At 43.8% G+C, this 115,343-nt stretch carries 106 protein-coding genes (2 of these 106 cut by a window edge); 55 read left to right on the plus strand and 51 right to left on the minus strand.

Annotated features, from left to right (window positions below; genetic code table 11):
- Positions 1–270: the 5' portion of a hypothetical protein gene (locus D2U88_RS10210; RefSeq protein WP_147378576.1), read on the minus strand. 30 nt of this gene lie to the left of the window's left edge; the window shows 270 of its 300 coding nt (coding positions 1–270); its start codon is at positions 268–270; its stop codon lies off the left edge, out of view.
- 244 nt (positions 271–514) lie between these two features.
- On the opposite strand from D2U88_RS10210, the gene D2U88_RS10215 reads away from it, so the two are divergent.
- Entirely contained in the window at positions 515–949 is a 435-nt protein-coding gene (locus D2U88_RS10215; RefSeq protein WP_119640474.1) for a hypothetical protein, read from the plus strand.
- On the opposite strand, the gene gldD is transcribed toward D2U88_RS10215, so the two are convergent.
- Genes gldD through mutY form a run of 4 tightly spaced genes read right to left on the minus strand, consistent with a single transcriptional unit; the run spans position 950 to position 4,349 of the window.
- Positions 950–1,504: a gliding motility lipoprotein GldD gene (gene gldD, locus D2U88_RS10220; RefSeq protein ID WP_119640475.1), complete on the minus strand. Its 555-nt coding sequence runs from the start codon at positions 1,502–1,504 to the stop codon at positions 950–952.
- Positions 1,494–2,804: a gliding motility-associated protein GldE gene (locus D2U88_RS10225; RefSeq protein WP_119640476.1), complete on the minus strand. Its 1,311-nt coding sequence runs from the start codon at positions 2,802–2,804 to the stop codon at positions 1,494–1,496. Before D2U88_RS10225 ends, gldD begins: the two co-directional genes overlap by 11 nt.
- A 25-nt stretch (positions 2,805–2,829) precedes the next feature.
- Positions 2,830–3,288 carry a single-stranded DNA-binding protein gene (locus tag D2U88_RS10230; RefSeq protein WP_119640477.1) on the minus strand — a complete coding sequence of 153 codons (459 nt, stop codon included), beginning with the start codon at positions 3,286–3,288 and terminating at the stop codon, positions 2,830–2,832.
- A 23-nt stretch (positions 3,289–3,311) separates the two neighbouring features.
- Entirely contained in the window at positions 3,312–4,349 is a 1,038-nt protein-coding gene (gene mutY, locus D2U88_RS10235) for an A/G-specific adenine glycosylase (RefSeq protein WP_119640478.1), read from the minus strand.
- Positions 4,350–4,475: 126 nt separating this feature from the next.
- Between mutY and D2U88_RS10240 the strand changes: the two genes are divergently transcribed.
- The 4 genes from D2U88_RS10240 (at position 4,476) to D2U88_RS10255 (ending at position 9,545) form a co-directional block, all read left to right on the plus strand.
- Positions 4,476–4,766: an HU family DNA-binding protein gene (locus D2U88_RS10240; RefSeq protein WP_119640479.1), complete on the plus strand. Its 291-nt coding sequence runs from the start codon at positions 4,476–4,478 to the stop codon at positions 4,764–4,766.
- Between the two features lie 273 nt (positions 4,767–5,039).
- The gene (locus tag D2U88_RS10245; RefSeq protein WP_119640480.1) at positions 5,040–6,593 is read left to right on the plus strand and encodes an Rne/Rng family ribonuclease; all 1,554 of its coding nucleotides are present in this window, start codon (positions 5,040–5,042) and stop codon (positions 6,591–6,593) included.
- 67 nt (positions 6,594–6,660) lie between these two features.
- Positions 6,661–9,060: an alpha-L-rhamnosidase-related protein gene (locus D2U88_RS10250; protein ID WP_235855770.1), complete on the plus strand. Its 2,400-nt coding sequence runs from the start codon at positions 6,661–6,663 to the stop codon at positions 9,058–9,060.
- Between the two features lie 2 nt (positions 9,061–9,062).
- The gene (locus D2U88_RS10255) at positions 9,063–9,545 is read left to right on the plus strand and encodes a regulatory protein RecX (RefSeq protein WP_119640481.1); all 483 of its coding nucleotides are present in this window, start codon (positions 9,063–9,065) and stop codon (positions 9,543–9,545) included.
- Between the two features lie 2 nt (positions 9,546–9,547).
- On the opposite strand, the gene D2U88_RS10260 is transcribed toward D2U88_RS10255, so the two are convergent.
- The 6 genes from D2U88_RS10260 to bioA all read right to left on the minus strand — a co-directional run bounded on the left by D2U88_RS10260 (position 9,548) and on the right by bioA (position 16,204).
- Positions 9,548–10,423 carry a cupin-like domain-containing protein gene (locus D2U88_RS10260; protein ID WP_119640482.1) on the minus strand — a complete coding sequence of 292 codons (876 nt, stop codon included), beginning with the start codon at positions 10,421–10,423 and terminating at the stop codon, positions 9,548–9,550.
- A 59-nt stretch (positions 10,424–10,482) separates the two neighbouring features.
- Entirely contained in the window at positions 10,483–11,580 is a 1,098-nt protein-coding gene (gene bioB / locus D2U88_RS10265; RefSeq protein ID WP_119640483.1) for a biotin synthase BioB, read from the minus strand.
- A 78-nt stretch (positions 11,581–11,658) separates the two neighbouring features.
- Entirely contained in the window at positions 11,659–13,098 is a 1,440-nt protein-coding gene (locus tag D2U88_RS10270) for a flotillin family protein (RefSeq protein WP_119640484.1), read from the minus strand.
- A gap of 5 nt (positions 13,099–13,103) precedes the next feature.
- Positions 13,104–13,679: a hypothetical protein gene (locus D2U88_RS10275; RefSeq protein ID WP_119640485.1), complete on the minus strand. Its 576-nt coding sequence runs from the start codon at positions 13,677–13,679 to the stop codon at positions 13,104–13,106.
- Between the two features lie 68 nt (positions 13,680–13,747).
- Positions 13,748–14,908, minus strand: coding sequence for a beta-ketoacyl synthase N-terminal-like domain-containing protein (locus D2U88_RS10280; protein WP_119640486.1), 1,161 nt, complete (start codon positions 14,906–14,908; stop codon positions 13,748–13,750).
- A gap of 9 nt (positions 14,909–14,917) precedes the next feature.
- On the minus strand, positions 14,918–16,204 hold the full coding sequence (bioA, locus tag D2U88_RS10285) for an adenosylmethionine--8-amino-7-oxononanoate transaminase (RefSeq protein WP_235855771.1): 1,287 nt from the start codon (positions 16,202–16,204) through the stop codon (positions 14,918–14,920).
- Positions 16,205–16,266: 62 nt separating this feature from the next.
- Here bioA and D2U88_RS10290 point away from each other — a divergent pair, with 62 nt between their 5' ends.
- Positions 16,267–17,742, plus strand: a complete 1,476-nt coding sequence (locus tag D2U88_RS10290) for an ArnT family glycosyltransferase (protein ID WP_119640488.1) — start codon at positions 16,267–16,269, stop codon at positions 17,740–17,742.
- Here the strand turns inward: D2U88_RS10290 and bioD are convergent.
- From bioD to D2U88_RS10305, 3 genes are read right to left on the minus strand one after another with little or no spacing between them, the layout of a single operon-like run.
- Positions 17,734–18,348 carry a dethiobiotin synthase gene (bioD, locus tag D2U88_RS10295; protein ID WP_119640489.1) on the minus strand — a complete coding sequence of 205 codons (615 nt, stop codon included), beginning with the start codon at positions 18,346–18,348 and terminating at the stop codon, positions 17,734–17,736. The two genes, D2U88_RS10290 and bioD, sit on opposite strands and share 9 nt — an antisense overlap.
- Positions 18,345–18,731 (minus strand): putative signal transducing protein, encoded by a 387-nt coding sequence (locus D2U88_RS10300; RefSeq protein ID WP_119640490.1) that lies wholly within the window; start codon positions 18,729–18,731, stop codon positions 18,345–18,347. The genes bioD and D2U88_RS10300 overlap by 4 nt, the downstream gene beginning before the upstream one ends.
- A complete protein-coding gene (locus tag D2U88_RS10305) occupies positions 18,728–19,882 on the minus strand; it encodes an aminotransferase class I/II-fold pyridoxal phosphate-dependent enzyme (RefSeq protein ID WP_119640491.1) in 1,155 nt (384 codons plus the stop codon). Before D2U88_RS10305 ends, D2U88_RS10300 begins: the two co-directional genes overlap by 4 nt.
- Positions 19,883–19,945: 63 nt before the next feature.
- Between D2U88_RS10305 and D2U88_RS10310 the strand changes: the two genes are divergently transcribed.
- Both D2U88_RS10310 and D2U88_RS10315 read left to right on the plus strand, forming a co-directional pair.
- Positions 19,946–21,742 carry a M61 family metallopeptidase gene (locus tag D2U88_RS10310; RefSeq protein ID WP_119640492.1) on the plus strand — a complete coding sequence of 599 codons (1,797 nt, stop codon included), beginning with the start codon at positions 19,946–19,948 and terminating at the stop codon, positions 21,740–21,742.
- The gene (locus tag D2U88_RS10315; RefSeq protein ID WP_119640493.1) at positions 21,743–22,273 is read left to right on the plus strand and encodes a GNAT family N-acetyltransferase; all 531 of its coding nucleotides are present in this window, start codon (positions 21,743–21,745) and stop codon (positions 22,271–22,273) included.
- A gap of 50 nt (positions 22,274–22,323) precedes the next feature.
- On the opposite strand, the gene D2U88_RS10320 is transcribed toward D2U88_RS10315, so the two are convergent.
- From D2U88_RS10320 to D2U88_RS10345, 6 genes are all read right to left on the minus strand, one after another.
- A complete protein-coding gene (locus D2U88_RS10320; protein ID WP_119640494.1) occupies positions 22,324–22,602 on the minus strand; it encodes a F0F1 ATP synthase subunit delta/epsilon in 279 nt (92 codons plus the stop codon).
- A gap of 83 nt (positions 22,603–22,685) precedes the next feature.
- Entirely contained in the window at positions 22,686–24,194 is a 1,509-nt protein-coding gene (atpD, locus tag D2U88_RS10325) for a F0F1 ATP synthase subunit beta (RefSeq protein WP_119640495.1), read from the minus strand.
- 162 nt (positions 24,195–24,356) lie between these two features.
- Positions 24,357–27,185 carry a TonB-dependent receptor gene (locus D2U88_RS10330; protein WP_119640496.1) on the minus strand — a complete coding sequence of 943 codons (2,829 nt, stop codon included), beginning with the start codon at positions 27,183–27,185 and terminating at the stop codon, positions 24,357–24,359.
- 208 nt (positions 27,186–27,393) lie between these two features.
- The gene (gene glmS, locus D2U88_RS10335) at positions 27,394–29,241 is read right to left on the minus strand and encodes a glutamine--fructose-6-phosphate transaminase (isomerizing) (protein ID WP_119640497.1); all 1,848 of its coding nucleotides are present in this window, start codon (positions 29,239–29,241) and stop codon (positions 27,394–27,396) included.
- Between the two features lie 130 nt (positions 29,242–29,371).
- Positions 29,372–31,195: a DUF4270 domain-containing protein gene (locus D2U88_RS10340; RefSeq protein ID WP_119640498.1), complete on the minus strand. Its 1,824-nt coding sequence runs from the start codon at positions 31,193–31,195 to the stop codon at positions 29,372–29,374.
- Between the two features lie 5 nt (positions 31,196–31,200).
- Positions 31,201–32,010, minus strand: a complete 810-nt coding sequence (locus D2U88_RS10345; protein WP_119640656.1) for a glycogen/starch synthase — start codon at positions 32,008–32,010, stop codon at positions 31,201–31,203.
- A gap of 102 nt (positions 32,011–32,112) precedes the next feature.
- Between D2U88_RS10345 and panC the strand changes: the two genes are divergently transcribed.
- From panC to D2U88_RS10375, 6 genes are all read left to right on the plus strand, one after another.
- On the plus strand, positions 32,113–32,961 hold the full coding sequence (gene panC, locus D2U88_RS10350; protein ID WP_119640499.1) for a pantoate--beta-alanine ligase: 849 nt from the start codon (positions 32,113–32,115) through the stop codon (positions 32,959–32,961).
- Between the two features lie 12 nt (positions 32,962–32,973).
- Positions 32,974–33,324, plus strand: coding sequence for an aspartate 1-decarboxylase (gene panD / locus D2U88_RS10355; protein ID WP_119640500.1), 351 nt, complete (start codon positions 32,974–32,976; stop codon positions 33,322–33,324).
- A 2-nt stretch (positions 33,325–33,326) separates the two neighbouring features.
- The gene (locus tag D2U88_RS10360; protein WP_119640501.1) at positions 33,327–34,292 is read left to right on the plus strand and encodes a lysylphosphatidylglycerol synthase transmembrane domain-containing protein; all 966 of its coding nucleotides are present in this window, start codon (positions 33,327–33,329) and stop codon (positions 34,290–34,292) included.
- A 25-nt stretch (positions 34,293–34,317) separates the two neighbouring features.
- Positions 34,318–35,463 (plus strand): alpha/beta hydrolase, encoded by a 1,146-nt coding sequence (locus D2U88_RS10365; RefSeq protein WP_119640502.1) that lies wholly within the window; start codon positions 34,318–34,320, stop codon positions 35,461–35,463.
- Positions 35,464–35,587: 124 nt separating this feature from the next.
- On the plus strand, positions 35,588–36,946 hold the full coding sequence (gene radA / locus D2U88_RS10370; protein ID WP_119640503.1) for a DNA repair protein RadA: 1,359 nt from the start codon (positions 35,588–35,590) through the stop codon (positions 36,944–36,946).
- Positions 36,947–37,004: 58 nt separating this feature from the next.
- Complete coding sequence (locus D2U88_RS10375) at positions 37,005–39,158, plus strand: outer membrane protein assembly factor BamB family protein (RefSeq protein ID WP_119640504.1); 2,154 nt, start codon at positions 37,005–37,007, stop codon at positions 39,156–39,158.
- A 15-nt stretch (positions 39,159–39,173) separates the two neighbouring features.
- On the opposite strand, the gene D2U88_RS10380 is transcribed toward D2U88_RS10375, so the two are convergent.
- Entirely contained in the window at positions 39,174–40,214 is a 1,041-nt protein-coding gene (locus D2U88_RS10380) for an NADP(H)-dependent aldo-keto reductase (RefSeq protein WP_119640505.1), read from the minus strand.
- Between the two features lie 60 nt (positions 40,215–40,274).
- Positions 40,275–41,039: an exodeoxyribonuclease III gene (locus D2U88_RS10385; RefSeq protein WP_119640506.1), complete on the minus strand. Its 765-nt coding sequence runs from the start codon at positions 41,037–41,039 to the stop codon at positions 40,275–40,277.
- A 132-nt stretch (positions 41,040–41,171) separates the two neighbouring features.
- Between D2U88_RS10385 and D2U88_RS10390 the strand changes: the two genes are divergently transcribed.
- From D2U88_RS10390 to D2U88_RS10425, 8 genes are all read left to right on the plus strand, one after another.
- On the plus strand, positions 41,172–41,726 hold the full coding sequence (locus D2U88_RS10390; RefSeq protein WP_119640657.1) for a cysteine hydrolase family protein: 555 nt from the start codon (positions 41,172–41,174) through the stop codon (positions 41,724–41,726).
- A 36-nt stretch (positions 41,727–41,762) separates the two neighbouring features.
- Entirely contained in the window at positions 41,763–42,869 is a 1,107-nt protein-coding gene (locus tag D2U88_RS10395) for a Gfo/Idh/MocA family protein (protein ID WP_119640507.1), read from the plus strand.
- A 75-nt stretch (positions 42,870–42,944) separates the two neighbouring features.
- Complete coding sequence (locus D2U88_RS10400; protein ID WP_235855772.1) at positions 42,945–44,960, plus strand: TonB-dependent receptor family protein; 2,016 nt, start codon at positions 42,945–42,947, stop codon at positions 44,958–44,960.
- A 47-nt stretch (positions 44,961–45,007) separates the two neighbouring features.
- Positions 45,008–45,358 (plus strand): iron chaperone, encoded by a 351-nt coding sequence (locus D2U88_RS10405; protein ID WP_119640508.1) that lies wholly within the window; start codon positions 45,008–45,010, stop codon positions 45,356–45,358.
- Positions 45,359–45,478: 120 nt separating this feature from the next.
- Positions 45,479–46,261, plus strand: coding sequence for a class I SAM-dependent methyltransferase (locus D2U88_RS10410; RefSeq protein WP_119640509.1), 783 nt, complete (start codon positions 45,479–45,481; stop codon positions 46,259–46,261).
- A 144-nt stretch (positions 46,262–46,405) separates the two neighbouring features.
- Entirely contained in the window at positions 46,406–47,833 is a 1,428-nt protein-coding gene (locus D2U88_RS10415; RefSeq protein WP_119640510.1) for an amidohydrolase, read from the plus strand.
- A gap of 5 nt (positions 47,834–47,838) precedes the next feature.
- Entirely contained in the window at positions 47,839–48,819 is a 981-nt protein-coding gene (locus D2U88_RS10420; RefSeq protein WP_119640511.1) for a metallophosphoesterase family protein, read from the plus strand.
- 63 nt (positions 48,820–48,882) lie between these two features.
- The gene (locus tag D2U88_RS10425; RefSeq protein WP_119640512.1) at positions 48,883–50,361 is read left to right on the plus strand and encodes a M28 family peptidase; all 1,479 of its coding nucleotides are present in this window, start codon (positions 48,883–48,885) and stop codon (positions 50,359–50,361) included.
- Between the two features lie 49 nt (positions 50,362–50,410).
- Here D2U88_RS10425 and D2U88_RS10430 read toward each other — a convergent pair whose 3' ends face one another.
- Complete coding sequence (locus D2U88_RS10430; RefSeq protein ID WP_119640513.1) at positions 50,411–51,226, minus strand: hypothetical protein; 816 nt, start codon at positions 51,224–51,226, stop codon at positions 50,411–50,413.
- 376 nt (positions 51,227–51,602) lie between these two features.
- Between D2U88_RS10430 and D2U88_RS10435 the strand changes: the two genes are divergently transcribed.
- The 7 genes from D2U88_RS10435 to D2U88_RS10465 all read left to right on the plus strand — a co-directional run bounded on the left by D2U88_RS10435 (position 51,603) and on the right by D2U88_RS10465 (position 58,925).
- Positions 51,603–51,863: an autorepressor SdpR family transcription factor gene (locus D2U88_RS10435; protein ID WP_119640514.1), complete on the plus strand. Its 261-nt coding sequence runs from the start codon at positions 51,603–51,605 to the stop codon at positions 51,861–51,863.
- Positions 51,860–52,507, plus strand: a complete 648-nt coding sequence (locus D2U88_RS10440; protein ID WP_119640515.1) for an SdpI family protein — start codon at positions 51,860–51,862, stop codon at positions 52,505–52,507. Before D2U88_RS10435 ends, D2U88_RS10440 begins: the two co-directional genes overlap by 4 nt.
- A 54-nt stretch (positions 52,508–52,561) precedes the next feature.
- On the plus strand, positions 52,562–52,954 hold the full coding sequence (locus D2U88_RS10445) for a hypothetical protein (RefSeq protein WP_119640516.1): 393 nt from the start codon (positions 52,562–52,564) through the stop codon (positions 52,952–52,954).
- A 73-nt stretch (positions 52,955–53,027) separates the two neighbouring features.
- Positions 53,028–54,665: a 7TM-DISM domain-containing protein gene (locus D2U88_RS10450; RefSeq protein ID WP_119640517.1), complete on the plus strand. Its 1,638-nt coding sequence runs from the start codon at positions 53,028–53,030 to the stop codon at positions 54,663–54,665.
- A gap of 150 nt (positions 54,666–54,815) precedes the next feature.
- The gene (locus D2U88_RS10455; protein ID WP_119640518.1) at positions 54,816–56,495 is read left to right on the plus strand and encodes a hypothetical protein; all 1,680 of its coding nucleotides are present in this window, start codon (positions 54,816–54,818) and stop codon (positions 56,493–56,495) included.
- Between the two features lie 146 nt (positions 56,496–56,641).
- Entirely contained in the window at positions 56,642–57,154 is a 513-nt protein-coding gene (locus D2U88_RS10460) for a DUF3124 domain-containing protein (protein ID WP_119640519.1), read from the plus strand.
- A 103-nt stretch (positions 57,155–57,257) separates the two neighbouring features.
- Entirely contained in the window at positions 57,258–58,925 is a 1,668-nt protein-coding gene (locus tag D2U88_RS10465; protein ID WP_119640520.1) for a formate--tetrahydrofolate ligase, read from the plus strand.
- A gap of 3 nt (positions 58,926–58,928) precedes the next feature.
- Here the strand turns inward: D2U88_RS10465 and D2U88_RS10470 are convergent, their stop codons facing one another.
- Positions 58,929–60,470, minus strand: a complete 1,542-nt coding sequence (locus D2U88_RS10470) for a glycine--tRNA ligase (RefSeq protein ID WP_119640521.1) — start codon at positions 60,468–60,470, stop codon at positions 58,929–58,931.
- Between the two features lie 36 nt (positions 60,471–60,506).
- The gene (locus D2U88_RS10475; protein ID WP_119640522.1) at positions 60,507–61,403 is read right to left on the minus strand and encodes a hypothetical protein; all 897 of its coding nucleotides are present in this window, start codon (positions 61,401–61,403) and stop codon (positions 60,507–60,509) included.
- Between the two features lie 48 nt (positions 61,404–61,451).
- Here D2U88_RS10475 and D2U88_RS10480 point away from each other — a divergent pair, with 48 nt between their 5' ends.
- Both D2U88_RS10480 and D2U88_RS10485 read left to right on the plus strand, forming a co-directional pair.
- On the plus strand, positions 61,452–62,141 hold the full coding sequence (locus D2U88_RS10480; protein ID WP_235855773.1) for a ComF family protein: 690 nt from the start codon (positions 61,452–61,454) through the stop codon (positions 62,139–62,141).
- A gap of 72 nt (positions 62,142–62,213) precedes the next feature.
- Positions 62,214–63,833, plus strand: coding sequence for an Ig-like domain-containing protein (locus D2U88_RS10485; RefSeq protein ID WP_119640524.1), 1,620 nt, complete (start codon positions 62,214–62,216; stop codon positions 63,831–63,833).
- Here the strand turns inward: D2U88_RS10485 and D2U88_RS10490 are convergent.
- From D2U88_RS10490 to katG, 4 genes are all read right to left on the minus strand, one after another.
- Complete coding sequence (locus D2U88_RS10490) at positions 63,817–64,593, minus strand: nitrilase family protein (protein WP_119640525.1); 777 nt, start codon at positions 64,591–64,593, stop codon at positions 63,817–63,819. The two genes, D2U88_RS10485 and D2U88_RS10490, sit on opposite strands and share 17 nt — an antisense overlap.
- Positions 64,594–64,597: 4 nt before the next feature.
- Positions 64,598–65,221 (minus strand): NUDIX hydrolase, encoded by a 624-nt coding sequence (locus D2U88_RS10495; protein WP_119640526.1) that lies wholly within the window; start codon positions 65,219–65,221, stop codon positions 64,598–64,600.
- Positions 65,222–65,227: 6 nt separating this feature from the next.
- Positions 65,228–65,704, minus strand: a complete 477-nt coding sequence (locus D2U88_RS10500) for an ankyrin repeat domain-containing protein (protein WP_119640527.1) — start codon at positions 65,702–65,704, stop codon at positions 65,228–65,230.
- Positions 65,705–65,801: 97 nt separating this feature from the next.
- A complete protein-coding gene (gene katG, locus D2U88_RS10505; RefSeq protein WP_417935283.1) occupies positions 65,802–68,021 on the minus strand; it encodes a catalase/peroxidase HPI in 2,220 nt (739 codons plus the stop codon).
- A 234-nt stretch (positions 68,022–68,255) separates the two neighbouring features.
- Between katG and D2U88_RS10510 the strand changes: the two genes are divergently transcribed.
- Positions 68,256–68,786: a lipid-binding SYLF domain-containing protein gene (locus D2U88_RS10510; protein WP_119640528.1), complete on the plus strand. Its 531-nt coding sequence runs from the start codon at positions 68,256–68,258 to the stop codon at positions 68,784–68,786.
- A gap of 61 nt (positions 68,787–68,847) precedes the next feature.
- Here the strand turns inward: D2U88_RS10510 and D2U88_RS10515 are convergent, their stop codons facing one another.
- Together D2U88_RS10515 and D2U88_RS10520 are read right to left on the minus strand one after the other, a co-directional pair.
- The gene (locus tag D2U88_RS10515; protein WP_119640529.1) at positions 68,848–70,209 is read right to left on the minus strand and encodes a DUF5689 domain-containing protein; all 1,362 of its coding nucleotides are present in this window, start codon (positions 70,207–70,209) and stop codon (positions 68,848–68,850) included.
- 11 nt (positions 70,210–70,220) lie between these two features.
- Entirely contained in the window at positions 70,221–72,956 is a 2,736-nt protein-coding gene (locus tag D2U88_RS10520) for a TonB-dependent receptor (RefSeq protein ID WP_119640530.1), read from the minus strand.
- 99 nt (positions 72,957–73,055) lie between these two features.
- Here D2U88_RS10520 and D2U88_RS10525 point away from each other — a divergent pair, with 99 nt between their 5' ends.
- A complete protein-coding gene (locus D2U88_RS10525) occupies positions 73,056–74,093 on the plus strand; it encodes an endonuclease/exonuclease/phosphatase family protein (RefSeq protein ID WP_119640531.1) in 1,038 nt (345 codons plus the stop codon).
- A 28-nt stretch (positions 74,094–74,121) separates the two neighbouring features.
- Here the strand turns inward: D2U88_RS10525 and D2U88_RS10530 are convergent, their stop codons facing one another.
- The 8 genes from D2U88_RS10530 to uvrC all read right to left on the minus strand — a co-directional run bounded on the left by D2U88_RS10530 (position 74,122) and on the right by uvrC (position 86,593).
- Positions 74,122–74,559, minus strand: a complete 438-nt coding sequence (locus tag D2U88_RS10530) for a hypothetical protein (protein ID WP_119640532.1) — start codon at positions 74,557–74,559, stop codon at positions 74,122–74,124.
- 90 nt (positions 74,560–74,649) lie between these two features.
- The gene (locus D2U88_RS10535; RefSeq protein WP_119640533.1) at positions 74,650–77,331 is read right to left on the minus strand and encodes a TonB-dependent receptor; all 2,682 of its coding nucleotides are present in this window, start codon (positions 77,329–77,331) and stop codon (positions 74,650–74,652) included.
- A 171-nt stretch (positions 77,332–77,502) separates the two neighbouring features.
- Positions 77,503–79,140 carry a glucose-6-phosphate isomerase gene (gene pgi, locus D2U88_RS10540; protein ID WP_119640534.1) on the minus strand — a complete coding sequence of 546 codons (1,638 nt, stop codon included), beginning with the start codon at positions 79,138–79,140 and terminating at the stop codon, positions 77,503–77,505.
- Positions 79,140–80,420 carry a M23 family metallopeptidase gene (locus tag D2U88_RS10545; RefSeq protein ID WP_119640535.1) on the minus strand — a complete coding sequence of 427 codons (1,281 nt, stop codon included), beginning with the start codon at positions 80,418–80,420 and terminating at the stop codon, positions 79,140–79,142. Before D2U88_RS10545 ends, pgi begins: the two co-directional genes overlap by 1 nt.
- 6 nt (positions 80,421–80,426) lie before the next feature.
- Positions 80,427–81,401, minus strand: a complete 975-nt coding sequence (locus D2U88_RS10550; protein WP_119640536.1) for a tryptophan 2,3-dioxygenase family protein — start codon at positions 81,399–81,401, stop codon at positions 80,427–80,429.
- A gap of 15 nt (positions 81,402–81,416) precedes the next feature.
- Entirely contained in the window at positions 81,417–82,196 is a 780-nt protein-coding gene (locus tag D2U88_RS10555) for a DUF3108 domain-containing protein (protein ID WP_119640537.1), read from the minus strand.
- 336 nt (positions 82,197–82,532) lie between these two features.
- Positions 82,533–84,797 carry a patatin-like phospholipase family protein gene (locus D2U88_RS10560; protein ID WP_119640538.1) on the minus strand — a complete coding sequence of 755 codons (2,265 nt, stop codon included), beginning with the start codon at positions 84,795–84,797 and terminating at the stop codon, positions 82,533–82,535.
- A gap of 5 nt (positions 84,798–84,802) precedes the next feature.
- The gene (gene uvrC / locus D2U88_RS10565; protein ID WP_119640539.1) at positions 84,803–86,593 is read right to left on the minus strand and encodes an excinuclease ABC subunit UvrC; all 1,791 of its coding nucleotides are present in this window, start codon (positions 86,591–86,593) and stop codon (positions 84,803–84,805) included.
- A 482-nt stretch (positions 86,594–87,075) separates the two neighbouring features.
- Here uvrC and D2U88_RS10570 point away from each other — a divergent pair, with 482 nt between their 5' ends.
- On the plus strand, positions 87,076–87,639 hold the full coding sequence (locus D2U88_RS10570; RefSeq protein ID WP_119640540.1) for a 5-formyltetrahydrofolate cyclo-ligase: 564 nt from the start codon (positions 87,076–87,078) through the stop codon (positions 87,637–87,639).
- Here D2U88_RS10570 and D2U88_RS10575 read toward each other — a convergent pair.
- Genes D2U88_RS10575 through ileS form a run of 4 tightly spaced genes read right to left on the minus strand, consistent with a single transcriptional unit; the run spans position 87,627 to position 92,748 of the window.
- The gene (locus D2U88_RS10575; protein ID WP_119640541.1) at positions 87,627–88,277 is read right to left on the minus strand and encodes a lipoprotein signal peptidase; all 651 of its coding nucleotides are present in this window, start codon (positions 88,275–88,277) and stop codon (positions 87,627–87,629) included. The two genes, D2U88_RS10570 and D2U88_RS10575, sit on opposite strands and share 13 nt — an antisense overlap.
- A gap of 33 nt (positions 88,278–88,310) precedes the next feature.
- A complete protein-coding gene (locus tag D2U88_RS10580) occupies positions 88,311–88,931 on the minus strand; it encodes a DUF4097 family beta strand repeat-containing protein (protein ID WP_119640542.1) in 621 nt (206 codons plus the stop codon).
- Positions 88,932–88,959: 28 nt separating this feature from the next.
- Positions 88,960–89,343, minus strand: coding sequence for a TraR/DksA family transcriptional regulator (locus D2U88_RS10585; protein ID WP_119640543.1), 384 nt, complete (start codon positions 89,341–89,343; stop codon positions 88,960–88,962).
- 3 nt (positions 89,344–89,346) lie between these two features.
- Entirely contained in the window at positions 89,347–92,748 is a 3,402-nt protein-coding gene (gene ileS / locus D2U88_RS10590) for an isoleucine--tRNA ligase (protein WP_119640544.1), read from the minus strand.
- A 178-nt stretch (positions 92,749–92,926) separates the two neighbouring features.
- On the opposite strand from ileS, the gene D2U88_RS10595 reads away from it, so the two are divergent.
- A complete protein-coding gene (locus tag D2U88_RS10595; RefSeq protein WP_119640545.1) occupies positions 92,927–93,214 on the plus strand; it encodes an ATP synthase subunit B family protein in 288 nt (95 codons plus the stop codon).
- A 53-nt stretch (positions 93,215–93,267) separates the two neighbouring features.
- Here D2U88_RS10595 and D2U88_RS10600 read toward each other — a convergent pair whose 3' ends face one another.
- The 4 genes from D2U88_RS10600 to D2U88_RS10615 all read right to left on the minus strand — a co-directional run bounded on the left by D2U88_RS10600 (position 93,268) and on the right by D2U88_RS10615 (position 99,124).
- A complete protein-coding gene (locus D2U88_RS10600; protein ID WP_119640546.1) occupies positions 93,268–95,688 on the minus strand; it encodes a TonB-dependent receptor in 2,421 nt (806 codons plus the stop codon).
- A gap of 1 nt (position 95,689) precedes the next feature.
- Positions 95,690–96,409: a DNA repair protein RecO gene (recO, locus tag D2U88_RS10605; RefSeq protein ID WP_119640547.1), complete on the minus strand. Its 720-nt coding sequence runs from the start codon at positions 96,407–96,409 to the stop codon at positions 95,690–95,692.
- Positions 96,410–96,496: 87 nt separating this feature from the next.
- Positions 96,497–97,840 (minus strand): NADP-specific glutamate dehydrogenase, encoded by a 1,344-nt coding sequence (gdhA, locus tag D2U88_RS10610; RefSeq protein ID WP_119640548.1) that lies wholly within the window; start codon positions 97,838–97,840, stop codon positions 96,497–96,499.
- Between the two features lie 129 nt (positions 97,841–97,969).
- A complete protein-coding gene (locus D2U88_RS10615) occupies positions 97,970–99,124 on the minus strand; it encodes a cystathionine gamma-synthase (protein WP_119640549.1) in 1,155 nt (384 codons plus the stop codon).
- A gap of 86 nt (positions 99,125–99,210) precedes the next feature.
- Here D2U88_RS10615 and D2U88_RS10620 point away from each other — a divergent pair, with 86 nt between their 5' ends.
- On the plus strand, positions 99,211–99,954 hold the full coding sequence (locus tag D2U88_RS10620) for a DUF3298 and DUF4163 domain-containing protein (protein WP_119640550.1): 744 nt from the start codon (positions 99,211–99,213) through the stop codon (positions 99,952–99,954).
- On the opposite strand, the gene D2U88_RS10625 is transcribed toward D2U88_RS10620, so the two are convergent.
- Complete coding sequence (locus tag D2U88_RS10625) at positions 99,951–100,418, minus strand: DinB family protein (RefSeq protein ID WP_119640551.1); 468 nt, start codon at positions 100,416–100,418, stop codon at positions 99,951–99,953. The genes D2U88_RS10620 and D2U88_RS10625 overlap by 4 nt on opposite strands.
- A 76-nt stretch (positions 100,419–100,494) precedes the next feature.
- Here D2U88_RS10625 and D2U88_RS10630 point away from each other — a divergent pair, with 76 nt between their 5' ends.
- The 4 genes from D2U88_RS10630 to D2U88_RS10645 all read left to right on the plus strand — a co-directional run bounded on the left by D2U88_RS10630 (position 100,495) and on the right by D2U88_RS10645 (position 102,854).
- Positions 100,495–100,797, plus strand: coding sequence for an ArsR/SmtB family transcription factor (locus tag D2U88_RS10630; protein WP_119640552.1), 303 nt, complete (start codon positions 100,495–100,497; stop codon positions 100,795–100,797).
- 66 nt (positions 100,798–100,863) lie between these two features.
- Positions 100,864–101,556: an aspartate/glutamate racemase family protein gene (locus tag D2U88_RS10635; protein ID WP_119640553.1), complete on the plus strand. Its 693-nt coding sequence runs from the start codon at positions 100,864–100,866 to the stop codon at positions 101,554–101,556.
- Positions 101,557–101,607: 51 nt separating this feature from the next.
- Positions 101,608–101,961, plus strand: a complete 354-nt coding sequence (locus D2U88_RS10640; protein WP_119640554.1) for an arsenate reductase family protein — start codon at positions 101,608–101,610, stop codon at positions 101,959–101,961.
- On the plus strand, positions 101,958–102,854 hold the full coding sequence (locus D2U88_RS10645) for a DMT family transporter (protein WP_119640555.1): 897 nt from the start codon (positions 101,958–101,960) through the stop codon (positions 102,852–102,854). The genes D2U88_RS10640 and D2U88_RS10645 overlap by 4 nt, the downstream gene beginning before the upstream one ends.
- A gap of 25 nt (positions 102,855–102,879) precedes the next feature.
- Here D2U88_RS10645 and D2U88_RS10650 read toward each other — a convergent pair whose 3' ends face one another.
- Positions 102,880–103,353, minus strand: a complete 474-nt coding sequence (locus D2U88_RS10650; protein ID WP_119640556.1) for an acyl-CoA thioesterase — start codon at positions 103,351–103,353, stop codon at positions 102,880–102,882.
- Between the two features lie 115 nt (positions 103,354–103,468).
- Here D2U88_RS10650 and D2U88_RS10655 point away from each other — a divergent pair, with 115 nt between their 5' ends.
- The 14 genes from D2U88_RS10655 (at position 103,469) to D2U88_RS10720 (ending at position 112,281) form a co-directional block, all read left to right on the plus strand.
- Positions 103,469–104,446 (plus strand): NAD(P)H-dependent flavin oxidoreductase, encoded by a 978-nt coding sequence (locus D2U88_RS10655; RefSeq protein ID WP_119640557.1) that lies wholly within the window; start codon positions 103,469–103,471, stop codon positions 104,444–104,446.
- An 8-nt stretch (positions 104,447–104,454) separates the two neighbouring features.
- Positions 104,455–105,414 carry a YheT family hydrolase gene (locus tag D2U88_RS10660; RefSeq protein WP_119640558.1) on the plus strand — a complete coding sequence of 320 codons (960 nt, stop codon included), beginning with the start codon at positions 104,455–104,457 and terminating at the stop codon, positions 105,412–105,414.
- A 108-nt stretch (positions 105,415–105,522) separates the two neighbouring features.
- Positions 105,523–106,002 carry a c-type cytochrome gene (locus D2U88_RS10665; RefSeq protein WP_119640559.1) on the plus strand — a complete coding sequence of 160 codons (480 nt, stop codon included), beginning with the start codon at positions 105,523–105,525 and terminating at the stop codon, positions 106,000–106,002.
- Between the two features lie 85 nt (positions 106,003–106,087).
- Positions 106,088–106,792 (plus strand): membrane or secreted protein, encoded by a 705-nt coding sequence (locus D2U88_RS10670; protein WP_119640560.1) that lies wholly within the window; start codon positions 106,088–106,090, stop codon positions 106,790–106,792.
- Positions 106,793–106,887: 95 nt separating this feature from the next.
- A complete protein-coding gene (locus tag D2U88_RS10675) occupies positions 106,888–107,307 on the plus strand; it encodes an META domain-containing protein (RefSeq protein WP_119640561.1) in 420 nt (139 codons plus the stop codon).
- A complete protein-coding gene (locus D2U88_RS10680; RefSeq protein WP_119640562.1) occupies positions 107,304–108,116 on the plus strand; it encodes an META domain-containing protein in 813 nt (270 codons plus the stop codon). The genes D2U88_RS10675 and D2U88_RS10680 overlap by 4 nt, the downstream gene beginning before the upstream one ends.
- 2 nt (positions 108,117–108,118) lie before the next feature.
- Complete coding sequence (locus D2U88_RS10685) at positions 108,119–108,589, plus strand: hypothetical protein (RefSeq protein ID WP_119640563.1); 471 nt, start codon at positions 108,119–108,121, stop codon at positions 108,587–108,589.
- Positions 108,590–108,708: 119 nt separating this feature from the next.
- A complete protein-coding gene (locus tag D2U88_RS10690) occupies positions 108,709–109,182 on the plus strand; it encodes a hypothetical protein (protein WP_119640564.1) in 474 nt (157 codons plus the stop codon).
- A gap of 123 nt (positions 109,183–109,305) precedes the next feature.
- The gene (locus D2U88_RS10695; RefSeq protein WP_119640565.1) at positions 109,306–109,785 is read left to right on the plus strand and encodes a hypothetical protein; all 480 of its coding nucleotides are present in this window, start codon (positions 109,306–109,308) and stop codon (positions 109,783–109,785) included.
- Between the two features lie 96 nt (positions 109,786–109,881).
- Positions 109,882–110,640, plus strand: a complete 759-nt coding sequence (locus D2U88_RS10700; RefSeq protein ID WP_119640566.1) for a DUF6090 family protein — start codon at positions 109,882–109,884, stop codon at positions 110,638–110,640.
- A 134-nt stretch (positions 110,641–110,774) separates the two neighbouring features.
- Positions 110,775–111,014: a ribbon-helix-helix domain-containing protein gene (locus D2U88_RS10705; RefSeq protein ID WP_119640567.1), complete on the plus strand. Its 240-nt coding sequence runs from the start codon at positions 110,775–110,777 to the stop codon at positions 111,012–111,014.
- Positions 111,007–111,294: a type II toxin-antitoxin system RelE/ParE family toxin gene (locus D2U88_RS10710; RefSeq protein ID WP_119640568.1), complete on the plus strand. Its 288-nt coding sequence runs from the start codon at positions 111,007–111,009 to the stop codon at positions 111,292–111,294. The genes D2U88_RS10705 and D2U88_RS10710 overlap by 8 nt, the downstream gene beginning before the upstream one ends.
- A 34-nt stretch (positions 111,295–111,328) precedes the next feature.
- Positions 111,329–111,943, plus strand: a complete 615-nt coding sequence (locus tag D2U88_RS10715; RefSeq protein ID WP_220473499.1) for a DinB family protein — start codon at positions 111,329–111,331, stop codon at positions 111,941–111,943.
- 59 nt (positions 111,944–112,002) lie between these two features.
- Positions 112,003–112,281: a hypothetical protein gene (locus tag D2U88_RS10720; protein ID WP_147378577.1), complete on the plus strand. Its 279-nt coding sequence runs from the start codon at positions 112,003–112,005 to the stop codon at positions 112,279–112,281.
- A 13-nt stretch (positions 112,282–112,294) separates the two neighbouring features.
- On the opposite strand, the gene D2U88_RS10725 is transcribed toward D2U88_RS10720, so the two are convergent.
- Positions 112,295–113,827, minus strand: a complete 1,533-nt coding sequence (locus D2U88_RS10725; RefSeq protein WP_119640571.1) for a SulP family inorganic anion transporter — start codon at positions 113,825–113,827, stop codon at positions 112,295–112,297.
- A gap of 82 nt (positions 113,828–113,909) precedes the next feature.
- Complete coding sequence (locus D2U88_RS10730) at positions 113,910–114,881, minus strand: phytanoyl-CoA dioxygenase family protein (protein WP_119640660.1); 972 nt, start codon at positions 114,879–114,881, stop codon at positions 113,910–113,912.
- 141 nt (positions 114,882–115,022) lie between these two features.
- On the opposite strand from D2U88_RS10730, the gene D2U88_RS10735 reads away from it, so the two are divergent.
- Positions 115,023–115,343: the 5' portion of a helix-turn-helix transcriptional regulator gene (locus D2U88_RS10735; protein WP_119640572.1), read on the plus strand. 522 nt of this gene lie beyond the right edge of the window; the window shows 321 of its 843 coding nt (coding positions 1–321); its start codon is at positions 115,023–115,025; the stop codon falls past the right edge of the window.

Below are 115,343 nucleotides of genomic sequence, written 5' to 3' on the forward strand. Positions count from 1 at the left end.
GCTGAACCTGTAGGAATAATTGTTGGTATAATGATGGTACACATTATCGGTATCGATGGCATTTTGAAGTCTGAAATCTGGCAACTTCACAAAAAAGACCAGTACCTGCTCCCAACCAATGATGGGCATAGGGCGCTCATCCTCATCGGTTTGCGCCTGGAGCATTTTGGCCAGCATACACTTACCGTCGCACTTCAATTCGGGTTTGTCCTTGTTCTCACAAAGTCGCTCGATGAATCCCTCCCTATCAATGCTATAATACACGTACATACAAGAAAAGCGAAGATTGCTTATCAGAATAAAGGCAATAAAAAGTCCTACCAAAACGGACTGCCCACCTTTTATATGTACTTGTGTTTGAACCAAAGATTCAGTGTATTCGAAAAAATAAATGCAAAAATAAGAACCTCATTCTTTATTTTAGGTAACCATAATCACCTATTAATACATTTTAATTAAGTATTATCCATCCATAAAAGATTTCATAATTAAATTTGAATTTTAAACTAGGTACATGAAAAAAATACTATCCTTATCCGTTCTTGCTTTATCCCTAAGTATCATATCCTGTAAAGAGGAAAAAAAGACTCCCGAGGGACCAACCCAAATGGAGCGTGTAATGGCCATCCATGACGAGGTGATGCCAGAAATGGGAAAATTGGGAAAATTGGTCGGCCAACTGAAAGCCAAAGTTGACACCACTGAAGTGGGCCAACAATACGAAGCGGCCATGAAAGATCTTCAGGAAGCCCATGTATCCATGATGGATTGGATGAAGGAATTTGGCGATCGGTTCAACTCCGATGAAATACTGAATGGGAAGGAACTCACCGAGCAAAAACAAAAATGGCTCAACGAGGAAGAAGAAAAAGTACAGGTTGTAAAAGACCAGATCAATAATAGTATTGCCAAGGCGGAAGCCCTTTTGGCCAAGGCGAAGGAGGAATAATCACTCCCACCTGATACTTTCCATAATCCTTCGGATGTCATTCTGCAAATACATGGCCGCCGGAAGGATGGAATCATAATTGGGCTTGGCGTAAAAATACAAGGACCCGGTCACAAAATGTTGGATGCTGTCCGTTACGTAAAACTGGGATTGTGATGCCGCATTCCCGCTGACCTCGTAGAACATGCCATAGACGCCATGATCTTGGTTGATAAACGGCTGTTCTATGATGTTGTCCGCTTTTACCACATGTTCGTATGACAATTTCTGTGCATCTATCAACAAGGTGTCCAAATTTCCATGGACTGGTTTATAGGTTAGATAGATGGACCCATGCATCATTGGATAGTCCACCTCCAAGGAACAATCCTTGTTTTCCTTCATTTCAGAAAGGGTATTTTGATCAAATACATAAGGACAGTCCAAATTGGTTTGGACATATGTAGCGGCAGGGTATTCCAAGCGCAACATGGCCTTGGGTTTGGGCAGTACGTCTTCCTTGCATCCTATAAAAAGTATGGCTAAAACGAAGAATATAATCGGGCTATGCTTCATGGGGCAAGGTTACTTTTATGCGTTTCAATCTTTTTTTGTCCATACTTTCTACAATAAACTGGTAATCGTTGAACATCACCTTTTCTCCCACTTTCGGGAAACTACCGGAAATCTCGAGCACAAATCCGGCGATGGTCTCGGATTCCCCTTTTTGGTTTTCAAATTCCTCTTCCTCCTCAATCTTCACCACCCGATAAAAATCTTTTAGGGCCGTCTTTCCATCAAAAACATAAGTATGGTCATCCAATTTGGAGAAAATCAGATCCTCATCATCAAACTCATCACTGATATCGCCCACGATTTCCTCGATTACATCTTCCAAAGTAACAATTCCGGATGTACCCCCATATTCATCCACCACCACGGCCAGATGATTTTTCTTTTCCTGAAATTCCAATAACAGGTCATCCAGCTTTTTGTTCTCCGGAACAAAGTAGGGTTCGCGGATGAGTGACATCCAATTAAAACTTTTGCGGTCGATATAGGGCAAAAGATCCTTTACATAAAGCACCCCCAAAACGTTGTCCATGTTTTCGGAAAACACCGGAATCCTGGAATATCCATTCTTTTTGATTTCCAGAAGCACTTCTGGGAACTTCATTTTTTCGTTAAGGGCAAAAATATCGATGCGAGGTTGCATCACTTGCTTGGTATCCGTATTGCCAAAGGTAACAATGCCCTCCAAGATCTTTTGTTCTTCCTTGGTGGTATCCCCTTCGGAGGCAAGTTCCAATGCCTGTGATAAATGGTTGATGCTCAGATTCGATTTTTGCTTGCCGAGCTTGTCTTCCAAATAAAGTGTGGCCGACCGCATGGGCATACTCAATGGGGTGAACAAAAAATTTAATCCTTTTAAGGGCACGGCCATAAATTGGGAAAACTGTACCCGGTTGCGGTTGGCATATATTTTGGGAAGGATTTCCCCGAACATCAAGATCAAGAAAGTGGCCATTACCACTTCCAACAAAAACCGAAGGGTTCCATCAATCCCTACAAAGAGGGTATCACCAATGGAACTGAACAATAACACAATACCTATGTTTATGGCATTGTTGGTGATCAGAATGGTGGCCAATAATTTTTTGGGTTTGTCCAACAAACGTGCAATCAACTTCCCGCGTGAAGAATCATTTTCTTCCAGTTCGTTGATGTCGGTCTGGGAAAGTCCGAACATGGCGACTTCTGCCGCAGAAATCAAGGCCGACCCTGCCAACAGAAACAAAAGCACAAGTATTTTTATAGTGAAGATTCCACTAAACGCCGTAAAGAAAATTGCCAAACAATGGGGCTCGGGATCCAAATTTGTATCGCTTTAAACTTTATTTTTAGAATGGTAGGTCATCATCCTCTTCGGTATCATCTACAGGGACTTCCGGGGCACTGGGTCTAGATGGTACATTCTGTGGCGCGGTACCTCCCGACATTTGGGTATTTGCCATACTTTCATTTTTGGTGGTCAAAAATGTAAAGTCCTGAACATGCACCTCGGTAGTGTACCGCATATTGCCATCCTCACCCTGCCATTGTCTGTTCTTCAACCTTCCCTCCACATACACCTTATCTCCTTTACTCAGGTATTTTTCACATATTTCAGCGGCCTTGTTCCTTACCACTATATTGTGCCATTCCGTGTTGGTCACCTTCTCACCCGTCTGCCTATTGGTATAGGTCTCATTGGTGGCCAATGGAAATCTGGCTATACAGTTACCTCCTTCAAAATAGTGAATTTTCACTTCGTCTCCCAAATGCCCGATCAGCATTACTTTGTTCAATGTTCCGCTCATAGTTCTCTAATTAATCAAAAATACTAAATTTTCAATGTCCTGATAAAATCGGCTATCAAAACAGGTACCGGGAATTGGGTTACTTCTTCCCAAGCCGTTCCCTCCTCCAATATATCAGAAGTTTTTACGATCCAAAATTTTGTGTGTAAATGTTGATGGGAAAGTTTGTGGATGATGGGATCCGGGTTGTAAGGTATAGCCATATCCAGCAATTGTGGGTTGCCTTCACTTTTTAAATAATGCTCCATTTCGTCAGGATTCATTTCTTTTTCTGACTCCACCAACGGGAATTGATACAAGTTTTGCCAAATGCCCTTGCCCTTTCGTTGCTCCAATAATGTATTGTTATGGATATCCAAATACACCAAATAATTAAAGTGGCGGACCCGTACCTTGGTCTTGTTGTTCTTTATGGGAAGGCTGTCCACCTTGTTTTCCTTAAGGGCCACGCATCCCTCATTCAAAGGACAAAGTAAACAATAGGGTTTTTTGGGTGCACATTGGATGGCCCCAAACTCCATGATCCCTTGGTTGTAATCCCGAATCTGTTCCGCATCCATGACCTCCCTCGCCAATTCCTTAAAATATTTTATGCCAGAAGGACTGTTTATGGGAAGGTCCACGCCAAAATATCTGGCCAACACCCGGTACACATTACCGTCAACCACCGGTTCGGGCACATCAAAACAGAAAGAGGCAATGGCACTGGCGGTATAATCCCCAACCCCTTTCAGGGATTTTAGCTCTTTGTAAGTGTGTGGAAATTTACCTCCAAATTGCTCCACTACCATTTTTGCAGTGGCATGCAGGTTGCGGGCACGGGAATAGTATCCTAAGCCCTGCCAAAGCTTCAATACTTTTTCCTCTTGGGCCTCGGCCAAATCGTGAACCATGGGGAAAGCCTCCAAAAACCTATGGTAATAAGGCATTCCCTGCGCCACACGGGTCTGTTGGAGCATGATTTCGGATAGCCAAATCTTATAGGGATCACGGGTTTCCCTCCAAGGAAGTTCCCTTTTATGGGTATGGTACCAATCCAGAATTTTATGGGAAAAAGACATGCAAAAAAATACTAGGAATCAAATGTATCAGTTTATATACTTAAAATTAAAGGGTTTAAACGAAAGATTAATTTTAATGTTTATATTTGCAAGCCGAAAAAAACAAGAAAAAAATAATCAAGAGAAATGACGAAAGCAGATATTGTAACTAGAATCTCAGAGAAACTAGGAATTGAAAAAGGAGACGTGCAAGCGACAGTGGAATCTTTTATGGACGAGGTTAAATCGTCTTTGGAAAACGGAGATAATGTTTACCTAAGAGGTTTTGGGAGCTTTATCATCAAGACCAGAGCGGAAAAAACAGGTAGGAACATTTCCAAGAACACCACTATCAAAATTCCAGCACACAATATCCCTGCATTCAAGCCAGCCAAAGTTTTTGTGGAAGGCGTAAAAAGCAACGTTCAAGTAAAATAATTATATAACAACACTAAAGGAAGAGCCATATGCCGAGTGGAAAGAAAAGAAAAAGACATAAGGTAGCGACCCACAAGCGTAAAAAACGTAGAAGAGCTAACCGACACAAGAAAAAGTAGTTGTTGCAACTACTTTTTCATTTTACACGTAAACGTTCTTTGACATAGAGATTCAAGAAGCGAATTTCAGTCGGTCCGAAAAATGACCGACACCATATATTGTTTAATCATTTGTCCCACAATCTTCGATTGGGACGAATAAAAATCGATTCAGGTGAATAGAGAATTAATTGTTAGATCTACTCCCGAAGCAGTCGATTTTGCCTTACTAAAGGATGGAAAACTAATAGAATTCCACAAAGAAGAGGATAACAACAACTTTTCCGTAGGGGATATCTTCCTAGCCAAGATAAGAAAACCCGTTACAGGCCTAAATGCGGCATTCGTCAATGTAGGTTATGAAAAAGATGCGTTCCTGCACTATCATGACCTTGGTCCGCAGTTGTCCTCCATGTTGAAATTCATCAAAAGAGTCAGGACAGGGAAGTTAAAGGACTATACCCTCAAAGATTTTCCATTTGAAAAAGACATTGACAAGAATGGCAGCATCAACGATGTGATCAAGGCCAATCAGTCATTATTGGTACAAATTGTAAAAGAACCCATATCCACCAAGGGCCCTAGGATAAGCTCCGAGCTATCCATTGCAGGCCGTTACTTGGTCATGGTCCCGTTTTCCGATCGGGTCTCGGTATCACAAAAAATAGCGAGCAAGGAAGAAAAGGACCGCTTGATCAGACTCGTGAAGAGTATCAAGCCCAAGGGATTTGGTGTCATTATCCGTACCGTTGCAGAAGGCAAAAAGGTTGCAGAACTGGACAAAGATCTTCAGAACCTGTTATCCAAATGGATAGCAATGTGCAAGAAATTGCAGCGAGCGCCCCATCCATCCAAAGTGTTGGTGGAACTTAACAGGGCCTCATCCATCCTTCGGGATGTCTTCAACGATTCCTTTACCGGAATATATGTTGACGACGAAACACTTTACAATCAGATCAAAGATTATGTGCATGAAATTGCACCCGAAAAAGAATCCATTGTAAAGCAATACACGGGTCCGGCCCCCATTTTTGAAAAGTTCGGGATCGAACGTCAGATCAAAACCTCATTCGGACGCACGGCATCCATGAGCCGCGGGGCATACCTTGTTATAGAGCATACCGAAGCCCTGCACGTAATCGACGTGAACAGTGGAAACCGCTCCAACAAGGCAAAGAACCAAGAAGACACCGCTTTGGAAGTAAACCTATTGGCCGCCTCAGAAATTGCAAGGCAGTTGCGTTTGCGCGATATGGGCGGAATCATCGTCATCGATTTTATCGATATGACCAAAGGAGATCACAGAAGAAAACTGTTCGATCACCTTAGGGAAGAAATGAAGGACGATAGGGCAAAACACAAGATTTTGCCCCCCAGTAAATTTGGCCTTGTCCAGATTACAAGGCAGCGGGTACGTCCCGAAATGAACATCAAGACCAGTGAGGAAAATCCGAACGTAGCGGGTGCCGAAGTGGAAGCGCCCATTGTCTTGATCGATAAAATCCAGTCAGATCTGGAGAGGATCATCAAAGGTGAGAAAAAGCCGGACGGCATTGTATTGAACATACACCCGTTCATAGCCGCTTACCTTACCAAAGGTTTTCCTTCCATACGTTCCAAATGGTTCAAGACCTATAAAAAATGGATCAAGATCCAGCCAAGGGATGCATACCAGTATCTGGAATATCGTTTTAAAGACAAAGACGGTAAAACAATCAATATACCTTAATAAAAAAGCGGTCCAAAATGGACCGCTTTTTTTGTTTAAAAGGGTTTCGTCACAAAATGCTACTTTTATGCATTCACCAATGCAAGGCACACCATTGAGACCAATTTTATTACTGACATCCATTTTCCTTATTGCGGCCTGCTCCAAACAAACAGTACAGCCCATATCAAGGTTATTGCAAGATTCCGATTCCATCCAGGGGAAACTATCCTATCTGGAATCCCCTTTTGTAACTGCCGGGGACCGCATCTATATGGTCGGCCATCAAGATGGGAGCTTCCCTCCTTTGGGATGGCACATCAAGGGTGAAATGGGAGGAATCTGGGACCATCCCATCAAGCTTATGGATGGGTTTGATGCCGAAATGATTATCAACGGTCATGTGATGCCCTTCAACAAGGCATCCGAGTTCGTAAACTATCCCTTTGCGAACAAACACCGGTTTGAATTCGACGAAGAAGATATTTCGGTAGAACGTATTCAGTTTGTTCCCGATGGAAAACAAGGCGTTTTTGTTCAATATGTAATCCATAACAACTCAAAAGAAACCAAAACAGGGAAATTCCAATTTAATGGCCAAACCGATTTAAGACCCACTTGGCTTGGAGAACGAACCAACATGATTGATGGCAAGGACGAAGCCACCTTCGATGGAAAGAAATGGGTAGTAAAGGATGTATCCAATCCATGGTTCAGCATTTTTGGGTCTGAACAAACCCCTGACTTGACCTTGACCCATGAGAATCCAAATGCTGCTAACGGGGTTTCCAATACCTTGATCTACGAGATTGAACTTCCTGCCGAGTCAAATTTTATATTGAATTTTACCATCGCAGGATCGTATACTTCCTTGGAAGATGCTAAGAAAAACTATACTTCAATCCAAAATAATTTTTATTCCCTGGCCCAAGAAAAGAAGGAAAGATATTCCGAATTGGCCAGCAAAACCAAGCTTACCATTCCGGATAAAGACTTGGAGCAAGCCTTTACATGGCTTAAGTACAATTGCGATTGGTTGGTGCGTACAATACCAGAAATCGGAACGGGTATTGGAGCCGGACTGCCTGATTATCCTTGGTGGTTTGGTGTGGACAGCGAATATGCCCTAAAAGGATATATGGCCATAGGCCGTGAGGATATTGTGGAAAAGACCATCCAACTTTTGGATAGTGTTTCCATGGTCCTCAATGGCAATGGTCGGATCCTTCATGAAATGTCTACCAATGGGGCCGTATTTAATGAAGGAAATATCAACGAAACTCCCCAGTTTGCCTCTTTGATATGGGAAATCTATAGCTGGAACGGAGACAAAGAATTCCTGAAAAGGTATTTCCCCACGGTACAAAAAGGACTGGATTGGCTATTGGCTGAAAATGATGGGAACCAAAATCTTTTCCCCGATGGTTTTGGGATGATGGAAATACACGGTCTCAACAGTGAAATGATCGATGTGGCTTCCTATACCCAAAAAGCCTTTGCCGATGCTGCGCAAATGGCCTCCGAATTGGAACAACCGGAATTGGCCAAGAAATATCAAGCATTAGCGGACACCTTGAAACAAAAAATCAACGATGAATTCTGGTCGGACCCATTTGGGTCCTATGCTGATTTTATTGGAACGGACGAACAAGCCATCCATTTAATAGAAAATGCCATAATAAGGGCTGATACCTTGAACAAACCATGGGCCGTGAAGGAACTACAAGCGACCAAACAGCAGATTCTCGATCATCCATCAAACCAACCAAGGCCCTTTGTGCTCTATCATAATTGGGTGGTGAACACTCCAATGGAGATGGGCATCGCCGATTCCTCCAAAGCCTTCACAGCATTGGACAATGCCAAGAAATTTACAAATCCCTTCGGGATGTTCGTCACGGGGATTGATCGGGATGAATCCGCAGGAAAGGACATGGGCTCCTTTAAAGGTAGTAAAGTATTCTCTTATACAGGTGCCGTGATGACACTGCCCACAGGCGTTCAAGCAGTTGCCGAGAACAATTATGGGCGACCTGATGAAGCCCTGGATTATCTGAAGCGGATGACCCGCACCTTCAGCTATGCCATACCCGGAAGCATTTATGAAGTTTCACCAGATTATGGGATGGTGACCCAGGCATGGAACATTTATGCCTTTGCCTTTCCCATTGTTCGGCAATTTTTTGGCATTCAACCCATGGCGCAACACAAGACGGTCAAAATCAAACCTCAAATGCCAAGCTCTTGGGGCCATGCATCCTTGGAAAATGTAAAAATCGGGGACAATGAAATTTCCATTTGGTACGAAAACAAGGATGGCAACCTTCAAATGAAGGTAGAGCAAACTAATCCCAATTGGTCAGTTATTGTAGAGTTGCCGCAAGATGATTATCAAATTGTGCAAGGTGAAGCCCAGATTACCTCATCAGGAAACCGAACCATTTTTACTGGAAAGGGCACATCCCTAGAGATATCAAAAAAACAATAGGAATGCCGAACCATTTTCCCAAAAAATCATTTGTTTCGGTTACGGAGGCCACCAAAAAAATGGAACATTACTGCGCCTACCAAGAGCGTTGCCATTATGAAGTAGTGGAGAAACTCAAGGGGATGAACATGATTCCCGAAGCCATTGACAAAATTGTGGGACACCTCATCCAGGAGAACTATTTGAACGAGGAACGTTTTGCCAAGAGTTATGCCCGTGGAAAATTCAATATTAAAAAATGGGGTAGGAACCGAATTGTACGAGAACTTCAGTTACGACAAATCTCCGCTTTCAACATCAAAAGCGCCCTAAAAGAAATCAATGATGGGGATTATCTCGACACCTTGGAAGAACTCGCCCAAAAACGATTGGATCAGATCAGGGAAACCAACATCCAAAAAAGAAAGAAAAAATTAGCCGATTATCTGTTGTACCGTGGCTGGGAAAGTCATTTGGTTTTTGAAAAAGTTAACGAGTTGATTTAACCCTAGTTCCACTTTTGGGTCATCAGCCTTTGGGTACGTAAAAGGGCCTGTTCATTTTTCCAATCGATCCATTGCTGGCCTTTCATCTTGCGCATCAAGCTATCAAAATGGCGCATCACGAAAATATTATACACTGCCCTACTTAAGTTTTTGGGTTTTTTGGCAATGGAACGTAAACTCATGGAAAATCCTGGGGTCACATACTTCATGTAGTGCCAGTACCCTTCCGGTATGTACAGCACATTTCCATGCTCCAAGTCCGCAATATGGCCTTTGGCATGTTGCAGTGCCGGCCATTTGTCCAGATCAGGATTGTCAAAATCGATATCTTCCCTGGTAATCAAGGAATGTGGCACCTTGTAGAGATATTTGGTTTCTTCCTGTGAAAAAAGGATACATTGCTTTTTTCCTTCAAAATGAAAATGGAAAATATTGGCCAAATCAATATCGTAATGCATGAAGGTATAGGAATCTTCCCCGCCAAAGAACAGCATGGGCAAGCCTTTCATCAATTTCAATCCAAAATCGGGATAGGTAAAATCCTTTTGAAGTTCTGGAACCTCTTTAAGAACATTCCAGAGAAAAATACGGTATCTCGTTGGGCCGCTTTTCAACAAATCCACGTAATCCGACATCTTCATTCTGGCATGGGGCTCGTTAAAACCTTCATCATGTTTTACTGGCCGATCATCGTAAAGGGGTACTTCCTTATCGCCAGCTACCTGTTTCATATACTCCAGGTTCCATTTGGAATAGGCTGGCCAATCCTCAATAAACCTTTCGATCACAACAGGTTTTTGGGGCTTGAAATAGTTTTGGATAAATTCCCTTTTCGAAAGGGTCTTTTCCCTAGGTATCTGTTCAAGGTTCAGCTTCAAGATTTCAAGGAATTATGAACCGCTAAATTACTAAAACGTTTTGAAATGGTTAACTCGCCTCAACTTTTGGAAACAACCCCTTTTTCCTTGGCCAATTCGTTCCTTTCGATGGTATGGCCTGGTCTCGACCATTTTGGTTTTTCTCCCAAGGATGCAAATTGGGAATCGGCAGCTTCCACAGTTTGTGGTTGTGAAATCTTGATAAAGGGCTTTTGGGGTGTCAATCCCAATTGTTTGAACATTTCCATATCCTCATTCACATCAGGATTGGGCGTGGTCAACAATTTATCCCCAGCAAAAATGGAATTGGCACCGGCAAAAAAGCAAAGGGCCTGTCCTTCCCTGGTCATTTCCGTTCTTCCTGCAGATAGGCGTACTTGGGTTTCCGGCATTACGATTCGGGTTGTAGCCACCATTCGTATCATTTCCCAGATTTCTACAGGTTTTTGGTCTTCCATTGGAGTACCTTCCACAGCTACCAGTGCATTGATGGGAACCGATTCAGGTTGTGGGTTCAAGGTGGAAAGGGCCACCAGCATACCGGCACGATCCTCCTCACTTTCGCCCATACCGATAATACCACCACTACAGACCGTGACATTGGTCTTACGCACATTTTCGATGGTCTGCAAACGGTCTTCGTACCCACGGGTAGAGATTACTTCCGTATAATATTCCTCAGATGTGTCGAGATTGTGATTGTATGCATACAAGCCGGCTTCAGCCAAGCGTTTGGCCTGGTTTTCGGTAACCATACCCAAGGTACAGCAAACTTCCATATCCAACTTGTTGATGGTGCGTACCATCTCCAACACTTGATCAAATTCGGGACCGTCCTTTACATTTCGCCATGCGGCACCCATACAAACCCGTGAACTGCCTGAAGCCTTGGCACGCAAAGCTTGGGCTTTCACCTGTTGCACGGACATCAAATCGTTTCCTTCCACATTGGTGTGGTAACGGGCCGCTTGCGGGCAGTACCCACAATCTTCTGGGCAACCACCTGTTTTAATGGAAAGCAGGGTGGAAACCTGCACGGTGTTGGGGTCGTGATGTTGCCTGTGGATGGTAGCCGCTTCGTACAGCAACTCCATCAAAGGCTTATTATATATGTCAAGGATTTCTTCCTTGGTCCAGTCGTGTCTTGTCTGATTCATGAATCAAAAATAGTCTATAGAACAGAAAAACCGAAGGTTGACCTTCGGTTTTCTTTCTTTTCCATTGTTAAATTCCGACTATTCCTCTTTGTTATCTTCGGATTCCTTGGAAGGTTTTGTCGGTTTTTTATCGCTTTCGATGGCCTTCACATCCTTGCCTTTCAAATATTCTGGAAGATCCATTCCTGCCATGTTGAACATCTCTTGCAAAGGAGGAACCGACTTGTACATTCCCGAAATAAAATTGGCAGTGGAATTCTTGCCGTCTTCAGATTTGGTGCCAGAATCCCAAACAGTGACCTTATCGATCTTGATGTTTTTGATGGCCTCGGCTTGTTTTTCAACCAATTCCGGTAATTTATCCGCAATGAGCAACAACACGGCATCTTTCGGATTATTACCGGCAGCCTTCACGATCTTATCCAAACCTTCGGCCTGCTTGGTCAATACCTCAAAAATACCCTTGGCCTCCGCTTGGGCCTTGAACAGGATCGCATCCGCCTCACCCTTGGCTTTTCTACGGATCATTTCCGCTTCCGCCTCGGCCTCTATCTCCACTTTTTGCTTATCGATTTGGGCGGGAATCACAATATCCGCCATTTGGGAACTACGCTCCCTTTCTGCCCTGGCGATCTCCGCATCACGCTCCGCGGAATAGGATTCTTCCAACGCCTTTGCAGCCTGTACTTTTTCAGAGGCAATAGCGGTTCTTTCAGCCTCAGCTTCCCGTTGACGACGTAGCGAATCTGAATTGGCAACATTAATTTTTGCCAAGTTTTCCCCTTCCACCGCTTTGGCATTGGCCGCCGCTACTTGGGAACGTTCGTCTTGCAGGGCATTGGCCTCACCAATGGCTCCATCCCTATTTTTCTCCGCTACCGATTTTCTGGCGGCGTTGATAGCGTGGGCGGCAGCTTCTTTACCCAAGGCTTCGATATAACCTGATTCATCAACAATATCGGTAATGTTCACGTTGATGAGTTTTAGACCCACTTTCTTCAATTCCGACTCCACACTTTGTGAAATGTTGGTCAGGAACTTATCCCTATCGGCATTGATTTCCTCAATATCCATGGAGGCTACAACCAAACGCAACTGACCAAAAATGATTTCTTTGGCCAATTCCTGTACTTCCTTCAAACCAAGTCCCAAAAGTCGTTCTGCGGCATTCTGCATCACGCCAGGTTCCGTAGAAATACCAATGGTGAAACGTGACGGTACGTTCACCCGGATGTTCTGCCTACTCAAGGCATTGGTTAAATCAACTTCGATGGAAATTGGAGTCAAATCCAAGAATTCGTAATCCTGGATGACCGGCCAAACAAAGGCCGCCCCTCCATGGATACACTTTGCTGAATTTCCGGTTCCCACTTTACCATAAACCACCAAAATCCGGTCCGATGGACATCTTTTATACCTCCGGATAAAAGAGATAATGATGATAAAGAAAAACAGTATGGCGAAACCAATGGCCAGTAATGTGGCCCCTCCGCCCATTTGTAATGGTAGTGTTAGCATGCTGATTATTTATTTAAAAGATTAACGATCAAAATTCCGGTGTCGGTCACATCTTGGACCTTTACCACATTGCCCTGTACTAGGTCCTGACCTTCATCGGTAAGGGCCTGAAGTTCCCTTAAAGTACCCTGGACATTTACAGAAACCTTTCCAATCCGGCTACGGTTGGCTCCGATGGTAAGGTACACTTCGCCTATTTGGTCCACTGCGTTTTTAAGGTTAAGGGTACCACTGCTCTGCAGCTTGGCCAAATAGTAGAACAGGGAGGCCATGGCCAACATCATCAGCAATCCACATACCACCGAGATAAAAACAGTAAGTCCGGTGGAAAGACCATTCTCCATGCAGGCAATCCCCGACCACCCAAAAATGGTAAAAAAGCCCATCAGGTTCTTAAGGGACAAAAACTGAAAATGAATTCCAGTATCCGCTTCAATATCGGTATCCACGTCGCCCATATCGTCCACATCGCCACCAATAAGTGTCATGAAAACGAGCACCAATAATATGGCAGAACCTGCAATGGCAACAATCCAATAAACTTTCTCAAAAAGCGTCAGAGCCGCAAACCAATTTTCCATGGCAACAAAATTTAAAGTTGGTACTAGATGTTAAGATAAGACTTTGAGCGGATAATTAGTGCCCAAAGTTATCTTTTGGAAAGCAAAATCGACACGGCGTTACCCCCAAAGCCTACGGCGTTAACCATAACTTTTTCAATGGTTTTTGGAAGTGCTTCGTAAGTGACGAACGGAATGGGTATGGGCCTCTGGTGGTTAAGCATCAAAACAGCCATTTCCAAGCTGAGCAAGCCAGAAGCTCCGAAGGTGTGACCTACTTTCCACTTATTGGTAGTCAAAAATGGTATTTTGTTACAGAACACCTTTTGAATGGCGTTGAATTCTGATTCATCGCCTTTTATGGTACCTGGGGCATGCATCACCACGGCATCCACTTGGGAGGGATCAAGAGTACCCAAGGCCATTTGCATGGAGTCTTGAAAACATTGGGCATCCGTACTTATGGACACGCTGTGCTCCAAAGGTTCTGTGGCATACCCAATACCTTCTATCACGGCCAAGGCATTGGATTTATTGCCTTTTTCCAAACAGGCAAGTCCCGCAGCCTCGCCCAACACCATGGTGTTCCGGTTTTTATCCAAATCCATAGCTAAACAGGGATAATCGCTTTTTTCTCTGGAATACACTTTTAATGCCTGCATTTGTGCAATCGTGAAAGGGGTCAGGGGTGCCTCACTGCCTCCCACCAAAAACTTATCTGTCATGCCACTTTGGATCCATGCCACGGCATTCAATACTGCATGCAATGCCGTGGAACAGGTAATGGAATGTGAAATTTCGGGGCCTTTTGATTTTAAATCATGGGCAACCCAAGAGGAAATATTCCCCAAGGTTGTAGTGGGAGAGGAAAGTGTTGATGATTTTCCCTCATCCAAAAACGCTTTATGATATTTTTCAAAAAGGGAAGTGGCCCCTCGGGACGACCCTATGTTGATACCAAATTGGGAGCCTTCGGCCCAACCTGTATGGGCCACAGCCTTTCGGGCCGCATAAATGGCAAACAGCACCGTATCGTCCAAATGCCTATACTTGGTATCGGACTGACGCAAATCCTCGATTTTTAGCTTGATGGATTCCGGTAATTGCGAAACCCAAACCTTTTGTTCCCCGATATTGGCCTCGGAGAAAAAATGTTCATTTTGGTTATAGGAATGCCAAACCTCGTCTTGGGTTTCTCCCAAAGCAGAAATCGATGACAATGCAGTTATGGAAATGGGTTCTTTGAGCATAACCTTGTTTTATACCAATCCAACAACAGACCTTATCGCACCATAAATCCGTTCCATTTGTGGTTTGGTGGTCACATAAGGGGCCAAAATGTAAATCGTGTTGCCCAGAGGCCTCAAGAAGACCCCTTGATCCATGAAGTGTTTAAAAAGTTTGTCCCTCAAATTACCGTAACGCTCCATTTGCACATTAAGATCCAGGGCATAGATTACCCCCAATTGCCTTGTATTAGCCACTTGAGGATGGTTTCTTATTTCCTCATCAAACGCGCTATGCCATTCCGAAATGTCTTTGATGTTCTGTTGAATGGCATCGGTCTGGAGCAGTTCCAAGGCTGCCAGAGCTGCGGCACAGGCCAGCGGATTCGCCGTGTAGGTATGTCCGTGGAACAAGCCTTTGGCCTTTTCATCACTATAAAAAGCCATGTACACCTCTTCTGTACACGTGGTCAACCCCATCGGAATCAGTCCTGCCGTAAGTGCCTTGGACAGACACATGATGTCGGGTTGGGTCTCCAAATATTCCGATGCAAAATTCTTGCCTGTCTTGCCAAAGCCCGTCATCACCTCATCAGCGATCAACAGCACTCCGTTCGATTTGAGCAATGCGAGTATCTTTTCCAGACCTTCGGCATCGTGCATTTTCATGGCAGCGGCTCCTTGAACCAAAGGTTCGTAGATAAATCCGGCCAAGTTGTTGTTCTTCAATCGCTTCTTCAACTGGGCCAAAATGAAATCGATATTTTCCGGTGTTGGCACTGGGATCCGCTCCACTTCAATAAAAAAATCCTCGAACGGGCCATTGTAAACAGAAAGCCCCGAAACCGACATAGCACCAAAGGTGTCGCCATGAAATCCTTCTTCAAAAGCCAGCAATACATTGCGTTTTTGACCCTTGTTGAAATGGTACTGCAACGCCATTTTGATGCCCACTTCGGTAGCCGTGGAACCGTTGTCGGAAAAAAACAGCTTTTGTTGATTCTTAGGTAGAATTTTGACGAGTTCCTCTGAAAGCCGCACGGCTGGCTCATGGGTAAAACCACTGAAAACCACCTGGTCCAAGCTTTGCATCTGTTCCATTACACTTTCCAGAATAAATGGGTTGCAATGCCCATACATGCACGTATACCATGATGAAATGCCATCTACATATTCCTTTCCATCCTCATCATACAGCAAAGCGCCCTGGGCTTTTGTTATGCCCAACATTTCCGGATGGGTCTTATGCTGGGTCAGGGGGTGCCAAAGGTGTTTTTTATCCCTTTCCGACAATTTTTCCAGTGCTACGGAATCTCTCAAAACATTCAATTTATCTATATTGCAAAGATGATCATTAATGACCAATAAAACCGACCCAGACCATGCATAATCCATTTGTAATTCGAGACTATGAAGACCTGAATTGGAAACGGGTCCTTTTTATTTTGGTGTTGGTGGCCCTAATAATCCGGTTTCCATTCTTTTTTAGGGATTATGTGGATCGTGACGAAAGTACCTTCATCATCATGGGACAGTCATGGGCCGATGGGCATTTGCCCTATACCCAACTTTGGGACCTAAAACCGCCCGTCACCTTTTTGTTTTTTGCTTCGGTCATCAAAATATTTGGACAGAGCTTTATTGCGATACGATTGTTCGGTTCGTTGATGGTCGCCATCACTGCGTTGTTCACGTATGGCATTGCCTCAAATATCACTTCCAAAAAAATTGCTTTTTGGGTGGCCCTGTTCTGTGTGTTTTTCCAAAGTCTTTTTGGCAGTCTGCAGGGGGTGATGTCCGAACATATCTGTACCCTCTTCTTTGTGGCAGGAGTGTATCTGTTGTTCTGCAGACCACGCTGGTATTTGTTTTTGGTTTCGGGGCTTCTTTTTGGGTTATCCATCATGTCCAAATTGAACATGGCCTATCCCGTGTTTGTGGTGGGATTGTTTTTGTTGTGGGAAGGATTCAAACAACGAAAAATAGCTTCGACCATTGTAAATTTGGCCCTAATGGTCTTGGGCACTTTTTTGATTGTGTTGCTCACGGCGTTACCCTATTACCTTGAAGGAAATACGCAAATTTGGTGGCAATCCATTTTTAAGGCCCCTATGGCCTATTCCGAAGGAAAATTCCATTCACCACTGAAAACCATGCCTTTTTTGGTTGTAATCTTGGGTTTGCTCGCTGTTGGATTTAAAACCAACCTGATCGATTACAAGTCTAGGGGACTACAATTATTGACTGCGGTTACCCTTGGCATCCTGCTGTCCTTTATGCAGGCCGGAAAGGTGAACGGGCATTACTTGATCCAATTGTACCCCTTTATTTTGATTCCCATGGGCATGGCGGTTGCCAAACTTCCCCCGCTTCAGAAAAAATTTAGGCCTGTCATCATTGTATTGCTTCTTTTGATTCCGATGGAATCCTACTTGGAATATGCCAACATCATTTCCAACAAAATAAAAAAAGGGTCATTTTTTAATGGTGAAGGGGTAGATGTTCCCCGTTATATTACGGACCATCATCTGGAAACCGAAAACATTTTCTTTACCGAATACCATATTGGCTACTGGGTTTTAGGTGTATCTCCACCCACAAAGGCTGCCACACATCCTAGCAATATTACCCGTGAAGAGTTGTTCCCTTATATGCAAAATCCAAGACAAACAGGAATGGAGGAACTGCGATACATTATGGAAACCATTCAGCCCAAAACCTTGGTGGCACGAAAAGGCAAGGAAATCTTCGATAAAAAATTATTGGAGTACAATGCCTATATCGATACCTATTTGGCGGAACATTATACTTTAGTGGCAACGGTGGATCGTGGCCTTATTTATCAAAGGCTAAAATGATAACAGTGCTTCGTGAAATGCTGCAGCGTACTTTTTGACTACTTCTTTGTTAAACTTTTTCTCCTCATTGATTCGGCCTAAAAAGACAGCACCGGTTTTTTTCAGGATGATTTCCTCGGTCGTAGGATGTTCGTTACCGCTGAAAATGATTCCGATCGCGACGCCTTTCTGTTGCAATTTTTCAATGGTCAATAAGGTGTGGTTGATGCTCCCCAGATAATGTCTAGACACGACGATTACTTTGTAATCGGGTTGGATCAGATCATAAATGGTATCGGTCTTGTTCAAAGGTACCAACAATCCACCTGCACCTTCGATTACCAAATCGTTCTTTGTGGTTGGTGGCACAATTTTATCCAACTGAATGGAAATACCATCAATGTCCGCAGCGGCGTGCGGGCTCATGGGCGTGTTCAAAGCGTAGCTATTGGGATGTATCACCGTACGATCATTGGATATCAAGGCTTCAATTTTATGGCTATCAGAGTGATTAAGATCTCCTGCTTGTATGGGTTTCCAATAATCCGCTGCAAGGGCTTCCACCACAATGGCGGAGGCTACGGTTTTACCTACTTCAGTTGAAATTCCCGTTATAAAAAATGTCATCTTGGGTATTTTATGATAAAATTGCACTGCATACATTTATACTTCCTCGGTTCGAAAAAAGGAAATAGCTTAAAGAAAATCGTATTTCTTGAGTAGTAAATTTCAGATTTTGCGGCCTTACAGTTTGGACAAAGGATGGGGTTACCAAAATCGTCCGAAGCATATCTCCTCACCTCATCATAAATTTGCTTAGCCACTTCCTTATCGGCAGAATATACCTGAAGTTTTACGCCACCAATGGCAGTACTGATCAGTGGGTCAGAGTTGATGGTCGCTTCATCACGAAGAAAAACAGCAATCCCTTCTGATTCCAGCTTTCCTTTGATGATAAGGGCATCCGCAGGAAATTCAAAAGTGGCCAATGTGTAAAACTTGGTCTTCATCCTTCCATAAGGTTTTTCAACAGGGACAAAATTCGTGAAATTTCTTCTTTTGTATTGAAGGCATGCAAGCAAAACCGCAAACGTTCGCCTCCTTCCTTAACCGTTGGGGAAAGGATGGGTTTTACATCAAACCCTTGTAATTGTAACTCCCGGGCCATGTGCTTCACTTTTGTGTTTCCTGGTATAATGGCACAATGAATGGCCGAATTACTTTGGATAAACCTTTCAGAAAGCTGTAATCGTACTGATTCAGATTTAAAAAAACTGATATTCTCCTGTAAAGATTGAATTACGGGTTCACCCTGCTCTTTTAAATACTGATACGCGGACAAAACGCTGACTACCGCGTGGGGGGAAAGGGCCGTGGTATAAATAAAACTTCTTGAAAAATTGACTAGGTACTCTTTCAAGGGTTGGCTTCCAAGAATTGCGGCCCCATGACACCCGATGGCCTTGCCGAAGGTAATGAGCCTTGCAAAGACCTCATTTTGGAGTCCCAATTGGGAAACCAAGTCCCTTCCTTGTCCAAAAATGCCTGTGGCATGCGCCTCATCAACCACTAGAAAACAATTCTGTTCCTTGCACAAAATGGCCAGTGATCGTAAATCCGGGGAATCTCCGTCCATGGAAAAAATGGATTCTGTGACCACATAGATTTCCAATTCACTTCTCGACTGCGCTCGAAATGCCTTTATTTTTTGCTCTAAATCCTGAAGGTCATTGTGGGCGAACTTATAACTTTTGGCATGTCCCATTTGAATACCGTCCCGAATGCTGGCATGTGCCAACTCATCATATAGCACAATATCGCTACGTTGGGGAACGGATGAGAAAAAACCAATATTGGCATCGTATCCCGAATTGAAGACCAATGCCGATTCTGAACCATGATGCCTGGTCAAAAAATCCTCTAGCTGATTATACAGTTTATGGTTCCCTGTCAACAATCTAGACCCTGTGGCACCGTTCTTTGGGGAAACATTCTTCACTAACCGCAATGCCTTTTTGGAAATTTCTTCGTTTCTGGCCAATCCCAAATAGTCATTGGATGAAAAATCAATCAAATCGCGCTGTGCCGGCAAAAAACGCAATGCATTCCCAACCTCTCTTTCGGCCAATTTGGATTGTAACTTTTTGGGCAGTTTCTCCATAAAGCAAATGTAGTACTTACAGTTTTTAAACTGTATCTTAGTCCTTCTTAAACCTTACTGAAAATGAAATTCACTTTCTCTCTTGTCTCTCTATTCTTTTGTTTTTTACTGAGCGCACAGACCAACTCGTATACCATTTCCTTTGAAAATGCGGTACACCACGAAGCCGTAATTGATGCCACTTTCCCAGACCTGAAATCGGAAACGGTGGCCTTTCGTATGAGCAGGAGCTCTCCTGGCCGGTATGCTTTGCACGAATTCGCCAAAAATGTATACGGTTTCAAGGCTACGGACAGTAAAGGCAATGCATTGAAAGTGACCCGCCCCAACCCTTACGAGTGGTTGGTTTCCGGTCATGACGGTACCATCAAGATCGAATACATTTTGTTCGCCAACAGGGGCGGGGGTACTTACTCACAGGTTGACGAAACCCATGCCCATTTGAACATTCCGGCTACATTCATGTTCGCTCCGGCATTGAGCGACCGTAAAATTGAGGTCACCTTTGATGTTCGGGAAGACCTGGATTGGAAAGTAGCTACGCAATTGCCTTTGGTTTCCGGCACAACATATTCGGCTCCTAACCTGTGCTATTTTATGGATAGCCCCACAGAGATCAGTAATTATATGCTTCGTTCTTTTGAGGTGGATGGAAAAACCATCAATCTGGCATTACACCATAATGGAACGGAGGAAGAAGTGAACACCTATTTTGAAAAAGTGAAAAAAGTGGTCCTTGCCGAGAAGGAGGTATATGGCGAGCTCCCTGATTATGATTATGGCAACTATACTTTTTTGGCCTGTTACATTCCCAACGCCTCGGGCGATGGCATGGAACACCGCAATTCTACCATTGTCACCAGTACCCGTAGCTTGGCCGATGGTGGCATGGATGGCAATATTGGTACTATTTCCCATGAATATTTTCACTCATGGAATGTGGAACGCATCCGACCCAAATCGTTGGAGCCCTTTGATTTTGAAGCGGCCAACATGAGTGGCGAACTTTGGTTTGCCGAGGGTTTTACCAGTTACTATACCGGATTGATCTTGTGTAGGGCCGGACTGATCACGCCCAAGGAATACGTGGAAGGCTTGGCAGGCACCTTCAATTATGTGTGGAATTCCCCTGCCCGACAATTTTTCAATGTGATTGAAATGAGCTATCAGGCACCATTTGTGGATGCTGCTACCTCGGTAGATCCCGTAAACAGGGAAAACACTTTTATTTCTTACTATTCCTACGGAAGTGTATTGGGACTGGCATTGGATCTTTCCCTTCGGGAAAAAGGCCTTAATTTGGATGATTTCATGAAGTCTGTTTGGGTAAAATACGGAAAGACCGAAATTCCCTATACCCTCGAAAATTTGCAGGCGGCATTGGTTGAATTTGCAGGCAAATCCTTCGGTGATGATTTTTTCAACAATTATGTGTACCAAAGCAATATGCCCGATTACACTCCATGGTTGAACGCTGCCGGGGTACTTTTGGAACAACCGATGAATGAGCCTTATTTTGGGGCATACGTCTCCATTGATGCCGAAGGTTCACAAGCCACGATTTTGAGGAACACCAAAATAGGAAGCCCTGCCTATAAAGCGGGATTGGACCACGGTGACATTATCCTGAACATTAATGACGCCCCTTTAAATACAGATCAAAAATTTGAGGATTACCTGAGCCAATTTGAAATGGGAGTTCCCTTGAAAGTAAATTTTACAAGGTTTGACATACCAAAAACCACTACCATTGTCCTGGAACCCAACCCAGATTATTCGTTCAGTTTGATGGAGGACAAGGAGCAAAAACCATCCAAAAAGATGTTGGAACATCGCAAGGACTGGCTCAAAGTGGAGTAGATGATCTTCTATAAGCAGGCATCAACCTTGGAGGAGTTGGAACAGATTCTGGCCCTTCAACAACAAAATTTACCTAAAAATATTTCCTCCGAAGAACGGGAAAAGGAAGGCTTTGTCACTGTAGAACACACCATGGATATCCTGAAGGCCATGAACGATGTCTGCGGACATATCATCGCTGTTGAAGATAATCAAGTTGTGGGTTATGCCCTTTGTATGCATCCCAAATTTGCCGATGAAATTGAAGTGCTCAGACCTATGTTCGAGGAAATCAACAAGGTGGTCAAAAGCCAAAATGGATATATGGCGATGGGGCAGGTCTGTGTAGCTAAAAGCCATCGGGGAAGGGGAGTATTCCGCAATTTGTACCTTACCATGAAAGAAAAGCTCCCAGCAGGTTTTGATACCATTATCACTGAAGTGGATGGTAAAAACACAAGGTCTTTGGCGGCACATGCTACCATTGGATTCAAAACAATCAAAATCTATCCTTCTGGGGAAAAGGAATGGCATCTGATCGTTTTACAATAAAAAAGCCGCTCCAAGGAGCGGCTTTTTTGTGTGAATGAATTCATTTTGTTTTAGTCGGCCAGCACAATGATCTTGTTGTCCTTCATTTCAACGGTACCGCTGTTGATCGCCAAGATGGTCTCTCCATTGCTTCCCTTTGAAAATTTGTCCTGAAAGGCTTCATCAATGGTGATATTGCCTTTTACCTTCACATTGCCTTCCTGCAAAAGGGATACGATCGCTGCGTGGTTTTCCAACATCTGGAATTCCCCATCAACCCCAGGTACGGTAACCGAGGTTACTTCCCCTGCGAACAATGTGGCTTCCGGTGATACGATTTCTAAGTACATATTCTCTTGTCATTCCCGTGCAAATGGGAATCTTTTAAAATTTGACTTTGCTATATATGGATTCCTGCTTTCGCAGGAAGACATTACGCTTCGGCTAACATTTTCTCTCCAGCCTCTATGGCTTCCTCAATGGTTCCCTTAAGGTTGAAGGCGGATTCTGGCAAGTGATCCAATTCACCGTCCATGATCATGTTAAATCCTTTGATGGTATCCTTGATGTCTACCAATACCCCTGGGATACCGGTAAACTGCTCGGCCACGTGGAAAGGCTGTGACAAGAAACGTTGTACACGTCTTGCCCTACCTACGGCCAATTTATCCTCTTCAGAAAGTTCTTCCATACCCAAGATGGCGATGATGTCCTGAAGTTCTTTATAACGTTGCAACAACTCTTTTACGCGCTGTGCACAATCGTAATGTTCTTTTCCCAAAATGTCCGGGGTCAAAATCCTGGAAGTGGAATCCAATGGATCCACAGCTGGATAGATACCCAACTCGGCAATTTTACGGGAAAGTACGGTAGTGGCATCCAAGTGGGCGAACGTGGTCGCTGGCGCTGGATCCGTCAAGTCATCCGCAGGTACGTAAACCGCCTGTACAGAGGTAATAGAACCTCTTTTTGTTGATGTAATCCTTTCTTGCATGGCACCCATTTCAGTGGCCAAAGTAGGTTGGTACCCTACCGCAGAAGGCATACGTCCCAAAAGGGCGGATACCTCTGAACCTGCCTGTGTAAAACGGAAAATGTTGTCCACGAAGAAAAGTACGTCCTTTCCTTGTCCTTCACCGGAACCGTCACGGAAATATTCCGCGATGGTCAATCCTGACAGCGCCACACGGGCACGGGCACCGGGAGGTTCGTTCATCTGACCGAACACGAAGGTAGCCTTGGACTCCTTCATGGCTTTTTTATCTACTTTGGAAAGGTCCCATCCCCCTTCTTCCATGGAGTGCAAGAAATCCTCACCATATTTTATAATACCTGATTCCAACATCTCACGAAGCAAGTCGTTCCCTTCACGGGTACGCTCCCCAACACCGGCAAATACGGATAGACCACCGTGACCTTTTGCGATGTTGTTGATCAATTCCTGGATCAATACGGTCTTTCCTACACCGGCACCTCCGAACAATCCGATTTTACCCCCTTTTGCATAAGGCTCGATAAGGTCGATTACCTTGATCCCAGTAAAAAGTACTTCGGTAGAAGTGGAAAGATCTTCAAATTTTGGGGCTTCCCTGTGAATGGGAAGTCCATTGCTTCCAGTTTTAGGTAGGTTTTCCATACCATCGATGGCATCACCGATCACGTTGAAAAGTCTTCCGTAAACGTCCTCTCCGATTGGCATTTGGATTGGGTTTCCGGTAGCGACTACTTCAACACCTCTGCTCAATCCGTCGGTGGAGTCCATGGAAATGGTCCTTACGGTATTTTCACCAATATGCGACTGTACTTCCAATACCAATTTGGAGCCATCGGCTTTTGCAATTTCAAGGGAATCGTAAATCCTTGGGATCTCTACCCCTGATTCAAACTCAACATCAATGACTGGGCCTATAATTTGGGCAACCTTACCTGTAACTTTAGACATTAGTGTGTTTATTTTTAATTGAATACGAAGAAAAAAACCGTTTTTTTTCCGGCTGCAAAGATATGCTTTTACATTTTTATTCAGAAACTGATTTTCGCTTTTTTTAAAAGAAAAAAGGCACTGAAAAAATCAGTGCCTTCCTTTATCTTTTTTTACTGCCAATTAAGGGTTTATGGTCCAAGATAGATAATAAATGGAACCTATAAAACCTGTACCGATGGCGGTGTAGTATTCATCTCCCAAAATATTGGAGCCACCCACCTTGAAGACGGACTTCATGGATGGTACGGCATAGTTGATCTGTGCATCCAAAACCGTAAAGGCAGGAATGTCACCATCTGCGAAGGAAGCTTCCCAGTAATAGCTGTCGCTCCATCTGTAGTTTACATTAAAACCAAAATTCTTGAATAGATTGGTATTACCAAAATGGGCCTTTACCTTATGCTTAGGTGTGTTAAAGTTGGTCCTTAAATCTGGATAAAGCCCTCTGTCAATATCCAATTCTGCATAAGTATAGTTTACGCCTAGGTCAAAATTACCCAATTTGGTATCCACGCCAATGGTTCCACCAAAGGAATTGATATCCGCATCAGAGTTGGTATAAGTTTGGTAAATTCGATAATCTCCATTCCCTAGGGCTTGCAAGGCTCTTTGCTGTTGAACAGGATCTACATCTATGGTATTTCCCTCTGAATCAACATTGCCCGGCACACCATCAATTATACCCTTTGTTTCACCATAAAATGGTACCGCAACTGCAGTGTTGGCCAAGAAGCTGGAATACTTGTTATAATATCCGCTCAAATCGATAGTAAACTTTCCTATCTGGGCTCGATATCCTGCTTCAAAAGCGGTAATCTCCTCAGGTTTTACCAAAGGTGTTTCTACATAACTAGGAGCCCCAGCTCCCAAAGAGCCAGTTGAAAAGGCATTTTCGTAAGCAGCTCGACCCACTATTTGTACCATTGTGGGTTGTCCAAGATTATCTTGAGCGGCTTGGCTTACATTATAAGTTCTTATATCCCTATCCAAATTGGAAGGGGCAGATCCCACCAATACGGCAGAGCCAGCATCCAATCCAATAAACAGATCCTGTGTAGTGGGGTTCCTGAAACCTTGCTGGACGGAAACCCTAATGTTGTGGTTCCTATCTTCCCCCGCAGTATAGGCCAAGGAAACCCTTGGAGAAACAAAACCATCGAAAAACTCATTTTTATCGTAACGGGCAGAACCAGTGAATTTCAAACGGTCATCCATAAACTTCTTTTGAAGCTGTACATAGGCACCATATTCATTGTAAGAAATAGGACCATCAATATCCGTAAAGATGGTTCCTTGTGAGTTCAACACATATTCACGGAAAGAACCTCCCACTTGAAGATCGGCCCAGTTATCGATCAAATGGGCAAAATTGTAATTACCATTGATATGCCTGAATTTGGTCTTGTCGATAAACTTGGCCCCAGTGGTCAAATCCCCATTGTTGATGACTTGGTTAAAGGCACTTTGGAAAGCCGCCGTACCAGGCATCAATCTTCCAGTGTCCGCTGCTTGTCTCGCGGCAACATGTGCCTGTGTAGAGGACTGTTCAGGCGTAAGGCCACCTTGCTGAATGCCCCCTAAGTAAGCTGGAATGTAGGTAGATGCATAATCGGTAAACCATTGAACATCCGATTTCCAAGCCCTGTTCACGTTGATGGCGGCAAATCGGGTGTCGTAGGCATCCCCTGAATTTTCGGAAACGATATATCCCCTCAAAAAGAAATTCTTGTTCTTAAGTTCCAGCTTATGTTGTTGCATGGTGAAACCACTTACCGCATAACGGTTGGCTCCTTGGTAAATGGTGGTTCCCCTACCTATTCTGCTATTCAGGATAATCTCAAAGTCATCGGCGAAAGGACGAATGTGAACAGCAAAATCCGCTTTTACACTTTCCGCTCCATAATCGGCCAAAACGGCTTCGTCATATCCCGTTCTTGATACCACGGCAGAACCAACTGTTCCTGTGGGCAATCCAGCCGCCGCATCAAAATTCAACGTTGTTGATACCTCATCACCATAAACATTCAATCCGTTATAAGCTGGGTTGGAACGATCCGAACCCGGGTTGTTCAAATCCACAATGCTGTTGGCATGCCAATCCTCACCCGTCAATACAGAAAGATTGGCCTTTACGGCAATCCTATCACTGAAGGCGTGTGCCGCCCTTACACCAAAATCCTTATAAAAATTGTTCCCAGCAGCATCCTGTACGGTTACCCCTCCCTTGAAATACGCACTGATTCCTTGAAAGTCAAAAGGGTTTTTACTGTTCATGAAAAGGATACCGTTGAAGGCACCTGCACCATAAAGTGCGGAAGAGGCACCAGGCAGGATCTCAACACTCTGCACATCCAATTCGGACATCCCCACCAAGTTACCCAAAACAAAGTTCAATCCTGGCGCGGTATTGTCCATCCCATCTACCAATTGCAGGAACCTGTTGTTGGCAAAAGTGGCAAAACCCCTTGTGTTGATGGATTGGAATGTTAAACTGTTTGTGTTGATATCCACTCCTTTCAAATTTTGGAGTCCTCCATAAAAGGATTCGGCCGTAGTGTTCTTGATTTCTTTGAGACCGAATCGTTCCACAGAAACAGGCGATTCAAAAATACGTTCAGGTGTTCTGGAAGCCGAGATCACAATTTCATCCAATAAAGTATTGGCCTCTTTCAAGGTGATGGACAAAGTTTGGTTATTGGATGTTACGCTGGCCACAAAATCGGAGAAACCGATACTGGTAAAGCGCAATTGGAAGGGTGGTCGTTCCGAAGTGTTAAAGGTAAAGTTACCGTCGAAGTCCGTGGTGGTACCTTCTGCTTTACCTACCAAAACCACATTGGCCCCTGGAATGGGCTCGTTATTTTCGTCAACTACTTTTCCCTGTATGGTGGTCTGGGCATAGGAGATAACACCTAGCAGCATCAGGGAAATGAACATGAGTCTTTTCATCATCTATGGATTAGAGTTAATTTAGTTATATGTACAAGTCAAGTAATGGAAATGGAAGATACATTATTTTCCATTTCCATGATACAAATATGAAAAAAATTATGCGTGCATAATACTTTTTCGTTAAAAATCCATGAGATAATATACGTATTTAATAAAAAAAGTGCCCAAATGGGCACTTTCAAATTTAATATCTTGATTTTTTAAGTTACTCCACAGTAACCGATTTTGCCAAATTCCTAGGCTGGTCCACATTACAACCCCTCATTACGGCAATATGATAAGAAAGCAACTGTAAAGGTATTGTTGTTAATAAGGGCGAAAGGCTTTCAGAAGTTTCAGGAACCTCTATGACATGGTCCGCCAATTCCTTAACAGATTGGTCACCTTCCGTAACGATGGCAATGATCCGCCCCTTTCTGGACTTAATTTCCTGTATATTGCTGACCACCTTCTCGTAGTGTCCCTTTTTAGTGGCAATGACCACTACGGGCATCTGCTCGTCTATCAAGGCAATGGGGCCGTGCTTCATTTCTGCAGCAGGGTATCCCTCGGCATGGATATAACTGATTTCTTTCAATTTAAGTGCTCCTTCCAAAGCCACCGGAAAATTATAACCCCTACCCAAATAAAGACAGTTAGGGGATTCTTTGTATATATAGGAGATTTCTTCCACCACAGGATTGGACAACAAAGTCTTCTCCACTTTGGCCGGAATTCCCTCCAACTCTGCCAAATACTCATGATACTTGGATTGTGAAAGGGTTCCTTTTTCGTATGCCAGTTTTAGGGCAATCAAGGTCAATACCGTTATTTGGGTCGTGAATGCCTTGGTGGATGCCACTCCGATCTCGGGTCCGGCGTGGGTATAGGCACCGGCTTGGGTTTCCCTGGCTATGGATGAACCCACAACGTTACAGACCCCGAACACAAAAGCTCCCTTCTCCTTTGCCAGTTTAATGGCCGCCAAAGTATCAGCCGTTTCTCCAGATTGGGAGATGGCAATAAGCACGTCCTTTTCAGTGATGACGGGGTTTCTATATCTAAATTCAGAAGCATATTCGACCTCAACAGGTATACGGGCCAAATCCTCAAAAATGTATTCGGCAACCAGCCCTGCGTGCCATGAGGTTCCACAGGCCACAATAATAATACGGTTGGCATTAAGGAATTTTTCCAAATTTTGGTCAATTCCCGCCATTTTTATGATTCCCTTATCAGCCAAAAGTCGCCCACGATACGTGTCCAGAATAGCCCTGGGTTGTTCATAGATTTCCTTGAGCATGAAATGGTCGTACCCCCCTTTTTCTATTTCCTCCAGGTTCAATTGGAGTTCCAAAATATTGGGATATGCTATGGCATCATCCTTGATCTTGCGTAATTTGATTTCCTTACCAATACGCACAATGGCCATTTCCTCATCTTCCAAATACACTGCATTGTTCGTGTATTCGATAAATGGCGAAGCATCGGAAGCAATGAAGTATTCGTTTTCTCCTATACCAATGGCCAAGGGACTTCCCAATTTGGCCACTACGATTTCATCTGGCTTGTTTCGATCAAAAACTGCAATGGCGTAAGCTCCAACCACTTGGTTAAGCGCAATCTGGACCGCCTTACCCAGTTTAACCCCTTCCTTTTTCTTTATTTCTTCTATTAAGTTGACAAGCACTTCGGTATCAGTATCTGACTCAAAAGTGTATCCGCGTTTGATGAGTGCTTGTTTGATGGCATCATAATTTTCGATGATTCCATTATGGATAATGACCAAATCTCCAGAATTGGAATAATGGGGGTGTGAATTGACATCGTTAGGAACACCGTGCGTAGCCCATCTAGTGTGGCCAATCCCCAACTTTCCGGATGTAGGAATTGATATTTCTGCCTTTTTCTTTAGATCCTCCACCTTTCCTTTTGTCTTGGAGAGATGGGTGTTTTCTCCATCGAACAGTGCTATTCCTGCACTATCATAACCTCGGTACTCCAATCTCTGGAGTCCTTTAATAAGAATGGGATAGGCTTCCCGATGACCTATATAACCTACAATTCCACACATAAGCTTTTCTTTTAGTTAATGTCCACTATTGGGGGGTAAGTGGTCATCAAATTTATAATCTATACGTGTAAATTTATAAATATGGTTGTTTAAAACGATGAAAGTCCAGATTTCATCTATCAGCAGTATCTTAATTGGCCTCGGTATAAAATATTTCCAATTTCAACTTCTTGGCTTCTTCCCCTGCCTCCACATTACTACCATAAAGTATGGTTCCCAATGGACTTACGGTTGACATAACTGGATAGTACACTCCTTGCATACCACTGTCCACTGCCTCCCGAACATTGGGAAAACCAATATTTGAGGTCATGGTCAATGCCAATTTGGCATTTGTGGAATCCCTTACAATAATGTTGTTGATGTGCTCGGTTATCCTTATAGTATATTTGATTCCCAGGTCATTTTCCTTTTCAAGGATTCCATCATGATTAAGATAATACCTTAGGGGGTTCGTTGTTGTCGCCGTTGTGCCAATTTCATTAGACACATCATATAAAGGCATACTTGTCTCTCCATTGTACAAATACAATCTTGGTGGTTCCACTAGCTCTCCTGCCATATCCAAGGTTTCCCTATCCACATAAAACACCAAGTTGGCCTCATTGATCACCCACTTTTTGGATTTGATCTGATTGATAATCTCTGCTCCGCCGTTTTCAGCTTCGTCAAACAATCTGATCTCTGCCAGGGTAACTCCTCCTTTCACATAGATCCTGGAAGCGTTTTCCCCATTATCCAAAGCACTGGCAATATCCGACGGAAGCACTTCATTTTCAAATACGTTGACTGCATTTCCAACAATTCCGGTTGTGCTGTTGCTTGTCAACAAACTCAGCACAAAATTCTTTTCGGCCGTTACAGTATCCTCGGCTTCGGTATCATAATCCTGATACTCATAAGTAATGGTAATATTGGCTTCGGTCAAATTCAACAGGAACATCAGTTCATCCATGCCGGTTCCCGTGAGATAGATTCCTCTGAGAAAATTTTTAAAGTTGGACTGATTCAACAACTCAGCTTCCCCCTCTTTATCCAAAATGTTCTGTTGAAAAAAATCCTTATCCAATGGTACGCGTATCCCAGGATTGAGTCTAGTGTCCACTTGGGTAGATTCGTCCACATCCTCCGTATCTGGGTCATCTTCCTTGAAGAAAAGGATATCTTCATTATTGATGGTCACCTCTCCGTTGAAAAGGGTTTCCCCTATAAAAGCTGAAAAATCTTGGTTGGAATAGTACTCTTGGGCCTCTTCAAAGCCCGTATTGGGATCCAAATCCCGAAGAAAGTAGTTCGATCTTGAAACAGTCAGGTTAAAGGTCTTGGTCCTATCCCCATAAATACTATCCAAGTCGAATCGTTTTGGGTAGCTATTGGCCACAAAGTTGTCGCCAGTTCCATCCTCATTGGGGTCAAATGGATTGGAACCTAGAATTCTTTCTTGGTTATCCGTTACACCATCACCATCCCAATCGGAGTTGGGGTCGTTTACATCATCCCCACTTTCAAACTCATCATCCACACCATCCCCGTCGCTATCGGCAGAAGGTGGCAATTGAAAAGGAATGTACAAATATACCTCCTTTACGGTCTCGTTTTCCACAACAGTAGATGCACTGTCATCCGTTTCTGCCTTGTCTTCAGAGGCTTGGGACAAATCCCCAAAAGTAACCGGGGTGCCGGGCAAATTGAGCTGCGATATAATGCTAGCTTTCCTCTTTCCATACACGGGATCGTTATACGTTCCCAACTGGTATAATGGCAATTTATTGGTCTGCACGGCCGTAATGCCTTTGTTAAAGGCAAAAACATCATATTCTACCTTCCCTGTGGTAAAGGGCTCTCCCGAAACCACTCCTTCGCCAATGGTATCCAACTCATCATCACAAGAAGCCATCAGTAGAAACAAAGTTCCAACCATGGCCGAAACTTTAAAGATCTTGGAAAATCTCATGCAATTTATTTTAAAACCTCTGTTTTATAGAAATTAGTGTATGCCTCTTCCGCTTCTTGCAGCGTAACGTAGGGCAGAACAGGTTTGGAAAGATTGTCGATATACTCCTTTAAATCCCCCTCCAATTCATCCGAGGCTAAAATAACAGCATCGGAATGATCTACGGCAACCTTTAACAAATTATTATAGTCGGGCTGCACCAGAGCCGAGATTTCATCTTTATCAATACCATCAAAAGCAATTTTGTTGATCATTTCCATATCTAGGTTCCCCTCAAAACCTTTACCATATACGGAGGTCACGATCCTGCTGTCTGCGAACAAAGGTTCATCGGAGTAATATTTTCGTAGATAAAGCGGCAATAAAGAGGCCATCCAACCGTGTACGTGGATAATATCCGGTGACCAGTTCAATTTTTTGACGGTCTCCACTACGCCCTTGGCAAAGAAAATAGCACGCTCATCGTTGTCAGGGAAAAGATTTCCTTCCGAATCCCTAAAAGTGGCCTTCCGCTTAAAATATTCATCATTGTCAATAAAATAAACCTGGATCCGTTCCCTAGGAATGGACGCTACCTTAATGATTAAGGGCATGTCCATGTCATTAATGACCAGGTTCATCCCGGATAAACGTATTACCTCATGTAATTGATGCCTTCTTTCATTGATATTCCCGTACCTTGGCATAAAAATCCGTATTTGCCCCCCGCTGCTATTGACCATTCGTGGCGCTTCGTACGACATTAAGGAAACTGGATTCTCTGGGAGGTATGGGACTAATTCAGAAGATACAAACAATACCTTTTTACCATTCATAAACACTTTCTTTTGTTTATCTGAAAAACGTAGCTGCAAAAGTACAAAAATTATGCTGATTACCAGTATTTATAGTATTTTTGCACGCCTTTAAACCTTGAGATGCATTTATTTGACCGCAAAAAGGAGCTTGTTTCGTACCTGGAAGGGGAACGAAAAAAAAACCGTACCATAGGCCTTGTACCCACCATGGGGGCCTTGCACACGGGGCATATCTCCTTGGTCAAAAAAGCACTTTCGGAAAATGATTTGGTCGTGGTGAGCATTTTTGTGAACCCTACCCAATTTGATAAAAAAGATGATCTTGAAAAATATCCCAGAAGTTTGGAAAGGGATATCGATCTCTTGAAAACCGTATCCAAAAAAATTGTGGTCTTTGCCCCGACCGTGGATGAGATCTATGGCGGTCACGTAAAATCGGAATCCTATGAGTTCGATGGGCTGGACAAGGTCATGGAAGGGGAATTTAGGGCCGGGCATTTTAATGGGGTCGGGACCATTGTAGAGCTTTTGCTCAGAACCGTGGCCCCTAACAAAGCCTATTTTGGCGAAAAGGATTTTCAGCAGTTGCAGATTATCAGGAAAATGGCCGAGATCAAAAAACTCCCCTATACCATTATCGGCTGCCCCATTGAAAGGGAACCGCACGGATTGGCCATGAGTTCCCGTAATGAAAGGCTATCCAAAACGACTAGGGAACAGGCAGGGTTTATCCATGAAACCCTTCAGGCAACCAAATCAAAATTTGGCACGGAAAGTGCAACAACCATCGCGGATTGGGTAAAATCCGAATTTGAAAAAAATCCTGCGTTCAACCTGGAGTATTTCGAGATAACCGACGAGGCTACCTTGACCCCCATGTTAAAAAAACAGGACAACCAAAAATACAGGGCGTTTATTGCCGTTTATGCAGACGGAGTTCGCTTAATTGATAATCTAAGATTGAATTGATAATTTTGCACCATGCAAGTAGAAGTTGTAAAATCTAAAATTCACAGGGTAAAGGTAACCGGCGCCGACCTTAATTATATTGGAAGCATCACCATTGACGAGGACCTGATGGATGCCGCCAACATTATTAGGGGCGAAAAGGTACAGATCGTAAACAACAATAACGGTGAACGATTGGAAACCTATGCCATTCCCGGGCCAAGAGGTTCTGGGGAACTTACCCTGAACGGTGCCGCCGCCAGAAAAGTGGCCGTTGGCGACGTGTTGATCCTGATCACATATGCTTGGATGGACATTGAGGAGGCGAAAGTCTTCAATCCAGCATTGGTCTTCCCGAACGAAGCCACCAATTTACTCAACTAGTCTTGGGCAAATCCCTTAAAAAATTCCTGAAGATTTTTGTTCCCATTGCCTTTGGGCTCTTTTTGGTGTGGTATTCCTATAACTCCACCACGCCCGAAGAACGAAAGGAAATCATCCATTATATTTCCAATGCAAGCCCCTTCTGGGTGAGCATATCGGTGATCATTGGAATTTTAAGCCATGTTTCCAGGGCCATCCGTTGGAATTATCTTTTGGAACCCATGGGCTACAAACCCAAGATCATCAACAATGTGTTCATAGTCCTGATCTCCTATTTTGCCAATTTGGGCATTCCCAGATCGGGAGAATTTTTAAGGGCCACGGCATTGACCACCTATGAAGGCGTCCCCTTTGAAAAAGGTTTCGGCACTATCGTTACGGAAAGGGTCATCGATCTTTTGATGTTGTTGCTTATCATTATGGTCACCTTGGGGCTGCAGACCGATATTATCCTGTCTTTTTTGGAAGAAAAAGGGGTCAACCTGATTGGTGCCGCAGGAATTTTGACCGTGGGTATCGTTGGACTTTTTATAGGAACATACATCATCCGAAGGTCCAAATCTCCTTTTGCCAATAAATTGAAATCTTTCTTGAATGGCTTGCTGGATGGCGTGCTCAGCGTCTTCAAAATGAAGAAAAAATGGCCGTTCATTTTTCATACCCTCTTCATTTGGGCTGCCTATTTTGGCATGTTCTGGGTCATCAAGTATACCGTAACCGAAACCATCCCACTTTCCTTGAGCGAACTCTTGGTCGGGTTCGTATTTGGTGCCTTCGCCATGTCTACCACCAATGGGGGAATCGGCCTCTATCCCATTGCAGTAAGTGCGGCATTGGGCATTTATGGAATCTCTTCCGTTTCTGGCGATGCTTTTGGTTGGATCATGTGGATCGCGCAGACCTTAATGGTGGTCATCTTCGGTACAATATCCTTCATAGTATTACCGTTATTGAATAGAAATCGGTAAACCCCGACCACCTAAATCTTAACCAATGAAAAAACGGCTGTTAGTTGTTTTAATAGGCTTGTTGGGCCTGAAACTTGGTGCCCAAGTCAAAAAGGAGATTTTTGAATCCTTCAAACTACAGGAGAGAAGGAATGTTTCCTATTATTTTCCCGAGGACTATTCCGAAGAAAAAACATATCCCCTTTTGGTGGTTTTGGATGCCGAGTACTTGTTCGACCTTGTGGTTGCCAACGCCAAGTTCCAAAGCCGAATGGACCGCATGCCGGAAGTGATCATTGTGGGTGTGGATCAAGGAAAAAATGATATCCGACAAGAAGATTGTGCCTATGATGAACAATCGGGACTACCGACCGAAAAAGGAAAAATGTTCTACGAATTTTTGGGCACGGAACTTATTCCCTATTTGGCGACGACATACAAAGTAGCACCCTTCAAAATGTTCATCGGCTATGACATTACGGCCAATTTTGGCAATTACTTTCTGTTCAAGGACAAGTCCTTTTTCAATGCTTATGTGAGCATTTCACCCATATTTGCCCCCGAAATGGAAAATAGGGTCCCTGAAAGATTATCAGCCCTAGACCAAGTCATTTTTTACAATGTGATCGTAGAAAAGGAAGCTTCGGACGATAGGCAGCGAATCCTTCAAATGAACCACAGTATCAATTCCATCACCAAGGAATCCCTGCATTATTTCTTTGATGAATATGAGCATGCAGACCATGTTTCCATCGCGGCCTATGGTATAACCAAGGCTTTTGACAATGTGTTCAAAATCTTCAGGCCCATTAGTCCAAAGGAGTACAAGACCAGCATCCTGACATCCACCGAACCAGCCTTTAAATATCTGGAGGACCGATATACCATGATCGAGGACCTCTTCGGTTTTTCCAAGCCTGTGGAACTGAACGATATTATGGCCATTTATGCCGCTTGCAGGAAAAAGGAGGATTATGAATCCCTTAAACCGTTGGCGGAACTTTGCAAGAAACAATATCCTGATACCATGATGGGTTTTTATTTTGAAGGGGAATATTATGAGCAGATCGGAGAGCCCAAGAAAGCTTTCAAGACCTTCGAAAAAGCCTTCCAAATGGAGGAAATCGATTTCTTGACCAAGGATATGGCCCTTGAAAAAATTGATGCCCTTAAAGCAGATTTTGGGTATTAGATTATTGGATTGTTAGACATTTAGATGATTGGACATCTCTTTCCAAAAATCGAGCAATCCAAAAATCCGATAGTCCAATCCTCCATCTAAATCCATATCTTTAGGCCTTCACCTAATTTGAGGAATGGCCAAGACCAAAACAGCTTTTTTTTGCCAAAACTGTGGCACCCAATATGCCAAATGGGTAGGCCAATGTTCTTCTTGTAAGGAATGGAACACCATTGTGGAAGAAGTGGTCCAGAAGGAAGAAAAAAGGAGTTGGAAAACCGATACCTCATCGGTAAAACAGGCCAGCAAACCGCTTCGTGTTTCCGAGATCACACACGAAAAAGAACTTCGCTTGGATACGTTGGACCAAGAGTTCAATCGTGTTTTGGGCGGAGGATTAGTTCCCGGTTCCTTAACGTTGTTGGGCGGAGAACCAGGAATAGGGAAAAGCACCTTATTACTTCAGATTGCCTTAAAACTACCGTATAAAACCCTTTATGTTTCCGGTGAGGAAAGCCAACGACAAATCAAGATGCGTGCGGACCGTATTCAACCCAAAAGCGAAAATTGCTACATCCTCACTGAAACCAAGACCCAAAACATCTTTCAACAGATTGCCGCCTTGGAACCCGATTTGGTGGTCATCGACTCCATCCAGACCTTGCACACCGATTATATTGAATCCGCGGCTGGAAGCATTTCCCAAATCCGTGAGTGTGCCGCAGAGCTGATCAAATTCGCCAAGGAAAGCCACACACCCGTTATTTTGGTGGGACATATCACCAAAGACGGAACCATCGCGGGACCAAAGATTTTGGAGCATATGGTGGATACCGTTCTCCAATTTGAAGGCGATCGTAACTACGTCTACAGAATCCTTCGTTCGCTAAAAAACCGTTTTGGCTCTACGGCTGAACTGGGCATTTATGAAATGCAAGGAAGTGGACTACGCGAAGTGAACAATCCTTCTGAAGTATTGATTTCCAAAAATGAGGAAGATTTAAGTGGAACCGCCATTGCGGCTACTGTGGAAGGCATGCGCCCATTGTTGATAGAAATTCAGGCATTGGTAAGTACTGCCGTTTATGGAACACCACAGCGTTCCGCTACGGGGTTCAACGCTAAACGCTTGAATATGCTTTTGGCTGTTCTTGAAAAAAGGGCAGGGTTTAAATTGGCCGCCAAGGATGTTTTTTTGAATATCACCGGGGGCATTTCTGTGGACGATCCCGCCATCGACCTTGCTGTCATGGCCGCCATATTGTCCAGCAATGCGGACATATCAATTGAAAAGGGCATCTGTTTTGCCGCGGAAGTAGGCCTTGCCGGGGAAATCCGTCCCGTACAGCGCGTGGACCAACGCATTCTGGAAGCTGAAAAACTAGGCTTCTCCACCATTTTTGTTTCCAAAAACAATAAAATCGGCTTAAAGAACACGGGGATCCAAATCCGAAAAGTTTCCAAAATTGAGGATGTGGTAGATTTCCTTTTTTAACCTCCTTTTCAAAAGTTTCCCTTTTTAAAACCTATATTTAGGAAACCTTCCAATGCACATGAAACGATTTTCGCTTTTCCTGTTGGTTGCCCTATTGGCATCCTGTTCAGATGAAAAAACCACACCTTCCAGCAAAGACTACTTTACCACCTGGGAACATTATTTAGGCGACCCGGAGCGCACCCACTACTCCAACCTCGACCAAATTGACACCGCAAACGTTGGCCGATTAAAATTGGCCTGGAGCTATAAAAGTGGGGGGCTTCAAGAAGGAAGAACTACACAAATCCAGACCAGCCCATTGGTGATTGATGGCGTTCTTTATGGAGTGAATGCTGCCATAGAACTCTTCGCTATCGACGCCACTAGCGGCAAGGAAATTTGGAAATTCAAACCTGTTTCCAAAGACGAATCCGGCTTGGGTATGAACCGAGGACTGAACTATTGGAAATCTAAAGGTGATGAACCCAGTCGCTTCTTTTTTACTTCTGGACCACGACTTTTTGCCATCGACATTGCAACGGGCAAACCCATTCCTTCCTTTGGAAATAATGGAAGTATCGATCTAAGGGAAGGTCTAGGTCGGGATCCCGAAAAACAGTCTGTGGTATCCAATACCCCTGGAGCCATTTTTGAAAATATACTGATCCAGGGTACTCGTGTTGGTGAAGGACCCGGAGCCTCTCCAGGACATATCCGTGCTTATGATGTAATTACAGGAAAGATTGTCTGGACCTTTCATACCATTCCACAACCTGGTGAGTTTGGTTTTGATACTTGGCCTACCGATGCCTACAAAACGGTCGGTGGCGCCAACAGTTGGCCTGGCATGGCCATGGACCTTGAACGGGGCATTGTTTACATCCCCACCGGATCTGCCGCTTTTGATTGGTATGGAGGAGATCGGGAAGGAGCCAATCTTTTTGCCAATTCCCTTTTGGCATTGAATGCCAAAACCGGGGAACGTATTTGGCATTTTCAAATGGTGCACCATGATATTTGGGACCGTGACCCACCCGCTCCACCCAATTTATTGGAAATTAAAAGAGATGGAAAAATCATTCCCGCCGTGGCACAAGTAACCAAGAGCGGGCATGTTTTTGTGTTCAACCGAGAAACGGGCGAGCCCTTGTTTCCTGTTGAGGAAAAAGCCTATCCCAGTTCCAAACTGATAGGTGAAAAGGCCTATGCCACACAACCCCTTCCCTTGAAACCAGAACCCTTTGCACGTCAAATTTTGACCGAGAACGACCTATATGCTCCCAACGAAAAAGCCTTTGTGGATGACTTGGTGAAGGGCAACAAAAGTGATGATGCCCCAACCGTTTTGGAAAAATTCAAGTCCATAACCTCCAACGGGCAATTTATACCAATGGATACCACAGGCGTAATCCTCTTTCCCGGTGCCGATGGAGGTGCGGAATGGGGAGGCGCTGCTGTTGATCCTCGAAACGGGGTCATGTACGTGAACGGAAATGAAATGGCATGGATTATTAAAATGAAGGCTGTTGGAGGGGATAACAATACCCATATGGGGCAGTCCTTGGCACAAATTCATTGCGCCCGTTGCCATGGTGGCGAGCTGGAAGGACTGGCGGGAATTCCTGAACTTCAAAATGTGAAATTACGCTTGCAGCCTGATTCCATCAAGACCATCATACAAAAAGGAAGGGGCGCCATGCCTGGAATGCCTAATCTTTCCGAAGATGAAGTTGATGCATTGGCTGAATTCCTGACCGATAGGGAACAAGCTAAGGACCATCGGGTGGAAAAAATCAAAATTGATGTACCCTATTCCGTAGCCAGTTTTGCACGGTTTAAGGATGATAGAGGTTATCCTGTGGTAAAACCGCCATGGGGCACATTGAATGCCATCGACCTGAACACAGGCGAATATCTTTGGAAAATCCCTTTGGGTCATGAGAAAAGTCTGGACGACCCCAATGTCCCTGTTTCAGGGCTTGAAAATTACGGCGGCCCCGTAATCACCAAAGGTGGGGTACTGTTTATTGCTGCCACCAAGGATGAAAAAATCCGCGCCTTCAACATGAAGACTGGACAAAAAATGTGGGAAGATCAATTGCCTGCTGGTGGTTATGCCACTCCCATCACCTACCAAGTGGATGGCAAACAGTACATCGTCATCTCCTGTGGTGGAGGTAAAATGGGTACGGCTTCAGGTGACGAATACCGTGCTTATGCTTTGGAATAAGGTTATGGAATAAGGTTATGGAGCAGGGTTCGGAATGGCGTTATGGATGGCTTCAATACCCTCTAACACCTCATCCGAAAGGTCCACATCTATACTTTCAATATTTTCCTTGAGCTGTTCCATAGTGGTGGCCCCTATGATATTGCTCGTTAAAAAAGGACGGGTGTTCACAAAGGCCAAGGCCATTTGCGCCATGCTTAATCCGTGTTCCTTCGCCAATTGGGCATATTGTTCCGTAGCCTGGGTAGCCGTATCACTGCTGTATCTGCTGTAATTGGGGAAAAGGGTAATCCTTGCCTTTCTGGGTGGAATTTCCGATAAATATTTACCGCTGAGCACCCCAAACGCCATGGGCGAGTAGGCCAACAACCCTATTTTTTCCCTTGTGGAAATTTCAGAAAGTCCCACCTCGAACAAACGGTTCAACAAACTATAGGGGTTTTGTATGGTGAGCATTCTGGGCAAGGACTGGTGTACCTTGCTTTCCTCCAAATAGCGCATGGTTCCCCAAGGGGTTTCGTTGGAAAGTCCCACGTGCCTGATTTTTCCTTCGGCGATCAGGTCTCGAAGGGTTTCCAAAATCTGGTGGATGTTATCTTCCCAAACCTCAATGGCATGGGCATTGAATCCCCGTTGTCCAAAATAATTGGTGTTCCGTTCGGGCCAGTGCAATTGGTATAGGTCGATATAATCCGTTTGCAGACGTTTTAAACTTCCTTCTACCGCACCAATAATGGATTCTTTACTGAACCCGGTGCTACGGATATGTTTACCTCCATGTCCAGGTCCCGAAATCTTGGAAGCCAAGACCACTTTATCCCGGTTCCCTGTCTTTTTGAACCAGTTCCCAATGAATTCTTCCGTTACCGCATACAATTCCTTTTTGGGTGGAATGGGATATAATTCCGCAGTATCGAAAAAATTCACCCCTTGATCTAAGGCATAATCCATTTGTTCAAAGGCTTCATCCTGGGTGTTTTGTCGTCCCCAGGTCATCGTCCCCAAACAAATTTTACTGATCCTGATATCGGTATGTGGAATTCTGGTGTATTTCATGTTTCGTTATTTAGGACGGGTAAAGGTACTCAAACCAATAAATCGAACTTTACCCAAATATTATTTTTCAATCTCCAACAAAATGGGGCAGTGGTCACTGTGTACTGCCTGGGACAAGATGACGGAACGCTTCAATCTATCTTTTAAAGGCTCTGCCACCATACCATAATCCAAACGCCAACCCTTGTTATTGGCACGGGCATTGGCACGGTAGGTCCACCAAGTGTAGTTGTTTGGCTCTTTATTGAAATGCCGGAAACTGTCAATAAAACCACTTTTGATGAAATTACCGATCCATTCCCTTTCCACTGGCAAAAACCCGGAGACATTTTTGTTTCGGATCGGATCATGGATGTCAATAGCCTCGTGACAGATATTGTAATCCCCACAAACGATCAAGTTAGGCCTCTCCTTTCGAAGGTCATTGGCATAATCATGAAAATCTGCCATGTACATCAATTTGTGATCCAATCGGTCCAGATTGGTACCAGAGGGCAGGTACATACTCATGACCGAAAGATCTCCATAATCGGCGCGGATGTTTCTTCCCTCAAAATCCATATAATCGATGCCAGTACCATATTCCACATGATCGGGCTCTTCTTTACAAAGTAAGGCAACACCGCTATAACCCTTCTTTTGGGCACTGTACCAATAATGGAACGGATACCCTGCTTCTTCCAAAACGGAAGTGTCCACCTGCTCTTTCATGGCCTTGGTTTCTTGCAGGCAGACCACATCGGGATCCACGGCCTTCAACCAGTCTACAAATCCTTTGTTGAGCGCAGCGCGGATGCCGTTCACGTTGTAGGAAACAATCTTCATTTATTAAATTTCGTCTAAAATAGCCATTGTGAACGGGTCGTGAAAATTGAATTTTCCAATAGTCCCATCAGACAAAAGAATTGTAGATGATGCATGGTTTTGGTTTACTTTTATGAACAAATCCCTTTTGGCATGAAGGCCCTTCTCTTGATCGATATTCAATCCGGTTTACAGGAAACCGCCTATTACGGCACTGAACGGAACAATCCACAAGCTGAGGAAAACTGCGCAAAAATCTTGAAGGCATTTCGAGATAAAAAGTTTCCCGTTTTTCATGTGATGCACAATTCCACCAATCCTGCATCACCCCTTTATCCCGGCAAAAAGGGAAATGGCATCCATCCTTTGGTGGAACCTATTGAGGGCGAGCCTGTTTTTCAAAAAAAAGTGAACAGTGCCTTTATAGGAACCGATTTGGAGATTGCCTTGATCGCCCAAAATATTACCGATTTGGTGATTGTTGGACTTACACTAGAACATTGCATATCCACCTCGGTGCGCATGGCCGCCAATTTGGGGTTCCATGTTACCTTGATTTCCGATGCGACGGCCGCATTCGACAAAATTGGGTTCGATGGAAAAAGATATAGCGCCGAATTGATCCATCAAACCGAACTGGCCAACCTGAAGGATGAATTTGCCTTGATACAGAATACCTCCACTTTCTTGGCAGAACTTGATAATTAGTTCCTATTTTTATAAAGCACATAAATCAATCAACCCATGGTACGTTTCATTTTGGTCTGTCTGACCTTTGCCCTGATGCCCGCTACAACTATTTTTTCACAAACCGAACCCCTAAAAATTGGGGTCGCCGGTCTTTCCCATTCCCACGTACATGGGATATTAGGGAGGGAAGATATGGGTGACATCAAAATTGTGGGCATCGCCGAACCCAATCGTGAATTGGCCCAACGTTATGCCAATCAACATGGCTTTTCCATGGATTTGGTCTATGATAGTTTGGAAGAAATGATTGCCGCCACCCACCCTGAAGCCGTGACCGCCTTTGGTTCCATTTACGATCATTTAAAGGTGGTGGAGACCTGTGCTCCCAAAGGTATTCACGTGATGGTGGAAAAGCCTTTGGCAGTTAGTGTGGATCATGCTAAAAAAATGAAGGCCCTTGCGGACAAGTACCATATTCAATTACTGACCAATTATGAGACTACTTGGTACCCGACCAATCACAAGGCCAAACAACTGCTTGATGATGGGAAAATAGGTGAACTTCGAAAAGTGATCGTACGCGATGGGCATAGGGGACCTGTCAAAATCGGGGTCAATAAAGAATTTTTGGACTGGCTTCAAGATCCAGTGCTCAATGGTGGTGGGGCCATTACCGATTTTGGTTGCTATGGCGCCAATTTAATGACCTGGTTAAAGAAAGGCCAAAAACCTATTTCGGTGACTGCCGTTACCCAACAACTCCAATCCGAAAACAACCCAAAAGTGGACGATGATGCCACCATTCTGCTTACCTATGATGATTCCATGGCCATTTTGGAACCTTCATGGAACTGGCCCATCGGCAGAAAGGATATGGAAATTTATGGGCTTACCGGGGCCATTTTTGCCGATAACCGAAATACGCTTCGGGTTCGCATGGCAGAAGGCTACGATGGGTTTCATGAAGAAAAGATGACGTTGGAAGAACGATCCAATCCTTATAATGATCCCTTCTCGCTTTTAGCTGCCGTAATCAGGGGAAAGGTAAAATTAAATCCTAGTGATCTGACGGCCCTGGAAAACAACATGACGGTCGTTGAAATTCTGGAAGCAGCCAAAGAAAGTGCCCAAAAAGGAAAAACCATAACCCTAAAAAAATAATTGCCCTTGTTCCCCAGTTTTTTACCCAGCCCTAGAATCCATTTTGTATTATTTCTTTTTTTTTCTACCAGTTCATTGTTTGCCCAAGATGTCCAAAAAGATTCCATTACACAATTGGATGAGGTTATTTTAATGGACGATGCCGTGCCCAAAAAAGCAACAGGCATTACGGCTTCTTCCACTATTGGCACCCAAACGTTTGAACGGTTCAATCCCGTAGATTTTCCATCTGCCATCAATCAAATTTCTGGGGTTTATATGCTCTCCGGGGCTTTGAACACCAACCGTATCACGATTCGCGGGGTTGGGGCCAGGACACCGTATGGCACGGACAAACTGCGTTTGTATTTTAATGGGATTCCTGTGACCAACGGTACGGGATTTTCAGCCATTGAGGCTTACGATTTTGAAAATCTAGGATCCATAGAGGTCATCAAAGGGCCAAAGGGAACGGCCTATGGTTCCAATTTAGGAGGAGCAATATTATTGCAGACCAAGACCTCTTCCATTGACGAGACCCGATTGACCAATACCTCAACATTTGGTTCGTATGCCATGCTGAAGGACAATCTTTCCTTTGTACATTCTGAAGAAAACTTTGCCCTCACCTTTGCCTATAACCATTTGGAAACAGATGGATATAGACAGAACAGTCAGTTCGAGCGTGATGGTTTTTTATTGAATACCGAATTTAAAATCAGTTCAAAAAGCAGTCTTTCCTTTTTAACGAATTATATTGATTACACCGCGCATATCGCCAGTTCCATCAACTTGACAGATTTTGAGGAAGATCCCACGAGAGCAGCATCCAATTGGTTGGCAGCACAAGGGTATGAAGCCAATAAATATGTTTTGACAGGGCTGTCGCATACTTACCGATTTTCAGAAAAGCTCAAAAATACCACCAGCTTATTTTATACCTATTTGGACCACTATGAGCCTAGACCCTTTGACATACTGGATGAATTTACCAATGGATTTGGATTTCGAAGTGTTTTTCAAGGACATCTGGCAAAGGCCCAATATGTGGTGGGAGGTGAATTATACAAGGATGAATACCACTGGGGTACTTTTGAAAATCTATATGCCGATAACAATGGCAATGGCAGTCTGCAAGGTGATCGCTTGAGTAAGAACACCGAGTTTAGGAGACAGTTCAATCTTTTTGGGTCCCTCACATATCCATTTTCCGAAGCTTTTTCGGCACAGTTGGGACTCAACCTCAACAAAACCCATTATACGTTTAACGACCTGTTCAATGAAGGGGATGCCAATACTTCCGCAGAACGGAATTTCGATGCTATTTTGATGCCCAATTTCGGCCTGAGATATTCGTTCAATTTTGGACAATTGTATGCCAATATCAGTCGTGGGTTCTCCAATCCAAGTCTGGAAGAAACCCTGACGCCCGATGGGGTCATCAACCCCGACATTGCGCAGGAAACAGGCACCAATTATGAACTGGGCAGCCAGTGGCTTCTTTGCCAAAATCGATTCTCCGTCAACGTGACCCTTTACCGGATGGACATCAAAAATCTTTTGGTGGCCCAACGTGTTGGGGAAGATCAATATATCGGCCGTAATGCAGGTCAAACCCGTCACCAAGGGTTGGAAATGGATCTGCGTTACCGAGCCAACGTGTCTCAAAAATTGACTGCAACGCCTTACGTTAGCTACACTTTTAGCGACCACAATTTTGTAGATTTTGTGGATGGCGACAACGACTACTCTGGTAACCCATTGACGGGCGTTCCCAAACATCGCCTGAGCACGGGGTTGGACCTTCAACATACCAATGGACTACAATGGAACCTTACCCATCAATTTGTGGACAACATTCCCCTTACCGATGCGAATACCGAGAGCAGCAGCTCCTATAATGTATTCAACACCAAACTGGGGTATCGCACGCAGTTATCCAACCACATGACATTGGGTTTGCACACAGGCATCAACAATATTTTTGATGAAAACTATGCACAATCTGTTCTCATCAACGCTGTCGGTTTTGGTGGAGCACAACCCCGTTATTTTTACCCAGGCAATGGACGTAATTTTTATGGTGGGGCACGCTTGTCCTATGTATTTTGATGAGTTAAATTTTCTACATTTATACAATCACCTCAATATCAGTACGTATGGATGAAGTTGATGAATACATTTCCAAGTTTCCAGAAGAGGCACAAGAAATCATGCAAAAGATCAGGGCCATTGTAAAAGATGTCGCCCCGGATGCTGTGGAACAAACCGCCTATGGCATGCCGGGCTACAAAACCCATGGTAAACCTTTGGTTTATTTTGCGGGATATAAAAACCATATCGGACTGTACGCCACCCCTTCGGGACATGAAAAATTTGCCGAAGAATTATCAAAGTACAAGCAAGGTAAAGGTTCTGTGCAATTTCCTTTGGACCAACCCATGCCTTATGATCTCATCAAAAGAATCGTGGTGTTCAGGGTACAGGAAAATGCTTCAAAAGCCAAATAAACGGCAACTATCAATTGGTTCGGGGCATCCATCAATTTTGCCCAATCCCTAACAACCCAACCTAGTATTTTCATCCCAAAATTGAACAAGGCAATTCATATTCCCTTGTTTTTTTAAAGGATGAAGAACGAAAGAACCATAGGGAACCTTTTGGTACACGGCATCAAAAGGTTATACCAGAAATCGAACTCAGAAAAAGACTTTCATGACGATTTCAAGGATAGGGTCTTTTGTCCAATCTGTGGCTCCTCGTTTCCCATTTTTGGCAGTGTCGGTGTTAAAAAAAGAAAGAATGCCCTGTGTCCGGAATGCCATTCGTTGGAACGGCACCGATTGATGTATCTTTATTTGGCTAATTTGGGTCTTTTTAATGATACCTACACCGTAACCTTACTCCATTTTGCTCCGGAAAAAGCGCTTTATCAAATTTTTTCCGAAGCCGAACACATTGAGTACCATCCTTGTGATCTCTCACCAAAAAGATTCAAATACCCTAAACCAATACCCGTTGAAAAGGTAGACATCACTGCTATTCCTTTTGAAAATGATACCTTTGACCTCATCATCTGCAACCATGTTCTAGAACACATCCCCGACGATAAAAAGGCTATGGATGAATTGTATCGGGTCATGAAAAAGGGTGGTCATGGGTATTTTCAGGTTCCCATTGATTACAATCGTATCAAGACCTATGAGGACTTTTCCCTGAACAAAAAATGGCAGCGAAAAATTGCTTTTGGCCAACACGACCATGTTCGGCATTATGCCAAAGACTATAAGGACAAACTGGCAGAACGTGGATTCAAGGTACACGTTGATGACTATGTAACCTGTTTTTCCAAGGAGGAGCAATTTAAACTGGGCCTAGATCCAGAAGAGCGCATTTATTTTTGTGAAAAATAGGGTCTTGGTAAGATAACACTTCTCTTTCATTTCCTTCGGAAATGACCTGCCATCCACTGGTTTTAAATATTATCTTTGGAAGAACCGCGATTTTGCATCGCCAACCAACTTTATAACCAAAACCCAACTACTAACTCTTTTACAATGAAAAACCAACTTTTACTCGCTTCCGCATTTGTGCTGATCTCTTCCATTTCCATGGCACAAAAGGACAAGAAAAAAATGATTGCCGACCTCGATGCCAAAAAAGACCATTATACTTCCATTGCCAAATCGCTTTGGGAAAATCCCGAATTGGGTTATCTGGAGGAAAAAAGTTCTGCGCTCTTGCAAGAAGAACTTAAAAAAGAAGGTTTTACCATTGAATCTGGTGTTGCGGGAATTCCAACCGCATTCACGGCCACCTATGGTTCCGGTAGTCCTGTCATCGGAGTGCTGGGGGAATTTGATGCCCTGCCCGGAATGTCACAGGAAGCCGTTCCTTTCCGAAAAGCAAGGGTAGTTGATGCTCCCGGACAAGCTTGCGGCCACCATTTGTTCGGTACCGGCTCCTTGGCCGCTGCCATTGCCGCCAAGGATTACTTAAAAGAATCCGGAAAATCGGGAACCATTCGTTTTTATGGTACCCCAGCCGAAGAAGGGGGCTCTGGAAAAGTGTATATGGTCCGGGCCGGACTTCTTAATGATGTGGATGCCATTGTTTCATGGCATGCAGGAGATAAGAACACAGCCAATCCCAGCACCAACCTCGCCACCATTTCAGGAAAATTCAGGTTTACCGGAAAGTCTTCTCATGCAGCCATGGCTCCCGAATTGGGTCGCTCTGCCCTTGATGGGGTAGAAGGCATGAACGATTTGGTGAACATGCTTCGCGAGCATACCACAGAACCCACCCGAATCCATTACATCATCACCAAAGGTGGCGATGCCCCAAATATTGTTCCCAAAGAAGCTGAAGTATATTATGTGGTTCGCCACTCCAACCGCCTTGAAGTGAAAGCCGTTTGGGACCGAGTGGTGAAAGCTGCCCAAGGTGCGGCCATCGGCACAGAGACTGAAATGAACTATGAAATCATTGGGGGAACTTATGAAAGATTGCCCAATGAAGCACTGGAAACCTTGTTGCATGCCAACATGACCCTAGTGGGTGGAGTAGACTATACCCCCGAGGATATTGCCTTTGCCAAGGAAATCCAAAAGACCTTGGGAACCCCAGGACCGATTGAAAGTGCAGGACAAGTACAACCTATGGAGTTCACCCATGGCAAGGCCTCTGCCGATACCGGTGATGTAAGCTGGAACACCCCCACAGGAGCCGTTACCGCCGCCACATGGGTGCCCGGAACTCCTGCCCACAGCTGGCAGGCCGTTGCCGCCGGTGGCACCGATATCGGTTACAAGGGAATGATGGTCGCCGCCAAAACCATGGCGCTCACTGCCATGGACCTCATCAAAAATCCAAAACTTTTGGAGCAGGTCAAGGCCGAATTCAATGAGCGTAGAGGTGCCGATTTTAAATACGAAGCCTTATTGGGCGATAGGGAACCCGCGCTGGATTATCGAAAAAAATAATCTTCATGAAAAATCATCACATTTTTATTGTAGCCCTGCTTTGCTTGGCGGGTTGCAAGCAACAGCCCGAACTTGTAGTCCCCATATTTGAACACGATATTTCCGAAGGGCCAAAACCTTGGACCAGTGAAGTCTTCGAGCCAACAGAGGATGACTTCACCTTTGCCATTATTTCCGATTTGAATGGAGGGGAACGCGAAGGCGTATATGCCACGGCCGTTCAACAATTGAACCAACTCGATCCCACCTTTGTGCTCAGTGTGGGGGATCTTATTGATGGTGGTACCGAAGTCGATTCCATATTGACCAAAGAATGGGACTCCTTTGACGAACGCACGGCCAAACTGAACATGCCCTTTTTCCATTTGGGAGGAAACCACGACCTCACCAACCCAAAAATGCGGGAGTTCTGGGAAAACCGTTTCGGTCCCCGTTATTATCATTTTGTGTATGATGATGTGCTTTTTCTGATGATGGATTCTGAAGATTATGAGGAAAAACGGATGATGGAAATCTATGAGGCCCGTGCCAAGGCACTAAAGATCATCGCAGGGGAAATTGAGGGGAAATATGAGGAATCGGAATACTACAGCATGCCCGAACGCAGTATTGGCGGCATGAGCAGTGCCCAGTTGGGTTATTTTACCGAAGTTTTGAAAAAATATCCGAATGTAAAATGGACGTTTGTACTCATGCATAAACCCTTGTGGATGCGGGAAGACGAAAAGGGGCTCGGTCCTTTGGAAGATGTGTTGGCAAATCGGGATTACACCGTGATCAACGGACATTTTCATTCGTTCTCCAATCGTATTCGAAAAGGGCACAGTTACACCATGCTAGGTACTACGGGAGGAAGCCAAAACCCTCAGGATTCCATGGCCTTTGATCATGTGACCCTGGTGCGGATGGCCAAAAAACCCGTGATCACCCACTTAAAAATGGAGGGTATCTTAAACGAACAAGGTGTGGTTCCCTCTGGGAAATAACCCAATTTGGTTTATCTTTAAAAACATCATGCATACTCATACACCAAACTAACTCGAATACTGATGAAAAATTTATTTACCCTTTGTTTTGCTTTTTTGTTGGTTGGAATCCTTTCGGCCCAGACCGATGAAGAAAAAGCGGCTTCCACAGTCAACGTAAACACTATAAAAAGCCACATCTATTTTTTGGCGGACGACCTGTTGGAAGGTCGCGAAGCAGGAACTCGTGGCAATAAGATAGCCGCAAGTTACTTGTCCAGCGAATTGCGAAGAAATGGGGCCCTACCTGTTCCTGGAACCGATTCCTACTACCAAAAATTTGATTTGGTACAGACGGGTGCCCCAAAATTTCTGGAACTGACCCTGAATGGTGTTGCCTATCCATTGCTGGCTTCCTTTACTATGCCCGCCATGGAACAATCTGGCGAAGCCATATTTTTGGGCTATGGCACCGAAGCGGATTTTAAGGGGAAAGATGTGAAGGATAAAATGGTGGTGGTCCTCGGGGGCAATGCACCAGGACAAGATCCCGGCCAAATGTTCCGAAGTAGTAGGGAGAAAGTAGAATTGGCCAAAACCATGGGTGCCAAAGGACTGGTGGAATTGGTCCAGTTTGATGAGGGCCTTTGGACCCGTATCCAGCATTACATGGGCAGTCGTACCGAAGTGAAGAATCCCAATGATGCTTCCGAAAATGTTGAAACACCCCATGTTTGGGTGAATACAAAGACCAACAATCCTGGTTTTGAAAAAGGCAAAATGCTATCCTACAACCTAAAATCTGATGGGCAGACCAAGACCACCTTGCATACCCAAAACGTGGTGGCCATCATGGAAGGTTCCGATCCACAACTCAAAAACGAATATGTGATCTACTCCGCCCATTACGATCATGTGGGCATTGGCCAACCGAATGCCGAAGGGGATTCCATCTATAACGGGGCACGTGATAATGCCATAGGGGTTACCGCGGTGCTTTCTATGGCGGAGAACTTGGGCAAGTATCCTACCAAGCGTTCGGCCCTGTTCATTTTGTTCACCGGTGAGGAAAAAGGCTTGCTGGGCAGCGAATACTATGCTGACCATCCCATGATTCCCTTGGACCAAGTTTCCTATTGTTTCAATACCGACGGCGGGGGTTATAACGATACCTCTTTGGCCACCATTATTGGTTTGGAACGCACTTCTGCCCAATCCTTGATTGAAAAGGGTGCCTCCACTTTTGGCCTAAAGGCCATTGGCGATCCCGCACCTGAACAAGGACTATTTGACCGTAGCGACAATGTGAGCTTTGCCAAAAAAGGGATTCCCGCCCCAACCTATTCCACCGGGTTCAGCAGTTTTAACGACGAAATCTTTAAATACTACCACCAGGCCAGTGACGAGGCCGACTCTTTGGATTACGGATATCTGTTGAAGTTTTACCAAGGGTATGTGCTCTCAGGTCGATTGATTGCCAATACCCAAGAAAAACTGTTCTGGAACGCGGGCGACAAATATGAGGAAGCTGGGAAGGCGTTGTACGAAAATTCAAATAAATAGAATAGTATGATTAAACTATATTGAAATGAGCAAATCCATCAACCTTTTATTAAAAATGTTGTGAAGTGAATCGCTTTTTAAGAATTGAATCCAATTCCTTCAGAAATAAATTTTTAGACTCCCAATTAGGTAACTTTAGAGTGTTAGAAAAAGAGAATTCCTTTTCAGTGAGCGGAATCTTAGTAGGGTCAATTAAATATATTCCATTTATATCTATTAAATAATAGTTTTTTATTGGATTCCTATTAAGATCAGTGCATTCAATTTTTATGTATGTTAAAAAATGAACTTTTTCATTGAAATCTTTGTTCATCTTTGGCACATAATATTTGTCAACTAAATCATTTGCCTCTTTATGTAATAGTCTCAAATTTGAACATTTAAATGAAGCAATTTGACCTTCCTTGATTTCCGGTCCAATAATTTCTTGACGATAGATTTGCATTGGAATTGAGTCCAAGAAATCAAAAGCCATATATTTATTAGTTTTAACAAACTCTTTTTCCATATCAATAATGAACATCTGAGTCAAAAAACTTATTTTTAAATTATAATAACCCCCACCATAATTATAGATGTCAATGATTTTATTTACATCCGTTCCCCAATACTCATTGACGCTATCGTTGATTTTTTCTCTATAGCTATTGGCACTAAAATTTGGTTGTAAAGATTGATATAGAAGTTTAGTTTGCGTATCTGCTATCTTGTTGGAATTGTAAGCAACGATTATCGCCATTAAACTTAAAAATGCTGCTCCAAAAGTTTCAAAATAAACCTTTGAGTCCTCAAAAAACAGTCTTATCCTAGACTTTTCAATAGACGATTGCTGTCTTGATTTCTTTTTCTTTTTTGAATTACCCATCTAATAATAATTTCGCATAGACAATTTATAATTCTCGATTTAAGTTAAGAATTCTGGAATTTATAATGCTTTAAATGCCATAGATAACTTACTATTTATATTTATCTCCTCATATTTACAATTCCACATTTTCTCAATCCAAAAAATTATAACCATAAATTTCCGTTTTATTGCTGACAAAACACTTTCAGGGTCCCACCACCATATCCAAAAGATGGGATGCTGAAACAAACCCAATGGTTATCGGGACAGCATGACCTTTTCACCCTTCATCCTTAACCCTTTTACCCAAAAAATCCCTTCACCCAAACCTTTTACCCAACTCATTTGCAAATCTCAATTAATATTTAGACATTTATCTAAATAACTAATCAAAATGAATTCGCTGTTCAAGGCCCTTAATGATGAAACCCGCAGGCAAATTATAGAGCTGCTCAAGGAAAAGGATATGAACGCGGGGGAGATCGCGGAACGCTTCAATATTTCAAAACCCAGTATTTCGCATCATTTGGACATCCTGCGCCAAGCGGACCTGGTCACCAGTGAAAAAAAAGGACAGTTTGTGGAATACTCCCTCAACACCACCATTTTGGAAGATCTGCTCAATTGGATACTAACCTTAAAAGATAAATCATGAAACTAAAAAAGGAACTCCCGCTAATCGGCATTGTTTTACTTCCGTTTCTCTATTTGATGTATGTGTGGAACCAACTGCCCGAACAGGTGCCATTGCACTACAACCTAAAAGGCGAAGTGGACCGTTATGGAGACAAATCGGAACTGATCATGATCCCCATCCTGTTGCCACTACTCATCTATTTGATTTTCTTGGCCGTACCCTACATCGACCCAAAAAAACAGATTCAAAAAATGGGCAACAAGTACGACACTTTAAAATTGATCCTCACCACATTCATGTCGGCCTTGGCCCTGTTCATCATCTACACGGCCAAAAACCAGACCTTGACCAATCCGAACATTATTTTCTTGATCATTGGGTTACTCTACCTTATTTTCGGGAACTATTTTAAGACCATCAAGGCCAATTACTTTATTGGCATCCGTACCCCATGGACCTTGGAAAGTGAATCCATTTGGAAAGAGACCCACAAACTGGGTGGTAAGGTTTGGTTCGTAGGCGGACTCTTGGTGATTGTTTGCAGTTTGCTCTTGAACAAAGAGGTCAATGCCAAGGTGTTTCTGGGCATTACCATCATCATTACACTTATCCCAATTGTGTATTCCTATCTGTTGTACCGAAAAGAAAAGCAAACCGCATAGAAAAGCCATTAAATTGTTCTAATTTTAGGGTAGGCCAATCCTAAAATCGGGTCTATGATCGTAAAGAACAGTTTTTTGATCTTTAAAAATGATTTCAAACACCGCACTTGGTTAGACTGGATACAATCCCATATCATGTTGGCCCCGCCTCCCTTTCGGTTTAAAGGCTCCGTTACTTTTGATGCCAGTGGCATTTCCTTTGTTGGTTTTGATATCTTTCACGATACCGAGGTGCAGTTCAACATACCCAAAGAAGAAATTGAACAACTGTACCACGGTTATGATGAAACCTTCAGTACTTTCCAGACACAGGGTTCTGGCACCACTTGGGCACCTATCCGGTTCACGTTTGCCCATGAAAATCCTCTGTACCTCATCGCTGAGTTCAATGGCATCTATTCGGCAAACGAGGAACTTTTTGAAGAGCTGAAAATGTGGCTGTCTTAAACCATCCACTATTTTAGTCCCCAAAAATGATTTAAGGGGATTCCTTATCTTAGTAAATGCATCACCCAATCCCATGAGGAACATACTCCTGTCCACCCTTTTTTTGGCCATTCTTCAATTTGGTCATTCACAATCTTTTGTAGTGGACAATGAACCTCTTGGGCAAAAAAAATTCTTGGATGATGAACAGGTTTTTATTTACCAAGATCCCGAAGGTGAATTGACCTTTGAGGCCATTGCACATCCCAGTTTCCAAAACAACTTTAAGCCCCGAAGTCAATTTAAAGACTATTCCAGCACAGGGATTCTTTGGTTGCGTTTCACCATTAAAAACAACACCGATCAAAGGAAGGATTTGGTCTTTTATGCCAATGACTGGGATGTCCAGTTCTTTACGTTGGACAAAACCAACGTCCCGATTTTTGCCCAACCCCAAGGGGTGTTAGTCAAAACTTACAATGACCATTTGTATAGTGGCGAGGATGCCGATGGTAAAATTGCGGACGATATTATGCCGTACAGCTCCAAAACCTATTATGTAAAGACCAAGGGGATTTTAAAGGAGTTGGCCTTTAAGGATTATGACTTTATTGCCGTGAGCGACCGCCAAAGTGCAGATTCCCGTGCATTGTTTGACCTATGGAGCATCGGGATTTATGCCGGAGTATTGTTGCTTATCCTGTTCGGGGACTTTTACCTTATGGTAACTGCCTACAAAAGGAGCTATTTGTTCTATGCCCTCTATAGCAGTTGCCACCTATTTTTCTTTACCGGATATTATCAAATCCCCACCTTATTCTCGTTTCAATGGCCGTTTTCCCATAGCCTCTTTCTACCCATCACAGCCATTCTGTACTTGGCGTTCATCCACAGTTACCTAAGCCTTTCTACTGTGAACAAGCTGATCAGTCGCCTCTTTAGAATCTATATATTTTTGGGAAGCCTTGTGATCCTGATACTGTTCTACCTCAACCTAACCGACATGGTGGCCTACTATAAACTGCTGCCATTGGCCAATAAAGTGAACCTGTTTTCCATTTTGGTGGGAACATTGTTGCTCATCAAAATACCTGGAAAGCTCAAATACTTTGTGTTTTTAGGGTCCGTATTCATCATTTTTGGAGCCACCCTAACCTGGATTACCCAGTACCACAATGCCTATGCGCAGACCTTTTTCTATTCCTTTGCCGGAAACGCTTTGGAAAAGATCACTTTCTTGTTCGGAATTTTCTACCTGCACAATCGGGAACAGAACGCTTCGCGGATCAAATTGATGAACGCCCAAAAGCAATTGGAACTCAGTCAACAGCAATTGACCAACTTCTCCAATTCCATCAAGGAAAAAAATCGGTTGATCGAAACCTTTGAGGCACAGATGGAGCAATCCAAGGACAACCAAACACAAAAACAAGAGTACATCAAGCAGTTGACAAACTCGATTATTCTAACCGAAGCGGATTGGGATAATTTCAAGTCTATTTTTGAAGAGGTGTACCCCAATTTTTTCTTTATGCTGAAGCAGGACTATCCTCAGATCACCCAAGCAGAAATCCGGTTAATTGCTATGTTAAAACTCAACCTGAACAATAAAGAAATTGGGGGCATGTTGGGCATAAGTCCGGAGAGCGTCATCAAGACCAAATACCGGTTGAAGAAAAAACTGGCCGAGTCCGAACAAGGGGATCTGGCCTCCCTTTTGGAAGAGATTTAATCCCCACAGCTCCTTTTTAAAACAGGCTCTCGGAACACCTGTTTTTACTATACTTTTCAAGTTGTCCATGGTTTTGTCCATAGCAGTTTTTAGGCTTCGGAGGGCGCCCGATCTAGTTTTGCTTGCAGTTAACCAAGTAAAATAAACATCATGAAAACAATGCTTTCACAAAAGTATCTACGCATCCTGTTACAACTTGGATGGGTAGCGTCCCTAATTTTTATCCTATCCTGTAGCAAGGATGGCGAAGATACTCCCCCTGAAATTTCTGAACCCATAAACGGTCATTTGGTGGAATCAGAAGGCATAGATCCCGAGGACCTTGGAGAGGAACACGGCAGTATTGGTATACTAATCGACATAAGGAATGTGGTACGAAAAGGATATATACCCACAGTTGCTGAAATAGATGTGGATGCACAGGAAGGAAATTATTCCACTTCCCTGGACATTGATGAATTCACTAATATGGCCCGTTTGGCCATCCCTGTTGCCGATTTGTCCGAAACTGCACTGTCCGAACTTCGTGATGGGGTTCCCCTTCACATCACCTTAAAGGAATCCAATGGGACTATAATATTGCAACAATCTTTTACTGCTGAATCCTTTCGGGAAAATGGCACCCGTGTGGTCATCGATGCTAAATCGTTGCCCTTGCTGGACAACAAATTGGTAATCAACACCGAGCTTCCGTATTACATTCATTTGGTCTATGACGGGCAATTTACCAACAGGATTTTGGAGTCGGGCAACCAAAGTGAGATAGAAGATTACCACTATACGGGCACCCCTTTTTCCATTGGACCAAAAGAAAATGCCATGAACATGGAAAACGTGTATACGCAATTTAAGTTGATACCGGTTTCAGGCAAAGAAGATACTTTTTACATTAAGGCGGTTTGGGGCGAATTCTATTTCAGCCACTGGATGGATACAGACTACTGGCTCTATTACAAGGAAGATGCAACCTCTTTACCCGTAGATTTTGAATTTACCATGGAAATACAGGAATCAGGCAATATTCGCATCAAAAATTATTTGGGAGATTACATACATGTGCACAAAGATTCAGAAGGCAATGTAAGCACCTTGATGCATACAAGCACTGGCGCCCCTGATGGTTCCATCGTTGGGGAATTCCGATTGATCCCCTCCACCATAAGATGGGAAGTGGAAAGTTTGGCCACCAAGTATTTGGAACCTATCCTTCCTTCGGTAAACACTTCTTTTGGCATCAACAGTACACTCTCCAACTGCACGTCGGGCACCTTGGAGCAAGAAGTGGTGTTTGAGGAAACCATTCAGACCACCACTACGGTAGCCTGGGAAGAATCCATAGAACTCACCTCCGAAAGTACCTCTTCCTTTTCGGCCACTGTTGGGGTGAGTACCTCCGTTTCCTTTTTTGGCCAAGGGGTCGATGTTTCTGCAGAAGCGACCAAAGAGTACAGTACCACCACTGGATTTGCCTCCAGCCAGACCCAATATCAAGATGCACAGAACACAAAATCCAATGTTTTTTCTGTTACCCGAAGCATAGAAGTACAACCTGGTTCCGCTGTTTTGGTGTATGATGCCTACCAAACCTACTCCAACGTCCAGATGCCTTTTATACAGCGCTTTCGTGTAAGGGGCACAGATACCGAAGATGGTATTGCTTTGACCGGTGAAGAAATTAAATCCCAGTTTATATTTAGTCATTTCAATGGGGTGATCACCAAAGTGGAAAGTGATTTTGTTGAGATAACCTTACGGGGCACCACCACACTGGATAATCTGGTAGATGCCAGAAATGATGCCATTGAAGTGGCAAACGATTGTGACGGATAAATAAAATTTGACCAACTTGGTTGCTGAAGCGGTTATCTTCCCCGGAAGGTGCCGCTTTTTGCGTACCCTTGGGTTTGATCATAACAGATTCTGCATAAAATTATAGCGAGCTAATCCGTATCTTAGTCTGTGTGCAATATAATACCATGAAGAAGCTTCTTTTAATTTTTTTGTCCGTCCTTGTCCTATCCTGCAATGAAAAAGCCCCAAAAGAGGTGAGTTCTGTAGATCCGGTCAACTGGAACAATCGCAAAGCGGATTTTTCAAAGGTCGACTCGTTGGTAATGGGCACTTCTTACCTCTCCGTGTATTCCGAAATTTATAGTGAAACGGAACATCGCACCCACCATCTCACCAGCACCATCAGCATGCGGAACACCAACTTAAAGGATACCATCTATATCAACAAAGCAGAATATTTTAACACCCAAGGTACCTCCATCCGCACTTACTTCGATTTTCCCATCTATATTAAACCTATGGAAACGGTGGAAATCGTGATTGATGAAAAGGACCGATCAGGTGGAACGGGGGCCAACTTTTTATTCCAATGGGCCACAAAACCCTCCTCCCACCAACCGTATTTTGAAGGGGTTATGATTTCCACTTCCGGGCAACAAGGGCTATCCTTTACCACCCAGGGAAGAAGAATCGAATAAGGACATGCAAGAACATTTGTCATGGGATTACTTCCCTGATTTGAGTATCTTGTAAGATAATTTTTGGAGCACCTTTTAGCTCCCTGCACATAAAAACTTCACTATGACGGATCAGCAGATCGCCAAGGATGTTTCTTTGAAACATATTTCCACCATTGCCGAAAAATTTGGAATAGACCCACAGGAAATAGAAATGTACGGGAAATTCAAGGCCAAACTCCCCTTGAAAGCCATAGATAGAACCAAAGCGGAAAAAAGCAATCTCATCTTGGTATCCGCCATTTCCCCAACCCCAGCTGGGGAAGGCAAGACCACCATGTCCATTGGGCTATCGGAAGGGTTGAACAGATTGGGCAAAAAAACTACCGTGGTGCTTCGGGAACCATCCCTTGGCCCAGTTTTCGGAATAAAGGGAGGCGCCACCGGAGGTGGGTATTCGCAGGTACTGCCCATGGAGGACATCAACCTGCATTTTACAGGCGATTTTGCCGCCATTGAAAAAGCACACAACCTGCTTGCGGCTATAATCGATAACAACATACAGAGCAAGACCAATTCTTTGCTTTTGGATCCCAGGACCATTGGCTGGAAACGGGTGATGGACATGAATGATCGTTCGCTACGCCATGTGATTGTGGGCCTTGGTGGTACCACATCCGGAGTACCCCGCGAAACCGGTTTTGATATTACGGCAGCCTCCGAAATCATGGCCATTCTCTGTTTGGCCAAAAACTTGACCGATTTAAAGGAACGCCTTGGGAATATTTTTGTAGGCTACACGTATGACAAAAAACCCATTTATGCCAAAGATCTTAAGGCCGAAGGTGCCATGGCCGCCTTATTGAAAGATGCCATTAAACCCAACTTGGTACAGACCATTGAAGGGAATCCGGCCATCATCCACGGGGGGCCATTCGCCAACATTGCGCAAGGGACGAATTCTGTGATAGCGACTTTGATGGGCATGACCCATTCTGATTACACGGTCACCGAAGCAGGTTTTGGGTTTGATTTGGGTGCCGAAAAGTTTTTCGACATCAAATGCCAGAGTGCCGGATTGAAACCAAAAGCAGTAGTGCTCACGACAACCATTCGTGCCCTAAAATATCATGGGGGAGCAAACTTAAAATCCTTGACCGAACCCAATGTGGAAGCCTTGAAAAAAGGATTGCCCAACCTGGAAAAGCACTTGGAGAACATTGCCAAATTCGGAATGGTTCCCGTTATCGCCATCAATCGGTTTGTATCGGATACGGATGAGGAAATCAAAGCAGTGAAAGAACTTGCTGCTTCCAAAGGCACCCGGGTGGCCGTGGCCGAAGTTTGGGCCAAAGGCGGTGCAGGGGCTCTGGAATTGGCCCAACATGTTATTGATGTGGTGGAATCCAAAAAATCCGATTTTAAACCGCTTTACGATTGGACAATGGGTGTAAAGGAAAAAATTGCCACCATTGCCACGGAAATCTACGGAGCTGAATATGTGGATTATACTGCAAAAGCTAAAGCCGACCTTAGAAAAATTTCAGATTTAGGGCTGGAAGCTTTACCTGTCTGCATTGCAAAAACTCAAAAATCACTATCTGACAATCCCAACTTGTTGGGTAGACCCAAAGATTTTATCATCACCGTACGCGAAATTGAAATTGCCGTTGGGGCCGGATTCCTCATTCCCATCACGGGGGACATCATGCGAATGCCAGGTCTGCCGGCACATCCCTCTTCGGAAGGTATCGACATTAACGATGAGGGGGAAATTACAGGTCTTTTCTAAAAATTAGATTTTTTGTAGCCAGTAGCGCATATCCACTTCTTTGGCGATGATATCCTTCACCTCGGAAAGTTTCACGCGTTTTTGCTCCATAGTATCCCTGTGGCGAATGGTCACGGTATCGTCTTCCAACGTTTGATGGTCTATGGTCACACAGAAAGGGGTCCCTGCTGCATCTTGACGACGGTAACGACGACCCACGGCATCCTTTTCATCATAATCCACGTTGAAGTCCCATTTGAGTTCATCCACTAATTTTTGCGCCACTTCAGGCAGTCCGTCACGTTTGAGCAACGGCAGAACAGCCACTTTGTTCGGGGCCAAAACTGCGGGAATTTTCAATACGGTACGGGTTGTACCGTTCTCAAGTTCTTCTTCCTGTAATGAATTGGAGAACACGGCCAAGAACATACGATCCAAACCAATAGAGGTTTCGAGCACATAGGGCACGTAGCTTTCATTCAATTCTGGGTCGAAGTACTGTAATTTTTTTCCTGAATATTTCTCGTGATTTCCCAAATCGAAATCGGTACGGGAGTGGATTCCTTCCAACTCCTTGAATCCGAACGGGAACTTGAATTCGATATCGGCAGCGGCATCCGCGTAGTGGGCCAACTTCTCATGGTCGTGGAAACGGTAATTATCGGCTCCCATTCCTAAAGAGAGGTGCCACTTCATTCGCTTTTCCTTCCAAGCCTCATACCACTCCATTTGGGTGCCCGGCTTGATGAAGAACTGCATCTCCATCTGTTCAAACTCCCGCATACGGAAAATGAACTGACGGGCAACGATCTCATTACGGAAGGCTTTTCCGGTTTGCGCGATCCCGAAAGGAATCTTCATCCTTCCGGTTTTTTGTACGTTCAAAAAATTGACAAAGATACCTTGGGCAGTTTCAGGCCTTAGGTACAGGTCCATGGCACTATCGGCAGAAGCACCCAATTTGGTGCCGAACATGAGGTTGAACTGCTTTACATCCGTCCAATTCTTGGAACCTGAAATAGGACAAACGATCTCCAATTCCTCGATTAAAGCTTTCACATCTGCCAAATCCTCTTTTTCCAAGGATCTCGCCATACGTTTTAGGATGGTGTCGGCCTGCGCCTGGTAATCCATCACCCTTTGGTTGGTGGATAAAAACTGTTCTTTGTCAAAACTGTCACCAAAACGCTTTTCGGCCTTGGCCACTTCCTTTTCGATCTTCGCTTCGATCTTGGCCACATGGTCCTCGATCAAAACATCGGCACGGTATCTTTTTTTGGAATCCTTATTATCGATCAGCGGATCGTTGAAGGCATCTACATGGCCGGAGGCCTTCCAAGTGGTGGGATGCATAAAAATGGCGGCGTCGATGCCCACGATGTTCTCATTGAGCTGCACCATGGCCTTCCACCAATATTCGCGTATGTTCTTCTTCAGCTCGGCACCGTTCTGACCGTAATCATACACTGCGCTGAGTCCGTCATATATCTCACTGGATTGGAACACATATCCGTATTCCTTCGCGTGGGAGATAACCTTCTTAAAAATGTCTTCCTGATTTGCCATTGGGCAAAAATAGAATTTTACCCAAAAAGAAATGCCTTATTTTAACTGAAATTCGGAGGTGGCCAGCAATCTTTCGTCCTCAAAAACATTGAGGGTATAGATTCCCTCTGCCAAAGATCCCTCGGGAACGGTAATGGCATCGCAAATACTGATTTCCTTTCCAGTATACACGATTTCCACTTTTTTACTGTAGATATTGCCACTCACCGAAATGGTATTGGCATTGTCCTCGATTACGGCCATGTTGGGATCCAAGAATTGCAAGTACAGCACTTTAATGTCCCCTTTGGTGTTGGGGTCGCTCAAAACAGTGACACAGCCCCTCAATTTTTCAATGGTGGAGGCCTTATTGGTCTTGATGGGCCTACCTGCCCTTAATCGGAATCCACTACCCTCTGCATCCTGAAGCTTTAAATAACTTTTTATACGCAGTTCACGGGCCAGTTCCTGGGTGGTTTCTCGAAGCAAGGACTCCGTTCGTTCCATACTTTTGGTCCTGCCACGTAAATCTTCCAACTGTTTTATGGTCTCGTCATACTTACTGGCCAACAAGCTGTTGTTGTACCTGAGGAAGTTGTTCTTGAGCTTGAGACTATCGAACTTAAGTTCCAATTTGCGAAGTTCTTTGCGGGTCTCCTTCAATTTCGTAATATTGAAGTTCAACCTTCCCACAGAATCCAATAATTGCTGGACCTTGAACCTCGAGGTCTGCAGTTCAATTTCATTGACTTCGTTGAGTCCGGAAAGTCTGTCCACTTCCGCCCTCATCAAGGTCAGGTCTTTGACCAAAAGTGATTTTTCCTGCTCGAGGAAAACCATTTGGTTCTTGGATTGGGCATAACTATAGTAGAAGGCAATCAGAATACCCACAATCACCGCGACCAGCGCAGCAAAGATAATCTTGTAGTTGAAGGTGTTATCTTGGGGGTTCATGGGTTGACAGACTACTCTTAACGTATATAAGATTTGATACCAAAAAGGTTGGCTAAGATAATAAACGAGATTAACAACATCCTATTGCCTAGGGTATGTTTTGGATGTAATACCCAATTATTTAGGGGAGAAAGCATCCTGTGTGCCGTTTGTCGACATGATGTGCCACTCACCGATCATAACTACCTAGAAGAAAATGCGGTAGACCGCATATTTTATGGCAGAATTCCCATAAAAAAGGCTGCTTCCTTCACTTTTTTTTCAAAAAACGGGTTGATCAAGAACCTATTGCACTGGTTAAAATACAAAAATCAGGAGCAAATCGGTGGCTTTTTAGGGGATTGGTGCGGCGCTCAATTGAAGAATGATCTCGGTCTAGATAACATTGAGGTGGTAATTCCCGTTCCCCTCCATCCCAAAAAACTTAAAAAAAGGGGCTATAACCAGGTAGCACTTTTTGCCCAAAAAATTGCCGAGAACATCCATGCCGAATACCGGGATGATGTTTTGCTGAAAGTGATCAATACCAAGACCCAGACCAAAAAGGACCGACAATTGCGATGGGAAACCTCCAAAGAAGCTTTTGTGCTGAATCCCAAAGCAGAAATCAACTTCCGTCATGTACTGTTGGTTGATGATGTAATCACCACGGGGGCCACCATTGAAATCTGTACAAGGACGCTTTTGGAACAACATAATCTTGAAATTTCGGTTCTAAGCATGGCCATGGTCCCGTAGGGTTAAATTTTATTAATGGTTTGTCCCATTTTTCAAATTAGTTGTTTCTTTGTTCCACATTGATTTTTGGGCATGGTGTACATAAAAAAAATGTTGGGACTTCTTTTTATCTTCTTTATGGTACTGGCCCTTTGGCAGTGTGCCAAAAGGGGTTCGCCAACCGGAGGCCCAAAAGATGTGACCCCGCCAAAACTCGTTCGTGCCGAGCCTGAAAATTTTACCATCAACTTTAAGGAAAAGAAAATACGGCTCTATTTTGATGAGTTGATCAAACTACAGGATGTGCAGAACCAATTGGTCGTTTCCCCTCCTTTTAAAAACGCGGCCGAAATAACCCCACAAGGTACTCCAAGCAAATATATAGAGTTAATCATCAAGGATACCCTTCGGGAAAATACTACCTATACCATCAATTTTGGACAAAGCATACAGGACAATAATGAGGGCAACCCTAACAGTTTCCTTACCTATGTGTTCTCCACCGGCGATTATATCGATTCCCTTTCGGTTTCCGGAGCCGTAAAAGATGCCTTTAATCGAAAGGCAGACGAATTTATCAGCGTGATGTTGTATGAAATGGACAGCACCTATACCGATTCCACCATTTATAAAAGTCCGCCCCTTTATATTACCAATACCGGAGATAGCCTGCCTTTCTTTGAGCTGAAAAACCTTAAGGCGGGCAACTATGCGCTCTTTGCCTTGAAAGATGCCAATAAGAACAATATGTACAACCAAGGCCAGGATAAGATCGGTTTTTTACAGGATACCGTGACCATTCCCACGGACTCCATTTATTTGTTGACGCTCTTCAAGGAAATATCAAATTACAAGGCTTCCGTGCCCAGTTTTGTGGCCAAGAACAAGATCATCTTTGGCTATCAAGGGGATTATAGGGACATGAAGATCGAAACGTTGACTGCCCTACCGGATTCGGTAAAGACCTTGATTTTGAAGGAGCGCGACAAGGACACCCTGAATTTTTGGATAACCCCGACCGATCTGGACTCCATCATATTTACGGTTTCCAATGAAAAGTTGGAGGCCATTGACACGTTTACCGTCAAGACCCGGAATTTACCTTTGGACTCCTTAAAAGTTTCCTCCAGTACAAGGGGAAAGTTCAACCCGGAGGATACTTTCAGTATATTGGCCAGCACTCCAATACAACAACTGGATACCAGTAAAATCTCCTTTAAAGTCAGCGACTCCATCCCCGCAGACTACTCGTTCAGTCTGGACTCTTTGGAAAATAAAATCGACTTTGATTTTGAAACGGAACCCAATCAAAAGTATTCGTTTTCCTTGCTGCCAGGCGCCATTACGGATTTCTTCGGGATTGCGAACGATACATTGGACTATAATCTTTCCACAGGAAGTTTGGCCGATTATGGGGTTTTGAGAATCAGGCTTGGAGGGGAGGTAACGTATCCGGTAATCGTACAATTGACCAACGAAAAGGGTGAAATGCAACGTGAGATAATGGCAACGGAATCACAGGTTTTTGAGTTCAACAACCTTGAACCCGGCAATTATGTGGCCCGTGTTATTTTTGATGAAAATGGAAACGGAATATGGGACACGGGAAGTTACCTTCAAAAAAGCCAGCCAGAACGCATCAGTTATTACCCTGGTCTGATTGAAATACGGGCGAATTGGGAAAAGGAGGAAAATTTTATCCTTTCAAACTAAAATCGTCCCGATCCTCTAAAAATTTCAGCTTTTGTCTTGTTGAAACAATATGCCCCTTGTCCAAAGTGGCGTATAGAATTTCTTCACCTTCCGAAAAGGCAAGTTGCTTCCCCAACACATCATACACGGCACTATGTCCTGGATAATCATATCCCAAATCATCCTGGCCTATACGGTTTACACCAACACAGTAGGACAGATTTTCTATGGAACGGGCTTTGAGCAAGGTGTCCCAAGCCTCTATTCTGGGTTTAGGCCAATTGGCCACATAAACCAACACATCGTAATCTTCGGTATTCCTGGCCCACACAGGGAATCGGAGGTCATAACAGATCAGCGGACAAATTTTGAAACCCTTATATTCCAATATCAATTTTTCCTCGCCTGCCTTATACACTTTGTCCTCACCTGCTAGGGTGAAAGTATGCTTCTTATCATAAGTCTTGGTTTCACCGTTGGGATATACGAAGAACAACCGATTAAAAAACTGGTCCTCTTCCTGAAAAATGATACTTCCCATGATGGCACTTTCGGTTTTTTCGGCCATCGATTTCATCCATGCTACCGTAATATCGCCTTCCTCTGCTTCTATTTTTTGAGGAGCCATGGTAAACCCAGTAGTGAACATCTCAGGGAGGATGATCAAATCCGTATCCTTGGAAACCGTATTTATTTTTTCCTCGAACATTTTTCTGTTGTCTTCCGGATTTTCCCAATGGAGGTGGGATTGGATCAATGCTATTGTAATGTGTTGGGACATGGTATCAATCAAAATATGTTTTAGGTTCCACTGATGTTGCCGTTTGGAACAAATCCTTTAATTGGCTCTCCAAAATACGTTCTTCGGAAAGTTCGGGAAGATTATCCAAAGAAAAGAAGTTTGCATCGAGAATGTCGAAACCTGGTTTCATTTCTCCCCCGATAATCCTGCAATGGAAGATAATCTTATAAACATAGTTAGGGGCGGGCGGATGTGGATGCATCCGTTTATCATATACCGCCAGTAATCTAACAACCTCAGCTATAATGCCCGTTTCTTCCTCTATTTCCTTCACCACAATTTCTGATGGGGTACTGCCAATGTCCGCCCAACCTCCGGGAATACTCCATTTGCCATCCAGGCTTTCCTTCGCCATTAAAATCTCATCTTTTTCGTTGAGAACAAATCCTCTGACATCCACCTTAGGGGTTGGATAGTCTTCTTGCGGCATGAAAAAATTTTCAAGAACACCAATCGGTGTATCACTGATTCCCTCCAAAAGTTTGAAACTTATCTGTTTTAATTCTTCATACCGCTCCCGATCGTAGGGGTCTTGGGCATAAATCAATCCTATCTCCGAGATGGCCTTGATCCGTTTAAAAATATTGAGCTGTTCCGTTGGGTCCATTCTGATTTATCTGTTCTGCATAAGCGCAACCAAAGTTTGGGTTCCTTGTTCCCTGGCATGGTCCAAAGCCGTTTTTCCCTTCGCGTCCTTTATAGCTACATCAGCACCATGTTCCAATAACAAGGCTACCATATCTTCCCGATTGAAGGTTACGGCGTAGATCAAACATGTGGCACCCATGGCATTTTTGTGGTTCACATCTGCTCCTGCTTGGATCAATTGTGCTGCGATTTCCACATATCCTTTAAAGCAAACACCCATCAAAGCGGTGTTTCCAGAACCGTCCTTAGCATCTACCTGTGCACCTTTTTCCAGCAAAAGATTTACCATATCCAGATGTCCGTAATAGGCAGCTAACAAAAGTGGTGTAGAACCTCGTTGATCTCTGGATTCCAATAGTTTGGGGTTTTCATCCAAAAGCATTTTCAAGGCCTTTAGATTGCCACTTCGTATATAATTAAAGAAGTCCTCGGTACTGTCCATATTGGTATTGAAAGTTATAAAAAAACTGCCATAACCGTTGCGGTCATGGCAGCCTTATTTCATTAAAATACTATTGTTCTTCCTTGAACTGACCTGATCAAGCCAAATCGAAGCGATCTAGGTTCATTACCTTGGTCCATGCGGCCACAAAATCCTTTACAAATTTCGCTTTGCCGTCTTCGGAAGCATACACTTCGGCCAAGGCACGCAAGATGGAATTGGAACCAAACACCAAGTCTACTCGGGTACCGGTCCATTTAAAATCCCCTGTGCTTCGGTCACGACCTTCATAAAGTGATTTTTCTTCGTTGGCAGCCTTCCACTCGGTAGACATATCAAGCAAGTTCACAAAGAAATCGTTGCTCAATACCCCGATATTATCGGTAAGTACACCATGTCTTGAACCTCCAAAGTTGGCCCCCAATACACGCAAACCACCTACCAAGGCAGTCATTTCAGGTGCGGTCAGGGTCAACAATTGGGCCTTGTCCAGCAACAAATGCTCGGCGTGTACCTTTACACCTTCCACCACATAGTTTCTAAAACCGTCATATGGTGTGTTCAAGTAATTTACGGATTCAATCTCGGTTTGCTCTTGACTTGCATCGTTACGCCCCGGAGTAAAAGATACTTCTGTTGCAACACCAGCATCGCTAGCAGCTTTTTCTACAGCGGCGCTACCGGCCAAAACGATCATATCGGCCAAGGAGATTTTTTTGCCTCCACTTGCTTTACTATTGAATTCATCTTTGATTCCTTCAAGAACCTTGATGGTTTTATCAGTGCCTTTGTTTACTTCCCAACTCTTCATCGGCTCCAAGTTGATACGGGCACCGTTGGCACCTCCACGTTTGTCACCACCACGGAAAGTTGCGGCAGATGACCAAGCAGTGTATACCAAATCAGAAACTGAAAGACCGGATTCCAAAACTTTGGCTTTCAATGCTTTTATATCGGCGGCATCCACCAAAGTGTAGTCCACTGCTGGAATAGGATCTTGCCAAATCAATTCTTCTTTAGGTACTTCAGGGCCCAAGTAACGGGAAAGAGGTCCCATATCACGGTGGGTCAATTTAAACCACGCACGTGCGTAAGCATCTGCAAAAGCTGCAGGGTCTTCATAGAATTTACGTGAAATTTTTTCATAGGCAGGATCAAAACGCAAGGACAAGTCAGTCGTCAACATGGTTGGCTTCCTGTTTGGTCCCCCAAATGGATCAGGGATAATAGCCTCGGCATTAGAAGCTACCCATTGGTGTGCTCCTGCTGGAGATTTGGTCAATTCCCATTCATATTCGAACAAGAACTTAAAGAAATCGTTGCTCCATTTTACAGGTGTGGATGTCCAGATCACTTCCAATCCAGAAGTAAAGGCATCCGGACCTTTTCCGGAACCATTTTTATTCTCCCATCCAAAGCCTTGTGATGCCAAATCTGCCGATTCAGGATCAGCATCCATCATTACTTTATCACCAACTCCATTACCGTGCGTTTTTCCGATGGTGTGACCTCCAGCAATCAATGCTACGGTTTCTTCATCGTTCATGGCCATGCGCTCAAAAGTTTCACGGATGTCATGTGCGGCGGCTACGGGATCGGGATTACCGTCCGGGCCTTCTGGGTTCACATAGATCAATCCCATTTGCACGGCTGCCAATGGATTCTCAAGATCGCGCTCTTCCTTATTATGAGAGTATCGGCTATTCGGTGTATCGCTCGTAGCCAACCATTCGGTTTCGTTACCCCAATATACATCTTGGTCTGGTTCCCATACATCTTCACGACCTCCTGCAAAACCGAAGGTTTTGAAACCTGCTGATTCCAAAGCTACGTTTCCAGCCAAAATCATAAGGTCTGCCCAAGATATTTTCTGACCATATTTTTGTTTGATGGGCCATAACAAACGACGGGCTTTATCCAAGCTTACGTTGTCTGGCCATGAGTTAAGGGGGGCAAAACGTTGTTGACCACGTCCACCGCCACCACGACCATCTTGAACACGATAGGTACCGGCACTGTGCCATGCCATACGGATGAACAAACCGGCATAGCTGCCAAAATCGGCAGGCCACCAATCCTGAGAATCGGTCATGACATCCAAAAGGTCTTTTTTCAAGGCTGCGTAATCCAGCTTTTTAAATTCTTCGGCGTAGTTGAATTGCTCTCCTAGCGGATTAGATTTTTCAGAGTGTTGACTCAAAAGTTCCAACTTCAATCGGTTTGGCCACCAATCTGCATTTTGTGTACCTCCTCCGGCAACTTCGCTCAAAAACGGACATTGACTTGCATCTGCCCCGTTTGCCATTTCTTTACTCATGATAGTATGTTGTTTATAGATTTTTTCTTCTTCTAAAAATACAAAATTGGCCGTCAACAGCATAGATAATTCATATTAAAATACTATTAAAACATAAATGTTTTCTATGATTTAAATCATTGCTTATTTGAATTTTCAATGTTTGGGGATTCCTTAACATTTATTGGGAAAGTCTTGCCACAATGAGGGTCAACCATTTTCTACCTTTGGATAAACACTAAAAAACAAGATACCATGAAAATGATAAAAACCGTTGCGCTAACTGCTCTCTTGTTAATGGGGACCGTTGGCTTTGCACAGAATAAAAAGGACCGAAAAATAATGGACGATGCCGTAAAGGCCAAGACCAAGCTTTTGGAAGCCGATTCTGGATTGGAACATTTTTTTGACAAATCTGCCGGATATGTCATCTTCCCCAATGTGGGCAAGGGTGGCTTTATTATCGGTGGTGCATCTGGAAATGGGGTGGTCTACGAAAACGGGGATGCCATTGGGATGGCCAACCTTAAAAAATTGAACATTGGCCTACAAGCTGGTGGACAGGCCATTATTGAGGTCATCTTTTTTGAGACCGATACGGATTTACAACGCTTTACCGAAGGGAAGTTCGAGTTTGCCGCGGAGACCTCTGCCGTGGCCCTAAAATCCGGAATTGCCTTTAATGCCAAATACAAGGACGGCGTGGCCGTATTTGCCCTGCCCAAGGCCGGACTGATGGCCGATGCCTCTGTGGGTGGGCAAAAGTTTGGCTACAAAGCCTTCTAGAAAATTTTACCAAGAAGAAAAGCCCCAAACTTTGGGGCTTTTCTTTTTTAACTCACTCCTATCAATCCCTCAAACCAGGGGTAAAATCCTGCGGGGCGTTTTGAGGCAGTTTTATGGTGCCCGCATCACCGGTATCGTTAAATAGGGTCCATTCTGAAAAGGTGTAAATCGGGCTACCTTCTATAATGTTTGAATTTCTAACAGCCCGCCCGTCCTCAAACTCATGATTGGTATTGGAACCATCCTCACCAACCACTCCAAACACATCGATAATAGTTCCGAATGGGTCTACCAGTTCCAAATTGTCATCTCCATTGGAATCGGCCGGGCTATTGGTAGAAACCCCCAAGTCCGGAGCAAACCCATACACCAATTGAAATTCCTCGGCATTGGGTGAAATCACCAAAGTGCTTTCCGCACCGATGATCAATCCTGATAAATCAATGGTGGAACTCACTTCCGTTCCATCATTGGTGTAGCGACGAAGGGTCCACTTGTTCAAATCCAAGGGTTCGGAAGAGGAGTTGTACAATTCTACAAAACGTGCCCCTGAGTTGTTGTCCGGATCGGCCAACTCGGAGATAAAAATTTGGTTCGAGGTGAATTCTGTAATGATTTCCGGGCAGCGATCATTTGTAAAATCTATATCCTCCAAACTTCGAATAATCAGTTGGGGGTTTTTACCATCCCTGACCAAAATTCCAGTTATGGAACCATTGCCATCAGGAAGAATTTCAGATTGAAAATCGGCATATCCGCTATTGAGCAAAACCGTTTGATTTTCTTCGCAATCCTGAAGGTGCCGTTCGGTTTCTTCTGTGGCAACAGCAAAGGGTTCTCCCAATTCATCATCCACAACTTCCAAGTCAACCAATTGTACCAAAATATTTAGAGGGAGAGTGTCCAAAGCTGAAATTGTGGTCAAAAGAGGTTCTACATTTTCCTTACCATCACAAGCTACCCAAACATGCTCAAAAACTTTTTGGTTGGGCAATCTGCCGATGGAAAGACTTCCAAACGAAGAAAAAGCACTTCCCAATCTGATGTTCCCTTCCTTATTGACCATATAGAGATCCTTCAGTTTGAGAAAAACCTTGCCTCCTTCGGGATATACCAGATGGGATTGTCGTATATCCACTTCCAGTTGCAGACCGTAAGTAGGTTTGGATGGTTTATCTTGAATGAAAAGGGTGCTGAAAAAATTTCCAGCCTTATCCGAAGAAATCACATAACCTTCCAAAATCAAGCTGTCCTTAATTTGTGTGACCTCCTCTGTGGAAAGAGAATCCAATTCCACAAAATTGATGTTGGCCTTCAAGTCGGTATTGCAATTTTCCTTTGGAGCATCAAAATCGGAACTTTCTACACAGGAAAACATCAACAGTAACAATATACCTACTATGGCAAAAACTAAATTTTTCATGTTCTCAAGATTTAAAAGCTTATTGCTAGATTTAAAAAATAGGTGCGCCCGTAGCTGTACCAATATTTTGGTCCAAAAGAGGGAACCCCGCTTAGGTTATCCTTTTGCATCTGCCCAAAATTCCCGTTGCGGCTTTGTTCATAGCCGCCCGTCCTAAAAACCGAATCAAAGAGATTGCTGACACTGGCAAAGGCACTGATATATTTTTTGCCCCAAAGCCATGATTTCCCACCCACCAGATTCAACAGATAGATATCCTCCATCTTTTTCTGCTGAAGCAGTTTAGCCAAATTTTCATCGGTAGCATCAGGGAATTGCTCCCCAGTTTCAGGATCCAACAAAAAGCTCTGGGTTCGGGTAATAGTGGAAAGGTTGATATAATTCTCGGTGAGATAATTGGCAGTCGCTCCAACCCACCAATATTTGGGCGATCGATACTCAACCCCTACTGCCAAGGCCATTTGCGGACCTTGCGCCAATCGTAAATCCTTCAATTTGGCAATTCCCAAATCTTCAGTTCCTTCGGTGGCGATAAGGTCTTCTTCGGAACCAGATGTATCAAAATTAATCTGAACCGAAGGGTCACTGGCATACACATAACTTCCCACATTGCCCGCAAGATTCACCTTCACACTAGAAGATGCCTCGTATTGAAACCCAAACTCAATACCCTTATGGAGCTTGTCCAGCCCTGTAATCACCTCTTGCACAAAATCGGAACCCAGTCCAGAATCCACAAAGAAGAAATTGATATCTGTCGTATTCATAAACCGAGTGTAAAAAGCGGTCACGCGGCCAGTGAATGAGGGTAAGCGAACAAAATAACCGAGATCTACCGTGGTAATGGTCTCCTTTAGTAGGTCAGGCACCACCTCGTTATGTTCCCTCGGATTGATAAAAATGTTCTGGACCACCGGGGGCCGTTCCAATTTGGCTGCACTTGCCGTTAACCAATGTCTGCCGGTGATGAAATAGGAAAATCCTCCTTTCAAGCCAAGACCTGAAAAGGCAACCTTTTCACTTGGGCCAAAAGAGTTTTCCAAATAACGTTCGTTGGTGAAAAGCCCGTTTCGCTGCACATTGAAACTAGTAATGGAAGCCGATGCAAAACCGTTCCATTTCTTGGCCGAGTAAGCCAACTGACCAAATCCTTCTAATTGTGCAACATTAAATTCGTAACTGTAGTTGATAATCTCCCCTTCCATTTTTTGAAGATTTCCATCAACATCATTCAAAGTATTGGAGAAGGTGTCCATATCCTCATAATATTCCGAACCCATCATATCGGTAATCTCGGCGTAGTTTTCAGATACTAGTTTTCGATAATTTACTCCCCCGCCAAACTGAAAACGTTCACTAAGGTGATAGTCAAAACTGGTGACAGCGGTAATAGTTTTGTCTTCCACCATATCGTCATAAAGAAGGTAGGCCGCATTTCCATTGTTGTTGGCATTGGCATCATACAATTGGTTCCAAGACCATTGTGGATTTTCCAAAAATGCTTCTCGGGCCAAGCTGGCGTTAAAAAAATCGGCTCCTAATGAACTGTTGACGTGGTAACTGGGCAAATAGCGATAATAAGTAGGATCTGGATTCGGAGCATTGTAATACCCCAATCTACCCTTGGAATAGGTCCCAGTTTGAAAGGACGCTCCGAGCGTCCAGTTCAGTTTTTCGGTTTCCAAGGTGTAGTTCAGAAGAAAAAGGGGCTCAAAAATATCGCGTTCACGCGAATTTCTGATTTTGCCATCCTGCTCTCCCCAATATGGGTTGTATTGATTTCCCATCAATTCAAAAACCTCTTCCGTCAACGCTGCGGAACGGCCTCTCCGGTTTCGGGCCAAAATTGCGGAAAACGAAATACTGTTCTGCTGATTGGGTTGATATTCAAAGGCTCCAAAAAATGAATAGGCATCGTACAGGGTACCCTCAACATATCCTTCGTTGGCCCATCTTCGAGAAGCGGACATCGAATAAGCCAGACCGCTTTTTTCCAGCCCTGAGTTATACGTGGCCATGACCCGTCCACGATAAGTTCGGTTAGACATGGAAGAAGAAACACGCAAACCAGGCCGCATTCCCGACGGTCGGGTATCAATATTGGTGTTTCCCAAAATACCTCCAAATGTATAAGGATTCCTTTCGAGCGCATTGGTATATTCCTGATTGCGAATCACATCGTTGAGTCCGCCCCAGTTGTTCCATTGGGGTCTACCATCAATAAATTTGTTCATGGGAATACCATTAATCAACACCACCCCATTTTGTGAATCGTACCCCCGAACCTTAAAAAAAGCCTGACCAAAATCGAAGGCGGCCCGGCTCAAATAAATGTCCCTAGTAGACTGTAATAGTCCGGAAACTCCTGAAATGGAGGTATCCTCATCGGAAAGTTCCACATCGGTAAGGGTGATAAGGTTATCCGTTTTTTCCAAAACAATATCCCTATCCAAGTAGACGGAACCTAAATCAATCGGATTCCCATCCAGAAATAAGGAATACTTTTTTGGAACAAAATCCTGGGCGGTAAACACCAAGACCTGTTCACCAGAAATCAGGGTTTCCATCTCGAATTTTCCTTCGGAATCGGTTGTAAATGTTTTTGAAGTGCCTTCAAAGGCCAAGGAAATGTTGGGAATAGGCACATTGATACCCCGTTCCAGAACATTTCCCTTGATTACTGTACCTTGCTGACCGAAAAGATTGGGGCCACAACAAAGCACAGCCAAGAGCATAGCTGTTCTCATAACTTTAGTAGGTTAATTAAATAAAAAGGGGTTGTAATTGCTGTACAAACTGCGAAAAGCGAACAATCTTACTTATTTTTGTAGGAAATTCAAAATAGAATGCGATTATTAATATGCCTACTTGTATTAATATCGACCTCACTACATGGACAAGAGTCCAAAACGTTTACCCTTAGAACCATTGCGTTCTACAATTGTGAAAATCTGTTCGATACGGAGAACGATTCGCTCACCTTTGATGACGACCGTACCCCTGACGGCAGTTACCACTGGACCCAGGAACGGTATCGGAAAAAGGTAGAAAACCTTTCGAGGGTGCTGGCACAAATCGGTGAAGAGACTTCCAAAACTTCGCCGGATGTTATCGGTCTATGTGAAGTGGAGAACCGCAAAGTGGTGGAGGACCTCGTGCATCATCCCAATCTTTTGGAGAAGGGCTATGAAATCATCCATTTTGATTCGCCAGATGAGCGGGGCATTGATGTGGCGCTGTTGTACAAATCCTCCTCGTTTTTACCCACTTCCTTCAAAAGTCATCGGCTCTTACTTTTTGATGATATGGGAGAGCGCAAATATACCCGAGACCAATTGGTTGTGGGTGGCATCATGGATGATGAAGAACTCTACTTTATTGTAAATCATTGGCCATCCCGAAGGGGTGGACCGGCTAAAAGTCAACCGTTCCGGGTGCGGGCCGCCTTGTTGAACAAGCGTATCATCGACTCGGTACGAACACTGAATCCCGATGCCAAGATCATTGCCATGGGTGATTTAAATGATGACCCCATAGACAATAGTTTAAAAGTAATATTGAAAACCAAGGCCAAAGCAAATCAACTAGATAGTGTAAGTCTGTTCAATCCCATGGAAAGTTTGTTCCGAAAAGGCATCGGCTCCTTGGCCTATGGAGACAAATGGAACCTTTTTGACCAAATTTTCATGACTCCCAACTTGGTGACCAAAAACAGGGAAGGCCTATCCTTCTGGAAAGCGGGCATCTTTTCTGCTCCTTTCCTCAAAACAGAGAAGGGAAGGTACAAAGGTTATCCGTTGCGGACATATTCAGGAGGTACCTACACGGCAGGGTATAGCGATCACTTTCCTGCTTATGTGTTTTTAATCAAGGAAGTTGAATGAGATTCCTGCTTTCGCAGGAATGACAACTTTACCCCAACCACTGGCTCCAGGGAATACGGCTCAAGATCAACAAAAGGCCAAGACCGTAGAAAATGGTAATGGTCTTGAACTTTTTATCGCTCTCCATAAACTTTTTGTGTCTGGACCAACCAATGGTGATCAAGGCCAATGCGATGATATTGATAAAGGGGTGCTCCACGGCCAAAAGACGGGCAGGGGCATTTAAACCACTCATTCCCAATGCCTGAATGGCCTTTAAACCGTTGGCAGAGATAAAATAGAGGACCAACCCCACCAATAACTGGATATGGCTCAATATCAAAGCAAAAAGGCTAATACGAAGGTCCTTATGCATGGTGAAGTCTTTTTTGCCCATCCAGCCCAAAAGAGCATTGATTACGGCCACGATCAGGACTGCCAAAACAACATAGGCCAAATAGGAGTGTAGGTTCTTTATAATTTCCATGTGGTATAGTTTGTGGTTTTAAAAGTACGGATTTTAAGCATAAAAAAACCCTGCCGATCGGCAGGGTTTTAATTATTTATCAGGTTCGGATTAGAAATCGTAACGTAAGGTTACGTTCCAAGTTCTACCCAATCCAAAATATCCTTGGTTGGAAACATTGATTCCTTTGTAAGTCTCATCACCAGCCTCAACAAAGTTGGCCGTAGTAAGTTCAGAGAGATAAATGTGGTTCAAAACGTTGTTCATGTTGGCCCTGATCTTCAACTGTTTTGACTTATCGATTCCTAAAGGCATATTGAAGGTCACACCAGCATCCAATACGCTGAAAGTTGGCAATTTCAAGTTTTCCTTGATGGCTCCAACATCAGAGTAAAGATCACTGTAATACCTCCAGTCAGAATCCACAGAGAACATTTTGTTTATTCTGTAGGCAAATCCAAGACCTCCTGAAGTCTGTGCAGCACCACCTACTTTTCCACCATCATAATCAATGGTTTCAGTACTGATAACGTTCCTGTTCTCATCGGTTATTTGGGTAACGGCATTTCCCTTATAGATCCAGTCACCAATGGAAGCAAAACCGTTGATGGATAGTCCATTGATCGGTCTATATTTAAAATCTACTTCTACCCCCGTATGCAATTGCTCCGTACCGAAGTTTGAAGTGTAGGTCACCACATCATCCTCTACGGTAGAACTTGAAGCTACTCTGTCTTTCCAAGAAGTTCTGTACAAGTTGACATTCGCAGAGAACATAGAGCTAGAGAATCCGTAGCCAGCTTCCAAACCAAAAATTTTCTCGTTTTTGGTCAATGGGTTTACTTGATTGGTAAAGTTCAAGTAGATATTGTCATGATATGGTTGACGGTTATAATAGCCAACATTGGCATAAAAACTATGTTGTGAAGTTGGGTTGTAGCTAAAACCACCTTTTGCATTGTACCCAAAATTGTTCACTTTTTCCGAATCAACCCCAGGCACTATACCCGCAGGCAAAGGTTCTCCTGTCCATTGAGGCGAAGTACCATTGATCAAAGACTCGTCAGCATATTGGTAATGGTCAAATCTTTGGTGATATTGGTTGGAAACAGACCCTTGGAAAAAGGTAGAGAATGTATCTGTAGCATATTCCAACTGTGTAAACAAACCACCGTAAGAAATGCGCTCATCATTGCTGTATCCTATTTTCTGGTCTTCTGGATATGATGTAAAGGCAGCTTCCCATGCAGAAGGCTTGAAGGTCTCCGTGGCCGTTACAAACTTATAGGTTCCATATGTTCCATAAGGTTCATGGTTGTTGTTCTGATCTCTCAAACGGATGTTATCTGTCCAAGAATTCAATCCATGAAAATTAGAAACTACCCTAAAGTGCTTTCCATAATAGGTCCTTAAATCAAAACCAACGTTCCAGGTCAAATTATCACCAAGTTGCTTTTCAAGGTTTGAAATCAACCCATACCAGTTATGCAAGTTCATGGATGAACGGGTAATGTAAGAAGGCTCAGAACCAAAGTTTATAGCATCACCACCGGTAACAGCAGCATTCTGGGCATAAATGGCATCATAATCGATACGTCCCTCAGCAGTTCTGATTCTGTTACCCAAGTTTCCGGTTCCACCACCGTTACCCCAAGAAGCATAAAGCACTGTCGAAAGGTTTGTGGTTTCGTTAATCTTCCAGTCCCAGTTCAAGTTAGCAACCGGCTTGTGGTAAAAGTTCCTTCTTTCGGTCATGTATTGACCTTGGTAAGTACCCCAGTTGTTGTTATACCTTCTTCCGTATTCCAAATAAGAAGAAATGGACTTGGTGAAGTTTTGATCGTGGAACTGTGGGGCTCCTGTAATCAAAAAGTTGAACCCGTGGTTGTCGTTGGGTCTGTAACCTACAGATATAAAATAGGTTTGCCCTTCTCCGAAGTTTCCTTCGTTGTAACCATCACCTTGCCAGTGAGATAGCATAACACTCGTACCCCATCCTTTATCGGAGATACCGGTATTGTAGCCAGCAGAAGTTTTAATGTAGTTGTTGTTTGCAACTGTTGCGTAACCAAAACCACCTTCGTTCATTTCAGTTGCCTTGGTCACAAAGTTCACCGTACCACCCACAGAAGAAATGGCCAATTTGGAAGAACCTAGACCCCTTTGAACCTGAATACCCGAGGCAATATCATTTATACCGGACCAGTTGGACCAGTACATCAAACCATCTTCCATACCGTTGATCGGCTGTCCGTTCAAAAGGAAAGCGGTGTTATCTTGCTCAAAACCCCTTACCCTCATGTTGGTATCACCAAATCCACCTGCCTGTCCTGAAACGTAAACGGAAGGTGTGTTCACCAAGGTCATGGTAACATCCTGGGTACCAATTTTCTCCTGAATGATCTTTACCGGAACCGAAGAAACGGCGATTGGGGTCTTCCTGTCCGTTGCAAGGTCAATAATACCTGTACCAACAACAACAACCTCACCCAACTCTTCCGCGTCGGGAAACAAAGAAATGGTCCCCAAGCTACCAGTGGTAGTAAATTGGACATTCTTGGATACAAATCCGATGTAAGAAATAATTAAAGTTCCAGAACTTTGGCTAACCTCCAAAGTGAAATTTCCATCAAAATCAGTTGATGTCCCTGTGCTCGTTCCCTTAACCATTACAGTAGCTCCAGGAAGAGGGCCGCCTAGCTCTCCATCTACGACCGTACCCGAAAGGGTTCCTTGAGAAAATGCCATTGCGGACATCAATAAAGCCGCAAAAGCCAAGTAGATTCTTTTCATTTAATTCAGTGTTTAAGTGTTTAATTAGCGCTGCAAATGTGATCCATTTTTGACACACTGCGATTAAGCCAAAGTTAAATAAGGCTAAGATACTTAACACAAAATTAACAAACAAAGTCGCCTGACAAACAATTGTTTAGGGTTTTTAACTAATAATAGAAACCTATCAATTTACTTTTTAAAATTTTGCAATAGATGCAATGTAGAAGTGTCGTGTTTGCCGATTTCTGAATTTTCAATATCGGTCAAAATATTTTTTGCCAATTGCTTTCCAAGTTCCACTCCCCACTGATCAAAACTAAAGATGTTCCAAACCACTCCCTGAACAAAAATTTTGTGCTCATAAAGGGCTATCAAGGCCCCCAAACTTTTAGGTGTAAGTTTTTGGATCAAGATGGTATTGGTGGGTTTATTGCCCTCAAATACCTTGAAAGGAAGTAAGGTTTCAATTTCAGTGGCCGAAAGGTTTTGATTTTCCAGTTCCTTCCTGACCTCTTCTGAAGTTTTTCCATTCATCAAAGCTTCTGTCTGGGCAAAGAAATTGGCCATTAACTTATTGTGATGGTCCACATCCCCATGGAGGGATTCTTTGTAGCCTATAAAGTCCGTTGGAATTAACTTGGTGCCTTGGTGGATCAACTGAAAAAAGGCGTGTTGGGAATTGGTTCCGGGCTCGCCCCAAATAATGGTCCCGGTTTGATGACCCACCCGGTTTCCGGCCCGATCCACACTTTTTCCGTTACTTTCCATAATACCCTGTTGTAAATAGGCAGAAAAACGGTGCAGGTACTGGGTATAGGGGATTATGGCCTCGGTTTCGGCACCATAAAAATTGTTGTACCACACGCTGATCATGGCCAACACCACCGGTATATTCTTGTTGAACGGAGCTTCCTTGAAATGTACATCCATTTCATGGGCGCCATCCAACAGTTCCTCAAAATGGTCATAGCCTACCGAGATAGCGATGGAGAGACCTACCGCGCTCCAAAGCGAAAAACGGCCTCCGACCCAATCCCACATGGGGAATACATTTTCGTCAGCAATCCCAAATTCGCTAATCTTTTCAAGATTGGTGGAAACTGCTGCAAAATGATGGGCGATATCTTTTTCCGAAGCGCTCTTTAAAAACCATTTTTTAATGGTAAGGGCATTCGTTAAAGTTTCTTGGGTAGTAAAGGTTTTGGAAACGATCACAAAAAGGGTGGTCTCTGGATTAAGTTCCTTCAACACCTCATACACAAGATCCCCATCCACATTGCTCACAAAATGGGTTTTCAAGTGGTTCTTATAGAACTTGAGCGCCTCGGTGACCATCACAGGTCCCAAATCCGACCCTCCGATACCAATATTCACGACATCCGTGAAGGCCTTTCCTGTGTAGCCCTTCTTTTCCCCAGAAATGATTGCCTGAGAAAAAGCTTTGATCTTTTCCCTTACGGTATACACTTCCTCTACAATGTTCTCCCCATCCACAAAAATCTTGTCGCCCTTTTTTGCCCTCAAAGCGGTATGGAGCACGGCCCTGTCTTCAGTTTGGTTGATGTGTTCCCCACTGAAATAGCTTTTTATGGCACTTTTCAGACCAACTTCCTCAGCTAAATCCAGCAGTAGGGAAATGGTCTTGTCGGTAATCCTATTCTTTGAATAGTCCACCAAAAAGTCGTTCCAAGCCAATGAGAACTTGCCGCCCCGATCGGTATCGGTTGCGAACAGTTCCCTTAAATGTTTGTCTTTTGTTTCTTGATAATGTTCCTGGAGCTTTTTCCAAGCTTCCGTAGTAGTAGGGTTGATTGTGGGTAGTGCCATTACTGGTTATAAGTGATTAACGTTTCTTCGGGTTCCGGGGCGGGATCCACAAACTCTATGCAGTCCAGTTGCCACCGCAAAGGTTCAATATGCGACATATATCCTGCACGCAACGAATCGGCAATCGGTTCGGCGGTTGGAAGCTTTTCTTGAAGGGGATCCACTTGCCTACCATTTTTCCAGAATCGGTAGCATACATGGGGACCTCCAGTATTTCCTGTCATTCCGACCCATCCGATGACATCGCCCTGTCTAACAAAATCGCCTTTTTTTACCTTTTGTGCCTTCATGTGCAAGTATTGGGTGCTGTATATGCTATTATGCTTGATCTTCACATATTTGCCATTACCTCCCCTTCGGGTAGATTCCACAACGGTCCCATCTGCAGTTGCGATAATGGGTGTTCCAATATCAGCGGCATAATCCGTTCCCTTATGAGGTCTAACCTTGTAGCCGTAATAGGCAATTCTACGTTTTAGATTATAGCGGGAGGACAACCTATACCCAAACTTAATGGGAGCCCTTAAAAAGGTACTCCTTAGATTGTTGGCATCCTGATCGTAGTAGTCCAAAATATTTTTAAGGGAATCCGTCACATAGGGAAAAGCGTAGATGGTCCTGCCCTTGTGCTCAAAAAGCGCAGCTTTTATGGGGCCATACCCGGCATAGATGCTGTCGTTGATATAGCGTTCATCAAAGATGACCTTGAACTTGTCCCCTTTTTCCAGTTTAAAAAAGTCGATACTCCAGGCATATACTTCGGAAAGTGCTATGGTTACCCCATAATCCACCCCTAAATTGTCCATGGCCTCGGAAAGACTGCTGTTGATAATGCCCCCCACTTCCTTTTCCACGAGTTTTACTTTTTTCTTGCTCTTGTAGGCCACTGCAGCACTATCACGTAGATCCACTACGGTATAATTGATCTTGTCATTTTGATAGATGAACACTTTGGCCACTTCGGAAGTATCCTTTGACTTTAATATAAGGTAGGGCTTGCCAACCATTATTCTTCGTACATCGAAAGTATCTCTAAACTTTTCTGAAATGGCAGCAATCTTTGGGTAGCCCACTTTGTTTTTGAGCATCAACTCCCCAAAGCTGTCCCCGCTTCTTACGGTGTCGTGCACCACATTGAAATCATCGAAGTTAAAACCATAATGTAGCACGGGAGGCTTTTCGATCACTTCTACTTTAGCCACTACATCAACTGGTTCCTTTGTCTGTTTGCATGACACCAATACCATCAGTGTCAAGATTGCCCCAATAAATTTTTGCATTATGTTCTATTCCTTGTATTCCTTGTTTGCGGGATTAAATATATGATCTACCCATTCCTTTCCCCATGTATCCAGTTCATATTCTGAATACAAAGTTGGGAAAAATATTATTTTCTGAAAACTCGGTGGCAAATACTGTTTCCAATTGGTGCCTCCGGTTGCCTCTACATCCTTCCCTTCTTTGGCCAAATACCTGTATGCCGAACCCATGTGCATCAGCGGCCAATTTACGTTGGCATTCATGTCCAATTGTTTTAACGCGGATATCAGCTCCTCATTGTTCTTGGAGTCGTCTGGCAGTTGAAGGTATTTGTGGTAAACGGTACTGTCCTTTACTTGATTGGCTATCCTCAACAATCTGGGCGTATACCTGATCTCGAATTGTTTCAAAGTCAAGGTTTTCTCACCTGTTTTCAAATCGGTGGCGCCTTTCTTCCAATACATATGTTCAAAAAGTTCCTCAACAGTGTTCTTTCCTGAATAGTGGTCCCTTTCGGTATGGTGCAACATATTCTCCAGAGGGGTAGCATAGATTTCTATCATCCTATATTGTGCCGATTGAAACCCACTTGCCGGAAGCAATGCCATTCGATACCTCAGAAACTGCTCCCTTTCCATTCCTTTGATCATAATGCTGAACGATGAGATCAGGGCCTTGAAATAACTGTTGATCCTTCTGACCTTTTCAATAAAAAAAGTAAGGTCCTGGGATTTGTCCTCAACAATCTGCTTTTGTTCGTGCAAGATCAACTTGAAATAGAGCTCCGTGATCTGGTGATACATGATGAAGATTTCCTCATCCGGAAAATGTGTCCTGGGTACTTGAAGGCTCAACAGCGTGTCCAAGTGAATGTAATCCCAATAGGTAAGGTACTTTTGGTATAGGAGGCCGTCGAGATAGGAACTCAGGTCCTGACCGGAATTTTTGTACTTTTCTTCAAGTTTGTTGATTTGGGACTGAATTTTGGGATCCTGCTTCATCAATGCCGATCTACGCTAGTTCATGATAATTTTAAACTGGTTTCTTAGTCCGTTGTAGGCCTCAAGGTCTGCCTTTAAAGATCCTACCGCCAAATCTGCCTTAATACGGATAGGAATCTTGTTCAAATCATTGGACACCCAAAGCGTTAAACTCTCCTTTTCCTTAAAAACCCGGCCAGATTGTACCAGTGGCCTAAATTTAAGACATTCCACCTTGCCAAACTTGGTCCTAAGAATTTCTTTTCCCAAATATTTCAACTGAAACCTGAACATGCCATCATCATCAAAAAGCATGTCGAGATCAATGGATTGGCCTTCCACAAACTCATCCAAGTTGTAATTGTTCCGCAAAAAATAGGAAGCCGATATCAAATCCTGCACTTGGTCATGGATCTTGAAATCCTGTTGCGTTCCATTTTTATGGTCTTTCAACACAGCTTTGCGGGTATCGTAGTCAAAATCGATCTGCATATCTTTGGTATACCCTCCTTCATCAATTTTCCTGATGAATTTGTATGGTCTCCCATTCCGCTGACCAAAATAACTCTCATAAGTGTCGTCCACTTTAAAAAAGATGCTTGCAAAACCAGTGGTTTTGCCCTTGCCCACTACATGGTACACAGGAACACTATCTAAAGTCTTGGAGGTAAGATGCATAGTTGCATAGCTGGCGTTGAGGATGCCGTAATGTATCCTGAACTTTAGCCATTCCCCATTTTTAAAGGCAGGGGTGGAATTTTGCCCCATTACGGGTAGTACCGCAAGTAGGAAAAGTAAGGGCAGTATTCTTTTCATAGTCAATTTTATTGGTATAAAATTAGCAAAAACGATGTTGGGGCCATTTGGTTTACATATACTTAAACAAAACTTGTTCCAAAATAGTATAAATAAAAAAAGCCCAGTCTTAAAACTGGGCTTTTCCTAAATAACCAACCAAACTTTAAATTATGAAAAACCAATACTTAAAGTTATAAGGGAACCACCCCTTATCTGAGACAAATATACGCCATGCCTTTGTAGGAAATTCAGTTTTTAACGGACTTTAACTTAACCCCCTAGAAATTGATGTCTTTTATATCTTTTTTTGGCAAATTATTAAGAAATATGGGCGGTTTGATGAATCCTGAACAATCAGAACCAGTACCCGACACTAAAGAAAATACTGTCATTTTTTATCTCCGGGGACCAAGAGTAATAAATTTGGATGGGACCTATGAACGATTCAAATCCATACCCCACACCATAACCTGAAAAACTGGGCTCGGTAAACCAGTCTCCCGTACGGAAAAGGTCATCGTCCACATTGGCAAAGTTGGCGGAAAACATAAGATGATACTTGGGTGCAATCTTGTAGTCCGCCCTACCATAGGCTTTCACGTAACTATTCCCGGGAAGGCTCAAGAAATCATAGCCGAAAAAGGGAACAAAATTGTTCACAAAATCGTTGCCGAACCCGCCCAAAATAAAATCGAAAGAGGTTACATCGGAAGTCCCCAACTTAACCCCACCTTCGGCCTCAATATTGAAACTGAGGTCATGCAGTATGGGGATGGCAGTACCCAACCTTGCCTTGGCAATGGAGAACTCCTTGAAATTTTTATTAAAGTCCGAAGAGAACAAGTACACGTGTAAATCACTGTCAAAAATGAGTCCTTTTGTAGGGAAATATTTATCATCATAAGTATCCAAAGTTATTTTGGAAAACGCATTGAAGTAATTTGATTTTTCAAATGTGGTCCTACCATCATCATCGGTCAAAGTGGCCTCCGATCCGGTCCCTTCGCCAAGTGTCCTGGTACTGTAACGTAAAAATTTGTGCTCTGCCCCAATGGTGAAGGCAAATTCTTCCTGCAAAACGGTCTGCAGGTATATCTGGTTGGTCAAATCGGTCACATCCATATTGATCCTTCGGATGTTTGGGTCGTCCGGCACATTGAAATTGCCCCGAATCAGGGAGAAATCGATCTCCGAATTAAAATCGGTAAACTTGGAATTAAGCCCAAAGCTCCAGTAATATCCCTTGTCCAGATAGTATTGCATGTTGTAGCGGATGTGGTCCCCAAGGATAAAATCGAAGGAAGCCACATCGTCCTTCATCAAAAAGTTCTTCTTGGTAAGGTTGAACAGGGCCGCACTTTTATACAGGTCATCATAATGGGCAGACACCTTGATGAACATCTTGTTGGGGTTTTCCTTTATTTTCAAGATCAGGTCGGTTCCCAGGCCATTGGAAACCAAATCGTATCGAATGGCCTTGAAGTTTCCGGTGGCCGATAGGTTGTTGATCCCTTGTTTCAAATCCTCAAAGGCTATCTTTTCGGCTAGGTTGAACCGCAATTTTCCCTTAATGTACCCTCGGGTATAACGATCGTTCCCCTCAATGATCATCCTGTTTATGGTTAAACTGTCCATCACCGGGATTCGTTTTCTAGCTCTTGGTGTATAATTTTGGGTCGTGGCAATCTTTTCCAGTTCGTCCATTTTAGTCCGGGCCGCTTTTTCCCCACTATCCACAATGGCCTTACCACGGTCAAAATCGATAACGGAAAATTCATCTATATCGGGCCTGATGTACACATCGGTCTGGGCCGATTTTTTCTTCATGTCGTTCACCGTACGGTAATTGTTGATCTGGAGCAAGATCTCCGTGGCCGATGATAACGATTCACGGGTGGAAAGATCGTGTTGTACATCGACCCCAATAATAATATCTGCACCCATGGCCCTCACTTGGTCTATAGGGTAATTGTTCACCACCCCTCCATCGATCAACACATCCCCATCAATCTCCGATGGTTCAAAAAGTGACGGAAACGTACCACTGGCCACAATGGCCTCGGGCAAATAGCCATGATCCAACAAAACTTGCTCTCCGGTCTCCACATTGGTCGCCACGCATAAAAATGGGATGGGCAACTTTTTAAAATCCTGTACATCCTTTACATGGAAGAGCAATTGCACCAGCATATTGTAGATGTTCTGTCCCCCGGAAATGGCCTGGGGAAAGCTCACCTTAAAATTGGTAAAGGGCAGGGTAAGGGCATAGCGTTCCGAATCTTCCTTTTCATAAAAATTCTTTGCACTTCTGGGCACGTTATCTTGAATAAGATCGGTGAAATTGGTGCTTCTAAAAATGGAATCCAGTTCTTTGGCGGAGTATCCGGATGCATAAAGCGCGCCCACGATGGCCCCCATACTGGTCCCTCCAATGTAATCCACCTTAATGCCGGCCTCCTCGATTACTTTTAGTGCCCCAATGTGCGCCAATCCCTTGGCCCCACCGCCACTGAGCACGAGACCCACCTTTGGTGGAGCTTCATTGGTTGTGGTCTGGGCTATCCCAAACACCCCAATGAAGATGAATATGATCGTGGTTATTGTACTCCTGATGCACATAGTGACTAATGAAATGTTTTATATATTTTCTTCGCTTTGGCCATACCCACAGATTCTGCAAGGCTTTCCAACGAAGCTTCCTTGATTCGTTTTACGGACTTGAAATTTTTCAACAATTGTTCCGCGGTCTTTTCCCCGACACCCTCAATACCTTCCAACTCCGAATTAATGGCGCCCTTGCTCCTTTTGTTCCTGTGGTGGGTAATCCCAAAACGGTGTGCTTCGTTCCGCAACTGCTGAATGATCTTCAAGGTTTCGGAACGTTTGTCCAAATACAAAGGAACCGGGTCTTCAGGAAAATAGATTTCCTCCAGTCTTTTGGCTATCCCGACAATGGCAATTTTTCCACGCAGGCCCAAAAGCTCCAAACTTTTTAGGGCAGACGACAATTGTCCCTTTCCCCCATCGATCACAATAAGCTGTGGCAGGGGTTCATCCTCGTTCAAGAGCCGTTTGTACCTTCTGTGCACCACCTCTTCCATACTGGCAAAATCGTCCGGACCTTCCACTGTTTTAATGTTGAAGTGCCTGTAGTCCCTTTTGGAGGGCTTGCCGTCCTTAAAGACCACACAGGCAGCCACTGGATTGCTCCCTTGTATGTTCGAGTTGTCAAAGCATTCAATATGTCTGGGTTCCACGGAAAGCCTTAAATCGGCCTTCATCTGGGCCATGATGCGTTTGGTATGCCTATCTGGATCGGTGATCTTGATCTGTTTTAACTTGTCTTGCCGATAAAACCGGGCATTCCGTTCCGAAAGCTCCAAAATCCTTCGCTTGTCTCCCAATTTGGGCAGGATCACCTTCACGTTTTCCTCCACGGTCACCGGTACCTGAAGATAGATTTCCTTGGATTTGGAATGAAATCGTTGCCGTATCTCCGTAATGGCCAACTGCAATAGTTCCTCATCCGTTTCTTCCAATTTCTTTTTGATCTCCAAGGTATGCGATCTCACAATGGAACCATGGGAAAGCTGCAAGAAATTGACATAGGCATGGGTCTCATCCGAAATGATGGTAAATACGTCAACATTGTTGATCTTGGGGTTTACCACGGTTGATTTTGCCTGATAGTTTTCCAGGATATCGATCTTATCCTTTACACGCTGCGCCTTTTCAAACTCCATTTTTTCGGCCAGCTCGTTCATCTGTTTTTTGAACGACAGCAAAGAATCCCGCAAGTTTCCCTTAATAATCTGCCGTATGTCCTCAATCTGTCCATGATATTCCTGTTCGGTCTGAAATCCTTCACAAGGACCCAAACAATTTCCCAAATGATATTCCAGGCATACCTTGTATTTGCCCCCTTCAATCTTTTCTTCGGAAAGGTCATAATTGCAGGTACGGAGCGGGTAAAGGCTTTTTACCAATTCCAGTAGGGTCCTTACGGTTTTCATACTGGTATAGGGTCCGTAGTATTCCGATCCGTCCTTGATCAGTTTGCGCGTGGGGAACACCCTTGGAAACCGTTCTTTTTTAATACAGATCCACGGATAGGATTTGTCGTCCTTCAACATTACATTGTAGCGGGGCTGTAGCTTTTTGATCAGATTGTTCTCCAAGAGCAGGGCGTCCGACTCCGTGGGGACCACAATATGGTTGATGGTCTGGATTTTTTTGACCAATACCCTGGTTTTGCCATATTCCTGGGTCTTATTGAAATAGGAAGAAACTCTTTTTTTGAGGTTCTTGGCCTTACCCACATATAAAATCTTCCCCTCCTTGTCATAAAATTGATATACTCCGGGGTTATCGGGCAATGCACTAAGCTGTACGGCAATGGATGTAGGGTTGGACATATGGCCTTTTGAAAATGGTCCGGTTCGACTTTACACAAAGTTATGTTTTAAATGTGGTGTTTCCTGTTAAACTTGATCTATTCCCATTTTGTATTGATATATGTTAGGTTTCCCCATATCTAATTTGGAAAACGCAGTCAACCAGTTTTTTATCTCAGTTTTTGACCTTTCCTTCCCATTGGGGATTTTCCCTAAAAAAACTATGGAAAAACCCCGGTCAACGACCTAAGATTTAGTCTAAATTGTTAAACTGTTGCTAAAAAAGGTGTCGTTCATCGATAAAATCTGCATTTCATGGTGGATTTTTCAATTCTTTTACATACATTTAAAACTATAAATACAATCCTATGGAAAACTATGTGATCGTTTTGGGAATGTACCTGATTTTGATGCTTTTCTTCAAAATCTTTTTCTCCGTTGCAACCAACAAAGGAGAATAAATTTTTGTTTCCCCAAAACAACCCCTAAATCTTCAACATTTAATGTTGAAACATGAACTAAGAAAGAAATATAAAAGTCTGAGAGCGGAAATCAATCCTACACAAGCTTCGGATTTTAGTTTGATTTTAGCAAATCATGTGCTCCAAATCCCAATCTGGGATTTTTTTTATTTCCATATCTTTTTGAGTATCGAAGATAAAAACGAGGTGGACACCCTTCCATTGATTACCCTCCTCCAGGGAAGGGACAAGCATGTAATCGTCCCCAAAATGACGGGAAGTACTTCCATGGACAACTATCTGCTTACGGACGGTACCACTCTAAAAAAGAACAGTTGGGGCATTCCAGAACCTGTTGATGGCTTTCTTGTCCCCGAAAACAAAATTGAAGTGGTTTTTGTCCCCTTATTGGCCTTTGATTCGCAAGGAAACCGTGTAGGGTATGGCAAAGGTTTCTATGACACCTTTTTGCATAAATGTAAAAAGGAAACCATAAAAATCGGTCTTTCCTTTTTTCCAGCCGAGAACGACCTCATCTCAGATGTACATGAAAACGATGTGCGACTGGATTACTGTATCACTCCTGAAAAGGTCTACGCATTCTGATCTGCCACTTCCTGCTTTTTTTCGGCATGCTTTGGAAATGCCTTTTTATTGAAAACAATCAAAATACCTACCCCGGTACTGATGGCCGTATCGGCAATATTGAAGACCGGCTCAAAAAATCGGAACCTTTGACCTCCCACAGAGGGTACCCAATCCGGCCAAGTGGTATCGATCAACGGAAAATAGAGCATGTCCACCACTTTGCCGTGGAAGAGGCTGCCATAAGGCTCGTTAGAAAACAAGGTGGCCACCTGCCCGTTGCTATGGTCAAAGATCAATCCGTAAAACACGGAATCAATGATATTACCCATGGCTCCTGCGAAAATGAGGGACACGGCCAAGATCAAGGTTCGGGTCGATTGTTTTTTGATGATGTCCCACAACCAGTACCCAATGCCGAAAACGGCAAAAATCCTGAAAATGGTCAAGATCAATTTCCCCGAAGATTCCGAAATCGGTAACAAATCGCTCAATTTGGTTCCCCAAGCGGCTCCTTCGTTCTCAATGAACAAAATCTTGAACCAACCCAGCACATCATGGGATTCCCCCAAAATAAAATGGGTCTTGATGTAGACCTTGCTCAATTGGTCCACCAAAAGGATCAATGCAATGATTAACAGGGATTTTCTTTGATTCATCTTTTTAATAAAGCGGTTGCAAAAATATGGATATTATTTTGTTTTCCTAAGATGGATATTGCCCTCAACGGTCTTTAACACAAATTGGTCATTCCCAAAGGGAATGGTTTCCTGCTCCACCTGCCCATAAGAACTTTCGGCCAATATGTCCCCACTGGGGGCAGTAAGCCAGATATCGCCTTTCTGGGTAACCACTTCCACGGTTTCGGTCACATTTTCCAAGGTGCACCTACCATCCGATAGGGTAACATTGAGATTTTCATAGTTACCCGAAACCCTCACATCGCAATTGGTACCGTAAACGGCAACACTTTTATATTCGGGCACACTGATCTCCAATGCTATGGAAACCACTTTATGGGCGCTCAACTTATCATTAGGGTTGATGAACAGGGGCTGAAACCCGGCACTGATCAGTGCCGTTGTACCTGTTTCCTCAATGGCAATCAATAAATCCTTGGCATATTCCCCCTCTATACTGGCAGATACCTTGACCTCATCGGTCTTGGCTGTTTTTAGATCGATATGGTAGCAATACTCTGAATCTATCTGTATGAAGTCGATCTTAGGGTCTATAAAAGCCTTCTTCACCAGTTTCTGTCCATTCATGGACAACATGGCAAACAAGAACAATATGGCAACGGATCGTTTCATAAACAAAAAACGCCCTAAGGCGTTTTTATTATTTCTGCATGTTCTTCGCCTCAATGCTCAACGTGGCATGTGGAACCAATTTCAATCGCTCCTTATTGATGAGCTTACCGGTAACACGGCAAATGCCATACGTTTTGTTTTCGATCCGCATCAATGCATTTTTAAGGTCCCTGATGAATTTCTCCTGACGGATGGCCAATTGGGTATTGGCTTCCTTGCTCATGGTCTCGGAACCTTCCTCAAAAGCCTTGAACGTCGGGGAGGTATCGTCCGTTCCATTATTACCATCGTTCATGTAGGAGCTCTTCAAAAGTTCCAAATGACTTTTTGCCTTCTCCATTTTTTCCTCGATCAAGGTCCTGAATTCCTCCAACTCTTTGTCTGAGTATCTTACTTTTAGTTCTTCTGCCATGGTCTAATGCTTTTGAATAAACAATTTTGTATTCACTTCATCAAAGGCGACTGCTACACCTTCTTCCAATTTTTCCTCGAAATTGAGCTCTGCGGTCAAAGTTTCGGTCTTAATGTATTCCTCATTGCTCGAAATGGCACTTTCCACAAAGCCGTCCTTCAATATTTTGATGTCAATCTTATCGGTCACCTCGAATCCTGATTCCTTCCGTAGGTTTTGGATCCTGTTCACCAATTCCCTTGCAATCCCCTCTTTTCTAAGGGTTTCATCAATGGTTACATCCAACGCCACCGTAAGCGGGCCAGAGCTCGCTACCAACCACCCTTCAATGTCCTGGGAACTGATTTCTACATCGGTTAACTGTAAATTAACGCTTTTATTTTCCAATTGGAGTGTTAATTCTCCGTTACGTTCCATTTTTTGGATATCATCCTGGCCCATTTGCGACACTTGGGCAGCAATGGCTTTCATATCCTTACCAAATTTCGGGCCCAAGACCTTAAAATTGGGTTTTATCTGTTTTACCAAGATTCCCGATGCATCGTCCAACAATTGGATTTCCTTCACATTCACCTCGGATTTGATCAAATTGGACACCGCTTCGATATCCGATTTTTGTTCCGCATCCAATACAGGGATCATGATCTTTTGCAACGGTTGGCGTACCTTGATTTTTTCCTTCTGACGGATGGAAAGCACCAAAGATGATATTTTTTGGGCCAACTGCATCTTACGTTCCAATTTTTTATTCACCATGGCTGGTTCATAAACGGGAAACACTGCCAGGTGGACACTTTCAAAACCTTCCTTGCCGGTCACCGCATCCAGATCCTTATACAGTCGATCCATAAAGAAAGGGGCCACTGGTGCCGAAAGTTTGGCGACCGTAACCAAACAGGTGTACAACGTTTGATAGGCTGAGATCTTATCCAATTGATAATCTCCCTTCCAGAAACGCCTTCTGCTTAAACGTACATACCAATTGCTCAGGTTCTCCTGAACAAAATCAGAGATCATGCGCGAAGCCTTTGTTGCTTCGTAATCCGCATAGGCCTCGTCCACATTCTTGATCAAGGTGTGAAGTTCGGACAAAATCCATTGGTCTATTTCGGGTCTGTCCTTCAAAGCAATATCGGCTTCAGCATAGCTGAATTCATCAATATTGGCATACAGGGCCATAAAGGAATACGTGTTGTAAAGGGTTCCGAAGAACTTTCGCTTTACCTCAACCACTCCATCAATATCAAATTTAAGGTTGTCCCAAGGGTTGGCATTGGAGATCATGTACCAACGGGTGGCATCCGGGCCATGTTCTGGCAAAACCACAAACGGATCTACGGCATTGCCCAATCTTTTGGACATTTTCTTCCCTTCCTTGTCAAGAACCAAACCGTTGGAGACCACATTTCGGTAGGCAATGCTATCGAACACCATAGTAGCAATGGCGTGCAGGGTATAGAACCATCCGCGGGTCTGGTCCACTCCTTCGGCAATAAAATTGGCCGGGAAAGCAATACCATCGTCGATCAATTCTTTGTTCTCAAAAGGGTAGTGCCATTGTGCATAGGGCATAGAGCCACTGTCGAACCAAACATCGATGAGGTCCGATTCCCTTTTCATGGGCTGACCACTTGGCGAAACCAAGGTGATGCCATCCACAATGTTTTTGTGTAGGTCGATCTTGTCGTAATTGTCCTCACTCATATCGCCCACCACAAAATCTGCGAACACATCCTTGTCCAAAACTCCAGCTTCAACAGCCTTGGCCATTTCAGCCTTCAATTCTTCCACGGAGCCAATGATCATTTCTTCCTTGCCATCCTCCGTTCTCCAGATAGGCAATGGAATACCCCAATATCTGGAGCGGGAAAGGTTCCAGTCGTTGGCATTGGCCAACCAGTTTCCAAAACGACCCTCACCCGTTGCCTTTGGCTTCCAATTGATGGTCTGGTTGAGTTCGAACATCCTATCCTTTACATCGGTTACTTTGATGAACCATGAGTTAAGAGGATAGTACAAAATGGGTTTATCGGTTCGCCAGCAGTTAGGATAACTGTGGACATATTTTTCCACCTTGAATGCCTTGTTCTCTTCCTTTAGTTTGATGGCAATCTCAACATCCACTGATTTTTCAGGGGCCTCACCATCTTCATAATATTCGTTCTTAACGTACTTGCCGGCATACTCCCGTAACTCTGGACGGAACTTCCCTTGAAGATCCACCAACGGAACCGGATTGCCGTTCTCATCCAAAACCAACATCGGTGGCACTTCAGGCTCGGCCTGTTTGGCGGCCAAGGCATCGTCCGCACCAAAGGTGGGTGCCGTGTGTACAATACCAGTACCATCTTCAGTGGTCACGAAATCCCCGGCAATGACCCTAAAAGCATTTTCAGGATTTTGATACGGTTGCACGTAATCTATCAATTGTTCGTATCGGATTCCGACCAAATCCTTGCCCAAAAAGCTGTCTCCTACCCAATATGGGATTTTTTTATCCCCTTCTTTGAAGTCGGCAAGTTCTGCCTCTGTTTCAACAGCAGAAAACTTACCACTGAACTGTTTGCCCACCAAAGGTTTGGCCAACACAACGCTGATGGGCTCGAAGGTATATTGGTTATAGGTCTTTACCAGAACGTATTCGATTTTGGGCCCAACCGTCAATGCTGTGTTGGAGGGAAGGGTCCAAGGAGTGGTCGTCCACGCCAAGAAATAGATATCGCCTTCCACATGCTTCAAGAAATCAGGGAGTGAATCCTTTTTAGCCTTGAACTGTGCAGTTACCGTGGTATCCGTTACATCTTGGTAGGTGCCGGGTTGGTTAAGCTCGTGCGAGCTCAATCCAGTACCTGCTTTTGGCGAATACGGCTGGATCGTATATCCCTTGTATAAAAGTCCCTTGTCGTAAATCTGTTTCAGCAACCACCATACCGACTCCATGTACTTGGGTTTGTAGGTGATGTAGGGGTCGTCCATATCTACCCAATACCCAATTTTCTCTGTCATGTCGTTCCAGACATCGGTATAGCGCATGACCGCTTTTTTACAAGCGGCATTGTATTCTTCAACAGAAATTTTCTTGCCGATATCCTCCTTGGTGATGCCGAGTTCTTTCTCCACACCAATTTCGATAGGAAGTCCGTGGGTGTCCCAACCGGCCTTTCTTTTTACCTGAAAACCTTTCATGGTCTTGTACCTTGGGAAGATATCTTTTATGGTACGGGCCATGACGTGGTGGATCCCGGGCATACCATTTGCGGAGGGGGGGCCTTCATAAAACACATAACTTTCCTTGCCCTCCCTAGTGGAAACACTTTTTTCAAAAATCTGTTTGTCCTTCCAAAAGTCCAGAACTTCTTCCGATACTTTAGGCAAATCCAATCCTTTATATTCCGCAAACTTCATAACCTGCTACTTCTTCTCGAATTCAAGTTTGCAAAATTATAAATTTAGATGGAATTATGGGCTACGCAATTGCCTAAGAATCCACATAACAGCCTTAACCTAAATATGATACCCTTTCCGGGGTGAAATAGGCCAAAATTCTGTACCTTCATCCACCTAAACACTAAACCATTTTGTAATGAAAAGAGTAGTAATCGGGGTTTTGGTCCTTGCCATGTCCCTTTCGGTATTGGCCTCTTGCAAGGAAGCCTCGGATAAAGCTAAAGAAGCCTCCGAAGAAGCCAATGAAGCCCTGGAAAAAACGGGCAAAGACCTAAAGGAAGCCGCCAATGATGCAGCCGACGCGCTGAAAGAAGCTGGCGAGGATGCGAAGGAACTAGGGGAACAAGCCATTGACAGTCTTAAAAAGGCAGGCAAAGAGGTAAAGGAAGAAGCCAAAAAGGCGATAGATAGCATCAAAATCTAAACCCTAAAACAGGATAAAAAATAAAGGCTCGGAAAATTCCGAGCCTTTATTTTTTAGAATACGTATCCTACTCCCAAAATTAAGTTGGTGCCCGGGGCCACAATACCCGAGGAATACATCCGGTACCGCTGGTTGGTAATGTTTTCCAAGCCCACACTTGCCTTTAGGGCATTCGTGATCTGGTATTGCGACCTAAAGTTCAAGGTATACCACGATGGGGAATACGGATTGCCATTGGCATCACTGGCATAAATATAATCTTTGCTCTGTTCGGAAAGTGCCAAATCTTTATTGCTTACTTCACCATTGAAATTCAGGAAGACATCCGCTTTCAGTTTTTGATTCTGCCAAACCACATGGGCATCACCAAAAAGTGGGGGGGCATGTCTGGCCGGACTATCGGTTCCGTCATCGTCTTCTTCAGTTCCTTCGGTAATGGTGAGATTGGAAGTTAATGACAAGTTCTCGGTAAAGTAGGCATCCAGTCCAAATTCAAAACCATACACATAGGCCCTGGCTGCATTTTGGATGGCCTGGACATTGCTCAGCTCTCCATTGTATTCAATTTCTGTTTCACCGTTAAAGGAAAAATCCCTTCGTACCAAGGCATCCACCAAATAGGTGTAATAAGCCGCTCCCTTAAGTACCAAAACATCATTGAAATTTTTCCTCAAACCCAACTCGCCATTGTAGGCGTATTCAGGTTCAAGATCTGGATTAGGGACTACTACTGAGCCGGGTTCGGAATCGAATATTTTGCCAATATCATCAATATTGGGAGCCCTAAAGCCAGTGGAGCCATTCAACGTCACCTGAAAATCGGACCACGGAAACCAACTGAATCCCAAACTTCCTGTTAACGCTCCGGTCACAATATCTGCTTCATCAAAGGGAAAGGGGTAAAAGGTCTTTTCAAACTCCGCATCTACCCAAACCTGACTATATCGGATTCCTGACAACAAGCTAAAATTGGGTTTTATCTGATATTCGCTGTTTACATACCCCGCCAAGGTCTGCCATGTGGCCCCATCAGGATAACGGGAGGCGGTGCGCTCCACTTCATCGGTCTCAATATCTTTTACGCTTCCTGATGAATGTACTTTGTTGAACACATATTCGGCTCCGTAGTACAAACGGAAGTTGCCCATTTTCTTGTTTTCAAAATCGAGGTTGACGGAAACCGCATCAACCTTTTCTTTGGTAGAATACAATTCCACATCCTGAAATCCCCTGTCGTGTCTGCTTTCTTCAAAAAATTGGTAGGCCGTGGTAAGTTTTACCCCATCATAGAACTTGTTCTTGCCTTTTTGTGTGATCTGAAAATTACCCATGAACCATTTCTGTGGACCATAGTACCATTCGGCGGAACGAAGTCCAAGACCATCACGGGATGGACGGATCAACCTATCATACCTAGAGTAATCCGAGGTTTCGGAATAGTAGAGACCTAAATCGTATTTCCAGATACTGTTGGGTTTATACGCAAATTTTTGAAGGAAATTGAGTTGGTCATATCCCGTGGTAACCTGTTTTCTTGGGTCATCATTGCTGACAAGCACATCGGTCCCATTCTCGGTGATGACATAATTGTTTCTCAAATACGAATCCGGACCGTGTTCCCCCATTTTCAGATCATCAAAATTGTTGTAGGTGAAGCTGGTATAAGAAGCCCATTTCTTTTGCCCAAAATTAAAATCGACATGGGCCGTGTTCTCATTGTTTGCTGTGGAAAACCTGTAATCGGCATTCCCATTGAAGGTGAGACTATCGGTGTAAGAAAAATGGGGTTGTTTCGTATAAAAACTCATCACCCCACCAATAGCATCACTACCATAGATAACAGAACCAGGGCCGAAGGTAATTTCGGTCTTTTTGACGGTGAAAGGATCAATGGAAATCACGTTTTGAAGGTTCCCTCCCCTAAAAATGGCATTGTTCATCCGAACACCATCCACCGAAAGGAGCAAACGATTGGTAGAAAATCCCCGAATCATGGGACTTCCTCCTCCTAATTGACTTTTTTGCACGAACACTTTTCCGCTGTTCTGCAAAAGATCGGCAGAGGTCTGTGGTGCAGTAAAAGCGATGCTGCGGTCATCTAGGGTTTCGACTTTTTGAGGAATCTGCTTTTTTTGCTGCTCCCATTTGGAAACGGACATGATTACCTCTTGTAGTTGTTCCGTTTTTTGGTGAAGATACACCCGGTTACCCCGTTTACCCAACTGGGACTTTGTGGTGATAAACGTTTCATAACTGATGTGCCTGAAAGTGATTTTTTCATCATCCGAAAAAACGTCCAGATTAATTTTCCCATTGGCATCTGAAACCGTGGTCTTGGACTGGTCCTTGTTGAAAACCGCAATATTGTCAATAGGAATTCCGGTATCTGCGTCCAAAACAGTCACTTCTTGGGCAAAAATGGCAACAGAAAAAAAGAAAAGGATTAAGGTTGAGGTTGGTTTTAGGTTGTACATTTTAATTAAACACTGCATTTAGTATGGCGAGGGACTTCGGTTCCCTGAATCCGTGCACATGCAATCGGTAGTACAGTATTACCATTTTTAAGAGTTCCCGCCTGTTAGACTTAGTTAGTTTTATCGCATTTAATGCATCAAAATTCATGCCTAAAAATTTCTTAAAATCTAACAATATTTCACTATGAATCAGCGGATTAAGTGATGGTGATGGGCAAAATTCCCCTTCCTGAAGATCAAAAAAAGACAAATCTCGGAGGGATGTGTCCGGATAAAACCCCAAATACTTGCTCAGGTTGAGCAAAAACAGGATATGGAAATCGGGTGGCAAGATATGCGCGTCCAACCATTGCAAGCTATATTCCAAATAATTGAACAGACTTTGGTCCTGCTCTTGTTCATGTATGCTGTTCCCCAGCATTTCGGCCAAAAAGAGTACCACACTGTTCTTCACGATATCGGTATGAAGGGTTTTGTAGGGAACGGCCACCTTTACCTCACGTATACTTTCCAAAGTGCCCTTATTCTTGTGGTAGGCTTCTATTTCCAATTGCATCAATGGAAGGAAGTAGGCGGATTTCAATTTTCCTTTTTTTGACGCCAAGACCCCTTTCAACAAGTAGGACTTTAACCCATCCGATTCAGTATAGGCACGGACGATCAAACTAGTGTCCCCATATTTTAGGGAAGATAGAACAATGGCCTTAGTTGTTACTTGCATGGGCTAAAAAAGAAGCAGTTACCGGAAGTGTAAAAATAAACACAACTTCCGGCAACTGCTAACCAAAACCATTCTAGACGGTCTAAACTATATGACCCCTTGGGCCAACATGGCGTCTGCAACCTTTACGAAACCTGCAATATTGGCTCCTTTTACATAGTTACAGTATCCATCTTCTTCTTGTCCATATTGGATACAGGCATCGTGGATCCCGGCCATGATTCCCTTTAAACGTTCATCAACTTCCTCACGGGTCCAGCTAATGCGAAGCGAGTTCTGGGACATTTCCAAACCTGAAGTAGCCACACCACCTGCGTTGGATGCCTTACCTGGTGCAAACAAAATTTTGGCATCATGGAATGCATGTACGGCTTCTGGCGTTGAAGGCATATTGGCTCCTTCGGCCACGGCAATACAACCATTTTTGATCAATGCAGCCGCATCGTCACCATTCAACTCGTTCTGGGTAGCACACGGAAGGGCAATATCACAGCTCACCTTCCATGGGGTTTCCCCTTTATGAAAAGAAGCGGAAGGATATTTATCCGCATATTCGGAGATACGTCCGCGTTTGTTGTTCTTCAAGTCCATAACGAAGGCCAACTTATCCGCATCGATACCATCTTTGTCATAAATATATCCACTGGAATCAGATAGCGTCAACACCTTACCTCCCATTTGAAGCACCTTTTCGGCTGCATACTGGGCCACGTTTCCTGATCCGGAAATGACCACTTTCTTGCCTTCGAAAGATTCCCCTTTGGTTTTGAGCATGCTATCAGCAAAGTAAACGGTTCCATAACCGGTAGCTTCTGGACGGATCAAAGATCCACCCCAAGAAAGACCTTTACCGGTCAATACCCCTGTAAACTCATTGCGGATTTTCTTGTACATCCCGAAAAGGAACCCAATTTCACGGGCACCTACCCCGATATCCCCTGCGGGAACGTCGGTATTCGGACCAATATGACGGCAAAGCTCGGTCATGAAGGCATGGCAAAAACGCATGATCTCATCATCCGATTTTCCTTTTGGATCAAAATCGGAACCCCCTTTACCTCCACCCATTGGCAGGGTAGTCAAACTATTTTTGAAGACTTGTTCAAACGCCAAGAACTTCAATACGCTGGCATTTACGGTTGGGTGAAAACGAAGCCCCCCTTTGTATGGGCCGATAGCGGAGTTCATTTGGATACGGTACCCACGGTTTACGTGGATCTCGCCTGCATCATCAACCCACGCCACTCGGAACGAAATCAATCGCTCGGGCTCCACCATACGCAAAAGGATATTCTTCCCATGATAAATGTCGTGCTGAACAATGTAAGGGATCACAGTTTCCGCTACTTCCTGCACGGCTTGAATGAATTCTGGTTCGTGACCGTTTCTGGCCTTCACCTCATCCATAAATACTTTGATTTTTTCTTCCATATTCGGATTAAAATTAGTTGTCCCCTCGCGCTGGCTACGGGGTGATTTTTAGTGAATTATGAATTTGACGGCAAAATTATATTATTTCCATAATTTGAATATTTATTTTTTATAAATTTTTCAAAAAGTTTAGGTGAGTGCCTGTTCCAGATCGTCCATCAAATCCTCTACATCCTCAATACCCACACTCAACCGGATCAAGGCATCCACCACACCACTTTTTTCACGTTCGGATTTGGGAATGCTCGCATGGGTCATGCTGGCAGGATGGCCGGCCAAACTTTCCACACCCCCTAACGATTCCGCTAGGGTAAATATTTTCAGTTTCTCCACAATTTTTATGGCATCGTCATAGCTTCCACCTTTGGGCACAAAGGAAATCATCCCACCAAATCCACTCATTTGATTCTTGGCTACTTCATGATTGGGATGGCTCTTAAAACCTGGCCAATACACTTTTTCTATTTTTGGATGGTTTTTGAGAAAGTGGGCAACGGCCTCCCCGTTTTCGCAATGCCGCTGCATCCGAACATGGAGCGTTTTGATACCCCGAAGCGTTAAAAAACTATCCATGGGTCCACAAACGGCACCGCTGGCATTCTGGATAAAATACAATCGGTCAGCCAAATCCTTGTCACTCACCACCAAAGCTCCCACGACCACATCACTGTGGCCGCCGAGATATTTGGTGGCCGAGTGCATCACTATATCGGCGCCTAGATCCAACGGCCGTTGTAGATACGGCGTTGCGAAGGTGTTGTCCACCGCCAGCAACAAACCGTGCTTTTTGGTGATTTCGGAAACGGCTTTTATGTCGATAATATTCATCATGGGGTTGGTGGGCGTTTCTACCCAAACCAACTTGGTCTTATCATTGATCTGCACCGCAATGTTGTCCACATGGCCCATCTCCACAAACCGAAAAGTGATGCCAAATTTTTCATAGACCCGCTTAAAAAGTCGGTAACTACCCCCATATAAGTCACTGGTTGAAATGACCTCATCACCGGGTTCCAACAATTTCATAACGGCATCTATGGCGGCTAATCCACTGGCGAAGGCCATGCCGCATTCCCCATTTTCAATACTGGCCAAGGCATTTTCCAAAGCCGTCCGGGTGGGATTGGCACTTCTGGAATATTCGTATCCCAAATGTCCGCCTGGGGTGGATTGGGCATAGGTGGAGGTTTGGTATATCGGGGGCATCACGGCACCGTAGGCCTTGTCTGGCTGTTGCCCACCGTGTATGGTCTTACTGTTGAATTTTAACTCTTTTTTGCTCATACGGGTCAATTCTAGCTACAAATGTATCGTTATCTTTCGGCGTATTCAACGATGTGTTATTTTTGATGACCCTAAAATTCCATAACATGAAAAAATGCCTTGGTGTATTCTTGATACTTGCTTTTGTTGTAGGTTGTGAAACTGAAAGTAAACTTACCTTCGATACCCTTCAACTGGGAGGGGAAAACTGCACCGATTGTCCTACAATAGAAATCCACATCCCCAATGCATTGGATGAATCATCCGTGGCCACCGCCATCAACAGGTCTTTAAGGGAGGAAATCATTTCGTTATTATCTTTTAGCGAGGACCAAACCATTGACAGTGTGGATAAGGCCATTGCATCTTTTACCGACAGTTACAAAGAGCTCAAGGAAAAATTTCCGGAGGAAGTGGCCTGGGAAGCCCAAATCAATGGGGAAGTGGTTTATGAGGATACCAACATTGTGACCATCAAATTGAATTCCTATTCCTTCACTGGCGGTGCCCACGGCTATGCCTCAACCTCTTTTTTGAATTTTGACAAAGTAGAAGGAACAGAGTTGGAAAACTACGATCTGTTTGAAGATTATGAAGGGTTTGCCCAATTTGCTGAAGCCCAATTCCGGGACCAAGAAAAAATTCCACAGGACAAGAATATTAATGCCACGGGGTTTATGTTCGAAGGCGATGCGTTCCATTTGGCGCAAAATTTAGGCTATACCCCAAACGGAATCCAAATGGTGTACAACCAGTACGAGGTGGCATCTTATGCCGATGGACCTATTGTATTGACCCTTGCTTTTGATGACATCAACAAGTACTTGAAATTCAAGACCGTAAAATCCTAACGGTCCCTTTCCAGAGCATGTTTTAAGGCCATTATGGCACCAAGGTGCAATCCTTCGTGGAAGACGTTGAACGCAATGGCATCCTCTGGACCGCTCAACTCAATTTTTACCGAGGTCATGTATTCCTGAAAGTTTTTGAACCTTCCGTGTTCGTAATCCAGTTGAATGTGTTTGACCGTGCTGAACAAGTAGGCGTCTATTTTCTCCATTTCCGTTTTGGAAGGCTCGCCATCCGGGAATGTTCCCTTTCGGTATTTGTTGATCAATTCCTCCTCTATGGTAAAGTCACGACCGCTCAACCCATACAATAATAACTGAGGGGTCACCACCACATGGGCGACGTTCCACCAAATATTGTTGTTGAACCCTTCAGGAATCCTGAATAAATCCTCCTTTGGGGTATTCTGCAAATAGCCATGTAGTATTTTCCTGTTCTTTAGTAGAATGTCAAATAACTTTTCCATATCATCAATCAAAAGATTAAGTCACCATTACATATCTATATTTTTAGATATGTAAATATTTAATTATATTTGCCTTATGGATATCATTGAAATCAATAAGGTTCTGTCCAATAAAACTAGGGTTAATATTTTGAAATGGTTGAAAAACCCTGAATTAAATTTTCCGCCCCATCAGGACATTGACCATTTTAACGATGGCGTTTGTGTGGGATACATCCAAGATAAGACCGGGTTGTCCCAATCCACCATTTCAACCTATTTGAACTCCATGCAGAATGCTGATCTGGTCATCCCGACCCGACATGGCAAATGGACCTATTACAAAAGAAATGAGGATGTGATCCAAGCATACATCGAAGCCATACAAAACGAATTGTAATTTTTTAAATAGATCTCCTTTGGAGAAACTGCCCAATGCATGGGCCAACCTTTAAAAAAATAAATCATGAAAACAATCGGAATGATCGGGGGAATGAGTTGGGAATCTTCCAAAATATATTACCAACACCTCAATGAAATGACACGGGAACAATTAGGGGGTTCTCATTCTTCAAAATGTATGCTCTCCTCTGTGGACTTTGATGAAATTGAGCGTTATTCCTTTTCCGGGGATTGGGAAAAGATCGGGCAGCTTATGGCCAGAGAAGCCAAAAAGTTGGAAACCGCAGGATCAGACTTGGTCTTGCTCTGTACCAACACCATCCATCTGGTGAGCAATTATATCACCGAGGCCATAAACATTCCTTTTTTACATATCGCCAACGCTACTGGCGAAGCCATTCAAGAAAAAGGCATGAAAAGGGTGGCTCTATTGGGGACCAAGTTTACCATGGAGGAGGATTTTTATACCAAGATTTTGGAAGAGGACTTTGGTTTGGAAGTGTTGATACCAAATGCCGAGGACAGGGAATCCCTTCAATCCATCATCTATAATGAATTGGTAAAAGGGGTTTTTAAAGACACATCCAAACAAGTTTGCTTGGACATCATCAAAAAAATGAAGGCCGAAGGAGCGGAAGGTGCCATCTTGGGCTGCACCGAACTTCCTTTGCTCATTCCCTCCAATGAAGCCGCACTCCCAACATTTGACACGACCAAGATCCACGCCCGAAAAGCCATTGAATTAGCACTATCTTAATATGATTTGGCGTAATTTTGACTTCTTTTGGCAATTCATCACTATTAGATCATGAAAAAAATATACCACTTGGGCAGCTGTTCCACCTGTCAACGTATTCTTAAAGAATTGGAACCTTTGGACGGGGTTCAACTTCAAGAAATAAAATCGGAACCCATGACAGCCGCGCAAGTTGATGAAATGAAGGCACTTTCCGGAAGCTTCGAATCATTGTTCAGCAAAAGGGCCATGTTGTTCCGGCAAAAAGGCCTCCATGAAAAAGAACTTTCCGAAAAAGACTATAGGGAATTGATTTTGGAGCATTACACCTTTTTGAAAAGGCCCGTAATCCTTGTGGATGGGCAGATTTTTGTGGGCAATTCCAAGAAAACGGTCCAAGCGGCCAAGGAAGCCCTACATCCATGAGTAAAAGAACCTTGGCCATACTGGCTGCCATTGGGGCCACTACCATCTATGGCATCAACCATACCGTAGCCAAGGGGGTCATGCCCACCTATGTAAAACCCTTTGGGTTTATATTGCTGAGGGTCACCGGAGCCGCCATCCTTTTTTGGCTCATCTCCATTTTTGGTCCCAAGGAAAAAATAGAGAAAAGGGACTGGGGGCGAATTTTGGCATGTGCCATCTTGGGTATGGTCGTGAACATGCTCTCCTTTTTTAAGGGCCTGCAACTATCTACCCCGATCAACAGTGCGGTCTTGGTCACCATTACTCCTATCATTGTAGTGATTTTATCCTCTTTGTTTTTGAGCGAACGGATTACCCTCAACAAAGGGCTTGGCGTGTTCCTGGGTTTCGTTGGGGCTATTGGACTTATTCTTTTTGGGGCCGAGATTCGCCATGATGCCCCTAACATTCCATTGGGCAACTTTTTGTTCGTAGTAAATGCTACCGCTTACGGCGCGTACCTCATCGTGGTAAAAAAACTGATTGAAAAGTACCACCCGTTTACTTTGATGAAGTGGCTGTTCACCATTGCCATTATCATTAATCTACCCATTACCCTCCCCGATGCGCTGGAAATGGACTGGGGTGCCATGCCGCTTTGGGCCTATGGTTCCATTGCGTTCGTTGTCATCGGGACCACGTTCCTGACGTACTTGTTCAACGTATTTGCATTGACCCAACTCAAGGCCTCGACCGTAGGGGCGTTTGTATACATGCAACCTTTGGTCGGCATCGTTTTTGCCCTTTTTTCAGGCAAAGACCATCTTACCCTTATCAAAATAGTGGCTACGACCTTTGTATTGGTCGGGGTATACCTCGCCAGCAAAAAGCCTAAACCCAACGTAGGGTAGCTATAAAAAAGGTCTTTTGGATTTGTTACAGGTCTTTGGGAACCTGAACGAACTTTCGGGTGTCCTCCTTGGTCAAAACCTTAAAATCCTTTGATTGTTCCATGGCCTGGAACGCTTCCAAAAATTCTACGGGAAGACCTATCAACTTTCGCTCCTTCAAATCGATCCAAGCACCCATCATCTCACAACGGGCAAAATTTTTGCCTTTGAAATCGTAAAAGTTGTGCCGGAACTCAAAGAACATCCCATCCTCGCTCATCCCCACAAATTCCAAGGAAACTTTTACCGGTCTACCAGGGAAGGCCTCCTTAAAATAATAGACGTGTTCATAGAAAACCACGGGGCCTATATTGTGGATGGCCATACTCACTTGGTTGAAGCCCAACTGGCCCAAATACGCCATCCGGGTATGGCTCATAAAATTGATGTAGGCCGAATTGGCCATGTGGCGATTGGCATCCAAATCGCTCCAACGAATCTCGAACTCTTTAAAAAACATAGCAGGTTATTTTGTTATGCATGCATAATAATTGTAAAAATACCATAGTTTTGAATACTGTTTCCATCGAGTAGCAGAATAGTTCCTATTTTTAAACATAGTTTAACATCACGCCATGAGCCAAAAAGCCGAATTCATCCAAAACCTTTCCTTACCCGTTGTAGCCGCCCCCATGTTTTTGATCTCTGGGCCCAAATTGGTCATCGAATGCTGCAAGAACGGTATCGTCGGCACCTTTCCGGCATTGAACCAACGCACCAGTGAAGGTTTTGAGGAATGGCTCATCGAAATCAAATCCGAGCTCAAAAAATTTGAGGAGGAAACCGGCAAAAAAGCAGCTCCCTTTGGGGTGAACTTGGTGGTGCATCCCACCAATCCACGTTTGGAGGCCGATGTAAGACTCTGTATGAAGCATAAAGTCCCCTTGGTCATTACCTCCTTGGGTGCCGTAAGCATGGTGGTCGATGCCATTCACAGTTATGGCGGTTTGGTTTTCCATGATATCATCAAAAAAAGACATGCCGAAAAAGCGGCCGAAGCTGGAGTGGATGGTTTGATCCTCGTATCGGCAGGTGCCGGTGGGCACGGCGGGACCATCAATCCCATGAGCTTGATCACCGAAGTGAAAAAATTCTTCCATAAGACCATTTTGCTTTCGGGGTGCATCAGCACGGGACGGGACATTGCCTCTGCCATGCAAATGGGGGCCGACCTAGCCTATATGGGGACCCGTTTTATTAATACCGAAGAAAGTCAGGCTACGGAAGAATATCGAAAAATGATCATGGATGCCGGGGCCAGTGACATTGTCTATACGGCTGCCATTTCTGGGGTACATGCCAATTTTTTGGCTGCCAGCCTTAAAGCTGCGGGCATTACCGAAGAGGATTTGAAAAAAGATACCAAAATCGACTTTGGCAAGGAGCTCAACACCGAGGCCAAAGCTTGGAAAACCATTTGGTCTGCTGGACAGGGGGCTACAGCCATAGATGATGTGCTTCCTGTTTCCAAACTCGTAGAAAAATTGAAGGGCGAGTTTAAATCGGCCATAGAAGAACAGGCCAAACTCCTTGAAACCTACGCCAAAGATTAAACAGCCCCATGCCACAAATCGCCTCCAATTATAAACCACCCTTATTTTTCCGAAATGGTCATTTGGCCACCATTTATTCGGGAATCATCCGATCCGTGAACGGAGTGGTGCAAAAAAGGGAGCGATTGATCCTTTCCGATGGGGATTTTTTGGATCTGGACTGGAGCGAAGCCACGCAATCGACCCAAAAACTGGTCATCCTGCTACACGGATTGGAAGGTGACGGACAACGGCCCTACATTACCGGGAGCGCCAAAATCCTGAATGAGAATGGTTACGATGCCTGTGCCGTGAATTACAGGGGCTGTAGTGGGGAAACAAACCGTTTGTATCGCTCCTATCACAGTGGGGCCACGGAAGATCTGATAGAAGTCATCGACCACATTCTCAACACCAGAAACTACAGTGAGATTTATTTAAAAGGCTTCAGTTTGGGCGGTAACCTTTTGTTGAAATATTTGGGTGAAGGCAACCAGATTCCAAAGGAAATGAAGGGTGCCGTAGCGGTTTCCGTGCCCTGTAGCCTGCACAATTCCTGTACGCAATTGCTCAGTCCCAAAAATGTATTGTATGCCCAAAGGTTCAAAAAAAATCTGTTGGACAAGCTTAGGCAAAAGCAACAATTGTTCCCGGAGCGCATTACCAATGCCGACATCAAAAAGATTAAGACCCTAAAGGATTTTGATGATATCTACACCAGTCGGGCCCATCATTTTAAGGATGCCCTGGATTATTATGAGCAATGTAGTTCGCTCCAATTTTTACCTAACATCGCTGTTCCAAGCTTGATCATCAACGCCAAGGATGATTCTTTCCTGGGCCCGGAATGTTATCCTTTTGAAGAAGTAGACCGAAATCACAACCTATACCTGGAAACGCCAAATTATGGGGGGCACGTCGGTTTTTGGGGTAAAAAGAACATCACCTATACCGAGAAACGAGCCTTGGATTTTTTCGAGTCCCTTTGAAATGCCTTCTCTGTGAGATTCAAAACAAAAAACTGCCCGATTATTAGTGTCTAATGCCTATCTTAGTAGCTGCATTTTTTACACAAACAAACATCAATTGAGCAAATAATGAAAAAAGTAGTTCTATTCTTGGCCTTGGGTGCCATGATTGCAAGTTGCGGAGGAAAAAAGGAAGAAAAGAAAGATGGTTTTGAGGTAAGTAGAACCAAAACCGAGGATGCCAAGGCTCCAACCAGTCAAGAAATCCCTGTGGATTTGAGCAATAAGGGAGTTGGTCCCATCAAGAGTGTGGAATTTGGTGCTGAAATTGACCAAGCCATGGCCGACAGGGGTAAAGGAAAATTCGAGTCCATCTGTGTGGCTTGCCACATGATCGATCAACGTATGATCGGTCCAGCACTTAAAGGTGTATATGACAGAAGAAGTCCTGAATGGGTCATGAACATGATCTTGAATCCTGATGGTATGTTGAAGGAAGATCCTATTGCCAAGGCTTTGCTGAAAGAATACAACAATGCGATCATGCTCAACCAAAACCTTACCGAGGATGAAGCAAGGGACGTTGCCGAATACTTGAGAACGTTCTAGTAACCGAACCTATATATTATTGAAATGCTGTTGTTTAATTGCTTAAGCGACAGCATTTTTTTATTTTAGGGTAAATACAAAAGCCATGAAAAAAGCACTTTTTACCCTTTTGGGTTTGCTATGTTTACCCGCCATCCATGCCCAAAGCATACAGGGAGCATGGACCACCACTCAATCAAGCAATGGAATTGAAATAGAACACGTTCTCATTTTTGCAGGGGATTATTTTTCCGAAGGCATCTTTGAGAAATCCACAGGAAAATTTTCGGGCACCAAAGGAGGAAGCTTCAAATCCAACGGCGATGCACTGGACCTCCATTACGAATACTCCACGACTGATCCAGAATCCGTCGGAACGACCAATGCCGTTGCCTTCAAAATAAACGGTGAAGCACTTGAACTGGGCGAATGGACTTGGAGACGATTGGATGACGGTACCCCAGGAGATTTACATGGCGCTTGGCTCATTTCTGGCAGAAAACGGGATGGTGAAATTGTGAAACGCGATACTTCCGGTCCGAGAAAAACCATGAAGATCCTATCCGGAACCCGCTTTCAATGGATCGCTTACAATACCGAGACCAAACAATTCATGGGAACTGGTGGCGGCACCTACACCACCGCTGATGGAAAATACACGGAAAACATTGGTTTCTTTTCCAGGGACGATTCGCGGGTAGGGGCAGGTTTACAGTTTGATTATGAGTTAAAGGATGGTGACTGGCACCATTCCGGACTGAGCAGTAAAGGCGATCCCATTTATGAAGTGTGGAGCCTTAGAAATCCTTGATCACGAATCTTGTCCATTTATTAATAGGGGGATTTACGGGTTAAAAATCAATTTTTTAGTATTTTTCTGAAACATTAACCATTAATTTCCGTACAATGAAAACCTCTATTATCATTGCCATTTTGGCCATGGTACTGGCAGACTCCTGCAATAGGTCTGCATCCAGTGCCGATGAGCTTTATGGCACTACATGGGAACTGGAATACATTTCGGGACCCCGCATTGCCTTTGAAGGGCTGTTCCCTGAAAAAAAACCTCAGATTACCTTTGATCAGGAAACCCAAAAAGTTTCCGGCACCGATAGTTGTAATGGCTATTCCGCTGATTATATCATCGAAGAGAACACTATTTCCTTTGGGGAACCCGGACCTACCACCATGATGTTCTGTGGAGGCAGCGAGCGACAATTCCTTCAAATGATGCAAAAAATTGATGGGTTTTCGTTTGAGGATGGCAAGCTCCAACTTTTATTGGGCGACATTCCCATGATGCGATTCAAAAAAGTGCAGCCATGAAAAAGATCCTTTTTGCAATCGTAGCATTGGTTTGCTTTTCCAGTTGTGTGGAAAAGAAAAAAGAAGCACCTACCGAGGCGGAACCCGCCGCTGAAGAAAAAATGGATTCCACAACGGTACGAAAAATAGAACCCATCACCTTGGACATCGATGGCAGTTATTTTAAGGCTACGGGCACCGAACCTTTTTGGGGCCTAAAGATCTATGACAACAAGGTGGAACTCAAAACCATGGAGGACACCATCGTTACGCCACCATCCCCCCCTATTTTGGCACAGGATGCCAACATTAAAATGTTCCGGATCCAGACCGAGGCCACTCATATGGACATCATCATAGCCCACAAGGAATGCACCAATGCTATGTCGGGCGAAGTTTCCCCCTACACGGTGACCATCTCCTATAAATCGACAGGGTCGGATGAGAGTCAGGCATTGGAAGGCTGCGGCACTTATGTTACCGATTATAGGCTGCACGATATTTGGGTATTGGAAGAAATGAAGGGGGCCAAGGTGTCCAAAGCCGATTTTAATGGACAGGAGGTACCCAACATGGAAATCAACATCAACAGCAACCGGTTCTCTGGATTTTCAGGATGCAATCGCATGACCGGAAGCCTTTTTTATGAAAAGGACCTGCTGCGTTTTACCCAAGTGGCCTCTACCCGAATGGCCTGCCCCAATATGGAGAAGGAGTCTGAATTTTTGACCGCCCTGCAAGGCAGTACCCAATACAAGGTGGAAAATAACAGACTATATCTTTCCAATGGTTCCGAAACCCATTTGCTCACCTTCAAAAAAATAGACTGATCATGAAAAAAATAGTTGTTACATCCCTGGTCCTGCTTCTTGTGTTTGCTTGCAAGACCAAGGAGACTAAAGAAGTGGACAGCGAAGAACCGAAAACTGTGGCCCCTCCCCAACCGGTTCCTGCCTTGGAAGTAGGTTGTTATACCTATGAAGCGAACGGCAACAAAGTGGTTCTGGAAATTACCCATATCAATGAAACAGTGCTGGGCAGCCTCAGTTATGCCCTTTCGGAAAAAGATGCCAATGCCGGGACCTTTGCCGGTGAGCTGCTGGACAGCGTGCTGATTGGCAAATACACCTTTATGTCCGAAGGGACCCAAGACAATACCCGTGAGGTGGCCTTTTTGTTTAAGGATGGGCAATTGATCGAAGGGTATGGCGAATTGGACGGGACTGGTAAGGCCTTTAAGGACAAAAACGCGCTAAGTTTTAGTTCTTCCATGCCGTTGTCCAAAACAGATTGTGAACCTTGATCGAATTGTATTATAGGTTAGAAGAAGATCAAATACATTGATTGTATGCTATATTGTGTGTATATGGATGTATTTTATGCTCATATAAAGAAGTTGTGCATAATACCGAAACGCTCTAAATGAAAATCAAATCTTTCTCAACCATATTTGGATTACTCTTTTCGATAATTGGAATTATTGTTGGAATTTGGATTGCATATACGTCAACAAATAAAGATTATAATTATTTCTATATCTACTCTGGGATTTCTGGATTTATAACAGCAAAACTAATTGCGAAATATCTAATTGAGAAAAAGAGAAGATTTAACCATACGAATTATATAATTGCAGCAATAGCGACTGGATTAATTTCTCATTGGTTGTGTTGGTATATCATAACTTTGGAACTGAACTTTCGATATTGGATTTTAGGAGAACATTTCTTTTCTCAACCGATTGACCCATTACTTGGAATTTTTGGAGTATTTGTGTTCTGCTTATGGAGTTGGATTTTTGTTGGTTGGGCTACGATTTTAGGCGGAATTTTAAGCATATATACGACTAAATGGATTTATGAAAAGAATAAAAGTACTATGCACAACAATATATAACCGCAATTACGGCGGATTCGACTTCGTCCGAATCCATCCGGAATTGCTAACGTCTGTGCCAAACCGAAAATTAACGCATATTAACCCGTAACTGACGGTTATACGAGACCGTTGTAAGCAATTTTGAGTAAAAGTCTAAGCAGAAATAAATTATCTAAGCTCCAATGGGAAGAGCTACTTTGGATTTCTCGAACGAAAAGGGATTTTTGGAGTTCGGACACAAAAAGACTTGCCAAAATTGAACTGGATAATAGGAAAGTTTCAAGCACAGAAAAAGACGAATTGTGGGACTCAATAAATGAAGAGCTGGAAATAAGTTTTGAAAATGGATTTCTGAACACAGAGGCAGATGGGATTGATATAGGATATTCAAACTATCAAAAATTCAAAATATTCATTACCGCCCCATTTGCTCTAGGGAGATTGAGACCAATTGGGGACTTAATCGGACTTTTTTCTGAAAAGAAAATGAAAAAGTTTTGGGAAAAACTGATTCTTACTTTGCTAGGGACAATTTTCTGGGTAAGTATCTTTCTTATTTGGTGGAACCATTCCGAAAGGGGAAGACTAAAGGAGATTCAAAACTATGAATTGAATGAATAAAAAACTGCTTACAACAAGGGCTATAAGTAATTGCTTGCCTGTACCTCTCTAGTATATCCAAGACCGTTGTACTTTATCATAAGCAACCATTGACCAATGATAAAATTCTTTAGAAAAATTAGACAAAATTTACTGTCAGAGGGCAAAACCACCAAGTATCTGAAATACGCTTTCGGGGAAATAATTTTGGTTGTGATTGGTATTCTCATTGCACTGCAGATCAATAATTGGAATGAAGATCGAAAAATTAGAAATGCAGAAATAGAAATTCTTCAAAATTTGAAAACCGAATTAAATTTCAACCTTGAGGAGCTAAATAAGATACATAGACAACACCGATCGGAATTTGAAGATGGTATTTCCATTTTACAACTCTTTGGAAAAGATGTTTCCCATGTTTCTGAATTAAAATTGGATTCGTTAATATCAAATGCTTTTAGCGGATATTCATTTGAAGCAAAAGATGGATATATCAAATCACTTATCGCATCAAATAAAATTGATTATCTACAAAACCCTGAATTAAAGTCCTTTATTTCATCCTTTGAGTCTATGGTTTTAGATGCCAATCAAGAAGATGGATACGTAAGAAGACTGCTAAATGAACGTTTTTGGCCTGCTACAGATGGTAAATTAAGTGCCCTAAACGGGATATCCACTTCTGAAAGGTATCAAGAATTCCCAAAGGGAACTTACTCCTCAGATTATGAATGGTTCTTCAATAATCGTGAAATGGAAGATTTAACAGCCAATATATTTAGTTGGAAAAAAGAGAATGTAATGGATGAACAAACTTTAATAGATAACATCAAAAGAATGATTCAGATTATCGATATTGAGTTAAAGGATAAATAACGAAAGTACAGCTATGGCTATAAGCATTCGCCTGCCTGCCTTAGCAACCACTCATAGCTAAACTGCTAACCACAACTTCAAAAATTTGGAATTGATTCGTTTTTGGTGTATTTTCGCACCAAATAACACGATTTATGGCCAGACAAAGTATTTCCTTCACAGAACCTAACGATGAGTGGTTGAAATCCCAAGTGGACAATCAAGAGTATTCCAGTAAAAGTGAATTGGTGAACGACCTTGTGAGGCAGGCTAGAAAACAACAGGCCCAAGTGGACTGGATCAGGACAAAACTGGAAAAAGCTGAAAAAAGTGGATTTACAAAGGACGGAAAAGATGAAATTTTGAATCAGTCCAAAGCACTTTTTAATGGCTAACTACAAGCTGAGCAACGAAGCCAAAAACGATTTGATTCGGATTCACCAATATGGGATTGTCAAATTTGGAATGGCTCAAGCGGACAACTATTTTGAAACCTTTTTTGAATACTTCGACCTCATTGCACAACGTCCGTATTCCTTTGAATCAATGGACCATCTTAAAAAAGGGTATCGCCGTTGTGTTTGTGGATCGGATAGCATATTCTACAAAATAAACGGGGAAGTTGTGGAGATCATGGCCATCGTCGGGAGACAGGACTTGGACAACCTACTCTGATAATCAAAAAATACTGTTGCCAACACAGACGATGATGCATTCTATGAAAAATCCATACTTCAATACCGTTAGCCTATTTTTTCTATTCCTAACCATCACATCCATCAAAGCACAAAACATGGAACTTCCCTATAAAGAAATCCCTGCCCATCCTACAACCTATGAACCCGGAAATTTGGTGGCCAGAATGATAGACGGCCTTGGCTATCGGTTTTATTGGGCCACGGAAGGGTTAACGGAACAAGATCTGGCCTACAAACCCTCTGCGGACGGCAGGACCATTTTGGAAACCATGGAGCATATCTATACCATGTCCAACAACATTTTGTTGGCCCCAGATGCCCAACCTTTTGAAAAAGCGTTGTTCCCCACCAACCTTCCGTATGAAGAACTCAGGGCCAAAACCTTGCAAAACCTGCAAGCCGCCAGTGGCAAAGTATCGGGTAAAAGCGCCGAGGACCTAGAAAAATTCAAGGTGATTTTTAAAAGAGGGGAGCAAGAATCGGAATTTGCCTTTTGGAACCTCATCAACGGCATGATCTCGGATTGCATATACCATACAGGACAGATCACATTAATGCGAAGGGCCAGCGACAACCCACAAAACCCCAACGTAAACCCGTTTTTGGGACAGACCAAAGGCGATTAAGCCCTCCTCTTTGTAACATTTCTTGAAAATCCATTACCAATAATTAAACGTTTTGGTCTATGGGTTCTGCAAGTCAACCAATGTTAGTGGTTAAGGCCAACCGCGCTTTATTGCGCAAACGGCGTAGTTTCAAAGAAATTCGAGAAGCTTACGAAGGCTATGTGAGTGACTCCGAACTAAAGTTCAAGGAGCTAACCCCTTTTGAGCAAAAGAAAATCCGTGACAAGATCATTCAACAGGCCAAAAAGGATCGATGGCTCGAAATTCAAAACTACTTTATTGCCCTTCTGATTTTGGTTTTTCTGGGTTTCCTTTTTTATGCGCTTTTCCTTGATTAAGAGGTAATGACAATCAGTCAATTTTATCGACCACAACCTTATAGGTTGGGTCTTCCAAAACATTTACCTCGATAATATCATCGGCATTGGCTAAAAGGCGTTGGCAGTCCTTACTCAAATGTTTCAGGTGGAGCTTTTTGCCCACTTTCCGGTAGCGTTCTGTAATCTTGTTCACGGCTTCAATGGCAGACATATCCACCAAACGGCTTTCCGCAAAATCGATGATCACTTCTTCGGGATCGTTCAACACATCAAACTTTTCCGCAAAAAGAGTGGTGCTTCCAAAGAAGAGTGGTCCATAAATCTCATAATGTTTGATGCCCTCTTCGTCCACATATTTTCTGGCCCTGATCCGTTTTGCATTGTCCCAAGCGAACACCAGGGCAGAAATGATGACCCCTACCAACACGGCCAACGCCAAATTGTGCAGGAATACCGTTACCAAGGTAACGAGTACCATCACCAACACATCCGATTTGGGCATACGGCGGAAGGTTTTTAAACTGGCCCACTCAAAGGTGCCCAATGCCACCATGATCATCAACCCGGTGAGGGCCGCCATGGGCACTTTTTCAATCAAACTGGAGCCGAACATAATGAACACCAAGAGCATCAAGGCTGCAAAAATCCCTGAAAGCCTGGCCCTTGCCCCATTGGAAGTATTGATCAAACTTTGCCCGATCATGGCACAACCGCCCATCCCCGAGAAAAATCCGGATAAGATATTGGCCGTTCCCTGGGCCACGGCTTCCTTGTTGCCCCTACCTCGGGTTTCAGTGATTTCATCCACAATGTTAAGCGTCAATAAACTCTCGATCAAACCCACTCCGGCTACAATCGCCGCAAAGGGAAAAATGATTTTCAAGGTCTCCCAAGTAAAAGGAAAATCGGGAATATGAAATGGAGGAAACGTGCCTTGAATGGAGGCGATATCACCAATGGTGCGGGTATCCAATCCCAAGAAAAACACAATCCCGAACACCACCAAAATAGCGGCCAAGGATGCAGGAATCACTTTCGTTAATTTGGGCAATCCCCAAATGATCAGCATCGTCAACAACACCAATCCCAAGAAAATGAAAAGTGTGCTGCCCGTTAACCAATCTCCTTCCGGGGTTTTGAACTGAGCCAACTGCGACATAAAAATGATGATGGCAAGGCCGTTCACAAATCCGAAAATTACCGGATGGGGCACTAAGCGCATCAATTTCCCCAACCGAAGGAATCCGGCCAAAAGCTGTAAAATTCCCGCCAACACTACCGTGGCAAACACGTATTCTACCCCATATTGCTGGGCCAAACTTACGATCACCACTGCAACGGCACCTGTGGCCCCGGAAATCATTCCCGGTCTACCACCCAAGATGGAGGTGACCAAGCCCATCACAAAGGCGGCGTACAATCCTGTCAATGGAGACAGGCCTGCAATGAACGCAAATGCAATGGCTTCCGGCACGAGGGCCAAGGCCACGGTAAGGCCCGATAAGATCTCTGTTCGGTAGTTTACCTTTTGGGAAAAATCAAAAAGGTTGAGGTACTTTTTCATGGCTTCTTTCTTGAAGCCGGCAAAAATAGGGTTATTAAAGGGAAGACCCTAATGGCCTCCCCATTTTTAAGGATTTGACAATCTACCAGTTAGTCAACCCTAATAACTTCTCGCCAAGCGGGCTTAATTTTGCGGTATCGTACCTGGTTTGCTCCCATTTTCTGGGATCCCCTGGAAAGGCGTAGCCCTCTGGGGCAATGCGATTCTTCCAAGAATTGATGCGCCATTGCCGCATCTCAGCGTTGTCCTCCTCGGCTGGCATCATGGAAATGTATTGGGCGATGCGCACCTTGTCGCCTGATTTATTCGGACGGATACCGTGGGGTTGGGTACTATTGAAAATCATAAGGTCACCTGCTTCCAATTTTACTTTTACAATTTTGTCCTCCAGTCCGGTGACATCTGGTTGAAAGTGATCACGGTCTTCGGGTTGGGTCAGTTTCCAGGTATCATAATTTCGGTACAACCAAGGAATGCATTGAAAACCTCCCATATTTTCATCCGTTTGGTCGGCCAAGGCCAAAACCCCCTGAACATTTTGTGGTCGCGTCTCCGGATCGTAATCCCAATGGATGAACCCTTTTCTGTTCTCCCCGGGGCGTTGCGGTATGTTCAAATTGGCCCGATCGATGGTGACCCACAATTTTTCGGTGCCCCAGATGTCCACAAAGGCATCGTAAACCTTTTGCGTCTGACGGTTGTTCCACAAATGTTGATGGTTATAGACCTCTACCATCCCGGTTCCCGTCAGTTCCTTCATCTTCATTTCGGCACGTGCAGGGGCATACCAAGTTTCTGGATCGTTGGGGTCCTTTTCATCGAACTCCCAAATAAAATCGGCCGTTGCCTGGGCTTGTTCCCTCGGCACTGCATTCTTGATCACAATGTATCCGTTCTCTATCCAAAAAGCCCAATCTTCTTCCGATAAAACCCTTAAGGGTTTTCCGTTGGAGCGGTCGTTCAATCTGATCTTGCTGCTGGTAGCGGTAGAAGGGTTGCCCGGAATATTTTCGTGGGCCTTGTTCGCCATTTCCACCTTCATTTGTTGTTGCATCATATCGTTTCTGTTTTTTAGGTTCAAAATTGAATTATTCAAAACTAGGGGGATGGTTTATGGGTTTCCACCCTAACATTGACCAATTTTTGAACTTTATTGACTTTTATTTCTTAAATTGAAAACATAAAGGACAATAAATTGAAAATTCAGCTCGAAAACATACAACCGAATGACAAGAGTTCCTTTCATTTATTACACAATCCGAAGTTGAACGACTTGTTCTTTTGGCATTTTCATCCGGAGTTTGAACTGGTCTATATTGAAGGGGCCAACGGGAAACGGCATGTGGGGCATCATTTGTCCAACTTTACTGGAAGTGACCTGGTACTGATCGGTTCCAACATTCCCCATTTGAATTTTGATCATGGCATCCGCACGGAATACCACAAAGAGGTATTGCACATAAGTGCTTCCTTTAAAGAAAAAGTGTTCAGTGAGATCGAGGAACTGGAAGATGTT

Source organism: Flagellimonas aequoris, from assembly GCF_003584165.1.
Taxonomy (GTDB): domain Bacteria; phylum Bacteroidota; class Bacteroidia; order Flavobacteriales; family Flavobacteriaceae; genus Flagellimonas; species Flagellimonas aequoris.

Excerpts from the sequence above, each read along its gene's own strand:
- D2U88_RS10375 (WP_119640504.1), top strand. The coding sequence starts at position 37,005 with ATGAAACGATTTTCGCTTTTCCTGTTGGTTGCCCTATTGGCATCCTGT.
- D2U88_RS10715 (WP_220473499.1), top strand. The coding sequence starts at position 111,329 with ATGCATTCTATGAAAAATCCATACTTCAATACCGTTAGCCTATTTTTT.
- D2U88_RS10680 (WP_119640562.1), top strand. The coding sequence starts at position 107,304 with ATGAAAAAGATCCTTTTTGCAATCGTAGCATTGGTTTGCTTTTCCAGT.
- D2U88_RS10670 (WP_119640560.1), top strand. The coding sequence starts at position 106,088 with ATGAAAAAAGCACTTTTTACCCTTTTGGGTTTGCTATGTTTACCCGCC.
- D2U88_RS10405 (WP_119640508.1), top strand. The coding sequence starts at position 45,008 with ATGGATGAAGTTGATGAATACATTTCCAAGTTTCCAGAAGAGGCACAA.
- D2U88_RS10585 (WP_119640543.1), bottom strand. The coding sequence starts at position 89,343 with ATGGCAGAAGAACTAAAAGTAAGATACTCAGACAAAGAGTTGGAGGAA.
- panD (WP_119640500.1), top strand. The coding sequence starts at position 32,974 with ATGCAAGTAGAAGTTGTAAAATCTAAAATTCACAGGGTAAAGGTAACC.
- D2U88_RS10730 (WP_119640660.1), bottom strand. The coding sequence starts at position 114,881 with ATGCAACAACAAATGAAGGTGGAAATGGCGAACAAGGCCCACGAAAAT.
- D2U88_RS10675 (WP_119640561.1), top strand. The coding sequence starts at position 106,888 with ATGAAAACCTCTATTATCATTGCCATTTTGGCCATGGTACTGGCAGAC.
- D2U88_RS10390 (WP_119640657.1), top strand. The coding sequence starts at position 41,172 with ATGAAGGCCCTTCTCTTGATCGATATTCAATCCGGTTTACAGGAAACC.
- D2U88_RS10320 (WP_119640494.1), bottom strand. The coding sequence starts at position 22,602 with ATGTACTTAGAAATCGTATCACCGGAAGCCACATTGTTCGCAGGGGAA.
- D2U88_RS10495 (WP_119640526.1), bottom strand. The coding sequence starts at position 65,221 with ATGGACCCAACGGAACAGCTCAATATTTTTAAACGGATCAAGGCCATC.
- D2U88_RS10340 (WP_119640498.1), bottom strand. The coding sequence starts at position 31,195 with ATGAGATTTTCCAAGATCTTTAAAGTTTCGGCCATGGTTGGAACTTTG.
- D2U88_RS10580 (WP_119640542.1), bottom strand. The coding sequence starts at position 88,931 with ATGAAACGATCCGTTGCCATATTGTTCTTGTTTGCCATGTTGTCCATG.
- D2U88_RS10490 (WP_119640525.1), bottom strand. The coding sequence starts at position 64,593 with ATGTCCCAACACATTACAATAGCATTGATCCAATCCCACCTCCATTGG.
- D2U88_RS10310 (WP_119640492.1), top strand. The coding sequence starts at position 19,946 with ATGAAATTCACTTTCTCTCTTGTCTCTCTATTCTTTTGTTTTTTACTG.
- D2U88_RS10705 (WP_119640567.1), top strand. The coding sequence starts at position 110,775 with ATGGCCAGACAAAGTATTTCCTTCACAGAACCTAACGATGAGTGGTTG.
- D2U88_RS10560 (WP_119640538.1), bottom strand. The coding sequence starts at position 84,797 with ATGTGCATCAGGAGTACAATAACCACGATCATATTCATCTTCATTGGG.
- D2U88_RS10280 (WP_119640486.1), bottom strand. The coding sequence starts at position 14,908 with ATGCTCAAAGAACCCATTTCCATAACTGCATTGTCATCGATTTCTGCT.
- D2U88_RS10575 (WP_119640541.1), bottom strand. The coding sequence starts at position 88,277 with ATGAATCAAAGAAAATCCCTGTTAATCATTGCATTGATCCTTTTGGTG.
- D2U88_RS10470 (WP_119640521.1), bottom strand. The coding sequence starts at position 60,470 with ATGGCAAATCAGGAAGACATTTTTAAGAAGGTTATCTCCCACGCGAAG.
- D2U88_RS10665 (WP_119640559.1), top strand. The coding sequence starts at position 105,523 with ATGAAAAAAGTAGTTCTATTCTTGGCCTTGGGTGCCATGATTGCAAGT.
- D2U88_RS10435 (WP_119640514.1), top strand. The coding sequence starts at position 51,603 with ATGAATTCGCTGTTCAAGGCCCTTAATGATGAAACCCGCAGGCAAATT.
- D2U88_RS10520 (WP_119640530.1), bottom strand. The coding sequence starts at position 72,956 with ATGAGAACAGCTATGCTCTTGGCTGTGCTTTGTTGTGGCCCCAATCTT.
- ileS (WP_119640544.1), bottom strand. The coding sequence starts at position 92,748 with ATGAAGTTTGCGGAATATAAAGGATTGGATTTGCCTAAAGTATCGGAA.
- D2U88_RS10530 (WP_119640532.1), bottom strand. The coding sequence starts at position 74,559 with ATGGAAATTATAAAGAACCTACACTCCTATTTGGCCTATGTTGTTTTG.
- D2U88_RS10725 (WP_119640571.1), bottom strand. The coding sequence starts at position 113,827 with ATGAAAAAGTACCTCAACCTTTTTGATTTTTCCCAAAAGGTAAACTAC.
- D2U88_RS10290 (WP_119640488.1), top strand. The coding sequence starts at position 16,267 with ATGCATAATCCATTTGTAATTCGAGACTATGAAGACCTGAATTGGAAA.
- D2U88_RS10710 (WP_119640568.1), top strand. The coding sequence starts at position 111,007 with ATGGCTAACTACAAGCTGAGCAACGAAGCCAAAAACGATTTGATTCGG.
- D2U88_RS10500 (WP_119640527.1), bottom strand. The coding sequence starts at position 65,704 with ATGGACAGTACCGAGGACTTCTTTAATTATATACGAAGTGGCAATCTA.
- D2U88_RS10215 (WP_119640474.1), top strand. The coding sequence starts at position 515 with ATGAAAAAAATACTATCCTTATCCGTTCTTGCTTTATCCCTAAGTATC.
- D2U88_RS10720 (WP_147378577.1), top strand. The coding sequence starts at position 112,003 with ATGGGTTCTGCAAGTCAACCAATGTTAGTGGTTAAGGCCAACCGCGCT.
- D2U88_RS10570 (WP_119640540.1), top strand. The coding sequence starts at position 87,076 with ATGTTGAAACATGAACTAAGAAAGAAATATAAAAGTCTGAGAGCGGAA.
- D2U88_RS10510 (WP_119640528.1), top strand. The coding sequence starts at position 68,256 with ATGAAAATGATAAAAACCGTTGCGCTAACTGCTCTCTTGTTAATGGGG.
- uvrC (WP_119640539.1), bottom strand. The coding sequence starts at position 86,593 with ATGTCCAACCCTACATCCATTGCCGTACAGCTTAGTGCATTGCCCGAT.
- D2U88_RS10640 (WP_119640554.1), top strand. The coding sequence starts at position 101,608 with ATGAAAAAAATATACCACTTGGGCAGCTGTTCCACCTGTCAACGTATT.
- D2U88_RS10300 (WP_119640490.1), bottom strand. The coding sequence starts at position 18,731 with ATGAAGACCAAGTTTTACACATTGGCCACTTTTGAATTTCCTGCGGAT.
- D2U88_RS10410 (WP_119640509.1), top strand. The coding sequence starts at position 45,479 with ATGAAGAACGAAAGAACCATAGGGAACCTTTTGGTACACGGCATCAAA.
- D2U88_RS10555 (WP_119640537.1), bottom strand. The coding sequence starts at position 82,196 with ATGAAAAGAATACTGCCCTTACTTTTCCTACTTGCGGTACTACCCGTA.
- D2U88_RS10550 (WP_119640536.1), bottom strand. The coding sequence starts at position 81,401 with ATGAAGCAGGATCCCAAAATTCAGTCCCAAATCAACAAACTTGAAGAA.
- katG (WP_417935283.1), bottom strand. The coding sequence starts at position 68,021 with ATGAGTAAAGAAATGGCAAACGGGGCAGATGCAAGTCAATGTCCGTTT.
- D2U88_RS10545 (WP_119640535.1), bottom strand. The coding sequence starts at position 80,420 with ATGCAAAAATTTATTGGGGCAATCTTGACACTGATGGTATTGGTGTCA.
- D2U88_RS10475 (WP_119640522.1), bottom strand. The coding sequence starts at position 61,403 with ATGAACCCCCAAGATAACACCTTCAACTACAAGATTATCTTTGCTGCG.
- radA (WP_119640503.1), top strand. The coding sequence starts at position 35,588 with ATGGCCAAGACCAAAACAGCTTTTTTTTGCCAAAACTGTGGCACCCAA.
- D2U88_RS10465 (WP_119640520.1), top strand. The coding sequence starts at position 57,258 with ATGACGGATCAGCAGATCGCCAAGGATGTTTCTTTGAAACATATTTCC.
- D2U88_RS10255 (WP_119640481.1), top strand. The coding sequence starts at position 9,063 with ATGCCGAACCATTTTCCCAAAAAATCATTTGTTTCGGTTACGGAGGCC.
- D2U88_RS10380 (WP_119640505.1), bottom strand. The coding sequence starts at position 40,214 with ATGAAATACACCAGAATTCCACATACCGATATCAGGATCAGTAAAATT.
- D2U88_RS10660 (WP_119640558.1), top strand. The coding sequence starts at position 104,455 with ATGCCACAAATCGCCTCCAATTATAAACCACCCTTATTTTTCCGAAAT.
- D2U88_RS10250 (WP_235855770.1), top strand. The coding sequence starts at position 6,661 with ATGCATTCACCAATGCAAGGCACACCATTGAGACCAATTTTATTACTG.
- D2U88_RS10485 (WP_119640524.1), top strand. The coding sequence starts at position 62,214 with ATGGTGTACATAAAAAAAATGTTGGGACTTCTTTTTATCTTCTTTATG.
- D2U88_RS10595 (WP_119640545.1), top strand. The coding sequence starts at position 92,927 with ATGAAAAGAGTAGTAATCGGGGTTTTGGTCCTTGCCATGTCCCTTTCG.
- D2U88_RS10420 (WP_119640511.1), top strand. The coding sequence starts at position 47,839 with ATGAAAAATCATCACATTTTTATTGTAGCCCTGCTTTGCTTGGCGGGT.
- gldD (WP_119640475.1), bottom strand. The coding sequence starts at position 1,504 with ATGAAGCATAGCCCGATTATATTCTTCGTTTTAGCCATACTTTTTATA.
- D2U88_RS10275 (WP_119640485.1), bottom strand. The coding sequence starts at position 13,679 with ATGGAAAATTGGTTTGCGGCTCTGACGCTTTTTGAGAAAGTTTATTGG.
- gdhA (WP_119640548.1), bottom strand. The coding sequence starts at position 97,840 with ATGGAAGAAAAAATCAAAGTATTTATGGATGAGGTGAAGGCCAGAAAC.
- recO (WP_119640547.1), bottom strand. The coding sequence starts at position 96,409 with ATGCAAGTAACAACTAAGGCCATTGTTCTATCTTCCCTAAAATATGGG.
- D2U88_RS10635 (WP_119640553.1), top strand. The coding sequence starts at position 100,864 with ATGAAAACAATCGGAATGATCGGGGGAATGAGTTGGGAATCTTCCAAA.
- D2U88_RS10345 (WP_119640656.1), bottom strand. The coding sequence starts at position 32,010 with ATGAATGGTAAAAAGGTATTGTTTGTATCTTCTGAATTAGTCCCATAC.
- D2U88_RS10685 (WP_119640563.1), top strand. The coding sequence starts at position 108,119 with ATGAAAAAAATAGTTGTTACATCCCTGGTCCTGCTTCTTGTGTTTGCT.
- D2U88_RS10525 (WP_119640531.1), top strand. The coding sequence starts at position 73,056 with ATGCGATTATTAATATGCCTACTTGTATTAATATCGACCTCACTACAT.
- D2U88_RS10270 (WP_119640484.1), bottom strand. The coding sequence starts at position 13,098 with ATGCTAACACTACCATTACAAATGGGCGGAGGGGCCACATTACTGGCC.
- mutY (WP_119640478.1), bottom strand. The coding sequence starts at position 4,349 with ATGTCTTTTTCCCATAAAATTCTGGATTGGTACCATACCCATAAAAGG.
- D2U88_RS10620 (WP_119640550.1), top strand. The coding sequence starts at position 99,211 with ATGAAAAAATGCCTTGGTGTATTCTTGATACTTGCTTTTGTTGTAGGT.
- glmS (WP_119640497.1), bottom strand. The coding sequence starts at position 29,241 with ATGTGTGGAATTGTAGGTTATATAGGTCATCGGGAAGCCTATCCCATT.
- D2U88_RS10630 (WP_119640552.1), top strand. The coding sequence starts at position 100,495 with ATGGATATCATTGAAATCAATAAGGTTCTGTCCAATAAAACTAGGGTT.
- panC (WP_119640499.1), top strand. The coding sequence starts at position 32,113 with ATGCATTTATTTGACCGCAAAAAGGAGCTTGTTTCGTACCTGGAAGGG.
- D2U88_RS10425 (WP_119640512.1), top strand. The coding sequence starts at position 48,883 with ATGAAAAATTTATTTACCCTTTGTTTTGCTTTTTTGTTGGTTGGAATC.
- D2U88_RS10305 (WP_119640491.1), bottom strand. The coding sequence starts at position 19,882 with ATGGAGAAACTGCCCAAAAAGTTACAATCCAAATTGGCCGAAAGAGAG.
- D2U88_RS10625 (WP_119640551.1), bottom strand. The coding sequence starts at position 100,418 with ATGGAAAAGTTATTTGACATTCTACTAAAGAACAGGAAAATACTACAT.
- D2U88_RS10515 (WP_119640529.1), bottom strand. The coding sequence starts at position 70,209 with ATGAAAAATTTAGTTTTTGCCATAGTAGGTATATTGTTACTGTTGATG.
- D2U88_RS10600 (WP_119640546.1), bottom strand. The coding sequence starts at position 95,688 with ATGTACAACCTAAAACCAACCTCAACCTTAATCCTTTTCTTTTTTTCT.
- D2U88_RS10430 (WP_119640513.1), bottom strand. The coding sequence starts at position 51,226 with ATGGGTAATTCAAAAAAGAAAAAGAAATCAAGACAGCAATCGTCTATT.
- D2U88_RS10650 (WP_119640556.1), bottom strand. The coding sequence starts at position 103,353 with ATGTTTTTTAAAGAGTTCGAGATTCGTTGGAGCGATTTGGATGCCAAT.
- D2U88_RS10445 (WP_119640516.1), top strand. The coding sequence starts at position 52,562 with ATGATCGTAAAGAACAGTTTTTTGATCTTTAAAAATGATTTCAAACAC.
- D2U88_RS10385 (WP_119640506.1), bottom strand. The coding sequence starts at position 41,039 with ATGAAGATTGTTTCCTACAACGTGAACGGCATCCGCGCTGCGCTCAAC.
- D2U88_RS10365 (WP_119640502.1), top strand. The coding sequence starts at position 34,318 with ATGAAAAAACGGCTGTTAGTTGTTTTAATAGGCTTGTTGGGCCTGAAA.
- D2U88_RS10645 (WP_119640555.1), top strand. The coding sequence starts at position 101,958 with ATGAGTAAAAGAACCTTGGCCATACTGGCTGCCATTGGGGCCACTACC.
- atpD (WP_119640495.1), bottom strand. The coding sequence starts at position 24,194 with ATGTCTAAAGTTACAGGTAAGGTTGCCCAAATTATAGGCCCAGTCATT.
- D2U88_RS10230 (WP_119640477.1), bottom strand. The coding sequence starts at position 3,288 with ATGAGCGGAACATTGAACAAAGTAATGCTGATCGGGCATTTGGGAGAC.
- D2U88_RS10330 (WP_119640496.1), bottom strand. The coding sequence starts at position 27,185 with ATGAAAAGACTCATGTTCATTTCCCTGATGCTGCTAGGTGTTATCTCC.
- D2U88_RS10240 (WP_119640479.1), top strand. The coding sequence starts at position 4,476 with ATGACGAAAGCAGATATTGTAACTAGAATCTCAGAGAAACTAGGAATT.
- D2U88_RS10690 (WP_119640564.1), top strand. The coding sequence starts at position 108,709 with ATGAAAATCAAATCTTTCTCAACCATATTTGGATTACTCTTTTCGATA.
- D2U88_RS10315 (WP_119640493.1), top strand. The coding sequence starts at position 21,743 with ATGATCTTCTATAAGCAGGCATCAACCTTGGAGGAGTTGGAACAGATT.
- D2U88_RS10415 (WP_119640510.1), top strand. The coding sequence starts at position 46,406 with ATGAAAAACCAACTTTTACTCGCTTCCGCATTTGTGCTGATCTCTTCC.
- D2U88_RS10700 (WP_119640566.1), top strand. The coding sequence starts at position 109,882 with ATGATAAAATTCTTTAGAAAAATTAGACAAAATTTACTGTCAGAGGGC.
- D2U88_RS10535 (WP_119640533.1), bottom strand. The coding sequence starts at position 77,331 with ATGAAAAGAATCTACTTGGCTTTTGCGGCTTTATTGATGTCCGCAATG.
- D2U88_RS10460 (WP_119640519.1), top strand. The coding sequence starts at position 56,642 with ATGAAGAAGCTTCTTTTAATTTTTTTGTCCGTCCTTGTCCTATCCTGC.
- D2U88_RS10450 (WP_119640517.1), top strand. The coding sequence starts at position 53,028 with ATGAGGAACATACTCCTGTCCACCCTTTTTTTGGCCATTCTTCAATTT.
- bioD (WP_119640489.1), bottom strand. The coding sequence starts at position 18,348 with ATGACATTTTTTATAACGGGAATTTCAACTGAAGTAGGTAAAACCGTA.
- bioB (WP_119640483.1), bottom strand. The coding sequence starts at position 11,580 with ATGAATCAGACAAGACACGACTGGACCAAGGAAGAAATCCTTGACATA.
- pgi (WP_119640534.1), bottom strand. The coding sequence starts at position 79,140 with ATGGCACTACCCACAATCAACCCTACTACTACGGAAGCTTGGAAAAAG.
- D2U88_RS10655 (WP_119640557.1), top strand. The coding sequence starts at position 103,469 with ATGAGCCAAAAAGCCGAATTCATCCAAAACCTTTCCTTACCCGTTGTA.
- D2U88_RS10395 (WP_119640507.1), top strand. The coding sequence starts at position 41,763 with ATGGTACGTTTCATTTTGGTCTGTCTGACCTTTGCCCTGATGCCCGCT.
- D2U88_RS10440 (WP_119640515.1), top strand. The coding sequence starts at position 51,860 with ATGAAACTAAAAAAGGAACTCCCGCTAATCGGCATTGTTTTACTTCCG.
- D2U88_RS10615 (WP_119640549.1), bottom strand. The coding sequence starts at position 99,124 with ATGAGCAAAAAAGAGTTAAAATTCAACAGTAAGACCATACACGGTGGG.
- D2U88_RS10455 (WP_119640518.1), top strand. The coding sequence starts at position 54,816 with ATGAAAACAATGCTTTCACAAAAGTATCTACGCATCCTGTTACAACTT.